The organism is Lutaonella thermophila, assembly GCF_055387725.1.
In genome coordinates, this window is sequence record NZ_AP043783.1 from 1 (window position 1) to 115,343 (window position 115,343).

The window sequence follows — 115,343 nt, forward strand, 5'->3', positions numbered from 1 at the left end:
GCGTTTAACGTCGTGAAGTAGCACCCTTGTATGTATGTAATGCAAAAAAGGCTTGTCGCAATTCACGACAAGCCTTTTTTGTTTTTTATAACTCACTAATCTTGTAAAAACTGTATGAAAAAATACGTTTTAAAAACATCGTATAAAAAAATTATAGCAGATACTATTACACCTGTAAACTTATATCTTAAATTAAGAGATAAGTACCCTAATAGTTTACTACTGGAGAGTAGTGATTATCATGCCAATCAAAACAGTTTTTCGTATGTGTGTTTTAACCCTATTGCACACATAAAAGTAGAAAACAACACAATAGAATGTTTATTCCCGGATGGTGTAAAACAGCAACAAGAAATTAAAAATACAAGTGAAGTTATAAACCAAATACACCAATTTGCCGAGTGTTTTAGCAGCACATCTAATCATACTTTTAAGTTTATAACTAATGGGCTTTTTGGTTTTGTTGCTTATGATGCCGTTAAGTATTTTGAAAGCGTATCTATTTCCTCTAAACCACATGCTGTTAATATCCCCGAAATTTACTATGCGGTTTATAAAAACATTATTGCCATAAACCATTTTAATAACGAAGCCTATATTTTTTCGCATGATTTTAATACCAAAGAAAACATTCAAGAAATATTGCATGTTATTAATACTAAAAACTATGCTTCCTATCCTTTTTTTACTGATGGCAATCCGGTTTCTAATTTAAGCGACAGTGCTTACAAAGATCTAGTTGTAAAAGCCAAAGAACATTGTTTTAGAGGTGATGTATTTCAGCTTGTATTATCAAGAAGATTTGCACAGGCTTTTAAAGGAGATGAGTTTAACGTTTACAGAGCCTTAAGAAGCATAAATCCATCGCCATATCTTTTTTATTTTGATTATGGCTCTTTTAAAATATTTGGCTCATCGCCAGAGGCTCAACTCGTAGTTAAAAATAATAAAACAGAAATACACCCTATTGCCGGAACCTTTAAACGTACCGGTAATGATGAAGAAGATGCTATTACTGCAAAAAAGCTTTTTGCAGATCCTAAAGAAAATGCAGAACATGTAATGCTGGTAGATTTAGCGAGAAACGATTTAAGCCGAAATGGCACCAATGTAAAAGTAGAAACCTATAAAGAACTTCAGTTTTTTTCGCATGTTATTCACTTGGTTTCTAAAGTGGTGGGGCAAAAAAAACCAGATACCAAAACAATGCAAATAGTTGCTAATACTTTTCCGGCAGGAACGCTAAGCGGAGCTCCAAAATATAAAGCCTTGCAACTTATAGAACAATACGAACCTACCAACAGAGAATTTTATGGTGGCGCTATTGGTTTTATGGATTTTAACGGAAACTTTAACCATGCAATAATGATTAGAACTTTTTTAAGCAAAAACCACACGCTGTATTACCAGGCTGGTGCCGGTATAGTATCTAAGTCTAAACCTGAAAACGAAAACCAAGAGGTTTATAACAAATTAAAAGCATTAACAACAGCCATAAAAATGGCAGAAACCATTTAAAGCAAATGAAAAAAGTTTTAATGATAGATAATTACGATAGCTTTACCTATAACCTAGTACATTATTTAGAAGAATTAAATTGTGATGTTACCGTAAAGCGAAATAACGAGCTTTCATTGCAAGATGTAGCTTCGTTTAACAAAATTATACTATCTCCGGGACCCGGAATACCGGACGAAGCCGGCTTGTTAAAACAAATTATTGCCAAATACGCTCCAACTAAAAGTATTTTTGGTGTATGCCTAGGAATGCAAGCAATAGCCGAAGTTTTTGGAGGTAAGTTAATTAATCTATCTACCGTTTATCATGGTGTTGCCACCACAGTAACCTGCACTAAAAACGATGTGCTTTTTACCAACCTACCTAAAACTTTTGAAGTAGGCAGATATCACTCGTGGGTAGTTGATAAAAAATTACCTGAAAACTTAATTGCAACCTCCTTTGATGAAAACGGAGAATTAATGTCTTTAAGACACAAAGAATATGATGTTTGTGGTGTGCAATATCACCCAGAATCTGTTTTAACCCCTTTAGGAAAACAACTATTAGAAAACTGGGTAAACCACTAAAAATTGGTTTTATGAAAGATATTTTAAACAGACTGATTAATTACGAAAGCATATCTGCAGAAGAAGCAAAAAATACGTTGATAGAGATTGCAAAAGGGAATTTTAATGCAAGCCAAGTAGCTGCTTTTTTAACTGTTTATATGATGCGTAGCATAACGCTACAAGAGCTTCAAGGTTTTAGAGATGCTTTGCTAGAAATGTGTATTCATGTAGATTTTTCTGAGTATAACACAATAGACCTTTGTGGTACAGGAGGTGATGGCAAAAACACTTTTAACATTTCTACCCTTGCTTCATTTATAGTTGCCGGAACCGGTATAAAAGTTGCTAAACATGGTAATTACGGAGTATCGTCTGTAAGCGGGTCTTCAAATGTATTAGAATATTTAGGAGTTAACTTTACAAACAATACATCTAAGTTAAAAAAGTGTTTAGAAGAAGCCAACATTTGTGTGCTACATGCTCCTTTATTTCATCCTGCCATGAAACAGGTAGCTCCCATAAGGAAAGAGTTAGGCGTTAAGACTTTTTTTAATATGCTTGGCCCGATGGTAAACCCTTCTTTTCCTGCTAATCAAATGGTGGGCGTGTTTAACTTAGAGCTGGCAAGAGTTTATAGTTATTTATACCAACAAACAAATAAAAGCTATACTATTTTACATGATTTGCAAGGTTATGATGAACTTTCGTTAACCGGAAACGCTAAAATTATAAGTAATACAGCCGAAACAGTATTGTCTGCAAAAAATTTTAAAACAAATACCATAACACCACAAGATCTTTTTGGGGGAAATACTGTAAAAGATGCTGCTAAAATTTTCTCTGCTGTATTACATGCAGAAGGCACAGAAGCCCAAACTAAAGTTGCTTGTGCAAATGCAGCACTTGCCATCGTCACAGCAAAGCATATAGCATTAGATGATGCATACCAACTAGCTCAAGAATCGTTACAAAGCAAAAATGCTTTGAATGCATTTAAAAAAATGTTAGCCATTTGTAATTAATAATTTTCTATGACAATTTTACAACAAATAATTGCCTATAAACAACAAGAAGTAGCTTTAAAAAAGCAAGTTATTGTTATAAAACAACTAGAAAATGCTAAACTATTTAGCAAACAAACTATATCGCTAAAAGAGCAATTAGCAAAAAGTAGTAGTGGGATTATAGCAGAGTTTAAAAGACGTTCCCCCTCTAAAGATAATATTAATCAAAAAGCTTCTGTGATTACGGTAGCAAATGCATATGAAATTGGCGGTGCTACTGGGATGTCTGTGCTTACTGACACTAATTATTTTGGTGGATCTGCTGATGATTTTTTATTGGCTCGGTCCACAACAAACCTACCTTTACTTCGTAAGGATTTTATTATAGATGAGTTTCAAATATTAGAAGCTAAAGCTCTTGGAGCCGATGTAATTTTATTGATTGCTGCCTGCTTAACCAAACAACAAATTACAGCACTTTCTGAGGTAGCCAAACAACTACAACTTGAAGTTTTATTAGAAATACATGATGAAACCGATTTACAAAAAACCAACCTAACCAATATAGATATAATTGGCGTGAATAATCGTGATTTAAAATCGTTTAAAACCAATATACAAACAAGCATAAACCTAAGTAAAATAATACCCGATTCTTTTATTAAAATATCTGAAAGTGGTATTAGCAACCCAGAAAATGTGAACCTCTTAAAATCGTATGGATATAACGGCTTTTTAATAGGAGAACATTTTATGAAACAAGACAATACGGTTAAAGCCGTACAAAACTTTATTAATAAAATTAATCCCCATGAAGCTTAAAGTTTGTGGGATGAAAAATCCCGATAACATAAACAAAATTGCAACATTAAAACCAGATTTTTTGGGGTTTATTTACTATAAAAAATCTCCAAGAGCTGTTACTGCACAATTACCAAAAACACCAAAACAAATAAAAAAAATAGGTGTTTTTGTGGATGCTTCTGTTGATCAAATTGTGCAAACCGCCAAAGAAAATACATTATGGGGAGTACAACTTCATGGTAAAGAAACTGTAGCATTTTGCAATTCAATAAAAAAAACTATGCCAAGTCTAAAAATTATAAAAGCATTTGGGGTTAGTAACAGCTTTAACTTTAATATTGTTGAGCCTTACAAAGCGGTTGTTGACTTTTATCTTTTTGACACTAAAGGCAAACTTCCCGGTGGTAACGGAATAACTTTTAATTGGAACTTACTTAAAAATTATACCGCTAACAAGCCTTACTTTTTAAGTGGCGGTATTGGCCTTGAACATATTAATGAACTTACAAAGTTTAAAAAATTACCTGCTGCAAAATATTGCTATGCCGTAGATATTAATAGTCAGTTTGAAAGTATTCCCGGCTTAAAAAAGCTGCATTTACTAAAACGGTTTATGCATCAACTAAAAAATAATTTATAACAAAACACAAATGAGCTACCAAGTAGACAACAATGGTTATTATGGCATTTTTGGAGGAGCTTATATTCCCGAAATGTTGTATCCTAACGTTAAAGAATTAGAAAAAAACTATCTGAATATTTTAGCTTCAGATGAGTTTAAAACAGCCTTTAATAAATTACTTGCCGATTATGTTGGCAGACCATCTCCTTTATATTTGGCCCAACGATTATCAAATAAATACAACACCAAAATTTACTTAAAACGTGAAGATTTAAATCATACCGGTGCTCATAAAATTAACAATACAATCGGACAAATTTTAGTTGCAAAACACTTAGGTAAAAAAAGAATTATAGCCGAAACCGGCGCCGGCCAACATGGCGTTGCTACTGCTACAGTTTGTGCTTTAATGGGTTTAGAGTGCGTAGTATATATGGGAGAAATAGATATAGCCAGGCAAGCCCCTAACGTTGCCAGAATGAAAATGCTGGGCGCTAAAGTTATCCCGGCAAAATCAGGAAGTAAAACCCTTAAAGATGCAACAAACGAGGCTATAAGAGATTGGATTAACAATCCAACCAACACACATTATATTATTGGCAGTGTTGTTGGTCCGCATCCGTATCCTGATATGGTTGCTCGTTTACAGAGTGTTATATCAGAAGAAATTAAACAACAATTTTTAGAAAAAGAAGGAACAGAAAACCCCTCGCATATTTTAGCTTGTGTTGGTGGGGGCAGTAATGCAGCAGGAGCTTTTTATCATTATTTAAATAACACAAACGTTCAATTAGTTGCAATAGAAGCTGCAGGTAAAGGAATAAATTCAGGTAAAAGTGCTGCCACTTCTGTTTTAGGGAATGAGGGTATTATTCATGGAAGTAAAACTTTGTTAATGCAAACACCTGACGGGCAAATTGTAGAACCTTACTCAATTTCTGCCGGACTTGATTATCCGGGTGTAGGACCGCTACATGCACATTTATTAACCAGTAAAAGAGCCCAGTTTCTGTCGGTTACAGATGCAGAAGCAATGAATGCCGGATTAGAATTGTGCCAATTAGAAGGAATTATTCCTGCCATAGAAAGTGCACATGCCCTTGCTGCACTCTCAAAACTAAGTTTTTCTGATAAAGATATTGTTGTAGTTAATCTTTCTGGTAGAGGTGATAAAGATTTAAACACGTACATAGATTATTTTAAACTGTAATATTTGTAGGTTATTATGAACAGAATTAAAAATATATTTAATAAAAACAAAAAAGTACTTTCTATATATTTTACGGCCGGCTACCCAAACTTAAATGACACCACTAAAATTATTAGCGAGTTAGAACAAAGTGGTGTAGATTTAATTGAAATTGGTTTGCCTTTTAGTGATCCATTAGCCGATGGGCCAACTATTCAAAACAGTTCAACAAAAGCGCTTTCTAATGGTATGACAACAAAATTGCTTTTCTCTCAGCTTGAAAACTGCAGAGAAAACATTTCAATCCCGCTAATTATAATGGGTTATTTTAATCCTATTTTACAATTTGGTATAGAAAACTTTTGTGAGGCGTGTGCACGAGTTGGAATAGATGGTTTAATTATACCCGACCTTCCGTTAGAAGAATACACTCGTAATTATGCATCAATTTTTAAAAAAAATAATCTATCAAATATCTTCTTGATTACCCCACAAACGCCAAAAGAAAGAATTTTACAGATAGATAGTATTAGCGACAGCTTTATTTATATGGTTAGTTCTGCCAGTACTACCGGAGCGAAAAATGTTTTTAATGAAACAGAACTGAACTACTTTAAGCGTATTTCTAATATGAATTTAAAAAATAAGTTATTAGTTGGTTTTGGAATTTCTAACAGTAAAACTTTTACGCAAGCAACAACGTATGCAGACGGAGCTATAATTGGTAGTGCCTACATAAAACATTTACAAAAAAACGGCGTAGAAAAAACCCGAGATTTTATTAACCAATTTAAATAAGCACTTTTAAAAATCTAAAACCACGCCAAAACTCGGAATTATACTGCTTGTGTCTGTAACAATAGGCACTAAAGTTTTGGGTTCTATTACTTGTCCGTTTTCATCTCTGGCTAAACCATATTCGGTTGGTTGAGGAATTTGCTGTTTTAATAGGTTTTGAGCTTCAACAAAAATATTAAGTGATAGATCTTTAAAATTCCATTTTTTATCTATTCTAACATCTAACTGGCTAAACACATCTAATTTAACTTCTCCTAATCTGGTGTAATCTAAAATAATTTCGGGATAGCTTTCTTGTGTAGCCTCTAAATCTACTGGGGCATATGGCGTTTTTCCTGCAAAACGATATCTAGAGCTAATTTCCCAATTATTGTTTAATTTATAACCTCCGGTAAACGAAATTAAATGCCTGCTATCCCAAACAGACGGGACATATTTATTGTTATTTAGCCCTGTAAACTCACTAAAAAACCAAGTGTACGAAAAAATACCGTAAAAGTTTTTTGATAATTTTTGCTGAAATAATAGTTCGGTACCATACGCTTTACCGCTACCGGTAGTTGCAACGTCTTCGCTTCCTAATACCTCAAATCCAGCTCCTTTATTAGCTAAAGAAACTTGATCTACAACAGAAATCGGGTAATCTTCATATTTTTTGTAAAATGCCTCTACAGAGAAGCTTGCCGAAGGTGTAAAATAATGTTCTACCCCAAGCACAAAATGATTGCTTGTGGTATACGATACATCTTTATTTACCAAGGTGTTATTGTTATCTTTAAAACCTAAAATAGTGTATGGCGGTAGTTTAAAATAACGGCCGGCAGTAGCATTAATTTTCCAGTTATCAATAAACTCATAAGATATAGCTGCTCTTGGAGAAAATGTACGTAAAAGGTGGTCTGTAGTTGTAAAGGTATCATCGTCTAAACGAAACCCTACAGATACATCTAACCTATTATTTAAAAAAGAACGCGTAACATTGGCAAATAACCCATACTTTACAAAATCTATTTCAGAATTAAACGTGTTTTGATAAACGTTATTTATTGTATTGTTTTTATACTTAGAATATTGCGTGTTAAATCCGGCCGAAAGCTTAAATTCATCATAAAATTTAGTGACTAAATATCTAAGCTTTGTTTCGGATTCTACGGCATCATTTGCAAAAACTACACCCGTTTGATTTTCTGCATCTTCATACTTAGTAAATTTGTTTTGCAGTCTGTTAGTACTTAAAGTGGTTTGCATAAATCCGCTACCATCTTTAAATCTTTTTTTCCAGGTTAGGCCAATAGTATTGGTTTTTTGGTTTATAAAAGGAGACTGCTCTAACTGTGCTTGCTGCTCTGCATCAAAATCAGCAGGAGCTTCAACAGAAAAATCATCAATAGAGCCCAAACCAATAAGGCTTAAAGTGTTATACTCATTTATTTTATGATTTATTTTGTATTGATAATCCCAATAGCTTGGTCTAAAAGGGAGGCCGATTACTTTAAATAAAAATTGCAAGTAGCTTCGTCTAACCGAAACCAGATAACTAGTATTGCTTTCTGCTTTTTTTCCTTTAAAAAGTGGTCCTTCTACCGATAGTGCTGCTTCACTTGCACTAAGCCTGAAATTGCCTGCAAAATTTCTGGTATTTCCTATTCGTTGTTTAAATTGAAGTACACCTGATAGCGGATTATCGTATTGGGCTCCGAATGCAGATGCAGAAAGTGTTACATCGTCTATAAACGAAACATTAATCATACCAACGGGACCTCCTGCGCTTCCTTGGGTACTAAAGTGATTTATATTAGGCACCTCTACCCCATCTAAATAATATACGGTTTCGTTCGGGGCGCCCCCGCGAATAATTAAATCATTTCTAAAACCACCAATAGAGGGTGATACACCGGGCAAGGTTTGCGCTACCTGAACAACATCATTATTACTGCCCGGATACGTTGCAATTTCTACGGCAGATAAGGTTTGTGTAGATAAAGGAGTTTCTTTAGGTTTACTAATTCTGCTTGCATTGGTAACTTCTACCTCATCTAAGGCTTCTACTAATTCTGTAAGTACAAAATTATACGCAGGCGTACCTTTAGATTTTACAATTACATTATACTTTGTTTGGGTTTTATATCCTAAATAACTTACTATTAAATTGTACGATCCGGGTTCTATATTTGTTATGCTGTACTTTCCCTCTTGATTGGTTTGAGCTCCTTTTTGGGTTCCTTCTAAATAAACCGATGCACCAAATATGGGTGTCCCCGTTTGATCTGTTACCACCCCATTTAGTTCTCCGTAAACTTGAGCAAAAAGTAAATTAGTAAAGAAAAAAATAAAAATTGTTGTTAGGTAGTATATTCGGATCATCTTATGTTTCACTTAAATTATAACTATACAAATTTATACCTAAAAAAATAGGCTTTACAACAGCCTTAATAATAAAAGTTAATACCACTATAACTCTTTTCTAAAAACGTTTTTATGTTAAAAAACTACTTCTAAATTATTACTGTTTAACACTTTTTAACGATACTAAAAAGCTTATAATACTTGACATTAACTTAGTTTTTTAGTATTTTTTATACAGTTGTTTAACCTAAAATGATGAGTTATGATTAAAGAAAAGAAGGAAAAACGCAAACAAGATTTGTTTTCTATTTTTGGAAGACTTAGAAAAAAAGTAAAAGAATTTAACCCAAATGCTAAAACCATTTCTGAACATACTAAAAAAGAAAAAGTTTAATGGGAAAAGGTGATATAAAAACACGTCGTGGTAAAATTATAATGGGCTCTTTTGGAAAGCTACGTCCCAGAAGAAAAAAATTTAGATTAAGACCCAAACACGTTAAGGGCGAAACCGTAAACAACGGTTAGCCCAAAAAGTAGGGTCTGTATTGCTCTACTCTAAATAAAAAAGTATTGTACTCTGGGTTGATAGCTTTTTTTTGTTTGTATAAAAGCATACTCCCTATTGCTCTGTTTGCACTTCCTGAAGGCGCTATTAAAGACACTGTTTTTATTTCTCTTTTACCAATTTTGAGTTTGTGAATTCTGGGTAATGTATTAGTAACTTCTACAAAAGGTAATCCATGCTTTTTTACAAGTTTTCTAAACAAATATTCCGGACCGTTTTTACTGTTTCCGCCCATAAAAAGTAATGTTGTTATTGATTGATGCTTTTTTACATATTCTATTACATCTCTAAGTTTTAAATTTTTCATTCCTAAATCTGAAGCATCAATTTTATCTCTGTAGGCATACTCTACTATATCGCAAATTCCCAGTTGGTGTTGTTGTAACAATTGTTTTCTTTGGGTAATTGCTTCTTGCGAGTTTTCATATAATAATGGTGTATTGTAAATTTTTTCTAAAATAGGCCATAGCAAACCATCTTTACTGCCATAGCAAAAATCTACATCTTTATCTTTTAGTGTTCTTGTTGTAAATCTGGCAGGAGGCAATGTTCCTACAATAAGTTTCTTGGTATTATCTGGAATATAAGCAGAATACGGGTGAGTATGCTTAAACATATGATTTTGAATTAAGTGCTAAAAATAGTACTTTTAAAAGCTAACCAACAAAAATGAAAACTTTATGGGAAAAGGTGATAAAAAAACGCGTCGTGGTAAAATTATAATGGGCAGTTACGGCAAGCATCGGCCTAGAAAAAAAGTCCGTGCTGCAGTAGTTGAAGCTGTAAAAAAAGAAACAAAAGCCAAAGAAAAGACTACTGCAACAGCTAAAAAAGCAAGTGCGCCTAAAACCACTAAAGCAAAAGCTACGGCTAAAAAAACAACAGCAAAAAAGACCACAACAACTAAAGCAAAAACTACAACTAAAAAAACAACTGCTAAGAAAAAGGCAGAATAACAAAAAAGCTCCCAATTGGGAGCTTTTTTTATCGAATAAATACTAATTCATTTTCTGATGAAAATTCTTCACTAAAGCCATATCCTTCATAATTAAATCCTTTTAAATCGTCCAGTGTTTTAGCATTAGTGTCTAAAATATATCTTGCCATATAACCTCTTGCCAATTTAGCATATGTCATAATAGATTTGTAAGTACCATTTTTGTAATCTTTAAAAGATGCCGTAATTACCGGAACCTTAAGCTGTTTGGCATCTATGGCTTTAAAGTATTCGTTACTTGCTAAATTTACAAAAACCTCATTGTCTGAAAGCTCACTATTTAATGCTTCGGTAATCTTCTTTTTCCAGAACTCATACAAATTTTTGTTTTTACCAATGGCTAATTTGGTTCCCATCTCTAATCTGTATGGTAATATTAAGTCTAGTGGTTTAAGCAAACCATATAAACCCGATAGTATTCTAACGGTATTTTGTAAGTTGTCTATTTTATCTTCGGGTAAAGTATACACATCTAGCCCACGATAAACATCTCCGCTAAAAGCATAAACAGCTTGCCTTCCTTTATCTGGAGTAATTGGTAATTGCCAATCTTGATTTCTGTTGTAATTAAGCTCAGCCAAACTTTCAGAAATTCCCATGAGCTTGCTTAAACTCTTTGGAGATTTAGACTTTAGCACCTTATTAATTCGTTCTGCTTCGGTTAAAAAGGTTGCCTCTGTATAAGTTGCAGTAGGAACTTTACTCTCAAAGTTTAATGATTTAGCCGGAGATAATACAACTTTCATGATTATAATTTTGATTGATATCAAATTTACAAATGCTAATTAATTTCTAAGAGCAGAATGCTTAGAATGTTTTAATTAAGCAATAGTATTTATTTATAGTTATTCGGGTTTGGCATGTTTTGCATACATTCTCCACTTTTCTATACAGGATTGCATGTCTGACGGAATTGGAGCTTCAAATTTTAAAAATTTTCCTGTAGTAGGATGTTCAAACCCTAATGTTTTAGCGTGTAGTGCTTGCCTTGGAAGTATTTTAAAACAGTTTTCTACAAATTGTTTGTATTTAGTAAAAGCTGTTCCTTTTAAAATTTTATTGCCTCCGTAGCGCTCATCATTAAATAAAGTATGCCCAATGTGTTTCATATGAACTCTAATTTGATGAGTTCTTCCGGTTTCTAATCGGCAAGACACTAAAGTTACATAGCCCAAACGCTCTATAACTTTGTAGTGAGTAATGGCTTCTTTACCTTGTGAACCATCTTCAAAAACAGCCATTTGCAATCTATTTTTAGGATGCCTCCCAATGTTACCTTCTATAGTGCCTTGATCTTCTTCTACATTCCCCCAAACTAAAGCAAGGTATTCGCGTTCACTGGTTTTATTAAAAAACTGTTTTGCCAGGTGATTCATTGCGTGCTCTGTCTTGGCAATGGCAAGGAGTCCACTTGTATCTTTATCTATTCTATGAACCAATCCGGGTCTGTTGTTACTATTTTGAGGAAGGTTATCAAAATGATATACAAGGGCATTTATAAGTGTTCCTGAATAATTACCATGCCCCGGATGCACAACCATTCCTGCCGGTTTATTTACAACCAAAACCTCATCATCTTCAAAAACTATATCTAACGGAATATTCTCTGGAGTAAGTAAAAATTCATACGGAGGATGCTCAAAAAGAACCTTTACAACATCGTTTGCTTTTACTTTATAGTTTTGTTTTACAACAGTACCATTAACCCAAATGTTACCGTTTTTAGCTGCTTGTTGAATTTTATTTCGAGTAGCGTTCTCAATAAAATTCATTAAAAATTTATCTACTCGTAAAGGCTCTTGTCCTTTACTTGCTGTAAAACTGTAATGTTCATACAGCTCATCATCTTGAGATTGTTCTAAATCGGTATTATTGGTTGTCATTTATTAATCTTCTGAATTTGCTTTAATTTGAGCTCGTTCGGTAACCGTACCGTTACCGCAAACCAACTCTACTTTAGATGTTTTAGGAAGTTTTTCGCCCGGCTTTATGTCTTTTCCTTTATACTTTATGTAATAAACCATGTCTTTACCAAGCTCATCAATATACGTAACTCTACCAACTTCTAACCCTACAGCTCTAAGTCTGGCTTCAGCATTTCTGCGTGTTACTTGTATAATATCTGGGATGGTAACATCTTTATATCCTGAAGGGTTAACGGTTAAATAAATTTTCCTGTCTTCTTTAACTAACTCTCCTGCCGGTGGGTTTTGCTCTATTACAGAAAAACGTGGGTATTTTGGGTTATAATTTGCCGAATCTAAAACCTGGTATCTTAATCCGGCTTTATCTAAAAGTTCTCTTACTTCTATCATTGTTTTACCGGCTAAATCGGGTACTAAAATATGCTCCCCGTGGTTGGTAGAGGCTTTAAGCCATTGTAGCATTAAAACAACCAAAACAATAGCAGTAACCGCCATTAACCCTATATGACGTAAAAAGGTTTTACTTTTTAAAAATGAAATAAAGCTCATATTAAGATTTTAAAGCAAAGATATAAAACCCAATACTTTTTACATTGCATTAAAATAATGATATTTTTGTTTTAGCAACCACAATTAATAATTAGCTTTTTACATGAAAAAAAACATCGCTATAATTATGGGCGGATATTCTAGCGAATACGAAATATCCGTTAAAAGTGGTAATGTGGTTTACCAAAACTTAGATAGAGAAAAATATAATCCGTACAGAATTCTTATTTTAAAAGACAGATGGGTTTATATAGATGACGCCAATCAAGAACATCCTGTAAATAAACACGATTTTACAATTACCGTTAACCATAAAAAAATTGTGTTTGATTGCGTTTTTAATGCAATTCATGGTACGCCGGGCGAAGACGGTTATATTCAGGCTTATTTTCATTTGTTAAACATCCCACATACCAGTTGCAATATGTATCAAGCTGCTCTTACCTTTAACAAAAGAGATTTGCTTGCTACATTAAAACCTTATGGCATTAAAACTGCAGCATCTTATTACCTCAATAAAGGAGATACTATAAACGAAGAAGCTATAATTAAAGCTGTTGGACTACCGTGCTTTGTAAAAGCCAATAAAGCCGGGAGCAGCTTCGGAATCACTAAAGTTACTAAAAAAGAACAACTTAAAGATGCTATAAATAAGGCATTTACAGAAGACGATGAGATTATTATTGAGTCTTTTTTAGATGGTACTGAGGTAACCGTTGGAGTGTTAAAATATAAAGGAGAAGTTACAGTATTACCCATTACAGAAATAGTTTCTGAAAATGATTTTTTTGATTACGAAGCTAAATATTTAGGCAAATCTCAAGAAATAACTCCTGCCAGAATTTCTGAAGAATGGGCAACTAAAGTAGCTGCTATAGCTAAAAAAATATATACCATTTTAAAAATGGACGGTTTTACCCGTTCTGAGTTTATTTTTGTTAACGGAGAACCACATTTATTAGAAGTGAATACCGTACCGGGATTATCTACGGCAAGCATAATCCCGCAACAGGCAAAGGCTGCAGGCATATCTTTGCCGGATTTGTTTGACAACGCCATACAAGAAGCATTAAATAAAAAAATGTAACTTTACCAGAATGAGAAGAGCTATTTTTCCGGGTTCGTTTGATCCTATTACGTTAGGACATTACGATATTATAACCAGAGGAATTACATTATTTGATGAGCTTATTATAGCCATAGGTTTAAATGCCGATAAAAACTATATGTTTTCTCTAAATGAGCGAAAACAATTTATAGAAGAGGCATTTAAAAATGAGCCTAAAATTAAGGTAATGACATACGAAGGACTTACGGTAGATTTTTGTAAAAAAGTAAATGCCGATTTTATTTTAAGAGGCCTTAGAAATCCAGCAGATTTTGAGTTTGAAAAAGCCATTGCTCATACCAATCGAAAATTATCTGAAATAGAAACGGTTTTTTTATTAACCTCTTCCGGAAAATCGTATATAAGCTCATCTATTGTTAGAGATGTAATCAGAAACGGTGGTGATTACACCAGCCTAGTCCCTAATACAGTAGTTGTTAAAAAATAGCGCTTTAAATTGTAAAAATAAACTCATCCTCTTTCATGCAAAAAATATATGCTTTACGCTTAATTAGCTTTTTACTTATTACCTGCTTTTTTGTAGGATGTAAAGACGAAGAAGCCAAACAAAAAGAAAAGTTCACCACTCATTTTGAAAAAACTAAAGGCACAGAAACACCTACCTATCAAGAAGTTATAGATTTTTATATAGAGCTTTCTAAACATTCTCCAGAAATAAATATGCAAACAATGGGAGCTACAGATAGCGGAATTCCATTGCATATTGTAACATACAACGAGGATGGCGAATTTAATTTTAACAAAGCCCGAGAGAAAAAAACTATACTCTTAATAAATAATGGTATTCACCCCGGAGAGCCCGATGGTATAGACGCTACCATGTTACTCTTTAGAGATTTAGCATTAAAAAAAATTAAACCTCCAAAACATACAATTATAGTAGCTATACCTATATATAACATTGGTGGTGCGTTGAACAGAAATAGCCATACAAGAGCTAACCAGAATGGACCAAAAGAATACGGCTTTAGAGGCAATGCTAGAAATTATGATTTAAATAGAGATTTTATAAAAGCAGATACCAAAAACGCTCGCTCGTTTGCAGAAATCTTTCATTTAGTTCAACCAGATGTTTTTATAGATACTCATGTTAGTAACGGTGCAGATTACCAATATACTCTTACACATTTATTTACACAGCATAACAAGTTGGGTGGTGAGTTAGGTAATTATCTTCAAAATAAATTTATGCCCGCAATAGAAGAATCTCTTAAAAATAAAGATTGGGATGTTACCCCGTATGTAAATGTATTTAATGCTGTACCAGAAAAAGGATTCTCTCAATTTATAGATTATCCTCGCTACTCTACCGGATACACTGCTCTCTGGAACACCTTAGGGCTAATGGTAGAAACGCATATGCTAAAACCTTACAAACAGCGTGTAGAAGGCACTTATGCCATTTTACAAGCTGCAATAGATGTAGCAGAAAATGAGCATATTACTATAAAATCTGCAAGAAAAGACGCTTTTGATTATTATGCTAACATAACCCAATACCCATTGCAATGGGAAATAGATACTACCCAAACAACAACACTTAACTTTAAAGGTTATGAAGCAACTTTAGATACCAGTAAAGTAACCGGTTTAATGCGCTTAAAATATCATCAAGACAGGCCTTTTACTAAAGAGGTAACTTATAAAAACTTTCTAAAACCAACCCATAGCGTAACCGTTCCTGAGGCATATATAATTCCAAAAAATTGGTTGAATATAATACCCCTGTTAGAGCAAAATAAAATTACCATGCAACCCTTAGAGACCGATACTACTTTGCTGGTAGAAAGCTATAAAATTGAAAGCTACGAAACTTACTCAAGACCTTATGAAGGGCATTATCCTCACTTTAATACTAAAGTAAGTAAGACTCTAAAAAAGGTTCAGTTTAAAAAGGGTGATTTATATATTTCAACACAACAAAAAGGAATTAGATATTTATTAGAAACTTTAGAGCCTGAAGCTGTTGATTCTTTTTTTAATTGGAATTTTTTCGATACGATTTTGCAACAAAAAGAAGGCTTTTCTCCATATGTTTTTGAAGACATTGCTGCTAATTTATTGGTAGAAAACGATAGCCTTCAAAGCGCTTTTAAAAACCTAAAAGAAACAGACGAGAATTTTGCTAACAATTGGTTTGCCCAATTAAACTGGATTTACAAAAATTCTCCTTACTATGAGCCGGCTCACTTGCAGTATCCGGTTTATAGAGTTTTAAAGGGCAACCCTAATTAAATAAGGTTTTAATATTTGCATACGATTTTTCTAACGCCTCTTTGGCTTCTTTTTCGTCAAGCCAAACTACTTTGTCTATACCCTCGTTTTTTTGAGGTTTTAACTTACCGTTATAGGTAGTGTGCATTTTATACCAGTGTGTTTCTTTTAGCTTGTATTTACCGTTACGCTGAAAAATATGATAGGTAATTCCTAAAAGCGACTCTATTTTAACATCTTTAACTCCGGTTTCTTCTTCTACTTCTCTTACCGCTGCTTCTTCTATAGACTCTCCCTTATCTACCTTTCCCTTTGGCAAATCCCACTTGCTGTTTCTATGAATAAACAACATTTGCCCTTTATCATTAAAAACTAAACCACCACCTGCAACCACAAAAGGAATCTTTTTTTGTAGTTTTTTTAAAAGCTTGTCTTTATCAGGATGATATAAGTATGCTGCTTTTATTTCTTTATTGGTAAGACGATTAATAACATCTTCTAAATTAACCGTATCTAACATAAAGAGTTTAAAATCTGTCTCTTTTTCTAAAGTATTGGTTAAAACAATGGGGCATTCATTTACAAAAACTTTATACATTTGCAGCATGGTTTTAGATAAAGACACTGCCAGAAAAACGGCCGAACTCTTGTTGCAAATTAATGCAATAAAGTTGAATCCGAAAAATCCTTTCACTTGGGCCTCAGGCTGGAAATCTCCAATTTACTGCGACAACAGAATAACACTTTCTTATCCGGTTATTAGAACTTATATAAGAGAGCAGTTAGCCAAACAGGTTGAAGAACTGTATGGCAAACCCGATGTTATTGCCGGTGTAGCTACCGGAGCTATTGGTATTGGCATTTTAGTCGCAGAATTTTTAGGATTACCATTTATATACGTTAGACCGGAGCCTAAAAAGCACGGTAGAGGCAACCAAATAGAAGGGCATTTAGAGAACGGACAATCGGTTGTTGTTATAGAAGATTTAATAAGTACCGGAAAAAGTAGTTTAAATGCCGTAAAAGCACTAAAACAAAACGGTGCAAATGTTAAAGGCATGCTCGCTATTTTTAATTATGGATTTGATGTTGCAACCCAAAACTTTAAGCAAGAAAACATAACTATTAATACATTAAGCAACTACCATTACTTATTAGAGCAAGCTTTAGAAACTAATTACATTAATCAATCAGAATATACAATATTACAACAGTGGAGTACTAACCCAGAAAGTTGGAAACCTGCTGTTTAAAAAAACTAAAAAAATGACAATTAACAGTCCTGAAACAACAGTAAATAAATCTACACAAGAGGTTTTTAATTTTTTGTCTGACGTAGAAAACTACAAAAAATTAATGCCGGAAAACACCAGCAAATTTGAAGTGCTAAGTGAAGACTCATTTGTTTTTGCTTTAAAAGGCATGCCGGAAATTGTTTTAAAAATTAAAGAAACGCAACCTAATAACAAAGTGGTTTTAGGTGCTGCTACCGACAAATTACCGTTTACACTAACAGGAAATATTAGCGAGGTTGACGCTCAAACCTCATCGGTTAATTTAGTTTTTGAAGGTAACTTTAATCCCATGATGGCCATGATGATTAAAAGCCCTATTACCAATTTCATAAAAACACTTGCAGAAAATTTAGCTAAGCAATAAACCTAATACAACATTTTAATTTGTTTGAGCTCGAAGGTTTTTATTACCTCATCTTCGAGTTCTACTTTTAATAACCCTTGCTCTGTAACACCTCTAATAATTCCGGGAAACATAACCTCGTTAGTATCTTTAAACGTAACAGGCTTGTCTTTTTTAAACAAAAGCGAGTTGTATTCATGAGCATATTTCCAGAAAGTATCCGGAGAACATAGGTTAAACACCTCTTTTAATTTCTCTAAAAGCAACACAAGCACCTCATCTAAATCATGTACTTTGCCGGTTAAATTTTTTAAGGAGCTAACTTTTGGTAAATTAGTAAATGTAGTTTGGTTAACATTTAAACCAATTCCAATTACAGATCCATTTATATGCTTTCCCTTAAGGATGTTTTCTATTAAAATTCCACAAATTTTATGATTGCCTGACAAAATGTCGTTAGGCCATTTAATATGCAAATCGGGTATTTGTAATGTTTGCAATGCTCTGTAAATACCTAAAGAAACCAAAATATTTAAGTTAAACCCTTTAGTGGCTTCTAAGCCCTCTACCCTTTTAAAAATGCTAAACGTAAGGTTTTTACCGGGTTCTGATTGCCAAACAGCTCCCATTTGCCCTCTTCCTTGTTCTTGGTTTTGAGCAACTATAACAGTAAAATCATCAAGTTCTTTTTTAAGCGCCTGCTCTTTTAAAAAAGTATTTGTTGAAGGTATGGCATTAAGTTTGACAATATGCATATACAACCTTATTAAGTATTTGTAATGTTATGTTAAAATGAATACTTAAAAAAACAAAAAAATAATAACTTTGCAATAAACAAAATTTACTGAATGACAAAAAAACAAAGTAGTGCAGAACAATTAATAGCAGGAATTATTCAAGGAATAGAAAATGTTAAAGGTAAAGACATTAGTATTCTTGATTTACGTGAGATAGACAACACAGTATGCGACTATTTTGTTATTTGTAGTGGTACTTCTAACACACAGGTAAACGCCATCGTAAACTCCATTCAAAAAATTGTAAGCAAAGAGCTTAAAGATAAACCCTGGCACGTAGAAGGTTCTGACAATGCAGAATGGGTTTTAATTGATTATGTTGATGTGGTTGTGCATGTTTTCCAAAAACACATAAGAGAGTTTTACGATATTGAAGGCCTGTGGGGAGACGCTAAAGTAACAACAATTGCAACTACTGTATAATTTTTAGAAAGACAAAAATTCATGGCAAAAGATAATAATCCCAATACCAAAAAACCTAGATTTAGCTCATATTGGATTTACGCAATCATTCTTTTTTTAATTATTGGAATGAACTTCTTTTCTGGCGGAATGTGGCAATCACAGCCAGAAACAACTCCTTCTGATTTGCAAGAGTTTTTAAAAAATGGCGATGTCAAAAAGATTGTCATTATTAAAAACGCAAGTAAAGCAAAGGTTTATTTAACCCCAGAAGCACTTACAAAAGAAGTTCACCAAAAAGTGGCCGATAATGCGCTACTACCATCTGCCGGTACGCCTCAATATCAAGTTACTTATGGTGATTTACAAAACTTTGAGAACGAGCTTAATCAAATAAAAAAAGACAATAATTTAGAAACAGAGATATCGTACGATATAGAGTCCAACTACCTTGGCGAAATCTTACTCTCAATTCTCCCATTCATTCTTTTAATTGGAATTTGGGTGTATTTAATGAGAAGAATGTCTGGTGGTGGCGCCGGTGGTGGCGGACAAATTTTTAATATCGGAAAATCTAAAGCAAAACTCTTCGATGAAAAAACAGACATGAAGGTAACATTTAAAGATGTTGCCGGATTAGAAGGTGCTAAAGAAGAGGTTCAAGAAATTGTTGAGTTCTTAAAAAACCCTGAAAAATACACCTCTTTAGGTGGTAAAATACCTAAAGGAGCACTATTGGTTGGCCCTCCGGGTACCGGTAAAACGTTATTGGCTAAAGCAGTAGCAGGAGAGGCAAAAGTACCTTTCTTCTCGCTTTCAGGTTCAGATTTTGTAGAGATGTTTGTAGGTGTTGGTGCCTCTAGGGTTCGTGATTTGTTTAAACAAGCCAAAGAAAAAGCACCTGCTATAATTTTTATAGACGAGATAGATGCAATTGGTAGAGCACGTGGCAAAAACAACTTTACCGGTTCTAACGATGAAAGAGAAAACACATTAAACCAGCTATTAACAGAAATGGATGGTTTTGGCACTAATACAAATGTAATTGTATTGGCTGCTACCAACCGTGCAGATATTTTAGATAAGGCACTAATGCGTGCCGGACGTTTTGATAGACAGATTTATGTTGATTTACCCGATTTAAGAGAGCGTAAAGAAATTTTTGAAGTACACTTACGTCCAATAAAAACTTCAGAAACGTTAGATCTGGATTTCTTAGCTAAGCAAACCCCCGGGTTCTCTGGTGCAGATATAGCCAATGTTTGTAATGAAGCTGCATTAATAGCAGCGCGTAAAGGAAAAAAAGCTGTAGAAAAACAAGATTTTCTTGATGCAGTAGACAGGATTGTTGGTGGTTTAGAGAAGAAAAACAAAATAATTACACCAGAAGAAAAGAAAACAATTGCATTTCATGAGGCCGGACATGCAACAGTAAGCTGGATGCTTGAACACGCTGCACCACTTGTAAAAGTTACTATTGTCCCAAGAGGGCAATCGTTAGGAGCTGCATGGTATTTGCCAGAAGAACGCCAAATTATGCGTCCGGAACAAATGTTAGACGAAATGTGTGCTACTATGGGTGGTAGAGCTGCAGAAAAAGTAATCTTTAATAAAATCTCTACCGGCGCATTAAGTGATTTAGAAAAAGTTACCAAACAGGCACGCGCCATGGTTACTATTTATGGTTTAAATGATAAAATTGGTAACATTACATATTATGATTCATCAGGGCAATCAGATTATACGTTTACCAAGCCATATAGTGAAGAAACCGCTAAAATTATTGATGCAGAAATTTCAAGAATTATAGAAGAACAATACCAAAGAGCTATCAAAATTCTTGAAGAAAACAAAGAAAAACTCATAGAACTCGCAGAACGTTTACTAGAAAAAGAGGTTATTTTTAAAGACGACCTCGAGAAGATTTTTGGTAAACGTCCTTTTGAAAAAGAAAAAGAAGAAGACGATTTAGTACCAAAATCATAATTTTTTCGTTATATCAGAGTTAACAAAAAGCAACTCTGTTTTAACTATAAAATTGCGCGCAAGATTCTTGATGAGTTTGTTTAAAAAAATTTTTGGTTCGAGCGATAAAAATGACGGCAAGAAAACCACTTCCGATCAAAGAGGAAAATACATGCCAGAACTAAAACTTCCGGTTGATGAAAAATTTACCATCAACTTTAAAAAAAATGGAGGTAAGTTCTTGTATTGCGACTCTTTAGATGAAGTTCATGAGTGCTTTTTAAATATCCTTACAGAAAACAACTGGAGGGAAAGTCAAGTATATTGTCTTGATGAACTTTTAGCCAAAAAATTTAAGAATTTAAACGTAGTTCATTCAGAGAAAAATCATAAAAGCGCTGTTTTCTTTACCACCTGCGAGTATCTTGTTGCAGATATTGGTGCCATACTTATTAGCTCAAGACAAATAAAAGAGAGCAAATTGAAAGACCTCCCCGATAATTTTATTGTATTTGCAACTACCAGCCAATTAGTAGATACACTTGGCGAGGGATTACGAGGCATTAAAAAGAAACACAAAAGCCAAATACCAACCAATATTACTACTATTAAACATTTTGAAATTAAAGACGAAAAAGATTTCATGACCTACGGAAGTAGCTCAAAAAACTTATATTTGCTGCTTCTGGAAGACTTATAGCATGAGAGAACTTCTAAAACGATCTATTACTGGTTTTTTATACGCATTTTTACTTTTAGCTGCAGTCTTTTTAAGCACAGACGCCTTTGATTTTTTATTTATGTCTTTTGGACTTATTTGCATTTATGAGTTCAAGAAAATAATAAGACTAAGCGGCTACTATATTTTTATTGCATTTTTAGCACTTTGGTGGTTGGCTATTTACCTTTTACAAGGCAAGCTGTTTATTAATTTTTTAATGCTGCTAACCGTAACAACAAATTTATTTTTAATACGGTATTTACTAGCACTTAAAAACAAACCACTTGTTAACTTTCAGAAGTTTTTAATTACTTTATTTTACTTAGGAGGCGGATGTATTTTTTTAACCGTTATACCTTACCAATATGATGACTTTTCTAAGTATATTATAATTGGTATTTTTATATTGATTTGGGTTAACGACTCTTTTGCATATTTAGTAGGTAAAACAATAGGCAAAAACAAACTTTTTGAGCGAGTTTCACCTAAAAAAACAGTTGAAGGAGCACTCGGAGGTTTTGTGTTCACGCTCTTAGCCGCATACTTTTTACATAGATTAGATTCTGAACTAACCCTTTCTCAATGGCTTGTTTTGGCTTTTGTTGTTGTTGTCACCGGATCTATTGGAGATTTGGTTGAATCTAAATTTAAACGTATTGCAGGCGTTAAAGACAGTGGTGCTATTTTACCCGGTCATGGTGGTTTGTTAGATAGATTAGATAGTTTAATTTTTGCAGCTCCTTTTGCATATATAACACTTCAAATTTTTATTTATGTTTCATAAAGAAGGTCATAAAATAATTTTAGCAAGTCTGTTTATAGCTATAATCCTAGCATTATTAGCTCATTATTTTGTGTCTGTAGAATGGCTAAAGGTAAGCATCCAGTTATTTGCTATACTTTTTTTAATTGCCATTTTACAATTTTTTAGAAACCCTAAACGAGTTCCTGATTTAAATGATGCTACAGTATTATCTCCGGTAGATGGAAAAGTTGTAGTTATTGAAGAAGTTTTTGAAAAAGAATATTTTAAAGACAAAAGAATTCAGGTATCTATTTTCATGTCTCCTACTAATGTTCACGTTACCAGATATCCTGTAGGTGGCACTGTAACCTATTCAAAATATCATCCCGGAAAATACTTAGTAGCTTGGCATCCTAAGTCTAGCGAAGAAAATGAGCGTACTACAGTAGTGGTGAAAAATAGTGTTTTTGGAGAAGTTTTATACCGTCAGATTGCAGGTGCATTAGCCAAACGAATTGTTAACTATGCCAAAGAAGGAGATAATGTTACACAAGGTTCTGACTCCGGGTTTATAAAATTCGGGTCTAGAGTAGATGTTTTTCTTCCGATAGGTACACCAATTCATGTGCAATTAAACCAAAAAGTTAAAGGCGCTAAAACGGTTATTGCTTCTTATGAAAAATGATACATTACATAACAAGTTTATTAAGGCTGTAGATTATGTAAACAATTATACCGATCCTCTTCCGGCAGATTTTCTTTTAAAACTCTACGCCTATTATAAAATTGCCAATAAAAACTTTGACAACCCAAAAAGTAAAAAACCACTAATTAGTGCATTTAAAGCCAATGCACTGTTTCAGGCCAGAAATGTTACCGAAAAACAAGCCAAACAATTGTATGTAGAACTGGTAGAAAGCTACTTTAAAATATCGCTTTAAAACAAAAAAGCTTAGCCAATTATTTAAAATTGGCCAAGCTTTCTTTAATAGTAGCTATTTTAGCCAAAGCATCTGCTTCTTTTTTACGCTCCATAGCTACTACTTTTTCTGGTGCATTATTTACAAACCTTTCGTTTGCTAATTTCTTTTGTACTGATTGTAAAAACCCTTCAGTATAAGCAAGCTCTTCTTGTAGTTTTTTAATTTCTTCTTCTATATTAATTGCATCACTTATTGGGATAAAATATTCATTAGATTTTACTCTAAACGACAGTGCTCCTTCTACTTTATCTGTAACTAAGCTAAGCTCTGCAACATTACCTAATTTTTTAATAATATCATTAAAAGTATCCGGAACATTCTCACTGTTAATTACCGAAAGATTTATGGCTTCTTTAAACGGAATGTTTTTCTCTTTTCTGATTGCTCTAATATTCGAAATTACTTCTGAAGCAAACTCAAATTCGCTAATAATATTCTCATTAAAGTTTTCTGATTTGGGCCAATTAGCTACAATTAATGCTTGCTCTGGAGTTCTGTTTGCTATATGTTGCCATATTTCTTCGGTTATAAATGGCATAAACGGATGCAGAATGGTTAAGTTTTTCTCTAATATTTGTATAATGCTATTGTACGTATGCGCATCTATTGGTGCTCCATACGCCGGTTTAACCATTTCTAACAACCAAGAGCAGAAATCGTCCCAAATTAATTTATAAGTAGCCATTAAAGCATCAGAAATTCTGTATTTGCTAAAATGGTCTTCTATCTCTGCAATTACTTTATTAAATTTTGCTTGATACCAATTTATAGCAGTTTTTGCGTATTGAGGCTGCTTTATATCTGAAGCAACTTCCCATCCTTTTATTAACCTAAATGCATTCCATATTTTATTGGCAAACGCACCTCCTTGTTTACATAATTCTTCATCAAACATTAAATCGTTACCTGCTGGTGAGCTCAATAACATTCCAACCCTTACGCCATCTGCACCGTATTTATCTATTAATTCTAACGGATCTGGCGAATTTCCTAACGATTTAGACATTTTTCTGCGCTGTTTATCTCTAACTATTCCGGTTAGGTAAACATTGCTAAACGGTTTTTTCCCTCGGTATTCATATCCTGCTATAATCATTCTTGCAACCCAGAAAAACAAAATTTCAGGTGCTGTAACTAAATCGTTAGTTGGATAATAATAGTCTATTTCTTTATTGTCTGGTTCTAAAATACCGTTAAACACACTAATTGGCCATAGCCAAGAAGAAAACCACGTGTCTAATACATCACCGTCTTGCTTTAAATCTGCTAATGTAAGGCTTGTATTATCGGTTTTATCTTTAGCAAGCTCTAATGCTTTTTCTGCAGTTTCTGCTACAACAAAATCATTTTTCCCTTCGCCATAATAATATGCAGGTATTTGATGCCCCCACCAAAGCTGTCTAGAAATATTCCAATCTCTAACATTTTCCATCCAATGACGGTAGGTATTCACAAATTTTTCGGGCACTAATTTAATATCGCCTTCTAACACAGCTTCTAAAGCTGGCTGTGCCAAATCTTTCATTTTTAAAAACCATTGGTCTGAAAGCTTTGGTTCTATTACAGCCTTAGTACGCTCTGATGTACCTACTTTATGTGTGTGCGTTTCTGTTTTTACTAAATGTCCTTTTTCTTGAAGCTCTTTTACAATTTCTTTTCTAACCTCAAACCTATCTTTACCTTGGTAATGAAGTCCGTAATGATTTAAAGTAGCATCATCATTAAAAATATCTATTACTTCCAGATTGTGCTTATCTCCAAGCTCTTTATCATTAATATCGTGTGCAGGTGTTACCTTTAAACATCCTGTACCAAACTCTACATCTACATACTCATCTTCTATAATTGGTATAACCCTATTACAAATTGGTACAATTGCTTTTTTGCCTTTAAGATGTTGGTAACGTTCATCATTAGGGTTTATACAAATTGCAGTATCACCTAAAATGGTTTCCGGTCTGGTGGTAGCAATGGTAACGGTATCTTGGCTACCTTCTATTTTATACTGTAAATAATATAACGTTCCTTGTCTTTCTTCATAAATAACTTCTTCATCAGACAGCGTTGTTTTAGCCTCCGGATCCCAGTTAACCATTCTGTAACCTCTGTAAATAAGACCTTTATTGTAGAGATCAACAAACACTTTAATTACAGAAGCAGACATGTCTTCATCCATAGTAAACTTCGTACGCTCCCAATCGCAAGAGCATCCGAGTTTTTTTAATTGCTCTAAAATGATACCTCCATGCTTGTGAGTCCAATCCCAAGCATGCTTTAAAAACTCTTCTCTTGTAAGGCTACTTTTTTCTACACCTTCTTTTTTAAGCTTTGCAACTACTTTTGCTTCGGTAGCAATTGAGGCATGATCTGTACCCGGCACCCAACAAGCATTGTATCCTTTTAGGCGGGCTCTTCTAATTAATACATCTTGCAATGTATTGTTAAGCATATGCCCCATGTGCAATACTCCTGTTACATTTGGTGGCGGAATAACAATAGTATATGGTTCTCTTTCATCGGGTTCTGAATGAAAATAATTGTGTTTCATCCAGTACTCGTACCACTTATCTTCTACTGCTTTTGCATTGTATTTAGAAGGTATACTCATCTTTTTGGAACGGTTTTTGACTAAAGGTTACAAAAGTAGTTAACTCTGCAGGATTACAAAAGAATTTTGCGGGTGTGTTTAAAAATAGTTAAATTTGAAGTTCACTTAAAACCAAAAATAATGAAAAAACTAGTTTTAGTATTTTTTTTAGGTTTAATGAGTGTTGCCCTAAATGCTCAAGAAAAAGTAGCCAAAATTGAATTTAAGTCTACTACAATAGACTATGGCGAAATTGCAAAAGGTAGTGACGGTGTGAGAGTTTTTACTTTTACTAATACCGGAGATGCTCCTTTAGTAATCTCTAAAGTTTTTTCTAGCTGTGGGTGTACCATTCCTAAAAAACCCGAAAAACCTATTATGCCAGGTGAAACTGGTGAAATACAGGTTAAGTACGACACCAACCGTGTTGGCCCTATTAGAAAAACAGTAACCGTAATGTCTAATGCAGATACTCCAACAATAGCATTAAAAATTAAAGGTACTGTTATAGACCCAAGTAAATAGATTAAAACCCTATATACATTCAAAAGCCTCTTTTAAAAGAGGCTTTTTTTATAATATCTTTTTTAAATCAAAAGAGAAAACCAGTTCTCGCCCTTCTCTTTCTATTCTTAACATAATCCGTTTACCCGGCTTTTCATTCATTAATTCAGATAGTTCTTGAAGGGTAAATCTATGTGCCATTTTTCTGTTAACAGACAAAATAACATCTCCTTTTTTTAAGCCTGCTTCCTCAGCAGGACTGCCGGGCCTAACTTCTGCTATTTCTATGGCAGGAAACATAGAGTATTTATATATTCTTGATAGAAAAATTTCTATGGTATTAGAATTGTCTTGGGTTTCTTTAATTACTCCGTTAAAGTCGTTTGCACGTTCTTTAACTATTCTCATACCATTGTGTTGTAACTCTAATCCACTCAAATTAAATTTAAACGGTACTTTAAAATTACCGTTCTTTTTTAACATTAAGTACTTATTCTGATAATTAAAAATTACTGTAAATCTTTTTAAAATATCTCCTCCTAAACTACCGTTTCTGTGTACAAGCCTGGTAGTTAAATGCTGTAAGGAAGTAGAATCAGGAAATGCAACTTTAGCATCGGTTAAGGTAAATTTTCCTAAATTAAATTCGTCTACCCTTGCCCTTTTACCATGCACATTACCACTTAAACCTCTTCCTAAAAAATCATCAAAATTTTCTGCCGGCACATTAATACCTTTATCGGCATTAGCAAATAACCACAATGCATCACTACTACCGGAGTCTACAAGAAGATTTACAGGGATGGCATTATCATCCCTGACCGAAACCGATGCGCTCACAAAAGGTTTGTTGTTTCTAACATCAATAGGAATAATTTCACATTTTTTGCAAAGTTTAGTTTTATATTTATCAGGATCGTATAGAGTTATTTTCTTTGATGCATAATTAATTTTCACAACAAAATCTCTAAAAATATCATATCCTATTATACCATGCACCGGAAAGCCTATCCTTGGAGAGAAATTAATACCTTGATCTAATACCAAATACATAGCTTGGTTGTAGTTAACGGCATCTTTTATTTTTACAACATTCCCTTGTGATTTTAATGCTCTAATTGATGTTCCACTACCCAATCCTTTAATTTTTATTTCCTCCACATTTTTTACCTCAAGTGTATCTTCACTAAACAAACTAAAGAGTATTGGACTATTAACTCCGGAGTCTAAAATAAAAGAGAGTTCTACGCCATTAATCTCTATCGGCAAAATAATTAAGTTGTTAACAAACTTAAATTTAACAGTAACTTTATCTTTATTATTAGGCAAACTGTAATGTTGCGCCCAAGAATTTACAGCACAAAAAATTAATACAAAAAGAATAATATGTTTTTTAAATAAAGTCATGATACTATATAAATATAGCAACAAGATTTTGTTGTTTTTTACACTTTAACAAAGTTTAACGAGTAAAAAGACACATTAAAGCAGCGTGATTTATAAAATATATTTTGCAATTTTGTGAACTCTAAAAACTATAGCCAATGCCAACTATATCAGAAAAAGGGCGTTTAATGCCAGAATCGCCAATTAGAAAGTTGCAACCTTATGCCGAAAAAGCGTATAAGGAAGGAAAAACAGTATATCATTTAAATATTGGACAGCCAGATATTAAAACCCCTGAAGTAGCATTAGAAGCAGTAAAAATTCATTTACTTGATATTTTGGCTTATACCCGCTCTGAAGGGGCTGAAAGTTATAGAGAAAAAATAGCAGATTATTATAAAAAGAATAATATTCATGTAACTGCAGATGATATAATTGTTACCACCGGAGGCTCTGAAGCTTTATTATTTGCCATTGGAAGTATTACAGATCCGGGAGACGAGATTATTATCCCAGAGCCTTTTTATGCTAATTACAATGGTTTTGCTACAGCTTCCGGAGTTAAAGTAGTTCCGGTAGTTTCTAAAATAGAAGATAACTTTGCCTTACCTCCTATTGAAGCTTTCGAAGAATTAATTACCCCTAAAACCAAGGCAATTTTAATTTGTAATCCCGGTAACCCAACCGGCTATCTATACACGAAAGAAGAGATAGAAAAACTCGCTAAAATTGTTAAAAAGCATGATTTGTTTTTAATTGCCGACGAAGTATATAGAGAGTTTACTTATGATGGTTACAAACATTACTCTGTGATGGAACAAGAGGGCTTAGAAAATCATGCTATTATGATTGATTCTGTCTCTAAGCGTTATAGCATGTGTGGTGCCAGAATTGGTTACTTAGTTTCTAAAAATAAAGAAGTAATTAAAACCGCATTAAAATTTGCGCAGACCCGTTTAAGTCCGCCAACATTTGCACAAATAGCCAGTGAAGCTGCACTACAAACACCACAAAGTTATTTTGATGAAGTTATTGAAGAATATGCTGATAGAAGAAACACTTTAATAGAAGCCTTACAGCAAATACCCGGTGTAAAAATTGCAACCCCAAAAGGTGCTTTTTACTGTATTGCAGAGCTTCCTGTAAAAAACGCAGACCACTTTGCACAATGGTTATTAGATAAGTTTGATGTAGATAATGAAACCGTAATGGTTGCTCCTGCAGCAGGTTTTTACTCAACTCCTGGCGTTGGGCTTAATCAAATAAGAATTGCATACGTTCTCAATAAAAAAAGCTTGCTAAAAGCAGTTAACATTATTAAAGAAGCTTTAAAAGTTTATAAAGACTAGTGAAGGTTCAAGAAAAAATATCTTTAAAGTCCTATAATACTTTTGGGATAGATGTTAACGCGCGTTATTTTGTAGAAGTAACAACTATTCCGGAATTAATTGCAGCGCTTTCGCTAAAAAACTATCCCGAACCATTTATTTTAGGAGGCGGCAGCAATATGCTTTTAACAAAAGACCTCAATAAACTGGTTATCTATGTTAATTTAAAAGGCAAGTATATTATCTCTCAAGATACTTCTCATGCCCTGGTAACTGCTATGGCAGGAGAAAATTGGCATGAGCTTGTACAGTGGGCATTAGCACATAATTTAGGAGGTATAGAAAACCTGTCTTTTATACCAGGCAATGTTGGTTCTGCTCCTATTCAGAATATAGGAGCTTATGGGGTTGAGCTTAAAGATGTTTTTGAACGCTGTACTGCTGTGCACAGCAAAACTAAAAAGCAAAAAACGTTTTCGTTAAAAGCATGTAAGTTTGGGTACAGAACCTCAATCTTTAAAGAGAAAGAAAAAGGTAACTACATAATTACTAGTGTTACACTAAAACTTACCAAAAACAACCATAAAATCAACACCACGTATGGTGCAATAGAAAGCTATTTACAAGAACAAAACATTAAAGACCCAACCATACAAGATGTTTCTAATGCGGTGATTGCTATTAGAAAAAGTAAACTTCCGGATCCGGCAGAAATTGGCAATAGCGGTAGTTTTTTTAAAAATCCTGTTATACCAAAACAAGCATTTAATACATTACAAAAAAAGTACCCAAACATGCCTTTTTACAAGGTATCTGAAGACCAATATAAAGTGCCTGCAGGGTGGTTAATAGAACAATGTGGTTTTAAAGGAAAACGATTTGGCGATGCCGGAGTACATACAAAGCAAGCTTTAGTTTTGGTAAACTACGGTAGCGCAACCGGCAAAGAAATACTAGAACTATCAAATAAAATTCAAGAAACCGTAAAAAAACAATTTAATATAACGTTAGAAAACGAAGTGAATATAATTACATAAAAAAACCTCACCGCAAATACCTTACGGTGAGGACCAAATCAAACTAAACTAACCTAAAAAACCTTAAACCCACAAACAAAAAGTGTTTTAGAATTTTATCTAATTTATTACGTATGCAAGTATTAATTAATACCTTTGAGTAAGTAAGAATAAGATCTTTGTTATTTTATTTACGAAAGAAATTTGATTTTAGATTTTAAACACTCTAATTTTTTTACAACGCATGAGTGCGCTACTTGAAAAACATATAACAGAACTACTTAAAGAACAAAATGATAAAGCAATATCATTGCTCTACGATCATTATGCAGATACTTTATACGGAGTAGCGCTTAAAATAACCAAAAACGAAGAGTTGGCTCAAGACGTGGTTCAGGAGAGTTTTGTTAAAATCTGGAAAAACGCTTCAAGTTACGACCCCAGTAAAGCTAAACTTTTTACTTGGTTATTTCGTATAATTAGAAATACAGCTATAGATAAGTTAAGAAGTATTAACTCTAAAACAGATAAAGAAATCCAAATTGACATTTCTAACGTATATAATGTAGGTGTAAACAGCTATAAGCCAGAACATATGGACTTAGCTGAGCATGTAAACAAATTAGAAAAAAAGTATCAAGTAGTGCTTGAAGCCCTGTTTTTTCAGGGGATGACACAGCAGGAAGCCAGTGAAGCATTAAACGTTCCGTTGGGTACTGTTAAATCAAGATTAAAAATTGGCTTACGTGAGTTACGTAAAATATTTGGACCGGTAAATATCGTTTTACTATTATTATTGTACTAAGTTATGAACGAAAAAGTTAAAATATTTTTAGAGACAGATTTGCTAGAAAAGTATCTGCTTGGTATCACCTCTCCTATGGAGACGATACAAGTAGAACAATATCTAGGCAAATATCCCGAGGTTAGGCAACAATATAATGAGTTGCAAGAAAACCTTGAAAGCTACTCTCGTGCCTATGCTGTAAAAGCTCCTGAGCATCTTAAAGCTGCTGTCTTAAAGAAAGTAGCTTCTTCTGGAGGTGGTTTCAACAGAAAACGCTTTTACAGATATACTATTGCTGCCAGTATTGCTGCATTAATTTTTGCTAGCACTACTTACTTTTTATGGAATCAAAACAAAATGCTTACTTACGAGAACTCTCTTGTAAATCAAAAACTTAAGGATCTAGAACAAAATATTAATGCAACAAACAATAAATTAGACGACGTTAAAAACCAATTTATAGTTTTAAACAATCCAGAAACTCGTAAATATGTTTTAAGAGGTAACCAAAAAGCTAAAAACCTTAAAACAGTTGCATACGTTAATCCGGTAAAAAAACTATCTTTTATAAACGTAGCCGAATTACCAGAATTACCCGAAGAACAAGTATTCCAAATGTGGGCTAATGTAGATGGTAAGATGGTTAATTTAGGTGTGTTAGAAAAAGCAGAAAACAAACTGCTTTCTGTGCCTTACACAGAAGATGCTATTAGCTTTAAAATAACTATTGAGCCTAAAGGAGGTAATGAAACTGCTACAATAGAAAACACTGTTGCAGATATAGAATTTAAGTAACAACTATTTAACATATACTATTTAAAAGGTCTGTTTAAAAAACAGGCCTTTTTTTGTACTTTTGCCACAAACTTCACAACATGAAACTTTTACTTTTAACACTTGTTTTATTACTACTTGCCGTAGCTGGTATTGCTATTAAAATTTGGGTTAAAAAAGATGGTAAATTTGCAGGAACATGTGCCAGCCAAAATCCGTTTTTAAACAAAGACGGTGAAGCTTGTGGTATTTGTGGCAAAATGCCCGATGAACAAGAGTGTAAAAAAGACCAAATTGAGTCATAAAATATTAGAGCTTCTTTTCTTGTAATTTCTATTTGTTATATTTAACATTACTTTTATTGTTGGTGATTTTAAAGCTAAACATTTGGAAATTACACCATCTACCATTAAAGACAACATAAAAAAAGCTAAACAAGGCAACCAAAAAGCCTTTAGTTTTTTATTAGACACCTTCTGGCACGATGTGTACGGTTTTCAATTAACACGTACGCATGATGAAAATGATGCCGAAGACATTACAATTCAGACCTTTTCTAAGGCTTTTGATAAGATTAATTCGTATGATGAAAATTACGAGTTTAAAACTTGGTTGTTTACTATCTCTAAAAACATTCATATAGATTTAGTCAGAAAAGAAAAAAAGAGTGTCTTAAAACAGGCCAGTACAGATGATGATGCTGTTTATGAAGTTGTAGATGAAACGCCAACTGTTGAAGACAAAATAATTACCGAGCAGAATTTAGCTAAACTCCTTAAATACATTAAAAAATTAAAACCCCATTATCAAGAAGTAATTAACCTTAGGTATTTTCAAGAACTTAGCTACCAAGAAATTGCAAATACCCTAAACGAACCCTTAAATAATGTTAAGGTAAAACTTTTAAGAGCAAAAAAACTCCTTGCAGAAATTATTGAAAGTAAAAAATGAAACAATTTTTAAAAACCTTAGGCCCTGGTTTATTATTTGCCGGTGCTGCAATTGGTGTGTCTCACTTAGTGCAATCTACAAGAGCAGGAGCCGATTTTGGTTTTGGATTGCTTTGGGCTCTTTTGTTAGCAAACATTTGTAAATACCCATTTTTTCAATACGGTCCGAGGTATGCTTTAGCAACAGGAGAAAGCTTGTTAGATGGTTATAAAAAATTACACAAAAGTGTTTTATGGATTTATTTTATACTCACGCTAGCCACTATGTTTACCATTCAAACAGCTGTAACAATAGTAACAGCAGGTTTAGCCTCAAACATTTTTAATGTAAAACTAAGTTTAGTTAGCTGGAGTATTATAATTACTGTTATTTGTTTTGCTATTTTACTTTTTGGCAGATACAAATTGTTAGATGGCTTAATGAAAATAATTATTATAACCCTTACCATCTGTACATTTATAGCTGTTAGTATTGCCTCTGTAAACACAACAACAACTTTAAATTTTTCTCAAGTACTTCCTGAAAACGCATTAGAAGTTGGGTTTTTAATTGCTTTTATGGGTTGGATGCCTGCTCCGTTAGATATTTCTATATGGCATTCACTTTGGGCCATAGAGAAAACTAAATCAGAATCAAAATTCACTTCAAAAAAAGCATTATTAGATTTTAATGTTGGTTATACAGCTACAATTGTATTAGCAGTTTGTTTTGTAGCACTTGGCGCTTTGGTTATGTATAATAGCGGAGAAACTTTTTCTGAGCAAGGAGGCAAATTTGCACAACAACTAATTACGTTATATACCCAAAATTTAGGAGATAATGTGTATATATTTATTACCGTTGCAGCCTTCACAACTATGTTTAGCACTACCCTAACCACTTTAGATGCTTCTCCAAGAGCAATGGCAAAAGCAAGCCAATTGTTAAACACTAAAGGCATCTTTAAAAAGTACATTCTGTGGATACTTATTTTAGTTATCGGCACCCTATTTATTTTAAGCACACTTTTAGCAGAAATGGGCACCTTGGTTAAAGTAGCCACTATTTTATCTTTCATTACTGCACCTTTTTACGCCATAGCTAATTTTTGGCTTATTACATCTAAATACACTCCTAAAGTTTGGCATCCATCAACAAAACTTAAAATACTAAGCTGGATTGGCATAATTTTCTTAATCGGATTTAGCATTTGGTATTTGGTAGTTATATAAATAAAACAATAATTACTTTGTATCTTTGCAGTTCTATAATAAAAAAATATGAGCACTACTACAACAGACAGTGTTATACCTCCAAAAAGCAAGCCTAAATGGTTACGTGTAAAACTGCCTACAGGTAAAAAATATACACAACTAAGAGGACTTGTAGATAAATACAATTTACATACAATTTGCACCTCGGGAAGCTGTCCTAATATGGGAGAATGCTGGGGAGAAGGTACTGCTACTTTTATGATTTTAGGGAATATTTGCACACGATCTTGTGGTTTCTGTGGTGTTAAAACCGGAAGACCTGAAACTGTAGATTGGGAAGAGCCCGAAAAAGTAGCGCGCTCTATTAAAATAATGAATATAAAGCATGCCGTTATTACTTCCGTAGATAGAGACGATTTAAAAGATATGGGGTCTATTATCTGGGCAGAAACTGTAAAGGCTATCAGAAGAATGAATCCTGAAACAACCCTAGAGACCCTTATCCCCGATTTTCAAGGTGTAACCAGAAATATTGATAGAATAGTTGATGTTGCACCAGAAGTGGTTTCGCATAATATGGAAACTGTAAGACGCCTAACTCGTGAGGTAAGAATACAAGCCAAATACGATAGAAGCTTACAAGTATTAAAGTACCTTAAAGAGCAAGGTGTAAACAGAACAAAGTCTGGTATAATGCTTGGTTTAGGCGAAACAGAAAAAGAAGTAATTGAAACATTAAAAGATTTAAAAAATGCTAAGGTAGACGTTGTAACTATTGGGCAATATCTACAACCAAGTAAAAAACATTTGCCCGTAAAAGAGTTTATAACACCAGACACCTTTAATAAGTACAAAGAAATTGGTTTAGAAATGGGCTTTAGGCATGTAGAGAGTGGTGCATTAGTTAGATCATCATACAAAGCACACAAACACATAAACTAGTTAAAAATAAAAACAAAAAACCTTAAGAACGTGTGAAAGATCACGTTCTTTTTTATTTAAACTTTAAAATATATACCTTGTAATATGGCACAAAAAATTACTGTAGGCATTAATGGTTTTGGAAGAATTGGTAGAACATTATTCAGGCTCCTTTTAGATCACCCAAAAATTACAGTAGTTCAAATAAATGATTTAGCCGATGCTAAAACTCTTAGCCATTTACTCAAGTACGATAGCATTCATGGTGTATTACAAAAAGAAGTTTCATTTACACAAGACACCATTGTAGTAAACAATAAAAGCTTTAAGTTAACCAATTATAAAACTCCAGATGCATGTAACTGGAACGACATAGATGTAGTTGTAGAGGCAACCGGAAAATTTAAAACTAAACAACTATTACAAGGACATTTACTTGGTGGCGCCAAAAAAGTAATTTTATCTGTACCACCAGAAGACTATACTATAAAAACTGTTGTTTTAGGTGTAAATGAACACATTATTTCTGCATCAGACACAATCATATCTAATGCTTCTTGTACAACAAATAATGCGGCTCCTATGATTAAAATTATTAATGAGTTATGCGGGATAAATCAGGCATACATAACAACAGTTCATTCTTACACTACCGATCAAAGTTTACACGACCAACCTCATAGAGATTTACGCAGAGCCAGAGCTGCTTCTCAAAGCATAGTGCCCACTACAACCGGTGCTGCTAAAGCATTAACAAAAATTTTTCCGGAACTAAGTAATGTTATTGGAGGTTGCGGAATTAGAGTTCCCGTACCAGACGGTTCGCTTACAGATATTACATTTAATGTAAAAAAAGAAACCTCTATTGAAGCCATAAACGAAGCCTTTAAAGAAGCCTCACAAAAAAAATTAAAGGGAATTATAGACTATACTGAAGATCCTATCGTTTCTATAGATATAATAAACAATCCTTTTTCGTGTGTATTTGATGCGCAAATGACATCTGTTATTGGCAACATGGTAAAAATAATTGGTTGGTACGATAATGAAACGGGTTACAGCGCTCGATTAGTCGATTTAATTGAGTACATATTCGATAATTAACTATATTTGAAGGTTACACTTAACCTATGAAGTATATTATTAAACAATACTTACTTCTAATAACGTTACTTTTTTGCGGTACTGTCTTACCCCAAACAGACAATAGCCTATCGCAAGATAGTGTTACTATTACTAAACTTTCAAACACTGGATTACAATCTAAATTAGATAGCATTCATATTTATTTTAATCAAGCTCAAACCTTTAAAGATCAATCACAATATGGTGCCAGTATAAAAAAACTAAACACTGTTTTACAGCTTGCAAAAAAAACTGATAATATTGAAGTATTAATTGATTGCTATAATTTATTTGCAGAAGTATACACGGATTTAGAAAAATACTCTACTGCAAGTCTATACTTAAAAAACACAGCTACCTTACTTGAAAGCAACGAATACAATTACGGTAAAATAAAGTACGAAATTTTAAAGGGCGTTATGCATTTAAAGAAGAATGAATATGATAAAGCCCTCGAACGATTTCAAGAAGCAAAAAATTACAACATCCCTCCAGACCAATACCTTGAAGATTTAATATTACTGCACGAAGCAGAAGCTTATGTAGGAAAAAAGCAAGTTCAAAAAGCCGGCAGAATATATGAACGCTTGTTAGCAAAAAAAGACACTTTTTCTAGAAAAGATATTAGAACAAAAATGCTTTTAAATCTGGCAGAAATGGATTTAAAAGCAAACAATTTAATTCTGGCAGAAGAAAACGCATACAAAGCACAACAACTTGCCAAAGAGCATAAATATTACAAGCAGTTACTTGATTCGTATTTGGTATTAAGTAAAATTCACGAAAAAGAACAACTTTACTGGAGAGCCTTACGCGAATTAAAAGAAGCACAAAGAATTAAAGATTCCTTTTTTAATCCGATTTCTATTTTACATGATGAAACGGTGGCAGTAGAAAACGAATCGGCGTATAAAGATGAAGTTATAGAAAACCAAGCCGGACTTATAGAGCAACAACAAAAAACAGTTAGTCGTTCTAAACTTACAACTGTACTTACTTCTGCTTTCTTGATTATAATATCATTACTTACCATATCGTTGTACAGAAACAACCAAATAAAATTAAAAACCAACGATTTATTACTTAAAAAAAATCTCGAGCTTCAAATGGCTAAAGAAGAAGCAGAAAAAGCAATGCAAACTAAAGCTCAATTTTTATCTACTGTAAGTCATGAACTTAGAACGCCTCTTTATGCCGTTACCGGATTAACGCATTTATTGCTTGAAGAAAACCCTACAGAAAGTCAGAGAGAACATTTAGAATCTTTAAAGTTTTCCGGAGATTACTTACTGGCGTTTATTAATGATATTCTTCAAATTAATAAAATAGAAGCAAATAAGGTTAGCATTCAAAAAGTTAAATTTAACTTACGTAAAACCCTTAAAGAAGTTGCTACATCACTTCAACAAACTGCAAAAGACAGGAATAATAAAATTATTATAGATGTAGATGAAGACATTCCTAATTACCTGATAGGAGACCCACTTAAAATGTCGCAAATATTTATAAACCTTGTGGGTAACGCTCTTAAATTTACTAAAGACGGTACGGTTACTATAGCTGCTAAAATTTTAGAGAAAGATCAAGACCGCACTAACATTTTATTTGAAGTAATAGATACAGGTATAGGTATTAATAAAGAAATGCAGAAAAACATCTTTGAAAGCTTTTCTCAAGGATCGGTTCAAATTAACAGAAAATATGGTGGTACAGGATTAGGACTAACCATTGTAAAAAATCTTCTTTCTTTATTTAATAGTGAAATAAAAGTTAAAAGTGAAATTGGCAAAGGAAGTACTTTTTATTTTGATTTACGATTTAAAAACGTAATTGCTGCAGAACAAAAAGAAGAAAAAGAACCGGAAGAAGTAGTAGAAGAAAACAAGTTACAGGGCTTGCATTTATTATTGGTAGAAGACAACAAGATTAATCAAGTAATTACCCGTAAAATGCTTGAGAAAAAAGGTATGAGCTGCGATATAGCAGATAATGGATATCAAGCCATAGACAAGGCAAAAGAAAATAAATATGATGCCATTTTAATGGATATTCATATGCCGGGTATTAGTGGTGTTACTGCTACACAAGAAATCAGAAAATTTGACACCAAAATCCCAATAATTGCATTAACAGCAATATCTATAGATGATAGCACAGAAAACTTCTTTAGTGCCGGTTGCACCGATGTGGTAACAAAACCATTTAAACCAGAGGTGTTCTACAAAAAAATTGCAGAAAACGTTTTTGCAGGCAAAGCTTAATTATTTTTTGGCACAGAATTTGCTTTTACTTTCTCGGATAACTTTGTTCTCATTAGCAAAATTATTCTGAGTTAGTTGGTTAGTTAGTTTAAAAGGCACGATTAGTTCGTGCCTTTTAGCTTTTTACAGTTTTTATAAGCAATTTTTTAAAAGTTTCTTCTTTGGCTAAAAACTTAGTCTTTATAGGCAAATAATAAACATTATTAAGTTGATTAAGCCTAACAAAATCTTTCTCTGTAGTAACAATGAACTCTTTAGTTTTTAACGTTTCTAACTCTTTAGTATTAAAAAAGTGATGGTCTGGGTATTGTAAGTGCTCAAAAATCAATTTTTGGTCTTTTAAAAAGTCTACTAAAGGTTTTGGGTTTGCAATACCCGTTACCAACGTAACATTATTTGGCAGGTTGTTTAACGGTATAGCTTCCTTTGTATTGGTTATAGCATCGTGGTAAGCTATTGTTGTAAAAAATAAATGCTGATTCTCAGTAAGCTTTAGCTTTTTTGCAATATTTTGCTGTTCTTCTTCAGACAAATTCTCAGGACACTTAGTAACTACAACTACATTGGCTCTCTTAGCTTGATTTTTATGATCTCTTAAATTTCCGGTAGGCAAATACCAATCATCACAATACAAATCATTATATGCTGTTAAAAGAATCGCCATTTTAGGAGTTACTTTTCTGTGCTGAAAAGCATCATCTAAAACAATAGCCTCTAAATCAGGATGTAGGCCGGTTAATTTTTGTATTCCCTCTACCCTATTTGCGCTTACGGCTACCGGAACATCCGGAAAATTAGTATGCAAAGTATAGGGTTCATCACCCAAATCTTCAACAGTAGTGTTAGAGTTAGCTAATAAAAACCCTTTAGATTTACGTTTGTATCCTCTACTTAATAAAGCTACTTTATAATTGGCACGTAAAGCAGCTAAAATATAGGCTGCCATTGGTGTTTTTCCGGTGCCACCTACAGATAAGTTACCAATACATATAATGGGTATTTTAAATGATTTGCTTTTAAAAATTGATGTATCGTAGCACCAATTTCTAATGTACACAATTAGTGCATAAAGCAGCGAGAAAGGAAAAAGTATTTTTCTGAGCCATTGCATAACAACGAAAGTATTATATTTTATCTTTGAACAAAATAAAATTCTTAAAAATGATTGTTCAAGACGTCATTAATTACATAGAAGAACTCGCTCCGCTACCTTACGCTGAAGATTTTGATAATGTTGGTTTGCTTGTAGGAAATAAAAAAGCTAAAGTTACCGGAATATTAGTTACGCTTGATACGTTAGAAAATGTGGTAGACGAGGCTATTGCCAAAAAATGTAATCTTATTGTTAGTTTTCATCCCATTATATTTTCCGGATTAAAAAAAATTACAGGCTCAAATTATGTAGAACGTGTAGTAATTAAAGCCATACAAAATAATATAGCTATTTATGCAATTCATACTGCTTTAGATAATAGCTTTTTAGGAGTTAACGCTAAAATTTGCGAGGTCTTAAAACTTAAAAAAACAAGTGTTTTAATTCCGCAAAAAAACACTATTAAAAAACTCATAACATTTGCCCCAAAAGAAAGTGCAGAAAAAGTAAGACAAGCTTTGTTTAATGCAGGTGCCGGTAACATTGGTAATTACGATAATTGTAGCTTTAATATAGATGGGATTGGTACTTTTAAGGGCAATGAAAATTCTAATCCTACAATAGGAGAACGAGGCAAATTACAGTTAGAGCCAGAAACACAAATAGGGGTAACATTTAAAAAACACTTAGAGCAAAAAATACTAAGTGCTCTTTTTAAAGCACACCCATATGAAGAAGTTGCCTACGAAATAACAACACTAGAAAACAACAACCAACACATTGGAATGGGTATGATTGGTGAGTTTTCTGAGCCAATTTCAGAAACCGATTTTTTAAACAAACTAAAAAAAGCGTTTAACGTTAAAAGCATAAGGCATACAACCTTACTTAATAAACCCATACAAAAAGTTGCCGTACTAGGCGGTAGTGGTGCATTTGCTATTAGCCATGCTAAACGTGCAAATGCAGATGCTTATGTAACTGCAGATATTAAATATCATCAATTTCTTGAAGCAGAAAACAAGTTATTATTAGTAGATGTAGGGCATTATGAAACAGAGCAGTTTACAAAAAACCTTTTAGTTGAGTATCTTACAAAAAAAATTCCTAATTTTGCAATCATTTTATCACAGAGTAATACTAATCCTGTCAACTATTTTTAAATATGGCAAAAAAAACAGAAACAACCGTAGAAGAAAAATTAAGAGCATTATACGATTTGCAATTAATTGATTCTCGAGTTGATGAAATTAGAAATATTAGAGGTGAACTTCCTTTAGAGGTTGAAGATCTTGAAGATGAAGTTGAAGGACTTAAAACCCGTTTAGACAAACTTTCTGCAGAATTAGATACTATAAACCACGACATTGCCAGCAAAAAAAATCTTATAGAAGAAGCCAAAGCGCTTATTAAGAAATATACAGAGCAGCAAAAAAACGTTCGTAATAATAGAGAGTACAACTCTTTAAGTAAAGAAATAGAGTACCAAGAGTTAGAAATACAATTAGCCGAAAAGCACATTAAAGAATATAAGGCTAAAATAGAGCAAAAGAAAGAGGTTATTGCAGAAACTAAAACTCGCTTAAAAGAACGTGAAGCTCACTTAAAACACAAAAAAGGAGAATTAAACGATATTTTAGCAGAAACCGAAAAAGAAGAGCAGGCATTATTAAAAAAGTCTGAAGAGTTCGAAAAAAATATAGACGAGCGCTTAGTAAATGCATATAAGCGTATTAGAAAAAGCGTTAAAAACGGTTTAGCCGTTGTACCAATTGAGCGTGGAGCTTCTGGAGGTTCGTTCTTTACTATTCCGCCTCAAGTTCAAATGGAAATAGCTTCAAGAAAAAAAATAATTACAGACGAGCACAGCGGGAGAATTTTAGTTGACCCTGCATTAGCCGAAGAAGAGCGTGAAAAAATGGAGAAGCTATTTGCTTCACTATCATAAAAAATAAAGCTTAAAAAACCCTGCAAATATGCAGGGTTTTTTATTTTTATATGGCATTTTCACTCTCCTACACATGAGGTTTTATTTTCTTTTAGTAATCAGTTTATTGGTGTCATGTACCAATGGCAACGCCCCTCAAAATGAACAAGTTCATAATGCAACTAATGATAGCTTTATAAAAGCTGTAGATTTATCTTCTATCCCAGAAGTAAATCAGTACAACATTACTTTTTTTAACAAAAACTCTAACCCGATTTCTATTTTACCTTTTTTAAAAAATAACGGTGTAAATACCGTTAGGGTAAGACTCTGGCATTCACCAACAAAACCTTTTTCTAATTTTAAAACTGTAAAATCTTTTTCAAAAGAGATTAAAAATAATGGTTTAAAACTTTGGCTTACCGTACACTATTCAGACTCATGGGCAGACCCATCACAACAAGAAACTCCTTCTAAATGGAAAAATTTATCTTTTTTTAATTTGAAAGATAGCGTTTATAACTACACTTACAAGATTGTATCAGAAATTAATCCTGAAATCATACAAATAGGGAACGAAATTAATAATGGTTTTTTACATCCTACCGGGTATATTGATAACTTTACTGAACTTACATCATTGTTAGAAATTGGATGTAAGGCTGTTAGAGATGCAAGTTCTAACACCAAAATTATGTTGCATTATGCCGGCCATGAAAACGCTTTCTATTTTTTTAATGAGTTTAATAACTTAGATTTTGATTACATTGGAATATCATACTACCCCATTTGGCACGGCAAAGATTTGGTTGCTTTTTCAAATAGCTTAGATAAATTAACTGTGTTTAATAAACCCCTTCTTATTGCAGAAACCGCCTATCCTTTTACTTTAAACTGGAATGACCAAACCCATAATGTTGTAGGATTACAAAACCAACTACTTGATGCGTATCCTGCAACTCCATCGGGGCAAAAACAATACCTCAACAAGTTATTTAGAATTATAAAAAACAATCGTTTAGGAAAAGGTATTGCATATTGGGGAGCAGAGTTGGTAGCCTTTAAAGGTGAAAATGCTACAGATGGGTCGGCGTGGGAAAACCAAGCTCTTTTTGATTTTAATAAAAAGGCGCTTCCTGCAATTGATGTTTTTAATGAGAATTAAATCTCACGTTTTTTTTAAACCTTAAAATCCAAAAAGCTAAAATTAATAGTATATATAATAGCACATCCCGCATTAATGCGTCTATATATATTCCTTCAGGTCCCTTTGCTCGTCAGAGGGATTTTTTTATCCGTTAAAGTTTGCGTCAGTGTGCGAACCATCACAATAAGGTTTATTACCAGAATACCCACATCTGCAAAAAGCCGTTGTTTTATTTTTTTTCTCTGTACTACCATCCCTATGCGTAATGTGTATAGTTCCGTAAACTAAAAGCGGTCCGTTTTCTAAAACTTCAACTTTAGTTTCTAACGATACACTCTTTGCTGTGGTTTTATCCTCTCCGGAATTTAAATAATAACTTAATGCACCCGAAGGGCATTCTTGTACTTGTTTAATTAATGATTCTGAGTCTGCATTATCAATTTTAATCCAAGGCTTCTCTTTTGGCATAAAAACATCTGGTAATCCTCTAACACAATTACCAGAATGAATACATTTTTTAGGCTTCCAAACAATAGTAACCTCGCCATTGGTATATTCTTTTGTAACATCCATTCTTAAAAATTTTTAGTCTTGTTATTAAAGATACTTAAAATCTGTAGCAACAAAAACTAAAAAAAGATATCATTATCTTTACTGAAATTTAAAAACACATGAAACGGTACCCCTTTTTATTAGTTTTAGCCATTCTTATTTCTTGCAATACAAACACCAAAACCAAACAAAAAAATTCCCAACAACAACAAAAAAGCATTCTTGAAAAAATAGCTGAAGCACATGGTTTTGAACACTGGCAAAATGTTACATCTTTAACATACACCTTTAATGTAGATAAAGGTGAGCGTCATTTTGAGCGTTCATGGGTTTGGGAACCAAAAAAAAACAGCATTACCCTTATAACAAATACAGATACTGTTAGTTATGTTAGAAAAACGCCTTTAGACAGTGCTTTAATTAAAGCAGACCGAGCTTTTATTAATGATAAATATTGGTTATTAGCCCCATTTAATTTAATCTGGGATAAAAAAAGTTTCACTTACACATTTACCCCCAACAGCACAGCCCCTATTAGTAACAAAAGCATGAATAAATTAACTATAGTTTACAAAAATGAAGGTGGCTACACCCCCGGAGATGCATATGATTTTTACTTTGAAGACGATTACCTAATTAAAGAATGGGTGTTTAGAGAACAAAATAGTAGTGAGCCATCTTTAATTACAACCTGGCAAGATTATAAAGATGCTGGCAACTTAAAAATAGCTACAAATCATGTTAATAACGATGGCAGTTTTAAATTATATTTTACCAATATTACTGTAAAAACCAAGTAAATGGAATACAAAGCTACACTTGATTTTGCGAAACATTTAGATGCAATAGACCCTTTAGCATCATACAGAGATAAATTTCATATCCCTAAAACTAAAGACGGTAATGAATGTGTTTACATGTGCGGAAACTCGTTAGGTTTACAACCCAAAACAACAAAAAAATACATAGAGCAAGAACTTAACGATTGGGCTACTATGGGAGTAGAAGGGCACACTAAGGCTAAAAACCCTTGGATGCCTTATCATGAGTTTTTAACTAACAGTATGGCTAAATTGGTGGGTGCAAAACCAATAGAAGTTGTTTGTATGAATACCCTAACAACCAACTTACATTTACTAATGGTTTCTTTTTACAATCCCACACCAACCAAATATAAAGTTGTAATAGAGAGTGATGCATTTCCTTCAGATAAATATGCCGTGCAATCACAACTAAAATTTCATGGTTTTAATCCTGAAGAGGGACTTATAGAATGGAAACCCAAACCAGGAGAATCTTGCCTGCACATAGAAGATTTAGAACAATTATTAGACGAGCAAGGAGACCAAATTGCCATGTTGTTAATTGGTGGAGTAAATTATTATACCGGGCAATATTTTAATTTAAAGCGTATAGCAGAGATTGGTCATAAAAAAAGCTGTACAGTAGGTATAGACCTAGCTCACGGTATAGGCAACATTGCGCCTAACTTGCATGAAAACGGCGTAGATTTTGCAGCTTGGTGCACGTATAAATATTTAAACTCAGGACCGGGAAGCTTAGCAGGTTTATTTGTTCATGAAAAACATGCTTACAACAAAAATCTTAAAAAATTTGAAGGCTGGTGGGGGCACAACAAAGAAACCCGGTTTAATATGAGACATGATTTTGATAGCCTCCCCGGAGCCGAAGGATGGCAACTTAGTAACCCTCCTATTTTATCTATGGCTGCAATTAAAGCTTCATTAGATATTTTTGAAGAAGTAGGTATTGATAAACTCAGAGAAAAATCAGTATTGCTAACCGGATATTTAGAGTTTTTAATAAATTCTATTCAAAACGATCAAATAGAAATTATTACACCAAAAAATCCAGATGAAAGAGGATGCCAATTATCTATAAGAGTAAAAAATGCCAATAAAACATTACACACACAATTAACCCAAGCAGGTGTAATTTCAGATTGGCGTGAACCCGATGTAATTAGAGTTGCCCCCGTGCCTCTTTACAATAGTTTTCAAGATGTTTTTAAAATGGTGTCTATTTTAAAAAATATTTTACAAGTTCAGGCATGAAAAAAAACGAACACATTCTAATAATTGGAGCAGGCTTGTGTGGTTCTCTCTTGGCCTTACGTTTGGCGCAAAGAGGATATAAAGTAACCGTTGCAGAAAAAAGACCTGATTTAAGAAAAACTAATATTAGCGCCGGAAGATCTATAAATTTAGCCTTTTCTGATAGAGGAATTAAAGCAATGAAGTTAGTGGGTATAAATCATAAAATAACCCCACTATGTATCCCAATGAATGGTAGAATGATTCACGATACTTCCGGAAATTCATTTTTATCTCCTTATAGCGGTCGTAGTCATGAATACATTAACTCTATTTCTAGAGGAGAGCTTAACGGAGTGCTATTAACCGAAGCAGAAAACCATAATAACGTATCTATTTTATTTAACAAAAAATGTACATCGGTAGATATAGAAAATACAACAGCCACATTTTATTGTTATGAAACTAAAAAAGAACTACAGTTAAATGCCGATGTAATTATTGGCACAGATGGTGCCGGGTCTGTGTTACGTAAAAGTTATTACCTAGAAAAAAAGTTTTTATTTAGCTACTCGCAAAATTATTTGCAACACGGCTATAAAGAACTCTCAATACCACCAACCCAAGACGGTGGTTTTAAAATAGAAAAAAACGCGCTACACATATGGCCTCGAGGTGATTTTATGTTAATTGCCTTACCCAACTTAGATGGCAGCTTTACAGTAACACTTTTCTTATCATATAATGAAGGAAAGTATAATTTTGACAACCTTAATAACGCCGAAAAAGTTACCACCTTTTTTAAAGAGCAATTTCCGGATGCTTATAAACTAATGCCTAACTTAGTTGATGAGTTTTTTGCCAATCCAACAGGAGCACTCGGCACAGTAAAATGTTCTCCTTGGCATTATAAAGGCAATACGCTATTAATGGGTGATGCTGCACATGCTATTGTGCCTTTTTACGGACAAGGAATGAATGCATCGTTTGAAGATGTAGTGGTTTTCGATGAAATTTTAGAACAACATCAAGGCAATTGGGAAGCTACATTTAAAGCCTACGAAAAAACCCGAAAAAAAGATACAGATGCTATAGCAGATTTGGCTTTAGATAACTTTCACGAGATGAAAGATCATGTGGCGAATCCTATTTTCCAGAAAAAAAGAAAACTCGAAATTGCCTTAGAACAAACATACCCTGATCAGTATTTTTCTAAATATGCAATGGTAACTTTTAATGAAAATATGCCATATAGTAAGGCTATGACTCTTGGAAGAGCTCAAGACAAAGCTCTTTTAAATATGATCGCAGATAATGAGATAAATACAGACGAAGATTTAGCAACCGTATTAAAAAAGGTAAAAGAAGAAACAAAAGAAATTATAGAAGAAGATAACATTGCAAAAAAAATACAGCACCAATAAAAACACTATTATGAATACTAGTAAACTTATTAAAGGGAAAGCAACACCCAGAGGCGCATACCCACATGTAAAACGAGTAGGAGATTTTATTTTTGTTTCTGGTACCAGCTCAAGACGCCCTGATAATACTTTTGAAGGTGTAGAGATAATAGATGAAATGGGCACAAAAAAGCTAGATATAAAAGCTCAAACAAGAGCAGTTTTAGAGAACATTAAAGATTACTTAGCAGAAGAAGGCGCTACTTTACAAGATGTAGTAGATGTAACAACATTTTTGGTAAACATGAATGATTTTGCCGGTTATAATGAGGTGTACGCAGAGTATTTTAGCAAAGAAACCGGTCCAGCCAGAACAACAGTTGCAGTACATCAGTTACCACATCCGGATTTAGTAGTAGAGATAAAAGTTACTGCTTACAAAAAACAATCGTAAAACTTATAATTACACAACTTCTAATGGTTACAATATTAAACTTCATTGATGGTAACTTTTGCAAACCCATTTCTAATAAATGGTTAGATAATTACAACCCATCTAATGGTGAAGTTTATGGTAAAATACCAGACTCTAATGAAGATGATGTAGAGCAAGCATACAAAGCTGCACAAACCGCATTTAAAAAATGGTCTCAAACCCCAATAGAAGAGCGCAGTAAAATACTTTTAAAAATTGCTTCAATTATTTATGAACGGTTAGATGATTTAGCTAAAGCAGAGTCTTTAGATAATGGTAAACCAATTAGCCTAGCAAAAACGGTTGATATACCACGAGCCTCAAGTAATTTTTCGTTTTTTGCTAAAGCAATAACTCAGTTTTTTAGTGAAGCTCATGATAGTGTTGGCCTTAAGGCTATAAATTTTACACTCAGACAACCCATTGGCGTTGTAGGTTGTATATCTCCTTGGAATTTACCGCTATACCTTTTTACCTGGAAAATTGCTCCCGCGCTTGCTGCAGGCAATACTGTTGTGGCAAAACCAAGCGAAGTAACCCCTTATACTGCTTATTTGTTAGCAGAGATTTGTAATGACGCCGGTTTACCCAAAGGAGTTCTGAATATTGTTCATGGCTCTGGTCAAACTACCGGACAAAGTATTGTTTCTCATCCAAAAATTAAAGCAATATCCTTTACCGGAGGTACAAAAACAGGAGCTCAAATAGCAAGAACTGCAGCACCTATGTTTAAAAAATTATCATTAGAGCTAGGAGGAAAAAACCCTAATTTAATATTTGCTGATTGCGATTACGATTCTATGTTAAGCACAACACTTAAATCTTCTTTTGCCAATCAGGGTCAGATTTGTCTTTGCGGTTCTAGAATATTTATTGAAGAATCTTTATACGAAAAATTTAAAGAAGATTTTGTTGCAAAAACAAAACAGCTAATTGTTGGGCATCCCTCCAATTCTAAGACTCAAATTGGTGCATTGGTCTCTAAGTCCCACTTAGAAAAAGTTAAATCTTATATAGAAACTGCAAAAAAAGAAGGTGGTAAAATTCTTTGCGGAGGTAATCAAGTGGTACTAAAAGGCTACGAAAACGGGTATTATTTAGAGCCAACTGTAATAGAAATTAACAACACCAATTGTACTGTAAATCAAGAAGAAATTTTTGGCCCTGTAGTTACTATTATGCCATTTAAAACCGAAGAAGATGCATTACAGTATGCTAACAATGTAGATTACGGCCTCTCTGCTACAATTTGGACAAAAGATGTAAATAGAATTATGCGATTAAGTCAAGAAATTGAAGCCGGTATTGTATGGGTTAACTCTTGGCTGTTTAGAGATTTAAGAACTCCGTTTGGAGGAGTAAAAAATTCTGGCGTAGGCAGAGAAGGTGGTTTTGAAGCATTACGATTTTTTACAGAACCCAAAAACGTTTGTATAAAATACCAATAACATGAATTTAGAGTTAAAAAATAAAAACGCTGTAGTATGTGGTAGTACTGCAGGTATTGGTAAAGCTACTGCTATTGCATTGGCTACTCTTGGCGCTAATGTTACTTTGATTGCCCGAAACGAGCAAAAGCTTAAAAAAACTATAACCCAGCTACCAAATAAAAATCAAAACCACGATTATATAGTGGCAGATTTTAGTAATCCTCAAGAGCTACATACTAAAATACAAAAAGCATCAGCACAAAAAAATTATCACATTTTAGTAAACAATACTGGTGGTCCGGCTGGCGGACCGGTTTTTAATGCCACTTTAGAAGCTTTTGATTCAGCTTTTACACAGCATTTAAAATGTAATCATGTATTGGTGCAAGCATTAGTACCGGGAATGAAAAAAGCTCAGTACGGCCGAATAATTAATATTATTTCTACCTCTGTAAAACAACCGTTAGATGGCCTTGGTGTCTCTAATACTATACGTGGTGCAGTGGCAAACTGGGCAAAAACGTTGGCTAATGAGCTTGGACAGTTTAATATTACAGTAAACAATGTGTTACCGGGTGCAACTGCAACAGAACGCTTAACAGAAATTATAAATAATAAAGCTCAAAAAACAGGTAAAACACCTGACGAAGTGGCCACAGCAATGAAAAGCACCATCCCGGCTAAGCGCTTTGCACTGCCCGAAGAAGTAGCTAATGCAGCTGCTTTTTTGGCTTCTCCGGCTGCATCTTACATAAACGGTATAAATCTTCCCGTAGATGGAGGTAGAACCAAATCATTATAAATACTAACTTTACGGTATGAAACGTAAATTACGTATAAACGGACATTCGCATTTATTGCCTTACCCGGAAGAGATTCCAAGATTTATGAAAGAAAAAGAAATATTCTGGGTAGACGATGAGCGTAAACACATGCTACAAAAAGGATGGAGCAGACCTGTTACAGACTCAAGCTTTTTTTTAAACGAAAAACTTGAGTGGATGGATAGGTACAATATAGATCATGCTGTTGTACTCAACCTATCACAATTGTACGGTAATGGGTTGCGCTTGGAAGAGATGAAAATGGCATTGCGTTTTCAAAACGATTTTAATGCCAAAATACAACACGATCATCCTAATAAATTTACTTGTGGTTTTGTTGTTCATCCGGGTTTTATTAGGGGTGCACTTTGGGAAATAGAACGTTGTGTAGAAGAACTTGGTATGCGCCTGCTTTGCCTGCCTACGCACTACATGGATACAATAGGCACTTGGCGTTGTATTTTTGATGAAGAAAACGAACCTATTTTTGAGCTTGCCAGTAATTATAATTTAGCTGTAGAAATTCACCCATACGATGGCGAAAAATTTATTCTACTAGAAAATACTGCCTGGCGTTTTCACTTAATCTGGATGTTAGCGCAATGTGCAGATGCATATCATTTTATGACCTTAAGAGGTTATCAAGATAAATTTCCCGGAATGCGTGTTTGTTTTGCACACGGTGGACAATTAGCACAAATTAATCTGGGAAGGCGTATTCAAGGTTTTGATGGTAGACCAGATTTATTTGAAGGCATGCACCATCCTAGAAAAGCTGTTGGACATAAAAATATTTTCTTTGATACTTTAGTTCACGATACAGGCTCTTTAGAGCTATTAGTTAAAAACCAAGGACCAAAACAGGTTATTATTGGTTTAGACGACCCCTACCCGCTTGGTGAAATGGAAAGCGAGCAGCAATCATCTTATCCCGGTAAAATTTTAGATTTAGCACGTGAACGTAACATTTTAACGCAAGAGCAATGTGATGCAATCTGGGAAGATAACGTACTGCAGTGGCTTTTTGGGGATGATGAGAAAGCAAAGCAAGAACTTATAAACAAAATTTTGTCGTAATGCATTTTTTATCAGAAGAATTAGAAAATTACGTTGCAAATCATTCACAGAGTGAGCCAGAACTTCTTCAAAAATTAAACAGAGAAACACACTTAAAAGTACTTCAGCCTAGAATGCTTAGCGGGCATTTTCAAGGAAGAGTACTGAGTCTGCTGTCTAAAATAATAGCTCCGAAAGTTATTTTAGAAATTGGTACTTATACAGGTTATTCGGCTTTATGTTTAGCAGAAGGATTAAAAGCAGATGGCGTATTACACACAATAGATAATAACGAAGAGCTTCTACCCATACAACAAAAGTATTTTAAAGCTTCGGGCTATGCCGATAAAATCAAACAACATACTGGTAATGCGCTAGAGATTATCCCAAGAATATCAGATTCTTTTGATTTAGTTTTTATTGATGCAGACAAGGAAAATTATGCAAATTATTTTGACTTGGTAATTTCTAAAATGAATCCCGGAGGTATTATTCTTTCTGATAATGTGCTATGGAGCGGAAAAGTTTTAACAGAACCCAAGCCTAATGATAAAAGCACAATTGTAATAAAAGCTTATAACAAAAAATTAATAGAAGACCCAAGAGTAGAAACTGTATTATTACCCATTAGAGACGGGCTTACAGTAAGTAGGGTTAAATAATTTTTGGGGCTATTTTAGCCAAATAAAGTTTGTAAAAAGCAATTGCTATTAAAGTCCCAACCAAAGCACCAACTACAATATCTGAGGGATAATGAACCCCAACATAAATTCTACTTAAACTAAATAAAATTGGCCATAAAAAAAGCAAGTAAATGTATTTAAGTTTTTTCCTTAAAAACAACACTACTAGCACTGTTATTGAAAATGATGTTGAAGCATGGCCGGAAAAAAAACTATAATTAGTAGGTGTTTTTAAAATCCTAATTAAACTTTTTAACTCTTCGTGATTATTAGGGCGTAATCTTGCTACAAATTCCTTTACACCTTCGGTAAAGGCTAACACAAAAAGTAAAGCTGCCACAACCGTTGCAATTATTGCTAAAGCTTCTTTTTTAGGATACTTTTTTAATACTAAAAAAAGTAAAAAAGCATATAAGGGAATCCAGGTTAAAATATTAGTAATAATAAGCCAAATACCATCATACTGCTCAATACCAAGCGAGTTTAGGTATACAAACAACTCTCTGTCGTATGCATTTAGCTTTTCTAACATTAAAGTTTACGTTTTACAGAGCCTGTTACGTTTTCTATATCTTCTTTAACCTTGTTTATTTCTTGATTAATTTCTTTTGTAATTGAAGTATCAATGCCTTGCTTTTCGGCACTTTTTTGAATTTCACTCTTTATTTCGTTTGTAGCATCTTTAAGCTGACGCATACCTTTACCCAAACCACGAGCTATCTCTGGTATTTTGTCTGCACCAAAAACCATAACTACAATAAAGAGAATAAAAACTATTTCTGCTCCGCTTATAAAAAGAAACATACTTTGTGTTTTGGTTCACAAATATAGTGAAGTTTAGCACACATATATATAAAAAAGTCGGCTCTAAGAGCCGACTTTAATTAATATTTTGTGTATAAATTAATCTTCTTTTCCTCTTACTTTCTCTTTAAAGGCATCAAAATCAGATTTAGTTTCTTTTGATGGCCAAGCATTGTTAGAGGTATCTATATCTGCAGTTTCTTCGTAAGGGTCTACAACTATAGAAACTATTTCTTTATCTGATGCAATAGCTTTACTAACTTCTTTATCGTTAAGCCTCCAAATTTCTGCAGGGTACTTTACAATTTCTTTACTTCCGTCTTCATAAGTATATTCTGCTATAATAGGCATTACTAATCCGCCCGGTTTCTCGAAAGTAACTTTATAAAAGTATTTAGGGTTTTTAATCTTTTTGCGCTCTTCTTCGGTAAAGTTATCCATTAAATACTCGTTAATGGTAGATACCTCTGTTGCAGTTTGGTTTTTAAGGCTTTCATCAAAATCTTCACTCCCCTCTTCTACAAAATATACTAACGGTGGTAATCTTTCTAAATCTATACCTCTTTGGGCTGCCATTTCTCTAATTTGTTTGTTTGGCTTAGAAGTTAGGTAGTATTTTTTAACCTCTTTAACTCCAATATCTACATAATCTGTTGTATAGAACCAACCTCTCCAGAACCAATCTAAATCTACAGCAGATGCATCTTCCATTGTTCTAAAGAAGTCTTCAGGAGTTGGATGTTTAAACATCCAGCGTTGCGAATAGGTTTTAAATGCATAATCAAACAGCTCTCTACCCATTATGGTTTCTCTAAGAATATTTAAAGCTGTTGCCGGTTTACCGTAGGCATTGTTACCAAATTGGTAGGTGTTTAATCCTTTACTCATTATAGGAGCAATATAATCTTGGTCTCCAGACATGTAAGGAATTATGTTTTTTGCCGGTCCTCTTCTTGATGGATATTTATCATGAGGAGCAATTGCTTCAGGATATTTTTCACCAAAGTCTTGCTCTGCTACATATTGTAAAAATGTATTTAACCCTTCATCCATCCAAGTCCACTGGCGCTCATCTGAGTTAACAATCATTGGGAAATAGTTGTGTCCTATTTCGTGTATAATTACGCTAATCATCCCAAATTTTGTACGCTCACTATAATTACCATTTTCATCCGGTCTACCATAATTCCAGCAAATCATCGGATACTCCATACCTTGATTTTTAGCATGTACAGAAATGGCTTTATGGTACGGATAATCAAACGTCATTCTTGAATACGATTCTAAAGTGCTTGCAACTGCTTTGGTAGAATATTCTTCCCAAAGCGGGTTACCTTCTTTTGGATATAATGATACTGCCATTACGGTACGATCGCCAATTTTAACAGCCATCATATCCCAAATAAATTTACGTGAAGTTGCAAAAGCAAAATCTCTCACATTTTCAGCATAAAATTTCCAGGTTTTTTTCTTTTCAGAAAAGCCTTTTTCTGCAGCTTCTGCTTCTTCTTGGGTAACAATTAAAACAGGTTTATCAAACGATTTTTTTGCTTGCTCGTAACGACGAAGCATTTCTTTACTAAATACTTCTTTACGATTGGTAAGTTTACCGGTTGCATCTAAAATATGATCGGCTGGAACCGTAATATTCACTTCAAAATTACCAAAAGGTAAAGCAAACTCATCTCTTCCCCAAAACTGTGAATTTTGCCATCCTTCTACATCATTATATACAGCCATTCTTGGGTAAAACTGAGCAATAACATATGCATAATTACCATCTTTAGGGAAATACTCATACCCAGAACGACCTCTACCATTTACGTGATCATTAATATTATACCACCACTTTATGTTAAATGAAAACTTCTCTCCGGTTTTAAGTGGTTTTGGAAGTTCTACACGCATCATGGTTTGGTTAATGGTATATGATAATGGTTTACCATTAGTGTCTGTAACCAATTCTATATTAAATCCACCATCAAAAGGTTCTGTCATATATTTGTTAACAAAGCCTCCGGGTTGGATTGCCGGTTGTACGCCATCGTCTTGAATTAAAGGGGTTTTAGAGTCTTTAGCTCGCATGTTTTGATCGAGCTGAACCCAAAGGTAATCTAAAACATCTGGCGAGTTATTTGTGTAAGTTATGGTTTCAAAACCAGATAAACGTTGGTTTTTATCATCTAACTCAATGTCCATTTTATAGTCTGCCTGCTGCTGGTAGTATGCAGGACCGGGTGCACCAGAAGCTGTTCTAAACATATTAGGTGTAGAAAACTCTTGGTACAACTGTCTAAACTTATTTGTGTTTGTGTGTCCGGGTTTTCTTTCTGGCTTTTTCTCTTCTTGCGCAAAGGTTGTAGCACCAAAAATTAAAGCCAAAGACAAAAGGCATAACTTTAACCGATTCATAGTTTTTAAATTGTTTTTACTTGATAATTGCGAAAAATACTAACTTTTAATGGTTGTGGTTTGGTTTGTTAAAAGTTTAACATTCCTTTATGATTTCCTTTGATAAAAATAAAACTTTTCCTGTCGTCTTTCAATCGTATATGGACGACATTTTGCTGATCATCAAAAGCATCAAAAAGTACTTTATTAGAGACTTCTATTGATTGGATTTTTTGTGCGTCTATATTTTCTACTTCTATATAGCATTTCATAATATCTACATCGTATTCTTTTCCTAAAAAGTTTAACGCTACCGGCTTACCATTAATTTTTATTTCTAAAAAGCTTTTTAAATACCTATCTATATAATCATTTGCTTTTGGATGTTCTTTTTTTGTGCCAAGTTTAGCAGTAAAATCATATCGTTCTTTAAGAATATATTCAAAATCGTCTATAAAAATTCTAGAAGTTATTTGCAGTGCTTTATCTTTTTCAGAATAATCAACATTTGTTACGCTTACGTAAAATTTATGCGCTGCTGTGAAAGCGAGTAAAAGTACACTTACAAAAAGTAATATTAGTTTAACTTTTAATCTCATATTTTTATTATTTGATGGGTAAATGTAAAACAAAATGTATTCCGTTTTACCTAAAAAAATTTTAAATCTGGTTATAATTTGTTTATTGCTTTAAATTCTTCACACTTCTCTTTTAAAAAATCAAACAGTTTTAAATTGTTGTTGTCAGACAACAAATTACTAAAGTCCGAATCTTGAGCACAAAAATCTAAAAAACTATATATATGGTCTTGCTTTAGATTGAATGCATTAGACAAAAGCAAATCTTCATAGTTATTTACTACACTATTTATGTTTTTTTGGGCCTCTTCATGAGCAATTCGGCTTTTTAGCTGTTTAATTCTTCCCGATATAATATTTATAATGTAATCTACTGACAAGCCGTTGGGCGAACTAACAGCTGTATATAATTTTCTTTTATTTTTTGTAGGCAAGATAACTCCGGCATTTGGAATTCCTGTTTTAAAAAGTAATGTGTAATCATCAGTGTTTATTTGCTTTGCATCATGTGCAATAGATCCGGTTAGATTATAAGGCATTACTGTAACCTCTTCAAGTTGATTAACCTTCGGTAACAGATTTAGTGTTATAAATGGATTTATTTTATGGCTTTTATTTATAATTATTTTGGTAGTACTAAATTGTAAAGATCTTATTAGTAGTGTATCATTCTCTTTAACTGAAATTGAAAAAAAACCATTATTGTTAGTTATTGTAGCATTGTTGGAATTTACATTCTGTACTGTAATGCCCTCTCTATCTTGTGGCGCTACATTAACAACTCCTTTCAGTGTAAAAGTGGGTTGCTGAGCTATAACAGAAGCGTGTATAAAGCACACTAGTATTATTAACTTTTTAATTTCCAGTATTTAAGGTTTTTAAATAGTTTTTGCTTTCTGTTACTAAGAAATCAATTAAAAAAAACTCTGAGTCTTTTCTAAACAACTTGTTATCATCAAACTTGGTATCGCAATAAAACAAAAAATCGTTAATGTTAGCCTGAGGTATTTTAAGGTAGTACACAAAAAACATATCATCGTACAATTGTCTTAAAACATTACTCGGTTTAATTGTTTTATTAATATTATCACCTTTTCTATTCGATTTGAAAATTGCCTTAAAAATGTTTACAAAATTTACCCCATGCTGCATACCTCTTTCACTTTGAGCTAACGCATAATTTTCTACTTGAGTGGCTTCTATCTGTTTCGTAAAAAACTTTTTTAAATCGTTCTTGCTGCGCATCTAAAAACTTCTCTTGATTTTCTGGAGTAACTACAACTTCATCAAGCTCAGTCACTTTTTCTTTAACTTCTACAACCAATCTTCCTTTATCAATTATTTCCTTAGTTATTTTTACTGTTTTCAATTCGTAATTTACAGCAGTAAAAGCAAGTATGTCTCCAATTTTTGCTGGTATAGTAAACTCCCCATCTTTATTGGTTATTGTTGCCTTTTCTGAAGTAATATTTATTACATTTTGGCCAACCACACCAACATTTCTATACAAAACTTCACCTCTTATAATTTGGTTTTCTTGAGCAGCTACTGTAATAGTAAAAACAAATATTATATACACAAGTTTTTTCATAGTGTAAAGAAAATAAGAAGATATAATTAAACTGAAAAGAAATCGGTAAAGTTTTGTTAAAAACAAAAAAACCCAAGCTTTTTGAGCTTGGGTTTTGGAGCGGGAGACGAGATTCGAACTCGCGACATTCAGCTTGGAAGGCTGACGCTCTACCAACTGAGCTACTCCCGCAAAACAGGCGCAAATATAAAAAGGTATTTTAAAATTATCAAACATATTTTACTATTCGTCTAAATAAATTTAACCTTTCAACCACATAAAACTACATTTACCAGAAAAACAATAAACTTATACTAATAACGTTGTAATTTTGCTTTGTTTATTTATAGTTACCCAAATTTTATTAAACCCTAAACCATGACATTATTTAGACTTTACTTGCTTTTTTTTCTAGTGTGCACTGCTCATTTAGCATCTTCGCAAGTCAAAATAGGTAATAATCCTAATATCATAGATTCTAACTCCATTTTAGAATTAGAAAGTACCACAAAAGCATTTGTTTTAACAAGAGTTACTAATACTCAAATGCAGAGTATTACTCCTCTTAAAGGAGCTTTAGTATTTAATACCGATGTTAAATGTGTTTTTTATTTTGATGGAAGCACATGGAATAATCTATGTACTTCAGGAGAAAATGGAGTAGGAATAGAATCTACAGTCAATAATGGTGATGGAACAATAACATTTAATTATACATATGGTTCAAGCTTTACTACTCCAAATTTAATTGGACCTAAAGGTGATCAAGGACCTGCTGGACCGCAAGGACCTAAAGGTGATCAAGGCGACCCAGGACCTGCTGGACCGCAAGGACCTAAAGGTGATCAAGGTGAACAAGGACCTGCCGGGCCTGCTGGACCGCAAGGACCTAAAGGTGATCAAGGCGACCCAGGACCTGCCGGGCCTGCTGGACCGCAAGGACCTAAAGGTGATCAAGGTGAACAAGGACCTGCTGGACCGCAAGGACCTAAAGGTGACCAAGGTGAACAAGGACCTGCCGGACCTGCTGGACCTGTTGGACCCCAAGGACCGAAAGGTGATACGGGTGAACAAGGACCTGTTGGACCTGTTGGACCGCAAGGACCTAAAGGCGATCCGGGTGAGCAAGGACCTGTTGGACCGCAAGGACCTAAAGGTGATCAGGGTGAACAAGGACCTGCCGGACCTGCTGGACCACAAGGACCGAAAGGTGATCAGGGTGAACAAGGACCTGTTGGACCTGCTGGACCACAAGGACCTAAAGGTGATCAGGGTGAACAAGGACCTGCCGGACCTGCTGGACCACAAGGACCGAAAGGTGATCAGGGTGAGCAAGGACCTGTTGGACCGCAAGGACCTAAAGGTGAACAGGGTGAGCAAGGACCTGTTGGACCTGTTGGACCGCAAGGACCGAAAGGTGATCAGGGTGAGCAAGGACCTGCCGGACCTGCTGGACCTGTTGGACCACAAGGACCGAAAGGTGATCAGGGCGAACAAGGACCTGTTGGACCTGTTGGACCACAAGGGCCTAAAGGTGATCAGGGTGAACAAGGACCTGCCGGACCTGCTGGACCTGTTGGACCCCAAGGACCGAAAGGTGATACGGGTGAACAAGGACCTGTTGGACCTGTTGGACCGCAAGGACCTAAAGGCGATCCGGGTGAGCAAGGACCTGTTGGACCGCAAGGACCTAAAGGTGATCAGGGTGAACAAGGACCTGCCGGACCTGCTGGACCACAAGGACCGAAAGGTGATCAGGGTGAACAAGGACCTGTTGGACCTGCTGGACCACAAGGACCTAAAGGTGATCAGGGTGAACAAGGACCTGCCGGACCTGCTGGACCACAAGGACCGAAAGGTGATCAGGGTGAGCAAGGACCTGCTGGACCTGCTGGACCACAAGGACCGAAAGGTGATCAGGGTGAGCAAGGACCTGCCGGACCTGCTGGACCCCAAGGACCTAAAGGCGATCCGGGTGAGCAAGGACCTGTTGGACCTGTTGGACCACAAGGACCGAAAGGCGATCCGGGTGAGCAAGGACCTGCCGGACCTGTTGGACCCCAAGGACCTAAAGGCGATCCGGGTGAGCAAGGACCTGTCGGACCTGTTGGACCGCAAGGACCGAAAGGTGATCAGGGTGAGCAAGGACCTGCCGGACCTGCTGGACCTGTTGGACCACAAGGACCGAAAGGTGATCAGGGCGAACAAGGACCTGTTGGACCTGTTGGACCACAAGGGCCTAAAGGTGATCAGGGTGAACAAGGACCTGCCGGACCTGCTGGACCTGTTGGACCACAAGGACCTAAAGGCGATCCGGGCGAACAAGGACCTGTTGGACCTGCTGGACCACAAGGGCCTAAAGGTGATCAGGGTGAACAAGGACCTGCCGGACCTGTTGGACCGCAAGGACCTAAAGGTGATCAGGGTGAGCAAGGACCTGTTGGACCTGCTGGACCACAAGGACCGAAAGGTGATCAGGGTGAACAAGGACCTGTTGGACCACAAGGACCTGTCGGGCCTTCAAATGCTTACGTTGGGTATTTTATTATTACCTCATCAGGAAACCAAGTAATATCTGGGTTACCATTTAAGCCTTCTAAAGTAAGTTTTGTGGCTCATGCAAACGTTGAACAACTGAATATTGACAATGACAACCAAGTAGGAAATAATGCAAGAGGAATAAGTAATTCTTATGGTACCATGAATGGTTTTGCCAGAGATGATAGTGGTAGTATTACACAGCAAGTTATTTATGTAGGCGGACATGGTAATTCCATTAACGATATTTCTAGATACGCATCAAGCTCAAATTGCATTGGTTTACGTTATGGCGATCAGAATGGTAATAGCCTTGGTAAAATTACAGCCTCTTTAACAAGCTTTAATACAGACGGTTTTACAATAAACGTTACCTACACCCCAGGAACTGTTACTAATAACAGCTCTAACCCTGTTCTAAGGGTTCAACCTAATGACATTTATAATGAAAGGGTTGTTGTTATATTCCATGCTTATGAATAGTTTTTTATTTTACATAACTAAAACTTTAACAAGGCTTATACCGCTCTTCTGTTCTTGTTTGGTTATTAGCCAAACTGCATTTTACAATGCCGGCAATGTAACTATTCATGAGCAAGGAACTGTTGGTTTTCATCTTGACATTATTAATGATGGTAATTTTGATGAAAACAAAGGGCTTGTTGGCATATACAGTTCTGGTACATTACAAGTTTCAGGGAGTAAAAAACCTGTTTTCTATAATCTTGATCAAGCTGCATCAAAATTAATTTTAAATGTACCTGTTGGTGTGTATAACACTAATAATTTTATGTTGGGGAATATTGTAACACCAAAAAATAATTCTTCTATCTCGTTTGATTTTATTGATGATGCTTATTACGTAGGAGCCTCAAATAGTGCACATGTAAACGGTTACGCATCTGTTAATGGTGTTAGTACTTATACCTTTCCAGTTGGTGATGGGAGTTTTTTACGCCCATTAATCATAGAAAATGCTGATTTTGAAACCACTTATAAAAGTGCTTATTTTAGAGAAAATCCTAACACAACAAGTGTTTTTAATTTTTCGATTACTACTTCAGAAAAGCACCCTGAATTAGACAATATTAGTACTACAGAATTTTGGGTTTTAGAAGGTACTCAGGAAACAAATATTACGTTAACCTGGGACCCTAATAGTGCTATAGCATCACTCACAGATGATTTAGACGATCTTATTATTGCCGGATGGAGCATAATAAACAACCAATGGATTAGTTTAGGTAATACGTTTGTTGCCGGATCATTAGAAAATGGTTCAATATCTTCAATAGAAATCATTCCAGACGATTACGCTGCCTTTACATTTGCCAATCAGTCATCATTATATTTAGATGCCGATACCGGTGAAGGTCTTTCAAATTATTTTATCTCACCTAATGGTGATGGTTTAAATGATTTTTTAGAACTCCCTGGTATTGAAGAAATAGGAGCAAATACCATGAGTATTTTTAATAGATGGGGAAAGTTAGTATTTAAAAAAGAAAATTACGATAACTCTTTTAACGGCATAGCCAATGTTTCTATGGTTGTAAATAAAGACTCTCAGCTTCCTACAGGTACTTATTTTTATATTCTGGAAATGCATGACATTGGTTCTCAACACCAAGGATACATTTACATATCTAGATAAGCTCATTGATTGTCAGCTGGTTTAATGTCTGTTTTCTTAAAAATAATGGTATTTTTATAGAAACCACGGTCACATGAAAATACTGCAAGCACAAAACAACAATAGAGGTGCTTTTTCTATCAAAATAAATAACACTAAAGTTGCAGAGATAACTTATTCTATAGCTAAGCCCAACACTTTAATAATTGATCATACTGAAGTTAATGATGACTACAGAGGTAAAGGACTAGGCAATGAGCTTATAAAAAATGTTATAACATTCTCTGAAAATAACAACTACAAAATACTGCCCCTTTGTCCTTTTTCCGATGCTTATTTTAAAAAGCATACTGAATATAACTCATTGCTTAAATAATGAATGTAATTGCAGAGACATCCAGATTATTACTTAGAGAGTTTAGTTTAAAAGATGCCCCATCTTTATTTGAATTAAATGCAGATAAAGAAGTATTAAAATTTACTGGAGATGTTTCTTTTAAAAATATTGCTGAAGCAAGGTTATTTATTCACAACTATCATCAATACCAATTGTATAAACGAGGTAGATGGGCTGTTATATTGAAAAAGAATAATCAATTTTTAGGTTGGACAGGATTAAAATATCATCCGGATAAAAATTATACAGAAGTAGGATATAGGTTTTTAAAGCATCATTGGGGTAATGGTTATGCTACAGAAGCAACAAAGGCATCTTTGGCATATGGATTTAAAAAATTACAATTAAAGGTAATCTACGCTCATGTTCATCAGTATAACTATGCATCAGTTAGAGTTTTAGAAAAATGTGGAATGAATTTTGTTGAAAAATTTATGTACAATAATATGCCTGCATTGCTTTATGTTAAGCATAATCCTCTTTAAAAGTATGAAAAGAAGAACGTTTATAAAAAATTCATCATTAGCAACATTTGCAATAGCAACACCAAGTTTATTTATTTCTAACAACTTAGCTGTACAAGAATATTCAGATTTAGAGTTAACCGGTAAGGTTACACCTAAACTTTATGGCGAAGGAAATCATTTAAGAAAAGAAGCATACGAAGCTTTTTTAGAGATGCAACTAGCAGCTAAAGCAGATGGGGTTAACATTAATATTGCGTCTGGCTACAGAAGTTTTGAACGTCAAAAAAGTATTTGGGAGCAAAAATATTTAAGTTTCACACAAGAGGGCTTAGATCCTAAAGCTGCATTACAAAAAATAATAGAATACTCAACAATACCAGGTACTTCTCGTCATCATTGGGGTACAGATATTGACGTTTTTGATGCATACACAAAACACTCTGGAAAAATATTAATTACAGAAAATTACATAGAAAAAGGGCGCTATAGTGCTTTAAGAGAATGGATGGAAGCCTATGCAGATATTTATGGTTTTCATCTAGTATATACTGATAATCCTAACAGAAAAGGCTTTAAATATGAACCTTGGCATTACAGCTATGCCCCTTTATCTAAACCCATGCTTAAGCAATTTAGGAAAATTAATATTATGAAATTTTTAAAGCACGAGAATTTTATAGGTAGTGAGCATTTTTCTACCGGATTTATTAAAACATACATCAAAGAAAATATTTTAGACATTAACCCTTATTTGCTTTAAAAATTATTTAATTTATTATCTTTTAGTAATTATGAGAAGAACAAAATCTAAAGTTAAAATTTTAATAGGCTTGGCTATTGCTGTATTTGCAGTTGTAAAGTATTGTTCATCTACAGAACTAAATCCGTATACCGGCAAAAAACAAGCAATTTCTTTAACACCAAATCAAGAAATAGCCATAGGCTTGCAAAGTGCTCCGCAAATGATGGCGCAACATGGCGGTTTACATCCCGATAACAGGCTTCAAGCTTTTGTAGATATGGTGGGGCAAAAACTGGTAAATAACACTATTGCTAAACAAACCCCTTCCTCTTTTGATTTTCATTTGCTTGCAGACAATAAAACCATAAATGCATTTGCGCTCCCAGGTGGACAAATTTTTATAACCTATGTATATACAATAAACTAAGCACAGAAGATGAATTGGCTGGAATTTTAGGGCATGAAATTGGTCATGTTATAGCCAGACACTCTGCAGAAAGGTTGTCTAAACAAGAGCTAACTCAAGGTATTTTAAGTGGTGTAGCGGTAGGAACAGAAAGTCAATCCACCACACAAATAGCGGCTTTAGTAGCTAATGTTATTAATATGAAATACGGAAGAGATGATGAGCTTGAAAGTGATGAGCTTGGTGTAAAATTTATGATTAAAGCAGGCTACAATCCCGAAGCACTTATAAGCGTAATGAAAATTTTAAAAAAAGCTAGCGGTTCTAGTAGCGTTCCGGAGTTTCAAAGTACACACCCTGATCCTGAAAACAGGATAGCAAAAATTAAAGAGGCAATTGAAAAGTATAAAAAACTCAAAACCAAATCTTAAAATCTAATCCTTAAAATCACCTTTAGCATTACCTAATATCACCAAGAATTAATCGTTTATCCAAAAAATTTCAGATTTAAACTTATTTTTTTAACTTTACTGTAAACGTACAATATATTTATTACGCATTAAACAACTGTATGAGTTAATTTCATCTTTTGTTTCTTACATTACAAAATGTTGCCTCAAGCTTGTTGTGTAACCACTTAGCTATGCCTTATGTTTAATTACAATACACAACTATATGGGAACATTTTTACTTTTAAAAGAAATTTATGAAGAAGCATTTAAAAACACTACTCCTAAGTATGTAGTTGCATTCTTAAAAACCTTTTCTTGGTTTTGCTTTTTTTGCCTAGGATTACTATTTTATGCTTTCTTTTATAGATTATTAACAGGCTATACTTTTTAAAATTTTCCATTGTTTTAATAACAATGGTTTGAGAACACTATATGTATATGCAAAAAGGCTGCTTTACTATTAAAGCAGCCTTTTTAATTAACTAACTAAAATTTAACTACTCAAAGCCTCATCAATAATTGCAACAGCCTTATCTGCACCAGATATTTTTGCAATTTTTCTGGCAGTTAAACCATTAACATTTACGGTCTCTAAATTTGCGCCATTTTCTATTAAAAGTTTTAAAATAGCCGTTCGGTTATATCTTGCGGCATACATAGCAGGGGTAAGATCTTGAGATTGTTCGTTTACATCTGCACCTAAAGCAATTAATTTTTTTACTGTATCTAAATCTCCTTTTGCAATAGCTAAACAAAAGGGAGAAATCTTAAAACTAACAGCATTTATAGTAGCTTTTTTATTAATTGCATTCTCTAATAATGCATTACTTTCGGCAGCCTGCAAACTTGGTAAAATAAAAGCAGCTGCAAAGACAACAGTTAAAATTGTTTTTTTCATGATGAATGTTTTAAAAGGTTTTTTGATTTATATATAAAATGACGAATAATATTTAGTAGTGTTTCACTAAAAAATATTAAATAACATTACTTTAACCTTTATTTATAAAGAGTTGTTAATTCTTATACTAATTTTAACTTAATAGGTGTTTGTTTTAAAAAATACTTTAGTTTTCTGCTAACTACTTTTATCTTTGAGGCACAATAAAATTATATGAATAAGAACGTAATATTAATGATTTTAGATGGTTGGGGAATCTCTCCAGATCCAAAAATTTCTGCCATAGACAACGCTAACACTCCTTTTATAGATAACTTATATAAGCAATACCCTAACAGTACTTTACTAACAGACGGAATGAATGTAGGGCTCCCCGATGGGCAGATGGGAAACAGTGAGGTTGGTCATATGAACTTAGGCGCCGGACGTATTGTTTATCAAGATTTAGCTAAGATTAATCTTGCCGTACAAAACAAATCTCTTAAAGATGAGAAAGTTTTAGTTGATGCGTTTACTTATGCTAAAAACAATAACAAAAAGGTACATTTATTAGGTCTGGTTAGTGATGGTGGTGTTCATTCTCACATAAATCATTTAAAAGGATTGTTAGATACAACACATTATTTTGGGTTAAAAAATGTGTTTGTGCACGCCTTTACAGACGGACGCGATGTAGATCCTAAAAGTGGGAAAGAATTTATTAAAGATATTGCTGAGTATTGTAACAGCAAAAACGCACAACTTGCGTCTATTATTGGCAGGTATTATGCCATGGATAGAGACAAAAGGTGGGAACGCACAAAACTTGCTTATGATTTGTTAGTAAACGGTAAAGGAAATCCATATACAAATCCTGTTCAAGCAATAACAGATAGTTATAGTAAAGGAGTAACCGACGAGTTTATAGAACCTGTTGTATTGTACAGCAATGATAAAACTCCGGTTGCTACAATTAGTGATAATGATGTAGTTGTGTTTTTTAATTTCAGAACAGATAGAGGAAGACAATTAACTCAAGTATTATCACAACAACACTTTCATGAGTATAACATGCACAAATTACCGTTATACTATGTTACAATGACCAACTATGATGAAACTTTTAAAAATGTGCATGTGGTATATGAAAAAGAAAACATAACACAAACGTTAGGTGAAGTTTTATCAAAAGCTAATAAAAAGCAACTACGCATTGCAGAAACCGAAAAATATCCGCACGTTACTTTCTTTTTCAATGGAGGTCGTGAAGAACCTTTTCCGGGAGAAGAACGAATTTTATGTCCGTCTCCCAAGGTGGCAACCTACGATTTACAACCCGAAATGAGTGCTTACGATATTACAAATGCTATAATTACTGAATTAGAAAAAGAGCATTTTAATTTTGTATGTTTAAATTATGCCAATCCGGATATGGTTGGACATACCGGCGATTTTAATGCTGCAGTAAAAGCCTGTGAAGTTGTAGATGAATGTGTAAGCAAAGTTGTTAGCAAAGCAGTAAAACACAATTATTCGGTAATAATAATAGCAGATCATGGCAATTGTGATACTATGTTAAATCCTGATGGTAGCCCTAACACAGCACACACAACCAATCCTGTACCTATTATAGTAGTAGACAACGACATTAAAAAAGTTAACTCCGGAATTTTAGGTGATGTAGCACCAACTGTTTTAAAAATGATGGGAGTAGAAAAACCTGATGCTATGACCCAAAATTCATTAATCTAAAGTTTATTATATATCATGAAAAAACTAAGTTTATTGTTAGTTTTAGGAATACTTACCGCCTGCGCTTCACAAAAAAAATTAACATCAGAAAATAATATAAATAAGACAGTTCCTTACAAAGACACCGTTATTTTATTGGGTAAAGCCAATAAGCAAGGATTTTTACAGCCCCCTTTCTCTAGTTGGTTTACAGAAAATTATAATTTATACCATGCAGACAATAATACCTTAAATGAGCTTAAAACAGCACTAAAAGATGTTACAATAAAGGTGTTTATGGGCACATGGTGTAAAGACAGTAAAAGAGAGGTACCGTTTTTTTATAAAATACTTGAGACTGCTTCTTTTAATTCTGAAAATTTAACGTTATATGCTGTTAGCAGAGATAAAACCACTCCTGAGCAACACGAAAAAAATCTAAACATAGAGAGAGTCCCAACCTTTATTTTTTACAAAGATGGTAAAGAATTAGGCCGTATTGTTGAATACCCAATAGAAACGTTAGAAAAAGATATGCTTACTATTGTAACCAACCAGCCTTATAAGCATGCCTATGAAGAATAATTAACTTATTGCATTGTAATATTCTCGTTCTATTTGCTCTCTGTGGTTAGGATGTGCAATGTTAACCAATGCTTTTACACGTTCCTTTAATGTTTTACCGTAAAGGTTAGCAACGCCATATTCTGTAATTACATAGTGTACATGCGCTCGTGTAGTTACAACCCCTGCTCCTTTGTTTAAAAATGGTACTATTCTACTGATTCCTTTTTTTGTAACCGATGGGAGTGCAATTATAGCTTTTCCTCCTTCACTTAATGAAGCTCCTCTAATAAAATCCATCTGACCACCAACCCCGGAATACATATCATAACCAATAGAGTCTGCACAAACTTGTCCGGTTACATCTACCTCTATGGCCGAATTGATTGCTACCATTTTCGGGTTCTTTTTAACTCTAGAAACATCATTAACAAAAGATGCATCTCTCATTTCTATAAAAGGATTATCATCTACAAAATCGTAAAGTCTTTTAGAGCCTATTAAAAATGTTGCCATTGCACGCCCCGGGTTAACCCCTTTGTAATTACCGTTAATTACATCTTTCTCTATTAAATCTATTACGCCATCAGAAAACATCTCTGTATGAAGCCCCAAGTTTTTATGATTATGTAGTTTGCTTAGTGCTGCATTAGGTATAGAACCAATACCCATTTGCAGCGTACTCTCGTCTTCAATCAATTCGGCAATATAACTACCTATTTTTTCTTCTTCCGGGCTTATGGGAGCAACTTTGTGTTCGTAAATTGGTGTGTTTACTTCTACCAAAGTATCTATTTCAGAAATATGTATTATCCCGTCTCCATGTGTTCTTGGCATTTGAGGATTTATTTGTGCTATTACATGTTTAGCGTTTTCTATTGCTGCCTGAGTTGCTTCAACAGAAACCCCTAAAGAACAATACCCATGCCTGTCTGGAGGAGATACATGAATTAATGCAACATCTAACGGAATAATATTTTTTCTAAATAGCCGTGGCAACTCACTTAAAAAAACCGGAGTATATGACCCATTTCCTGCCTTTAATGTGTGGCGAACATTTTTTCCAATAAAAAATGAATTTACATGAAAACTATCTTTTAAATCGGGGTTAGCATATGCAGCTTCACCCTCTGTATGTAAATGACACACTTCAACATTTTTAAGCTCGTGAGCCCTATTTGTCATTGCATTAGCTAAAATTGTGGGTGCTGCAGCTGCTGCTTGTAAATAAACTCTATCATTAGACTTTATTATAGATACTGCTTCTTCCGGAGTTTTGTATTTGCTCATTGTGATTTTTGTTGTAAAATTACAAGGCATTACCTTGCAAAAACATGATATTTTTCAGGGTTTTAAAAAATTATTAATTAAGCAAAAATTAAATATTCGTTACCTTTGCAGGCATGATACACGTTAAGACAAAAGAAGAAATTGAAATTATGCGCGAAAGCGCACTTTTAGTGTCTAAAACCTTAGGAATGCTGGCTAAAGAAATTAAGCCCGGCATTACTACTTTATATTTAGATAAACTTGCAGAAACTTTTATTAGAGACCATGGCGGAGTTCCTGGGTTTTTAGGACTTTATGATTTTCCTAATACTTTGTGTGTTAGCCCTAATGAGCAAGTTGTACACGGTATTCCTAATGATGTTCCTTTAAAAGAAGGCGATATAGTATCTATTGATTGCGGAGTTTTAAAAAACGGGTTTTACGGAGATCATGCCTATACTTTTGAGGTTGGTGAGATAAATCCTGAAACTAAAAAACTGTTAACCGTTACAAAAGAGTCTTTATACATAGGTATTAGAGAATTTAAAATAGGTAATCGTGTTGGCGATGTTGGTTATGCTATACAACAATACTGTGAAGCTCATGGGTATGGCGTTGTTAGAGAGCTTGTAGGACATGGTTTAGGCAGAAAAATGCACGAAGACCCAGAAATGCCTAATTACGGAAAAAGAGGAAGGGGTAAAAAATTTGTTGAAGGTATGGTAGTTGCCATAGAACCTATGATTAATATGGGAACCAAAGAGATTAGGCAACATCGTGATGGTTGGACAATTACTACCAGAGATAAAAAACCAAGCGCTCATTTTGAACATAATGTGGCAATAGTAAACGGTAAGCCAGAGCTATTATCTACATTTGCTTATATATACGAAGCGTTGGGTATTAAAAGCAACGAAGAAGATGAGTTTAGACAAACACAATTAGTGTAGTTTTAAAACTCTAAGTAGCAAGCATTACGGTTTTAAAAAACTATCTAAAGCATTTACCGGATTTTGAAAAAAATAATAGGCTTAGTTTTAAATACTATACCAAGACCTGTTTTAATTAAATTAAGCTATTTAATTAGGCCTTTTTTAGCATTTGCTTTAAAAGGCAATACCTACACCGACCCTATTGATGGGAAAAGCTTTAAACGTTTTTTACCTTACGGATATGGTACTCAAAGAAGCAATGTGCTTTCTCCCTCTACGCTCTCGTTAGAACGCCATAGGTTACTTTGGTTGTATTTAAAAAACGAAACTCCTTTTTTTGAAAAAAAATTAAAGGTGCTCCACATTGCACCTGAGCAAGCATTTTACAGCAGGTTTAAAAAAATGGAAAACCTTACCTATACCACTTGCGATTTGCATTCTCCTTTAGCTGATATAAAAGCAGATATTTGCAACTTACCGTTTAATGATAATTTGTTTGATGTAATACTTTGCAATCACGTTTTAGAACATATTACAGATGACACTAAAGCAATGGAAGAACTCTATAGAGTGCTGAAACCCGGTGGTTTTGCCATATTGCAAGTTCCTTTAGACAACAACAGAGAGGTAACTTTTGAAGACAATAGTATTACAGATAAAAAAGAAAGAGCACGAATTTTTGGTCAGTATGATCATGTTAGAATTTACGGTAAAGATTATTTTTCTAAATTAGAAAGTATTGGTTTTAAAGTATTGCAAGTAAACTACACAGCCACCTTAAGTAAAGAACAAATTTTACGATATTGCTTGGCTGAGGGCGAAATAATTCCGGTGGTTAAAAAATAAATATTACTACTTTTCCGGAAAATTATTAATAGAGAGCGTTTCTAACTCGTTTTTAGAATTTTCAAAAATTAAATACGCCTTAATATCTGATTTTAGCTTTAAAAAACTTTTTATTTTTTGTATTCCCATAGCCTGAAAAGCTGTTGCATAAGCATCTGCCTCCATACAGGTTGGAGCAATAACCGATACGCTTAAAATATTTGTTTTAGAAGGATATCCGGTTTGTGTATTTATAATATGAGCATATCTGTTACCATGCTCATCTATTTTAAATTTTCTGTAAGTACCCGATGTAGCCATTGCGGCATTGGTAAGTGAAATTACCTTGCTGTAATGTTGCTCTCCAGAAAAATTAGGATCATTTATGCCAATTTTCCAATCGCTATTTTTTGCTACATTTTTTCCGGAAACCCTAATTTCTCCTCCTATTTCAACTAAAAAATTCGTAACACCTTTGGTTTTTAAAAATTCTGCAACAACATCTACGGCATACCCTTTAGCAATAGCATTAAAATCTATAAAAGTTCCTTTGGGTTTGGTAATTATTTTGTTGGTTAATTTCACTTTGTCAAGACCAACAAACTGCATTAAACTATCTATTTTAAGGCTATCTAATTGAGCAATTTTACCTTCCGGGCCAAAATCCCATGCATTAACAACAATACCAATGGTAGGATCAAAATAACCATTAGTTTCTGTATAAATTTGTTTAGAGGTATTAAAAACTTTTTTAAAGTGATAATCTACAGAATCTAATTGATTGCTATTTACTTTAGATATAATTGATGTAGGTATGTAGGTAGACATAGATTTGTTTACTACGTAAAACAAACTGTCTATTTGAGCCTCAAAATTTATATTATTTTCATGGTAGTATTGTATGTTATAAGATGTTCCAAAAACCGGCCCTGAGAGTTTTACAGCACTTGGGTTATTACAGCTAATAAGTAACAATAAAGTTATAAAAACAGCTAAACGTTGCATGTACTCTGTACTAATTAAAGTTTGTATCTATAAATTGTATGCCGTTATATTCTAGTAAATACTCTTCATTTAAATATATAGGCAAATCTTCTCCGTTAGGATTACCCAAACCAACACCGGCATAAAGCACTTTTGCATTGTGTTTTTGAGCGTGCTTTTTAAAAGTTTCCATCCAAACTACATCATAATTATTAGGGTTTTCAGGTAAAATAACTACCCTAACTATTACAAAAAAATATTGTTTGTTTTTGTCTATACAAACAAATTGCGGATGCTTTTTTAATTTGCTGTTTACTGCAATAAACTCAAACCCTCGCTTCTCTAAATCTCTACCAACCAGATTCATTGCCAGGTTGTGCATTTCTTGCTTTGTTAGTGGTCTGCTCATATTACAAAAATAACATATAATTGGGGCTTAAAAAACTAAAGATTTTTTGCTAAGAACAAAAAAACCGAGGTGAATACCTCGGCTTTTTTTTGAATGGAGTTAATAATTCGATTTTAACCTCCGAAATCATCAAATCGAATATTTTCATCTGGGATACCAAAATCTTCTCCCATTTTTTGTACCGCTTTGTTCATTAATGGCGGTCCACAGAAATAAAGTTCTATATCTTCTGGGGCTTCATGGTGATTTAAGTAGTGCTCAATAACACAATTGTGTACAAAACCTACAAAACCATCACCTTCTTCATCGTTAATATCTTTCTTAACTTTCCAGTTATCTTCCGGAAGTGGTTCTGAAAGCGCTACAAAGAATCTAAAGTTAGGGAACTCTTTTTCTAACTCTCTAAAGTGATCTAAGTAAAACAGCTCACGTTTAGAACGACCACCATACCAGTAAGTAACTTTTCTGTTTGTTTTTAATGTTTTAAATAAGTGATATAAGTGTGAGCGCATTGGAGCCATCCCTGCACCTCCACCAACATATAACATTTCTGCATCAGACTCATTTATAAAGAACTCACCGTAAGGACCTGAGATTGTTACTTTATCTCCCGGTTTTCTAGAGAAAATATATGATGATGCAATACCTGGGTTTACATCCATCCAATCGTTTTTGTTTCTATCCCATGGTGGAGTAGCAACACGAACGTTTAACATAATTTCTCTACCCTCTGCCGGATAAGATGCCATAGAGTAAGCACGCTCTACAACCTCATCATTTTTCATTACTAAAGACCACAGGTTGAATTTATCCCACTCTAATTTAAACTTATCTGGCTCACCCGGGTGTTCTTGTGGGTGCGCAGTAATATCTATATCTGTATATTTAATTTCACAAGGAGGGATTTCTATCTGAATGTAACCTCCGGGTTTGTAGTTCATATCTTCAGGAATCTCTACTACAAACTCTTTAATAAACGATGCTACGTTATAGTTTCTAACAACAGTTGCTTCCCATTTTTTAATACCAAATACTTCTTCAGGAATGGTAATTTCCATATCCTGCTTTACTTTTACTTGGCATGCCAAACGAGCCCCTTCTTGCAATTCTTTTCTGGTAAAGTGAGGCGTTTCTGTTGGTAAAGGCTCTCCACCACCGGAAAGTACTTTACACTCACATTGAATACAGGTACCACCTCCACCACATGCAGAAGGTAAAAATATTTTGCTGTTACCAAGGGTAGATAGTAATGATCCTCCCGAAGCAACTTCTATTTCTTTTTCACCATTTATGGTAATTTTTACCGGTCCGGATGGCGATAATTTTTGCTTAACAAACAATAGCAATGCAACTAAAAGTAAGGTAACAAATAAGAATGCTGCTACTGTTGCTGCTACGATTCCGAATGTACTTGCGGCTAAAATCATGTTATTCTACTACTTTAGTTTTATTATCGGCTAACGATTTGTTTTCTTGTTTTTTTGTATCGGTTTTTACAGCTTCTGTTTTAGGTTTTGCCTCTTCATCACCTCCGGTAAGCATTCCTCCAAAACTCATAAAACCAATAGCCATAAGCCCTGTAATTATAAAGGTAATACCCAGTCCACGTAAGGGAGCAGGCACATTAGAGTATCTTATTTTTTCTCTAATTGCTGCAATAGCAAGTATGGCTAAAAACCAACCAATACCAGACGATACTCCGTAGTTAAATGCTAATCCAAGTGTTGCTATTTCTCTTGATTGCATAAATAGAGACCCTCCAAGTATAGCACAGTTAACTGCAATTAGTGGTAAGAAAATACCAAGCGAGTTATATAGTGCCGGAGAAAATTTCTCTACAATAATCTCTACAAGCTGTACCATGGTTGCAATAGTAGCAATGAACATAATAAACGAAAGGAAGCTTAAATCATAGCTAGCAAATTCTTCGCCTAACCAAGCTAAAGCTCCTTCTTGTAAAATATATTGATCTAGCAACCAGTTTAATGGTACTGTAATAGCTAATACAAATATTACTGCTGCCCCAAGACCTACGGCAGTTGAAACCTTTTTAGAAACAGCAAGGTAAGAACACATTCCTAAGAATGTGGCAAATACCATGTTATCTATGAATATTGATTTAAAAAATAATTCTATGTGTTCCATAATTTTTTAGTTTTCTGCAATCGATTGTTTTATACGATTAACATATTCAACTACCTTAGTCTTCTATTAAGGCTCTGTTTTTATAGCGTTGAACCCAAATGATAATTCCTACTACTATAAGCGCCATTGGCGATAACAACATAAACCCATTGTTTTCATAACCAAAAGCATATAGTCCGGTTTTCTCTATTGGATCTCCTAAAACTTTAAATCCTAATAATGTTCCTGATCCAAGTAACTCTCTAAAAAATCCTACAATAATTAAAATTACTCCGTAACCCAATGCATTACCTATACCGTCTAAAAATGAGCGCCAAGGACCATTACCAAGAGCAAAGGCCTCAAAACGTCCCATAATAATACAGTTGGTAATAATTAACCCAACAAATACAGAAAGAGTTTTGCTGAGCTCATAAGCAAAAGCTTTTAACACTAAGTCTACAATAATTACTAAAGATGCAACTACTGTTAATTGTACTATAATTCTAATTTTTGAAGGAATTATATTTCTAATTAAAGAGATAACTACGTTACCAACTCCCATTACAAAAAGTACAGAGATTGCCATTACTATAGAGGCTTTTAACTCTGCTGTAATTGCCAAGGCAGAACAGATACCTAATACTTGTATGGTAATAGGGTTGTTATCTGCTAACGGATCTAAAATTAACTTGGCATCTTTTTTTGATAAAAGTCCCATAAAAAATTAGTTTTTTAAGTTTTTAAAGAAAGGAACATACAGTTTAAGATCGCTTTTAATCATTGCCGAAACACCGTCTCCGGTAATAGTAGCACCTGCTATGGCATCTACTTCATTATCGGTTTTATCTTCGTTTTTAGGATCTGCATTTCCTTTGGCAACAGTTATTCCTTTAAAGTTTCCGTTTTCATCTAAAAGATGTTCTCCGGTAAAATCATCCATAAAAAAACGCTCTTTAATATTAGCTCCTAAACCGGGGGTTTCTCCTTTATGATCAAAGAATACACCTTGAACAACCATATTCTCATCCATAGCTACATATCCCCAGATAGCATCCCATAATCCTTTTCCGTAAATTGGTGCTACGTAATATGTTTTACCATCTTTTTCTCCAACAAAAAGCGGTAATCTTCTATTATACGATGGGTCTTTTGCTAATGCTTTCTCTTTTTTAACATCTATTAAGTAAGCTTGGTCATCTTCTGTAACCTTGCCATCTTGTATTACTAATTGTTTTTTTATGTATTTAGAGAATAGCTCGGGAGCTTCGGTAGTAGATACAAATTCTACTCCGGTATCTTGATTGTTGTTAATTCCCATTGCATACAAAATGTTTTGTTGCTTCTCTAAGCGCTTATTTTCTGTAATAGTGTCTTTAAGCGATGCTGCAACAAAAGCTAACAATGAGCCTACAACAATTACCATTCCTACAGCAAAGAGAACGGTATATGAATTTTTTTCAGTTCTGTTTTCCATCTCTTAGGCAGTTTTTGCTTTTAAACGTTTCATTCTTCGTTTTACGTTGGCTTGTATTACGTAATGATCTATAGTAGGCGCAAACACATTCATTAATAAAATTGCCAACATTACACCTTCTGGGTAAGCCGGATTAAATACTCTAATTAAAATTGATATGAAACCTACTAAGAATCCGTAAATCCATTTTCCTGTATTGGTTTGTGAAGCTGTTACAGGATCTGTAGCCATATATACTGTACCAAATGCAAAACCACCAATTAACAGGTGTTGCCAGAATTCAGTACTCATTAAGCCGTAAAACTTGCTGCTCTCTGTTATAATACCTGCATCTACTACATAGTTAAATATTAGCCCCATAACTATGGCTCCTAATACAGAAGAGAGCATAATTCTCCAGCTTCCAATTTTGGTGAATATTAAGAATAATCCTCCTAAGAGAATAAGTAATGTTGAAGTTTCTCCAACCGAACCCGGAATAAAACCATAGAACATATCTGCAATAGAGTAGCTTACTTCTTGGTTTTGAGCCAAGCTACCTAAAATGGTTTCTCCGGAAATAGCATCTGGAGTTCCTGCACGCTCAACTGCACCGTGAACCCATACTTTGTCTCCACTCATCCAGGTTGGGTAAGCAAAGAATAAAAAGGCTCTTACAGTAAGTGCAGGGTTAAGAATATTCATTCCTGTACCACCAAATACTTCTTTTCCTATTATTACTCCAAATGCTACTGCAACAGCAAGCATCCAAAGTGGTAAATCAACAGGAACAATTAAAGGCACTAACATTCCTGTTACAAGGTATCCTTCTTCTACTTCGTGGCCTTTTATTACAGCAAAAATAAATTCTATAACAAGACCCACTCCGTATGACACTATAACAAGAGGCAATACTTTTTGTAAGCCAATTATAAAGTTATCTAAATTCCAGAATGCATTATCAAAAAATCCGGTAGCAGCATCAATAGTTCCTAAAGCTAAATAATGCTGATATCCTGCATTAAACATCCCGAAAATTAAGCAAGGTACCAACGCCATAATAACGGTGTTCATGGTACGCTTAAGATCATCGGCTGCTTTAATATGAGTTCCTCCGTGAGTTGTTTCGTTAGGAGTGTATAAAAACGTATGAATGGCATTAAAGGCCGGAGCCATTTTAGTGCCTTTATACTTTTCTTTTAGCTTGTGCAAATTACTCTTTAAACCCATGGTTATCCTATTTCTTTAATCATTAAGTCTAAACCTTCTCTAATTATTTTTTGGTGTGGTTGCTTAGATACGCACACAAACTCTGTAAGTGCAAAGTCTTCTGGCGCTACTTCGTACATACCTAACGCTTCCATCTCGTCTAAATCCTTGTACATGCAGGCCTTGAGCAATTGCATCGGGTAAATATCAAACGGAAACACTTCTTCATAATTTCCAGTTAAAACAAAAGCTCTGTGTTCTCCGTTTGTATTGGTATCTAAATCATATTTTTTATTCGGGAATAACCATGAGAATGTTAGTGCTCTAGTGGTAGAAACCTTGTCGAACACCGGCTTATTCCAACCAAAAAACTCATAGTCATCTCCTTCCGGTATTACTGTTATGGTATTGCTGTAGTAATCTAATGCGCCGTCCGGCTGAACTTGCTTACCGGTTAGTACATTTCCGGAAATAATACGAACATTAGCGTCTTTTTCAACACCTTTATCATAAATCATTGTTGCAACTTCACTACCTATTTTTGTTACAAAGTAGCGTGGTTTTTGTATTGCCGAACCTACTAAAGCAACAATACGTTCTGCATTAAATTTTCCGGTTAATAACAAATCTCCAATAATCACTAAATCTTGCGGAGTTACAGTCCAAACAACTTCTCCTTTGTTTATAGGGTCTATTTTGTTGATTTGAACACCAACATTTCCGGCCGGATGCGGACCAGAAACTTTATGTAGTGCAATTCCGTTTAAGTTTGCTAATGGTGAGTTAGATTTTTTACCAACACAAACATGAACTTTTCCTGAGGTTAATTTACCTAAAGCTGTAACTGCAGCTTGCAATTGCGCTTCTTTACCTTGTAGCACATAATCGTAATCTGCTGCTAACGGTGCTGTAGCATAACCCGAAATAAAAATGGCTTTAGGTGTTCTGTTTGGTTTAGCAATAATATCATAAGGACGTTGCTTAATAAAAGGCCAACATCCGGTTGCTAATAAATGCGATTTAATCTCGTCGGCACCTGCCGCATTAACATCTATAACCGCATTTTCTTGATACACCTGTTCTTTATCGGCCTGAATTTTTATGGCCAATATACGTCTCTTCTCTCCACGAACTACATCAACTATTTCACCAGAAACCGGCGAAACAAATTTTACATCTTCGTTAGACTTATCGTAAAAAACAGTCTCTCCTGCTTTTACTTTTTCGCCTACTTTTTTAACTAATTTTGGAATAACACCGTGGAAGTCTTCAGGTCTGATGGTGCAAAAATTGCTAACAATAGCTTTTTCTGTTGCTTTTTCTGCTTCACCTACTAATTTTATGTCCAGACCTTTTTTTATTCTAATGTCGTTTGACATAAGCTTTTATATAAGATTAGTGTTTATTTTGAAAAAGTCGTGCAAATTTACGAAATTCTATATGAAAATAAGGGAGTACATATATAAGTTTATTATTTATAATCATTCTAAATAAATAATCGCACTTAGGCTGGTAATTTATGTATATTTACCTCTGTAACTCATAATACCATCATGCATACAAATAAGTTTATTTGGCTGGTGCTTTTATTTTCTATATGTACTTACAGCCAAGAAGCTATACAAGAAGTAGAACCTCCTAACTATATTAAAACCATTATTTTTAAAGGAGATAATGAAGGAGACCAATTTCCGGTTGTTAAACTTGGAGAACCTATTTATTTAAGTTTTGATGATATTTCTGCTCAAGAAGAAGATTACTATTACAAATTAATACATTGCAATTACGACTGGACACCCTCTAATCTGGTTAAATCGCAATACTTACAAGGTGTAGATAACCAACGTATTTTAACCTATCAGAACTCTTATGGCACATTACAACCCTACTCTCATTACGAGCTTAAATTACCCAATAGCAGAACTAAATTTAAGCTTTCCGGTAATTATGTATTAGAAATATATAACAGGTTTGATGAACTTATGTTCTCGCGACGTTTTGTTGTTTACAAAGATTTAGTTTCTGTTGGTGTAACTATTAAACGCTCGCGCGATTTTAATTATATAAACACTCATCAGGTTGTACAATTTACCATAAACTCAAACAATTTTCAGATTGTAAATCCTAAACAAGAAATTAAAATAGCCATATTACAAAACTACCATTGGCCTACTGCCATTTTTGATATTGCCCCGCAATTTACTGTTGGGAGCAATTTAATTTATAGGTACGATAATGAAACCCGATTTGAAGGTGGTAATGAATATTATAATGTAGACACTAAAGATTTAAGAGTAAATACAGCATCTATAGGAAAAATAGAACTTAAAGAACTTTACAATCATTACCTATTTACAGATTATGCGCGAAATAAAGACCCATACACTTACTTTCCTGATATAAATGGTGATTTTTTAATACGTACGTTGCAAGGCACAGAAAATAGAACAGAAGCAGAATACACCAAAGTACATTTTAGCTTGGGCTATAACCAAGATATTGGTCTACAAGATGTATATGTTTTTGGTAAGTTTAACAATTATGCATTAACTCCAGAAAACAAACTAACCTATAATGAGAACACTAATACTTTAGAAGGCTCATTACTATTAAAACAAGGATTTTACAACTATAAATATGTATTGGTTTCGCCAAACGGAGAAATACGTTACAATGCTCTTGGAGGCAATCACTACCAAACAGAAAATAATTATTTAGTGTTGGTATATTATCGAGATTTTGGTGGTCAGTACGACAATATTATAGGGATAGGAAGTGCAAACGGAGAAACAATAACCAACTAACTATCACAATGAGCTCTAACAAACCCATCCCGTCTAAACGTTACGCCAAACAATACCGAGGTGTAAAATGCTTAAATTGTAATCATCCGTTAGATATTAGCGATAAATACTGCCCTAATTGCTCTCAAATAAACAGCACAAAGAAAATTAGTTTTAAAGATGTTATAGACGAGTTTTTTTCCAGTTTTATTTCGTACGATTCTAAGATTAGAAAAACACTGGCAGCCCTAATTTTTAAACCCGGTAAAATCACCAAAGAATATATTAACGGTAAGCGCGTTGCTTACACCAATCCGTTTAGATTTTTACTAAGTTTATGTATAGTGTATTTTTTAATGCTTAATTGCACAAGCAACTTAAGCGATATAGATAGATTTGGTGACAATTTAACAAACCAAACATTTACAACTGCTGCAAAAAGCCCAATTAAAGCCAACATAAAAAACCCCAAAGAACAAGCACAGGTCCTTGGAGCATTAGATTCTTTAAATTTAGATTCTATTCAGAATTTAAAAAGAAACCAAGACTCAATTAATTTAGCCAGCCCTAAAAAATTTTTTAAACAAACTGACTCTTTAAGTTTTGTAGAACGGTTAAGTGTTAAAATAGATTTTTTTCAAAACGCTATTAAACAAAAAAAGTATTACACTTTTACCGAAGCTAAAGACTCGCTACAAATTACTAACACTTTTGAAAATCGGCTTTCGTTTAATATGAGTAAAAGCATTCTTAAAAGCATGCAGCAACCAGGATCTTTTATAAGCTCTTTAATATCAAAACTTCCTTTTTTAATATTTTTCTTTTTACCAGTTTTTGCAGTATTTATTTGGTTGATTTATTCTAAACGAAAATTTAATTATATGGACCACCTGGTGTTTAGTTTTCACACCCAATCTATGCTTATAATTTTACTGATTTTTTCGTTTATTATTGACACCTTTTTAGAGGTAGATTCTTCGGGTATTTTTCTGATTTTGTTTTCGTTATACCTTTTAAGAGCCATGCATGTATTTTATGAGCAAAGCAAAATCAAAACATTTGTTAAATTTATGTTTCTTAACACTATTTTTTTTACCTTAGCAAGCGTTTCGGCCTTAATTTTCTTAATAGGAAGCGTTTTTACGTATTAGTGGTATGATTACACAAGTAACCAAAGGCATAAAAATTTCTGTTGAAACTAGTTTTGAAGGTACTTTCTTCAAAAACTACAAAATGAACTATGCTTTTGGATACAGAATCTCTATAGAAAACCAAAGTAAAGACACCGTACAACTCACATCGCGCCACTGGCAAATTTTTGATTCTTTAAACGATATAGAAATTGTAGATGGTGAAGGCGTTATAGGAAAAAAACCGGTTTTAAAACCCGGTGAAGTTTATACCTATAGTTCCGGGTGTTTACTTACTTCTCCTATTGGCTCTATGCGAGGTTATTTTAACATGATTAACTTTACTACCACACGTCGTTTTAGAGTATTTATACCTACATTTAAACTCTGTGCTCCTTTTGCAATAAACTAATCTTTTATTACTCTTATTAAGATTGATAAAGCTTTCATAATGAAGTTAGAAAAAGCGCATGCGTTTTCTTACCTTTGCATGCAATTAATCATAAAAACACCATATAACCATGGGAAAAGGATTTTTTCAAGTACCAACTGCTATAAATGAACCTGTTAAATCTTACGCTCCGGGAACACCCGAACGTGAAGCCGTTTTAAAACAATACAAAGAGTATTATAATGGCAACATGGAGGTTCCGCTTTACATTGGCAGCGAAGAAATAAAAACAGGCAACACAAAACCAATGTCTCCTCCACACGACCATAAACATGTGGTTGGCCACTATCATACAGCAAATAAAGAACATGTAGAAAAAGCCATCTCAGAGGCGCTTAAAGCCAGAAAAGAGTGGGCTGCACTAACTTGGGAGCAACGTGCAGCAATTTTCTTAAAAGCTGCAGAATTAATTGCCGGACCTTACCGAGCTAAACTAAATGCAGCTACAATGATAGCGCAATCTAAAACCATACACCAAGCAGAGATAGATTCTGCTTGCGAGCTTATAGACTTCTTGCGTTTTAATGTAGAGTTTATGGCTCAAATTTATCAAGAGCAACCTGAATCTTCAGAAGGAATCTGGAACCGTGTAGAGTACAGACCTCTAGAAGGTTTTGTGTATGCTGTTACTCCTTTCAACTTTACAGCAATTGCCGGCAACCTACCAGCAAGTGCAGCCATGATGGGTAATGTAGTTGTTTGGAAACCAAGTGACAGCCAGGTATTCTCTGCTAATGTAATTATGGAAGTATTTAAAGAAGCCGGATTACCGAACGGTGTAATTAATATGGTTTGCGGTGATCCTGTTATGATTACAGATACTGTTCTGGCTAGTCCTGATTTTTCTGGAATACACTTTACAGGATCTACTTTTGTATTTAAAGAACTCTGGAAAAAAATAGGTAACAACATTCATACCTACAAAACCTACCCAAGAATAGTAGGAGAAACAGGAGGTAAAGACTTTATTATTGCACACCCTAGCGCCAATGCTAAAGAGGTAGCTACTGCTATTACACGTGGAGCATTCGAGTTCCAAGGTCAAAAATGTAGTGCAGCCTCGAGAGTTTACTTACCAAAATCTAAAGCAGACCAAATTTTAGAGTTTGTAAAAGAAGACGTAAAGTCATTTAAAATAGGCTCTCCGGAAGATATGAGTAACTTTATTACTGCAGTAATTCATGAAGCTTCTTTTGATAAGCTTGTGAGCTATATAGAACAAGCTAAAAAAGATAGCGATGCAGAAATTATTGCCGGTGGTAGTTACGATAAATCTAAAGGATATTTTATTGAGCCAACTGTAATTTTAACAACTAACCCTAAATACACAACTATGGAGACCGAGCTTTTTGGTCCTGTAGTAACGGTTTATATTTATGAAGATGCCGAGTGGAGCAATACATTAAAATTAGTTGACGAAACTTCAGAATACGCATTAACAGGAGCTATTTTCTCTAAAGACAGATATGCTATAGATGAAGCTACTAAAGCTCTAGAAAATTGTGCAGGTAACTTCTATGTAAACGACAAACCAACAGGAGCCGTTGTTGGACAACAACCATTTGGTGGAGCAAGAGCTTCCGGTACAAATGATAAAGCCGGTAGTGCCCAAAACTTATTACGCTGGGTGTCTCCAAGACTCATTAAAGAAACTTTTGTACCACCAACAGATTATAGATATCCTTTTTTAGGTTAATATAAAATAGGCTGCCAACAAAGGCAGCCTTTTCTTTATTTATCCTTTAAACTTTAACGGCAAATGAACCACTTTTTTAGTCTCAAAAAAAGGTTCAGAAAAAAACTCAGAAATATTATAAAGTTTAACCGTTTTATACTGTGATAATTCTTCGGTTAAATCGCCTCCTTTTAAATACAAAATTCCGTTTTTAAGCTGGTGTTCTGATTTCTTTTTTACTTTTCCTCTTACCCACTTCACAAAATCAGGCATATTGGTTACTGCTCTGCTTACAATAAAATCAAACTGATCTTTTACTTTTTCTGCTCTAATATGTGATGCTGTTACATTTGTTAAATTAAGCTCTTTTGCCACAGCATCTACCACTTTTATTTTTTTAGCAATTGCATCTGTAAGGTAAAAGTTGGTTTCAGGAAATAAAATTGCCAATGGTATGCCCGGAATTCCTCCTCCTGTACCAACATCTAGAATATGTGCTCCCGGTAAAAAAGGCTGAACTTTTGCTATAGCTAAAGAATGTAGTACGTGCCTTTCGTATAAAGAATCTATATCTTTTCTGGATATAACATTAATTTGAGCATTCCAATATTTATACAATTCTTCTAACTGAAGTATCTGATTTTTTTGGTTGGACGTTAAATCGGGAAAATACTTAAACACCAGGTCTGCACTCATAATTTGCTTAATTTTTAGCAAAAATAGTGTTTTTAGACTTCGTAAAATTTTATTAAATAAAAAGGTTGTTTGGTTTAAATATGTATTTTTGACACAAATAAATATTATTAAGTTACAATTATTTTTATGTCTCAACCTACACTTAGATTCTCTAGGAAAGAGCGATCAGATTTCTTCAAAACCCTTAACAAACGTGTAAATCAGTACTTTAAAGACAACAACATAAAACGTACAGGCAACTGGAAATTATATGTAAAAACTGCTGTAATGTTTGCATTGTTTTTAACTCCTTATTTTTTAATCCTAACAATTAATATGAGCCAATGGATTCAGTTGCTTTTAACCATTGTAATTGGTATCGGAATGGCTGGAGTTGGTATGAATGTAATGCACGATGGTAATCATGGTTCTTATTCATCAAAAAAATGGATTAACAACCTGATGGGAGGTAGCATGTATATTCTTGCCGGAAATGTTTACAATTGGAAAGTACAACACAATGTACTACACCACACCTATACTAATATTCATGGGCATGATGAAGATTTAGATGCCGGTAGAATAATTAGGTTTTCTAAACATGCTAAATGGCGCTATTTTCACCAATTTCAACATTACTACTCTATTCTGCTATACGGTTTACTAACCATTAACTGGGCAATTACTACAGATTTTAAGCAAATGCGCAGTTACTTAAAAAGAAAATTGTCTTATGGCAAGTTTCCTAACCCTACAAAAGAGTGGAGCGTTTTAATAATAACAAAAATTATATACCTTTCTATTTGGATTTTATTACCCATACTCATTTCAAATATAGCTTGGTGGAAAGTATTAATTGGCTTTTTTGTAATGCATTACACTGCCGGATTAATTTTAAGTATTGTTTTTCAGTTAGCACATGTTGTTGAAGAAACAGAAACCCCGTTACCTGACGAGGGCGGCACCATGAAAAACTCTTGGGCAATTCATCAGTTATTTACAACAGCAAATTTCTCTACTAAAAATAAGATTGTTAATTGGTTTACAGGTGGATTAAATCATCAGGTAGAGCATCATATTTTCCCAAATATTAGTCATGTTCATTATAACAAAATTGCCAAAATTGTTAAACAAACCGCAAAAGAATTTAATTTACCCTATAACGAGTATAAATCTACCAGAAAAGCTATAATTTCGCATTTTAAACATTTAAAAGAATTAGGTAAAAAACCAGATTATCAATTATCATAGTTATGGCTGTTCAAACTTCAAATTCACACCTTTCTAATAGGATTGAAAGCATGGCAACATCGGCTACTTTAGCAATGGCTGCCAAAGCAAGAGAACTTAAAGAGCAAGGCGTAGACATTATAAGTTTGAGTTTAGGTGAACCCGATTTTAATATTCCGGAGTTTATTAAAGAAGCCGCTATACAAGCCATACATGATAATTACAGTAGTTATCCGCCTGTAAATGGTTATACCGATTTACGCGAAGCTATTTCACATAAATTTAAACGTGATAATAACTTAGATTATTCACCCAATCAAATTGTAGTATCTACAGGTGCAAAGCAATCTTTAGCTAACGTTGCCTTGGTAATGCTAAATCCGGGTGACGAAGTTATTTTACCTGCCCCATATTGGGTAAGTTACAGAGATATTGTTAAAATTGCCGAAGGCGTTCCGGTTGAAGTTCCTACAACTATTAAAACCGATTTTAAAATAACTCCAGAGCAATTAGAAGCTGCCATAACACCAAAAAGTAAAATGTTGTGGTTTAGCTCTCCTTGTAATCCAAGCGGATCTGTTTACAGTAAAGAAGAGTTAGAAGCCTTAGCCCAAGTGCTACAAAAGTACCCCGATATTTATGTAGTTTCTGATGAAATTTACGAGCACATAAATTTTACAGGAAAACATGTAAGTATAGCCGGCATTGATGGTATGTACAACAGAACTATTACTGTTAATGGAGTCTCTAAAGCTTTTGCAATGACTGGTTGGCGTATTGGTTATATTGGCGCTCCCGAGTTTATTGCTAAAGCTTGTAGTAAAATGCAAGGACAAATTACCAGCGGAGCTAATGCTATAGCCCAAAGAGCAACCATTGCTGCTGTAACCGCCACTCCCGATAAGATAAAGTATATGGTAGACGAGTTTAAGGCTCGAAGAGATATTGTCTTAAAACTTTTATCTGAGATAGACGGGTTTAAAGTAAATGTGCCGGAGGGTGCTTTTTATGTGTTCCCAGATGTATCTGCTCTTTTCGGGAAGACTTTTAAAGGAAAGAAAATTAATAATGCTACAGATTTGTCATTATTTTTATTAGAAGAGGCCAATGTAGCTACTGTTACCGGCGAAGCTTTTGGAAGTCCTAATTGCATCAGAATCTCATATGCAGCATCAGAAAAAGAGTTACGTGAAGCTTTAAGCCGAATTAAAAAAGCTTTAAGCTAACCGCTTTCAATCTGCTAAATAAAATTAACTAATTTGCTGTAACAAGATGTTGTAACCTGCAGATTTTCTTTTGAAGAATAATAAAAGCTTAAGATTAGCTTTAGTTTATTTGGCAGTAATGCTGTTTATTATGGTAGCTCCTCAACTAATTTTTTATTAGCAGTAAATCCTTCTAACTTAGCATAGCCTCTCACCTATTTTTGTTTGGTGTATTATAAACAAAATACATTTTATTACCTGTTACATTGCATTGATTCCTCTGTATTTTTGAGTCTAACTCATTTAAAACTCCGCAAAGAAACTTCAGAAATTCTCTTTAATTATACTCAAGTTAAATTTACAAAACCCGAAATCTCATTATTAATAACATACTTTGGTATCAACTTAAACTTTAGTTGTTACTCATATGATTTTTTTCGGATTTACCCCATTTTTTTGTGGCCTATAGACTCCACATTTACAATAAAGATACAGACAATTACTTGTATAATTTATTCTTTACGCGCTAAAAGCCAACCTAATAAGAATACAAAAAAGGATTATTCCACTAACAGCTATGAAAGAATTTGGAAGTGTTTGAGTATATCGTCTAAAAAATTCTCTTACTCCAAAAAATATGAATACGTTTAAACAACTAAATAAAACTAAACACCCTGCAACACTAAAACCAAAATAAGAATCTTGGCCCCAACTTTCTATATTAAAAACACTAAACACCTCAAAATTTGCTAACAAGTAAGCCAAAAAGGTTACTACTACCACAAAAAATAACAAAAAAATTTCGTTATGGCTTGGGTTTTTGAAAATCCGCATGTGTTTTGTAGTATAATTCACACGCAAATATGTATAATTTTTTTTTAAATAACAAACTTGTTTTCAGGGGAATATCACCCTTTTTCAACATAGTATTAGCTTTTTTTCCAAAAATACGGAGTAAATAATATAAGAACCGTAAAAAGCTCTAACCTACCAATAAGCATTAAAAATGAGCACCACCACTTACCAGCATTTGGAAGACTATTAAAATTACTTAACGGATTTAGATCTCCAAAAGCCGGACCTACATTGCCTAATGAAGATGCAGCACCTCCTATGGCTGTTTCAAAATCTAATCCCATTAAACTCAAAACCAGCGCTCCTATTATAAATGATAGCATATAGAGCACAAAAAAACCAAGAATATTATAAATAATATTCTCTGAAACTGTTTTGTTGTTAAACCTAACCGGAATAATAGCGTTTGGGTGTAATGCTCGCTTAAACTCTAACAAGCCATTTTTTATAGTTAATAAATGACGAACTACTTTCATTCCACCGGCTGTAGAACCTGCCGATCCTCCTAAAAACATTAGTCCGAAAAAAAACACTGTTAAAAAAGGGGTCCACGATGTAAAATCTGCTGTAACAAAACCGGTTGTTGTAACAACAGCTACAACTTGAAAAAGAGCATGCCTTATAGAACTTTCAAGTTTTCCGAAAACCATAGGATGATAATCAGATACAGGTATATTTGCTTTAAAATAAATTACTAAAGCAGTAACTATTGTAAAAAACAGTATAAAAAGAGAATAAAACTTAAACTCTTCGTCTTTAATTATTTTTTGAACCTTTCCCTTAAAAGCAAAGTAACTAAGCACAAAATTGCTCCCGGCCAAAAACATAAAAAAGATAACAATGTATTGTATTATTGGTTGATTACTCCAATGTGCTAGACTATCATTTTTTGTAGAGAACCCGCCAGTAGAAAGTGTTGCCATAGAATGATTGATGGCATCAAAAAAACTCATCCCGGCTAATTTTAACAAAATAGTTTCTGCTAAGGTATAGCCAACATAAATAAGCCATAATCTTTTGGCAGTATCTGTAATTCTAGGATGAAGTTTATCAGCACTCGGACCAGGTGCTTCGGCTGCAAATAATTGCATCCCACCAATTCCTAAAATTGGTAAAATGGCGATTGCTAAAACTATAATTCCCATTCCACCAATCCAATGAGTCATGCTACGCCAAAACAAAATTCCTTCTGGTAACGATTCTATATCATCTAAAATAGAAGCTCCTGTAGTTGTGTAACCAGACATGGTTTCAAAAAAAGCATTAGTAACATCCGGAATAGTTTTAGAAATTAAGTAAGGTAACATTCCAGAAATAACCATTATAAGCCAACCACAAGCAACAATTATGTAACCTTCTCTTTTTTTAACCTCTTTTTCATGGTCTCGAGTATTATACATAAGCAACCCACCAGCAAGTATAGTGGCTAAAACAGACATACTTAATTGCATGGTAATCCCATCGTTATAAATGGCACTTACCAAAGCAGCTAAAAGCATAAAGCCACCATTACATACTAACAGTAGCCCCATTAGGTGAAAAATTATTTTAGAATTTAGCTTTTTCATGTTTTATAAGAAAAGCTTCTCTACTTTATTTATAGATCGTGGCAAACAACATACCACCACTCTATCTCCTGTTTTAATTAAAAAGTCTCCCAAAGCAATAATACCTTCTCCGTTCCTTACTACACCTCCTATAATGGCAGACCTCGGAAAATCTATTTCTTTTATTATTTTTCCGTTTACTTCTGAAGTTGGTTTAACCTCAAATTCTAAAATCTCTGCATTCAAATTGTTTAATCTGGTTAAAGCAACTACTTCTCCTTTTCTAACATGCCTGAAAATATGATTGGCCGCAAGTAGTTTTTTATTGATTAAAGTATCTATTCCAATAGATTGTGATAGCTGAAAATAATCCATATTCTCAACCAAAGCTATGGTTTTCTTTACGTTTTTTGATTTAGCAACCAAGCAAGACATAATATTTGTTTCTGAGTTTCCGGTAACAGAGATAAAAGCATCCATTTCTGAAAGATCTTCTTCATCTAAAAGCTCAACGTTCCTGCCATCTCCATTAATTATCAGCGCATTAGGCAAGGCATCGGCTAAATCAAAAGCTTTTTCCTTGTCTTTTTCAATAAGTTTTACAGAGAATTTGTTAGTACAAAGATCTCTAGCAGTTTTAAATCCTATCTTACTTCCACCTAAAATCATTACACGCTTAATATCTTCTTTAGTTTTTCCGGTAAGCGTGTAAAGCTTTTCTACGCCCTCGGGTGTAGTTATAAAATACACAATATCGCCTTCTTTAAATTGGGTATCTCCTCTTGGTATTAAGGTGTATTGTGTGCCAAAACGCTGTACAGCAATTGGCATAAAGTGTAATTCTGGAAAAATATTTGCTGCCTCTTTTACGGATTTACCCACAAATGGGGCTGTGCGTTGCAATGATGTTCCTACCATTATTAAAGCACCGTCTTCAAACTCGTAAGTGTCGCTAAAAGCAGATTGGTCTAAAAGCAATTGAATTTCGGATGCTGCCAGTTGCTCCGGCGAAATGAGTTCGTCTATTCCTAAATCGGTAAACTTGATTTCTTCTTTATTGTAAACAAATTCTGTGTTAGAAATACGTGCTATTGTTCTTTTACATCCAAGCTGTTTGGCAAGCAAACAAAGTGTAATGTTTGTTGTCTCAGACGATGTTACTCCAATAACCAAATCAGAATTTTGTACGTTAGCTTCTTTTAGTACCGAAATAGAAGTAGCATCTCCTTTCAGAACTTTAATATCTAAATGGTTATCGGCATAAAGTAGGCTCTCTTTGTCTGTATCTATAAGTGTGATATCTTGTGCTTCGTAAGATAGAAGTTTAGCTAAATGAAAGCCAACTTCTCCTGCACCTGCAATAATTATTTTCATCTAATGGTAAGCAACTAATTTGCATTTGTTATGCAAATATAACACATTTAAGTAATGAATTTATATTCTACACGTTAAATGGCATTGTATTATCTTTGTAAAAAAAAATTTCATGCCCAAAAATGTAACTCCATACAAAGAGTCTAACCTCGCAAAAAAACAACAGGTTGCTAAAATGTTTGATACCATTTCTGAAGATTATGATGGGCTTAACCGTGTAATTTCTTTTGGTATAGACATTAAATGGCGTAAACGTGTTGTTACTTTGGTAAAAAAACAACAACCCTGTACCATTTTAGATATTGCTACCGGTACAGGAGATTTAGCAATTAGTTTGGCTAAAACCGGTGCAAAAAAAATTATAGGATTAGACATTTCTAAAGGGATGCTTGAGGTAGGCAAACAAAAAGTAGCTAAAAAAGGATTGCAAAATGTTATCGATTTACAGTTAGGAGATAGTGAAAATTTGCCCTTTAATAATGATGTATTTGATACTATAACTGTTGCTTTTGGAGTTAGAAATTTTGAAAACTTAGAAAAAGGGCTTTCAGAAATATATAGAGTTTTAAAACCGGGGGGAGCTTTTGTGGTTTTAGAGACCTCTGTACCCACTAAAACGCCTTACAAACAGGGTTATTTTTTATACACTAAATACATTTTACCTACTATTGGCAAATGGTTTTCTAAAGACAATGCTGCCTATGGTTATTTATCTGAATCTGCTTCTGTATTTCCGTATGGAGAACAGTTCAACAATATTTTGCGTAAAATTGGGTTTATAAATGTGAACCATCTGCCTCAAACCTTTGGGGTAGCAACAATTTATGTAGCGTCAAAATAATTGTATGAAAAAAATTGGCTTTCTTTTACTATTAATCTTAGTTGCTCCGTTAGCAAGTGCTCAATTTAACGAAGACCCTATTATTAATCTTGAGAATTTTGATAAAAAAACAATAAGCTGGGGGTACTTTTTAGGTGTAAACCAATACGACTTTAAGTTTGAGTACAACGAAAACACCAGCGAAGTATTGGTTTCTAAAACCATGGGATTTAATGTTGGTTTAATAGGGAAGTTGCGTTTAAATGATTATTTTGATTTACGTTTTGAGCCAGGTCTTTACTATACAAAAAGAGATTTAGGTTTTAAAGGTTTTACAGAACCCAGAGATGCTGTACGAGGAGTAAAGTCTACTTACATTCACTTTCCGCTATTATTAAAAGCAAATGCTAAACGTTTAGGAAACTGGAAACCTTACCTTGTTGGCGGGCTATCTACTTCAATTAATTTAGGCAGTAATGAAGACAGCAAAGAAGATAACAGCTCCGGACAGTTTAGAATGAAAAAAAACACCTTTTACTACGAAGTTGGTTTTGGTATAGACTTTTACTTAGAGTATTTTAAATTTTCTCCTTCTATTAGAGGGGTTTTTGCCTTAAGCGATGAGCTTATACCGGATGCAGACCCAAATAGCCCTTGGACCGGAAATGTTGCCGGAATGTACTCAAGAGGGATTTTTATAAACTTTACTTTTGAGTAGTTTTTTTTACCTTCTTTTAAATTCGCTTAACAGTATAGCTGTTGCTGTTGCTACATTTAAACTTTCTGTTTGCTGCATGTTTCCAAACCTTGGTATTGTTATTTTTTGAGAAAGCATACTTTCTACTTCATGGCTAATTCCGTTAGCCTCGTTTCCCATAACAAGTACTGCAGGCTGTTTTAATTTTGCTGTGTACACATTATCACCGTCCATACAGGCGCCATAAACCGGCATAGAAACCGATTTTAAAAAAGAATCTAAAGGCTTATAATAAACATTAACTCTAGTTAAAGAACCCATTGTTGCTTGTACAACTTTTGGGTTATAACAGTCTACCGTTTCTGTAGAGCAGATTAATTGTGTTATTCCAAACCAATCGCACAACCTAATAATTGTTCCTAAATTACCGGGATCTCTAACATTATCTAACGCTATTGTAAACTTATTATCTTGTATAGGTTTAGGCTCCGGAATTTTAAACGTTGCCAGCGCCTTATTAGGTGTTACAAGACCACTTATTTTACGTAGCTCTTTTTCTGTTATTAGATTTTTTTTGTGAGGAGGAACATCAAAAACAGTATTGTCTGTCGTATATAATGCATCAAGTTTAAACGAAGAGTTTAAAAATTCCGAAATACCTTTTAACCCTTCAACTATAAACAAGCCGGTTTTATTTCGGTATTTTTTTTGATGTAAACTTGTTATTAGTTTTATTTGGTTTTTGCTAACCATACAAATAGTGTATTTTTGAGCAACTAAGCAGATTAGAGTATTGAAAAATATAGCAACAAAAATAGGTGTATTTATTGTAATACTCTTTTTAGGCGCCTGTAATGCCACAAAAAGAGTTCCAGATGAAGGATTACTGCTTAAAAAAAACACAATTTATGTTGATGGTAAAAAACTACTAAGCGAAGACATTCAGAGCTTAATTCATCAACAACCTAATAGTAATTTATTAGGATATCCGTTACGACTTCATATTTATAATTTAGCAAAACCGGAGCCCGATTCTTTCTACATAAAAAAACTAAACAACAAACTTAAAGACACCTCGTTTGCACAAAAGCTATTTTCTAAAAAACAACTAATAGCCTTTACTAACGCAAAAATAGGGTTTAATAAATGGTTAATGGAAACCGGTGAAGCCCCGGTAATTATAGATACCTCTTTAACCAATAAATCTGTAAATCGTTTAGAGGCCTATTACTACAGTAAGGGATATTTTAACAATAAGGCTAATTACACAATAAATAAACTTAAAAGAAAACAAAGAGCCACAATAGATTATAGTATTACGCTAAACAAACCCTATATTTTAGATTCTATCTCAAAAAATATTGCATCTGCAGATATAGATTCTATTTACCGGCAGCATAAAAAAAATTCGTATTTACAAAAAGGTAAGCAGTTTAATTTAGCCGATTTTCAGGCAGAACGCAACAGACTTACCGGTTTATTTAGAAATTCTGGAATCTATAACTTTCAAGAGAGCTCTATAGATTTTGATGTTTTAATGGATACAATTCCTGAAAACAACGACAGAAAGCTTCCTATTACTGTAAATATTGCCAATGCCACACAACGTGTTAATAATAACGTTCAAGAGCTTGAGTACAAAGTACACACCATTAATAATGTAAATTTATTTATAGATGCTACCTCTAATAATTATACAGATTCATTAAAGTATAATAACTACACGCTTTACTTTAAAGAAAAATTGCGCTATAAGCCCAAAGCAATAACCAATGCCGTTTTTTTAAACAAAGACTCTATTTATAGAGATCTTAATTATTCTCAAACATTACGGCAGCTTAGCAACTTGCAGGTGTTTAAATACCCAACTATACAGCGTAATGCAAACAAAGAAAATGCAACGCTTAACATGGATGTTTTTTTAACCTCTAAACCAAAATTCTCTTTAGGGTTAAACACAGATGTTACACACTCTAACATTCAAGATTTTGGGTTATCATTCAGTACATCATTAATAAGCAGAAACATTTTTAGAGGTGCAGAAACCTTAGAGCTTGGTGTAAGAGGGTCTTTAGGATCGTCTAGAGAAGCTCGAGGCGGAGACAATCGGTTTTTTAATGTAAACGAAATAGGGGCCGATGTTAAGTTTAACTTCCCAAGAATTTGGTTTCCGTTTAACACACAAAGTATTATTCCAAAGCAAATGTCTCCTAACACTAAAGCCTCTTTAGGTACCAGTATTCAAGAAAATATTGGGTTAGACAAACAGACCTTTAATAGTATTTTACAATATAATTGGTCGCCTTCTAATTATGTCAAAAATATCTTAGAGTTGGTAAACGTACAGTTTGTAAGAAACGTAAATCCTAGTCGCTTTTTTGAAGTTTACCAAAACACCTACGAAAGATTAGATGATGTTGCCGATGCAGTGCAAAACAACCCTGACCAAGCTGATTTATTTGTAGAAGACACTAATAATGTTTTAGATCCATTACGTTTAAGTATTCCGTTTGGCACGGACAATTTTATAAATAGAGTACAAAATGGCGAAATCATGCTTCAATCAGACGATATTATAGAAGTTAATAGAGTTGAAGAGAGACGAGAAAGACTTACAGAAAACAACCTTATTTTTGCTTCAAATTTCAGCTATATAAAAAACAACCGTCAGGGATTTAACGACAACAGTTTTTCTCAATTTATTGCTAAAATAGAATTTGCAGGGAACTTTCTGTCTACTCTATCAAATTTAATAAATTTTGAAAAAGATTCTGATGGCAACAATCTTATATTTGGCGTAAAATATTCGCAATATGCTAAAACAGAGTTTGATTATGTAAAACATTGGCAAATTGTTCAAAAAAACACTTTAGCGCTAAGGGCTTTTTTCGGTATAGCTATTCCCTATGGTAATTCTAATAGCATCCCTTTTTCACGAAGTTATTTTGCAGGAGGTTCTAACGACAACAGAGCTTGGGAAGCTTATTCACTCGGTCCGGGAAGCACTGAGGCTGTAAACGATTTTAATGAAGCAAACCTAAAATTAGCCTTAAATGTAGAATACAGGTTTGATATTTTTGGCGATTTAAAAGGAGCTCTTTTTGCCGATGCCGGTAATATTTGGAATGTATTTGATAATGTAAATGATGAAAAAGCTACATTCTCCGGTCTATCATCATTACAAGATATAGCACTCGGAACAGGTCTTGGCTTACGTTACGATTTTGGTTTTTTTGTGTTTAGGTTTGATACCGGATTTAAAACCTACAATCCGGCAAGAGAACTAAATAAAAGATGGTTTAGAGAATATAATTTTGCCAATGCAGTATTTAATATCGGTATAAATTATCCGTTTTAAGGTTGTATTTTTATTACTTTTGTAACCTAAATCTATAATTAGTAAAAACACAACTAAATGAGTCATAATATAAAACCGGGAGTTGCTACCGGAGATCAAGTTCAAGAAATTTTTAAATACGCAAAGCAAAAAGGCTTTGCTTTGCCTGCTGTAAATGTAGTAGGCTCTAATAGCATAAATGCTGTATTAGAAACTGCAGCAGCATTAAATGCTCCTGTAATTATTCAGTTCTCTAATGGTGGTGCCCACTTTAATGCCGGCAAAGGTTTAAATAATGATGGACAAAAAGCTGCTATTGCTGGAGCTGTTGCCGGAGCAAAACATGTGCATGATTTAGCCGAAGCATACGGTGCTACCGTTATTTTACATACAGACCACTGTGCAAAAAAATTACTCCCTTGGATAGATGGAATGTTAGATGCTAACGAAACACACTTTCAACAAACAGGTAAACCATTGTTTAGCTCTCATATGATTGATCTATCTGAAGAGCCATTAGAAGAAAACATAGCAATCTGCAAAGAGTACTTGGCTAGAATGAGTAAGATGGATATGACGTTAGAGATAGAGCTCGGTATTACCGGTGGTGAAGAAGATGGCGTTGACAATACAGGCGTAGATGATTCAAAACTTTATACTCAACCTGAAGAAGTAGCTTACGCCTATGAGGAACTCATGAAAGTAAGCCCTCGTTTTACCATTGCTGCAGCATTTGGTAATGTTCATGGTGTTTACAAGCCCGGCAATGTTAAGTTAACTCCTAAAATATTAAAAAACTCACAAGAATACGTCTCTAAAAAGTTTAACGTTCCTCACAATACTATAGATTTTGTTTTTCATGGTGGTTCTGGCTCATCATTAGAAGAAATTAGAGAAGCCATAAGTTACGGTGTAATCAAAATGAATATAGACACCGATTTACAATATGCTTTCATGGAAGGAGTTAGAAATTACATGAAAACCAACGAAGCATATTTACAATCACAAATTGGTAATCCTGAAGGAGACGATAAACCTAATAAAAAATATTACGACCCAAGAGTTTGGCTTCGAGAAGGAGAAAAAACATTTGTTACCAGACTTAAAAAGGCTTTCGAAGACTTAAACAACGTTAACACGTTATAATTAAAGTAACACAAATTGTAATACAATGGCTTGGTTTAAAAGAAAAGAAAAAGGAATTCAAACGGCTACGAAAGAGAAGAAAGATACCCCAAAAGGGCTTTGGTATAAATCGCCTACCGGAAAAATTGTTGAAGCCGAAGAATTAGCCAAAAACTTTTACGTAAGTCCGGAAGATGACTATCACGTAAGAATTGGAAGTAAAGAATATTTTGAAATAATTTTTGACAACAACAAATTTAAAGAATTAGATAAAAACTTAACCTCTAAAGATCCTCTTAACTTTGTAGATACAAAAAAGTATACCGATAGATTAAAAGAAGCTCAAGAGAAAACAAAACTCAAGGATGCTGTTAGAACAGCCGTTGGAAAATCTAAAGGCGAAGATTTGGTGGTTGCTTGTATGGATTTTGCTTTTATTGGAGGCTCTATGGGAAGTGTTGTAGGAGAAAAAATAGCACGCGCTATAGATTATGCCCTTAAAAACAAAATCCCTTTTTTAATGATTTCTAAATCTGGTGGAGCCAGAATGCAAGAAGCCGCTTTATCACTTATGCAATTAGCCAAAACCTCATCTAAATTAGCTAAGCTGGCAGAAGCTAAAATACCTTACATTTCTTTATGTACAGATCCAACAACCGGTGGCACAACTGCATCATATGCTATGCTTGGTGATATAAATATAAGTGAGCCTGGAGCCCTTATAGGGTTTGCTGGGCCAAGAGTTGTAAAAGATACTGTAGGAAAGGAGCTTCCTGAAGGTTTTCAAACAGCAGAATTTGTTTTAGAACATGGTTTTTTAGACTTTATTGTTCATAGAAGTCAACTAAAAGATAAAGTAAATCTTTATTTAGATTTAATATTAAACAGACCTGTTAGAGCATAAAAAAAGGCTTGCCAATGGCAAGCCTTTTTTAATATCATCATTGCTTATCTAAGAAACCTTCTTAAAAAAACTTCTTTTGTTGTTCCGTCAGGATATGTTAAAATTCCTTTTGCATCACAACTTCCATCACCAAAGTCTAAACTTGCAGTAACATCATTTCTAGATATTTCTAAAACACCACTTACAATAAATCTACAAGCCAATTCTCTACGTAATGGTTCTACAATTGTTTTACTAAATACATTCCCTTGTTTTCCGGTAAATGTTCCTTGCCCTGTTATTAAGAAAACATTGTCTCCCCAATAACCGCTTCCGTAACCTTCTATCCATTCACGTGTACGGTTACCAACAAAACTTGCCGTGCTTCCGTCAGGCCAAGTTGCACTAAACTCACTTGAAGCATCAGATTGCGGATTACCACTCTCGTTAGCTCTCTTTCTAACAATAGATGCGCCGCCCTCTACAGCAACACCATTAAATGTAAAATTCTCTAAAGACAGGCTAATGGTTTTAGTAGCCATTTCCATGTCTTTATTATAACTCAAATAAATAATACCGCTTAAAACGTTACCATTTGGGAGCTCGCATCCGTCACCAAAATCAATTGTTTTTTCTTTGCTTGTGCTTGTTACTACCGTAGTAATTGTAACACAGTCCGGTAAAAAGTCAGATCTGTATTCTCCTTTACCACTTGCAGAGAGTTCATCGGCAGCATAAACTTCTTCTCCAATAGCCACAACATCTTCAGAGATAAGTTCTGCTTCATCGCTTAATGTTAATTCTGCCACATCTATGGCTTCATCATTTAATGTTATATCATCTTGTGCATTATCTTTACTACAAGACACAATTAATAACATTACTGTTGCTATTGTAGCAACCAAATACTGCTTTTTGAGATTTGTTTTCATAATTAATATATTTTTAACAGTTAACGTTTATAAGACTGAGTTATTGATAAAAGGTTTAATCAAAAACAAAAAAAAGTTTACAATAGCTTGATTTTAAATAATATTTTTATCTTTGCGGCTTGATAGATGGTCTATCAAATACATAAAAATTATTTAAATAATATTGGCATGTATTTAACTAAAGAAGTAAAAGCAGAAATTTTTAAAAAGTACGGTAAGTCTGAAAAAGACACCGGATCGCCTGAAGGGCAAATTGCGTTATTTACGCACAGAATTAATCACTTAACTCAGCACTTAAGAAGAAACAAAAAAGATTTCAACACAGAGCGCTCGTTAGTGAAACTGGTAGGTAAAAGAAGAAGCCTACTTGACTATTTAATGAAGAAGGATATTGAAAGATATCGTGCAATTATTAAAGAACTTAATATTAGAAAGTAACAAAAAGAGGCTTCGTGCCTCTTTTTTTGTTTATAATTAATTATTAAATTACCGGTCGTAAAAACGTTCTTCACACATTAAAAGCTTTACACTGAAGTTTTTCATTGGGTTACACAACTACGCAACAACAACACAACACCCTTTGTTTAACTGTACCTGTAAAAAAGCAGGTTAATTAAAATTTTATATGATTCCCGAAGTAAAACGAGAAATTATTGATTTAGGGGATGGTAGAACCATCTCTCTTGAAACCGGAAAGTTAGCAAAACAAGCAGACGGATCTGTTGTTGTTAGAATGGGCGATGCAATGCTCTTAGCAACAGTAGTTTCTGCCAGAACAGCAAATCCCGGTATAGATTTTTTACCCTTAACGGTAGATTATCGCGAAAAATTTGCAGCAGCCGGAAGATTTCCGGGCGGTTTCTTTAAAAGAGAAGCCAGACCAAGCGACCAAGAAGTTTTAACCATGCGTCTTGTAGACCGTGTATTAAGACCTCTTTTTCCAAAAGATTATCATGCCGAAACTCAGGTAATGATACAGTTAATGTCTCATGACGATAACGTTATGCCTGACGCATTAGCTGGGTTGGCAGCATCTGCCGCAATTCAACTATCAGATATTCCTTTTGAGTGCCCTATCTCTGAAGCTCGTGTGGCAAGAGTAGATGGTGAGTTTATAATAAACCCCAGCCCGGCTCAATTAAAAGAAGCAGATATTGATATAATTGTTGGCGCTTCAGAAGATTCTGTTACCATGGTAGAAGGAGAAATGAAGGAGGTTTCAGAAAAAGAAATGGCCGATGCTATTAAATTTGCACACGAAGCAATTAAATTACAATGCCAAGCTCAACGTCGTTTAGCAGAAGCTGTTGGTAAAAAAGAAACCAGAGAGTACGAGCCTGAAAACGAAGATGCAGATTTAGAGAAAAAAATATTTGAAGCGGCTTACCAAAAATGTTATGATATTGCTAAGCAGGCTTTATCTAAACAAGAAAGAGGCGAAAAATTTGCTGAAGTTAAAGAAGAAGTAGAAGCACTTTTTACTGAAGAAGAGTTAGAAGAAAAAGCCGAATTAATTTCTAAATATTTTTCTAAAGCTCAGAAAGAAGCTGTTAGAAACTTAGTGCTTAACGAAAACATTCGTTTAGATGGTAGAAAACCTACCGATATCAGACCAATTTGGTGTGAGGTAGATTATCTTCCTTCTACACATGGCTCTGCAATATTTACAAGAGGAGAAACCCAAGCGCTTGCCACTGTTACCTTAGGAACATCTAGAGAAGCCAATGTAATTGATTTACCTACTGAGCAAGGTGAAGAAAAGTTTTATTTACACTACAACTTCCCACCATTCTCTACCGGAGAAGCTCGCCCAATTAGAGGAACATCAAGAAGAGAGATTGGTCATGGTAACTTAGCACAACGCGCCTTAAAAGGAATGATTCCTGAAGATTGCCCTTATACCGTTCGTGTTGTATCAGAAGTATTAGAATCTAACGGTTCTTCATCTATGGCAACTGTTTGTGCCGGTACAATGGCATTAATGGATGCAGGCGTACAATTACAAAAGCCTGTATCTGGTATTGCTATGGGATTAATTACAGATGGTGAGAAATTTGCAGTACTATCTGATATTTTAGGCGACGAAGACCATTTGGGCGACATGGACTTTAAAGTAACCGGTACGGCAGACGGTATTACAGCGTGCCAAATGGATATTAAAATTAAAGGCCTATCGTACGAAATCCTTATCCAAGCTCTAGAACAAGCAAGAGAAGGAAGGTTACACATTTTAAGTAAACTAACCGAAACTATAGAGAAGCCTAGACCAAATGTTAAAGCTCATGCTCCAAAAATAATTACTACTGTAATACCAGGTGAGTATATTGGAGTTTTAATTGGTCCGGGAGGTAAAACTATTCAAGAGTTACAAAAAGCAACAAATACCACTATTGTAATTGAAGAAGTTGATGAAAAAGGTGTGGTAGAAATTCTTGGAACAGATCAAGACGGAATTAATAGAGTGCTCGATAAAATAGCAGCTATTACTTTTACACCTCAAGCCGGAGAAATTTACGAAGTAAAAGTAGTTAAGTTATTAGATTTTGGTGCTGTTGTAGAGTATACACAAGCACCCGGTAATGAAACCTTACTTCATATCTCTGAACTTGCTTGGGAACGCACAAACAATGTTACCGACGTGGTTAATTTAGGAGATGTCTTTGAAGTTAAATACTTTGGGTTTGATCCTAAAACTAAGCGCGAGAAGGTTTCAAGAAAGGCTCTTTTACCAAAACCCGAAGGTTATAAAGAAAGACCAAGAAACCCAAATAACAGAGGTAATAATAGGCCTGGTGGAGACAGAAAACCAAGACCAAACAGAAACAATTAATTATTACTACATAAAACGCCTTCAAGTTGAAGGCGTTTTTTAATACAAACAATTTTTTTATACTTTTTTGTAACATAAACTCCAATTTGTACGTATAACCATATGCGAGCAACAAACAATCACTAAAATTTAGGAGTTTATATAGATGAGACAACTTAAAATTACGAAGCAGGTAACCAACAGAGAAACTGCTTCCCTGGATAAGTATCTTCAAGAAATAGGTAAGGTAGATTTAATTACTGCAGAAGAAGAAGTAGAATTAGCACAACGTATTAAAGCCGGAGACCAAAGAGCGTTAGAGAAATTAACTAAAGCCAATTTGCGTTTTGTGGTATCGGTTGCTAAACAATACCAAAACCAAGGATTAACCCTACCAGACTTAATAAACGAAGGTAATCTTGGCTTAATAAAAGCAGCACAACGTTTTGATGAAACCAGAGGTTTTAAATTTATATCGTATGCTGTTTGGTGGATTAGGCAATCTATCTTACAAGCACTTGCAGAACAATCCAGAATTGTAAGATTACCGCTTAACAAGATTGGTTCTATTAATAAAATTAATAAAACCTATGCTTTTTTAGAGCAAGCTCATGAGCGTGTACCAAGTGCCGAAGAAATTGCTAAAGAGCTAGACATGAGCGTAAACGACGTAAAAGAGTCTATGAAAAACTCTGGTCGTCACGTATCTATGGATGCTCCTTTAGTTGAAGGAGAAGACTCTAACCTATACGATGTATTACGAAGCGGAGAATCTCCTAATCCTGACAAAGAATTAATGCACGAATCTCTAAGAACAGAGATTGAACGTGCTTTAGAAACATTAACACCTCGTGAGGCAGATGTTATTCGTCTTTACTTTGGTTTAGGCGATCAACATCCAATGACTTTAGAAGAAATTGGAGAGACGTTTGACCTAACTCGTGAGCGTGTTAGACAGATTAAAGAAAAGGCTATTAGAAGACTTAAACACACTTCTAGAAGTAAGATATTAAAAACCTATTTAGGATAAATTTCGTATATTACGCAAAAGCAGTTACAAAGCATAACTGTTCGTTTTTTGATTGATGAATGAACCCCGGTGCAAGCCGGGGTTTTTTATTAACTCTGTTTATAATAATTGGTGTATTTTTGTGCCTAAACCAATTAAAAAAATGAAAACAATAATAGCTCCCTCTATACTTGCTGCAGATTTTGCCAACTTACAACAAGACATAGAAATGGTAAATAACAGTAAGGCAGAATGGTTTCATTTAGATGTCATGGATGGTGTTTTTGTTCCGAATATTTCGTTCGGAATGCCTGTTATACAGGCCATTGCCAAGCATACAAAAAAGCCTTTAGATGTTCATTTAATGATTGTAGATCCTGATAGATATATTGAAACCTTTGCTAAAATAGGAGCTAATATATTAACCGTACATTATGAAGCTTGTACGCATTTGCACCGCACAATTCAGGCTATTAAAGCCAACGGAATGCAAGCCGGTGTAGCCTTAAATCCGCATACTCCCGTAACTGTACTGCAAGATATTATTAATGATATTGATTTGGTTTGTGTTATGAGTGTAAACCCCGGTTTTGGAGGTCAAAAATTTATTGCAAACACGTTTAACAAAGTACAACAACTACGCGAATTAATTATAGCCAAAAATGCAACTGCTAAAATTGAAATAGATGGCGGTGTAAATAGCGCTAATGCCCCTGAGTTAACTAAAGCAGGAGCAAATGTACTTGTAGCCGGCAGCTTTGTTTTTTCTAGCAACAATCCGGTAAAAACTATTGAAGATTTATTTGAAACTACTAACGTTTAATAAAACTGTAAAAAATACTTTATTACATCTGTCGTAGTAACAATTCCGACTAAATCTCCATTTTCAACAACTGGTAAAGCATGAAACTCTCTTGATGCCAAAATTTCTGCAACTTCTTTTATAGTAGCTTTTGGCGATACTGTTACCGGATTATGCATCATTACTTGCGGTACCGAAAACATATCATAAACAATACTCTCTACAGTTTCATCATCTTCATCTATTGTATCTGCATAACTGATTCTCAATAAATCTGTATAGCTTAAAATCCCTCTAATTTTATTCCCTTCTACAACAGGAAGGTGTCTAATGTTATGCTTTTTAAATAGGCGTTCAGCTTTATATAAAGTATCGTCTATATTAAGTTTAACAAGTTCTGTGGTCATTATTTGTGATACGGTAATGGTATCTTTAATTATATTTTTCATAGCGCAAACAATTTTTAAATTCTACATTAAATTTACAAAGCAGATACTTTAAAAAGTATGATGAAAGTCATATAACACAAAAAGCCTGCTTTAAAGCAGGCTTTTTGTGACCGTGGAAGGATTCGAACCCTCAACCCTCAGAGCCGAAATCTGATGTTCTATCCAGTTGAACTACACGGCCTAAAACACTAAAAAATATTAGCTTAATTTTTGTTTTACAATTGTAGAAATAGTTTTACCATCTGCTTTACCGGCTAATTGTTTTGTAGCAATACCCATTACCTTACCCATATCTTTCATGCTTTCTGCTCCTACTTTTGCTATAATTGCCTCAACCTCTTTAGCAATTTCATCTTCACTTAATTGTTCCGGCAAAAATTGCGCTATTACTTTTGCTTGTGCTAATTCTGCTTCTGCTAAATCTTCACGGCCCTGTTGCGTGAAGATTGCTGCACTATCTTTACGTTGCTTAACTAATTTTTGTAGTAAAGCTAACTCTTGCTCAGAGCTTAATGTTGCAGATGAGCCTGTTTCTGTTTGAGCTAGCAAAATAGCCGATTTTACTGCTCTTAAAGCTTCTAAAGCAATGGTGTCTTTGGCTTTCATAGCCGTTTTCATACTATCTGTTATTTGTTGTTGTAGGCTCATTGTTTACCGATTTAAAATTTTGTTTGCAAAAATAAAAAAATAAACCCGATATCATTTTTCAGACACCGGGTTTAGTTTATGTAAATAGCGTAGGTTAAGTATATACTAATCTACATTGTCATGTAGAAAAGAATTATTTGATCTTAGTTGAATTTCGTTATTGCTATCTTCTCCAAGAGACAACCTTGAGGCGTTATTGTCTTGTGGGTTATCTAAATCTATTCCCATTCGTTTATAAGCCGGCTGTTTCTCTATCTCATCTATTTTAGTAAGATGATTAAACTTATAGTTAAACTCTTTTAATTTTCTTCGTCGCTCTTCTGCCCTGCTTTTAAGTGCTTCTTCTATTGAGCAATTAACCGGATCTGGCTCATCTGAATCTGATGCCGGTGAGTTTTCCTTTGGCACATCAACTGTTTTTTTCTCGAAAACAATAGCTTCAGGATTTGTCTCGGTTTCTGTTTCTTTTGGTGATGCTTTTGCTGCAGATAGTTTAGATTCTAACTCCATATAATCATCTAAACTATATCTTACTTCGCCCTCTTTAGACACTTCTGTAACCGGTATAACTTCTACCGGATCTTTAACTTTCATGTCTTTAATATCATCTGTTAAGTCAAATGTTACAACATTTGATTTTTCATCATCTTCCGCGTCTGAAGCGTTAGTGTCTGTGTTAGACAATGGAAAATCAAACGAAAGAGTAATTTGACTCTCATCGTCTTTTGATACCACCTCAGGATCTACAACGTCTATATCTTTAATAGAATCTGTTGTATCTACAATTTCAAAATCATTAAAAGCATCATTACTGTCTGATACCTCTTCATATACTACAGGTATATTTTTAATAATATCTGTGGTAGGAATCAGATCCATTTCTTGCTCTTTGGGAGCTATCTCATCATCATCAAACAATTTATGTTTTATTACTTCAGGCTCTTTATTTTTGGGCTGAGAGGTTGGTTTTTGGTATGTGGTTACGTTATCTAACCCGGAAGTTAAATCTTGCTCTACTTTTTGCTCATCTTCTAAAGTATGAATTATTTTTTTAGCTTCTGTATTTACAATTTCGTGTTGCTGCTCCGGATTAAAGCCAGTTGCAATAACAGTTACCGAAATTGCTTCGCCCAATGCCTCATCTTCTCCAACTCCCATTATAATGTTTGCACCATGACCGGCTTCGTTTTGAATATGATCATTAATCTCACCTATTTCATCTATTGTAATTTCTTGGGTACCCGAAACTATTAGCAACAATACATTTTTAGCTCCGGTTATTTTATTATCGTTTAATAACGGAGAATCTAACGCTTTCATGATAGCATCGTGAGCCCTACTTGATCCGGTAGCAGTTGCAGAACCCATAATAGCTGTACCGCTATTAGACAGTACGGTTTTAGCATCACGAAGGTCAATATTCTGGGTGTAATGGTGTGTTATAACTTCGGCAATACCTCGAGCAGCAGTAGCTAACACTTCGTCGGCTTTAGAGAAACCAGCTTTAAACCCTAAATTACCATACACCTCGCGTAGCTTATTATTATTAATAACAATTAAAGAATCTACATTAGCTCTTAATTTTTCGACACCCATTTGAGCTTGATCGTTACGCATTTTCCCCTCAAAAGAAAACGGAATTGTAACAATACCTACTGTTAAAATATCGAGTTCTTTGGCATATTTTGCAATAACAGGTGCAGCTCCGGTACCAGTACCACCACCCATTCCGGCAGTTATGAATACCATTTTGGTATTGGTATCTAACATTGCCTTAATCTCTTCGAAGCTTTCCATTGCGGCTTGCTCGCCAATATCTGGGTTTGCTCCGGCGCCTAATCCTTCGGTTAGGGTAACTCCTAATTGGATTTTATTAGGAACAGGACTGTTTTGCAGTGCTTGGGCGTCTGTATTGCAAACTACAAAATCTACCCCTTTTATTCCTAATTGAAACATGTGGTTAATGGCGTTGCTACCTCCACCACCAACTCCTATAACTTTAATTACATTGCTTTGATTTTTAGGTAAATCAAACGAAATGCTATCAATTCCTGTGTTGCTACTCATAAGTTCGTTTTTACTGGTTTATTCTGCGTTATCTAAAAAATCTTTTAGCTTCTCTGACCACTTTTCAAAAATAGATTTTCGTTCTTTTTTTGGTGGTTGAGCTGCTATATTGGTGTCTTCTGAGTTATCTGTTGTATGCTGTGCTTCTACAGCTTGTGTTTTTTTAATCTGCTCTTGTTTTTGTTGGTTTTCTATAGCATTCATAAGTAAACCCGTAGCAGTTGCATAAACAGGACTGGCAACTTCTTCGTCTGAATCTCCTGCTAAATGCTCATTAGGATAACCAATCCTGGTATCCATTCCTGTTATGTACTCAACGAGCTGTTTTAAATGCTTTAACTGGCTTCCTCCTCCTGTTAAAACAATACCTGCTATTAGTTTTTTCTTTTGCTCTTCGTGCCCATAATTTTTTATCTCTAAATACACTTGCTCAATAATCTCTACAGCACGGGCATGAATTATTTTAGACAAATTTTTTAGTGTTATTTCTTTAGGTTCTCTTCCTCGAAGTCCAGGGATTGAAACAATTTCGTTGTCTTTATTTTCTCCCGGCCAAGCAGAACCAAACTTTATTTTAAGTAACTCTGCCTGTTTCTCTATAATAGAGCAACCCTCTTTTATGTCTTCTGTAATTACATTTCCGCCAAACGGGATAACGGCTGTATGCCTAATAATTCCGTCTTTAAAAATAGCCAGGTCTGTTGTCCCTCCTCCAATATCAATTAAAGCTACACCTGCCTCTTTTTCTTCTTGACTTAATACCGCATTTGCAGAAGCTAAAGGCTCTAACGTGATTCCGGCTAAATCTAATCCGGCACTTTTAACACATCTTCCTATATTTCTAATAGACGATACTTGACCTACTACTACATGAAACTTAGCTTCTAAGCGACCACCATACATCCCTATTGGCTCTTTAATTTCTGCTTGCCCATCTACTTTGTATTCTTGTGGTAATACATGAATTATTTCTTCTCCGGGCAGCATTACCAACTTATAAACTTGATTGCATAGCTGATCTAGATCGTCTTCATTAATTACCTCTTCGGCATTGGGCCTGGTAATGTAATCACTGTGTTGAAGGCTTCTAATATGTTGACCCGCTATGCCTACTACAACCTCTTTGATTTTTACTCCGGCTGCACTCTCTGCTTCTTGTACTGCCTGCTGAATAGATTGTATGGTTTGAGTAATATTATTTACAACTCCTCGGTGTACACCAAGGCTTTTAGATTTACCTATACCTAAAATATCGAGCTTGTTATACTCGTTTAATCGGCCAACCATTGCCACAATTTTGGTTGTACCAATATCTAATCCAACTGCGAATCTATCCTTTTCCATACGTTATTTTTTAGTGCACACCACTTGGTTACCAAATTCTAAATTCACTTTAGTATAATTATGCAACGTACCATCTTTTAATGCTTTTTTATAAAAAGCTTTAAAGTTGCTAAACTTTTTGTGTAATGCTGTTGCTTTACCCAATTGCACTACAAAATCTTCTGTACGCAACTTAAGTTCAAAACGATTATTTGTACAGTGAATACCTATTATGTTTTTCTTTAAAAAAGCGTCGTTGTTTATATATTTTGATACCGCATAAGCATCGGTAAGATTAGCTTGACTAATTGCGCCGGTTATTAACGGTACTCGGGCCGAATATACTGTTGACAGTGGCATTTTTTTTCCTTCAACATCTATGTAGTATGGCACCGAAGCATTAACACGTGCAATAGGTGTTCTTTGCTTAATTTTTACCTCAAGACGCCCATTTACAGTTACATAAACCTGAGCCTCTTGAATCATTTGGTTAGTATTTAGGGCATTTTCTATTGTATTCAAATCTAAAGCATCTTTAATCACACTCGTAGACCCTTTAATATTTTGTATTAACAATTTATTAACCGTCTGGTAAGTAATAAACAATTTATCGTCGTCTAAAAATGTAATTTTCGGGTCTTTTATAACACGATTATCATTACGCTTATTTGTAAAAGAATACAATAGCGTAATCACAACAAAAAGCAATACTATTTTAAGTATGTTACTGTACTTTTTCATGACTGTAATGCTTTTTTTATTATTGGTACTTGTTCTGCAATATCTCCTGCTCCAATTGTTAAGATTACATTCGCGTTTGTTTGGTTTACATAATCAATTAAATCTGTTTTACTTACTACTGCTACGCTTTTATTTTTAATTTTTTCTGCCAGCCATTTTGATGTTACACCAGGTATAGGTTTTTCTCTTGCTGGATATATATCTAACAAAACAATCTCATCGAATTTTTCTAAACTTTTGGCAAATTCGTCTGCAAAATCTTTTGTTCTGCTAAACAGATGAGGCTGAAAAATAGCCAGCACTTTCTTATCAGGATACATTTCTCTGACAGCCTGATGTAATGCATTGATTTCTGTTGGATGATGTGCATAATCGTCTATAAACACTACATCGTCTGACTTTATATGATATGAGAACCTACGTTGAACCCCTTTAAATGTTGCTAAGGCACTGGCCAAATTGGTTGTTGGTATTGACAATTGATGCGCCATGGCAAAGGCAGCTAAAGCATTTAATAAATTATGCCTCCCGGGTTTAGAAAATCGTACTTTTTTAACTTGCTCTGTGGGAGTATTTATGGTAAATTCATACTCGCCGTTTATAACTTCTATACTTGTAATGTTATAGTCTGAATTATCTTCAATACCATAGGTAATTCCGTTAAAAGGCAACCCGCTTTTAACAAGTAGTTTACCTTGTTTTGGCACTTTTCCAGCAAATTCTTTAAAAGCTGTTTCTAACTGCTCGTGAGTTTTGTAAATATCAAGATGATCTGCATCTGTTGATGTAATACAAGCAATGTTTGGTGATAAGTGTAAAAATGAGCGATCAAACTCATCTGCTTCTACAACTGTATACGCATTCCCGTTTATTACAAGATTACTATTAAAGTTTTCTGCGATACCTCCCAAAAATGCGGTGAAAGAAACTTTATTTTCGAACAATAAATGTGCAAGAATACTAGAAGTTGTAGTTTTACCATGCGTTCCTGCAACCGCTAAACAAGTTGTACTTTCTGTAATTAAACCTAAAACCTCAGCTCGTTTTTTAATTGTATAACCATTACTTATAAAATAGTTGTAAATACTATTTGTTTTAGGTATTGCCGGAGTGTATATAACTAAAGTGTTAGTATTGTTGGTAAACGCTTCAGGAATAGCGCTTTCAGAATCAAAATCACTAACATTTATTCCGTTTTCTTGAAGCTCTTTTGTTAGGCTGGTTAAAGTTTTATCATAACCCGCCACATTTTTACCCAAATATTTAAAATAGCGTGCCAAGGCCGACATGCCAATTCCGCCAATTCCTATAAAAAACACATTATGTATAGTGTTTATATTCATGCTAACAACGCTTCTATATGGTTTACAATTTCTTGTGTTGCATTTGGCAACGCTAGTTCTTTAATATTATCACTTAATGATTCGCAAAGCTGACCGTCTTTAATTAATTGCTCTATTGTGGGTTTAAACATCATCATTGCGTCTGATTCTCTAACTAATAAAGCTGCATTTTTTTGTGTAACTGCCAATGCGTTTTTAGTTTGATGGTCTTCTGCTACATTTGGTGAGGGTATAAAAATTACCGGCTTTCCTACAATACAAAGCTCTGAAACCGATGAGGCTCCTGCTCTGGAAACTATAAAGTTAGATGCAGCATATGCTAAATCCATTCGATTTATAAAAGACATTACTTTTACTTTATCTGAATTGTATTTTTGATATTCTTGATAATATAACTTCCCGCATTGCCATAACACCGTTATGTTTTGTTGGGTTAAATACTCTAAATGTGCTTCTACCAGTTCATTTATCTTTTTTGCTCCTAAACTTCCCCCTAAAACCAGCAATACTTTATCTGTTTTAGAAACCTCAAAAAACTTTCTTGCTTCGTCTTCTTTAGAATTAACATCTAATAAATCTTGACGAACAGGATTACCGGTTTTTACAATTTTAGTTGCTGGGAAATATTTTTCTAATCCATCATAGGCTACAAATATTTTCTCTACATGTTTTGATAACCATTTATTAGTAATACCCGGATACGAATTCTGCTCTTGCAGCACACACGGAATTTTTTGCTTTGACGCCATTTTAACCAACGGAGCACTTGCATAACCTCCGGTGCCTACAACCAAATTTGGCTTAAAACGTTTAACAATTTTTCGGGCTTTATATAAACTTACCAACAGCTTTACCGGAAAGAGTAAGTTAGACAGGGTTAGTTTTCTTTGAATTCCGCTTATCCAAAGACCTTCTATAGGATATCCTGCTTCAGGAACACGTTGCATCTCCATTCTGTCTTTAGCTCCTACAAATAAAATCTCGGCATTTGCATAACGCTTTTTAAGTTCGTTAGCAATTGCTATTGCCGGATAAATATGCCCTCCGGTTCCTCCTCCTGATATGATAAATTTATAATTGCCCACTTAGTACTTCTAATGGATTTTCTTCTTTATTAATTGACGTTTTATTATCTGCCGGCTGGCGTTTTGCACTTACACTTAAAATTATTCCAACAGCCAGGCATGTCATCCAAATAGACGATCCTCCACTGCTTATTAAAGGCAAGTTTTGCCCCGTTACCGGAAACAGCTCTACAGCTACCGCCATATTTATCAATGCCTGAAACACTATTGGAAGCCCGGTTGCAATAACAACCAATTTCCCAAATACATTATTGGCTTTATTTGCAACCACCAGCACCCTAAACAAAAACATTAAGTATAAAAACAGTAAGAATAGTGCTCCGGCTGCACCATATTCTTCTACTATTATTGCATAAATAAAATCTGATGAGCTTTGGGGTAAAAAGTTTTTCATTACACTTTTACCCGCTCCTACGCCTACAATCCCACCGGTTGCAATAGCTATCTTTGCTTTTTCTATTTGATAGTTTGCATCGGGGTCATCTTTTGTTGTAAAGTTCTCAATACGACTAATCCAGGTATCTACTCTATTAGGAAACATCCCCGGAAAAGCTTTTGCGGTTAGTATAAAAAAGGTTAGCGCCACAATTCCTACTCCTACAATAGATGCTAAGTATTTTATTGGGTAGCCCCCCATAAAGCACAGCATTAAAACCATAAAAAATATAATTGCTGTTGTAGAAAAGTTTGCAGGAAGTATTAGTCCTAAAATCACAAAAACAGGCACCCAAAGCGGTAAAATACTTTCTTTAAAAGTAACAGTCTTATCTTTTATTTTAGAAAGGTATCTGGCAACATAAACCAACAACACAACCGAGGCTAAGTTTGACGTTTGGAAAGTAACTCCTACAAAAGGAATTCTAATCCAACGGCTCGCGTTTGCCCCGCCAATAGTAGTGCCTTGTGCTAAGGTATAAATAAGCAGCACTATTACAACCGGCAATGCTATTATAGATAAGCCCTTAAAATAATGATATGGTACTTTATGAACGGCATAAATAATAGTAAATCCAAGAATAAGCAGCATACCATGTTTAAGCAAATGCCCTACTGTTGTACCATTACCAATAACATACACCAGATTGGTACTGGCACTGTAAACAGGTAAAAACGAAAACAGCGCCAGTAAAGCAACTATAGCCCAAATGGCTTTATCTCCTTGTATGTTTTTTAGTATGGTTTTCATTAAAGTTCTCTAACTGCTGCTTTAAATTGTCTTCCTCTATCTTCGTAATTAGCAAACAAATCAAAACTTGCACATGCGGGAGAAAGTAATACTGTGTCTCCTTTCTCTGATAGACTATATGCTTTCTTTACAGCATCAGCCATAGAGTTGGTTTCTACAATTACATCTACAAGATTGCTGAAGGAATCAATTATTTTACGATTATCAAGTCCTAAACAGATTATAGCTTTTACTTTTTCTCTTACTAACGGATATAAAGGGGTATAATCATTACCCTTATCTTCTCCGCCAACAATCCAAACAATAGGCGTTTTAACACTATCTAAAGCATAAAATGTAGCATTCACGTTAGTTGCTTTAGAGTCGTTTATATATTGTACATTCTGAATTTTTAAGACTTTCTCCAGTCTGTGCTCCACGCCCTGAAAGCTTTGCAAGCTCTCTCTAATTGCTTGTTTTCTGATTTTTAATAAATGTGCTGCTGTAGATGCCGCCATGGCATTTTTTACATTGTGCTCTCCTTGAATTGTTAGTATATCTGTAGACATAGCTATTTGTTGATTTTTTACGTTTATTATTATGCTGTTGTTATCTAAATATGCTCCTTCTTGTAATTTCATTTTTGTTGAAAATGGTACTAATGTTGCTTTTGTTTTGTTGTTTTTTAGCCAGTTAACAATAGGCTCGTTATCTGCATCGTATATTAAATAATCTTCTTCTGTTTGATTTTTTGTAATTAAAAATTTTGATTCTACATACTTCTCAAACTTACCATCGTACCTATCTAAATGATCTGGGGTAATGTTGGTAATCACAGCTATATGAGGCTTAAATTTTAGTGTGCCATCTAACTGAAAACTGCTTACCTCTAACACATAAAATGGTGCGTCTTTCTCTGCTACCATTTGTGCAAAACTGTCTCCTATATTTCCGGCCATATTAACTTTTAAACCTCCCTTTTGCAGCAAATGATGCGTTAACATTGTGGTAGTTGTTTTACCATTACTACCAGTTATTGCTACTAATGTTGCTTGGGTAAACCAGCTAGCAAACTCTATTTCTGATATTATCTGAATACCTTTATTTTTAAGTTCTTGTACTATTTGTACTCTATCTGGTATTCCAGGGCTTTTAACTACTAGATGCGCATTTAGAATAATATCTTTGTTGTGCTTACCTTCCTCCCAGTCTATTTTATGATTTAAAAGAACGTCTTTATATTTTTCTTTAATGGTTCTTGCATCAGACAAGAACACGCTGTACCCTTTTATTTTACCTAAAACTGCAGCTCCTACACCACTCTCGCCTCCTCCTAAAACCACAAGTTTTTTCATACATTATCTCACTTTTAAAGTCACTATAGCTAATACTGCTAAAAGAATCCCTACAATTAAAAATCTGGCCACAATTTTGCTTTCATGGTATCCTTTTTTTTGAAAATGATGATGAAGCGGAGCCATTAAAAAAATACGTTTACCCTCTCCGTATTTTCGCTTGGTGTATTTAAAATATGTTACCTGAATCATTACAGAAATTGTTTCTGCAAAAAATATTGCGCAGAGAAGTGGTATTAGCAGCTCTTTTCTAACAGATAATGCTATTACTGCTATAATACCTCCGATGGTTAAACTACCGGTGTCTCCCATAAAAACTTGTGCCGGATATGCATTGTACCACAAAAACCCTACAAGCCCACCAACAAATGCCGAGATAAATATGGTAATCTCTCCAACCCTTGGTATGTACATTATATTTAAATAATCTGAGAAAACAATATTACCCGAAACCCAAGCAAAAATTCCGAGTGTTAAAACAACTATTGCCGATGAGCCTGCTGCAAGACCATCTATACCATCTGTTAAATTAGCTCCGTTAGATACTGCTGTTACAATAAATATTACAATAGGTATAAATATTAGCCAGACATATTTTTGATAGTTTTTACCTGCCCAAGAAATAAGCACGCCATAATCGAACTCATTGTTTTTTAAAAACGGAATGGTGGTTTTGGTTGATTTTTCTTCCGGCTTAAATTGTTTGTCTATTTCAACAACTGCTTCTGTGTTGGGTTTTGAGGTTTCAGGTAACTTTTCTCGAATAGTAACCTCCGGATGAAAGTATAGAGTTGCACCAACAATTAATCCAAGCCCTACTTGCCCCAACACTTTAAATCTTCCTTTTAACCCTTCCTTATCTTTTTTAAAGATTTTTATGTAGTCGTCTATAAAACCAATTGCTCCCATCCAGATGGTAGCTACTATTAGCAACGACACATAAACATTATCTAATCTGGCTAAAAGTAGAACAGGTATTAGAGTTGCAATGATTATTATTATACCGCCCATTGTTGGTGTACCTGTTTTTTGTGCCTGACCTTCTAATCCTAAATCACGAACGGTTTCACCAATCTGTTTTTTTCTAAGAATATTAATTATTCGCTTACCATAAATAGTAGAGATAAGTAATGATAACATAATGGCCAAGGCTGCCCTGAACGATATAAATTGGAAGAGCGAAGCCCCGGGCAACTGATAATTAATTTCTAAATATTCGAATAAATAGTATAACATATCTCTACTTATTTAGTTCGTTTAAAATTTTTATTACGGTCTGAAAATCATCAAAATGAAACCGTTTCCCTTTTATCTCTTGGTATGTTTCATGACCCTTACCCGCTATTAAAACAATATCATTAGTGTTTGCTAACTGGCAAGCCGTTTTAATAGCTTGTTGTCTGTTAGTTACTGCAAGTACTTTTTTAGTATTGTGAGGTGCTACTCCGGCCTCCATTTCTTTAATAATTTGATCTGGATCTTCAGATCTTGGATTATCTGATGTAAAAATCACTTTAGCACTTAATTCTGTAGCTATATTGCCCATAACCGGACGCTTCGCTCGGTCTCTGTCACCACCACACCCCACAACGGTGATAACTTCTTCATTTCCGGTTCTCAAGCTATTAATCGCATTAAGTACGCTTTTAAGCGCATCCGGTGTATGAGCATAATCTACAATAGCAGTAATTTTTTTTGGTGAAATGAAATACTGAAATCTTCCTGAAACACTCTCCAATTCGCTCAACAGCCGTAGCGCTTCTATTTTTTCTAATCCTAATAAAGTGGCAGCAGCATAAATAGCTAATAAATTATAAGCATTAAACTCGCCAATAAGCTTAGACCAAACTTCGTTATCTTCTATTTTTAATAATAATCCGCTAAACTGATTTTCTAATACTTGTGCCTTAAAATCTGCATAAGAGCGTAAGGCATAGGTATACTTTTTGGCCTTTGTGTTTTGCAACATTATCAGCCCGTTTTTATCGTCTACATTTGTTAAGGCAAATGCAGACGACGGAAGCTCATCAAAAAAACGTTTTTTTACATCTCTGTACGCTGCAAAAGAACCATGATAATCTAAATGATCGTGAGTTAAATTGGTAAATATTCCTCCGGCAAAGTACAATCCGGCTGTACGTTGTTGGTCTATTCCGTGCGAGCTAACCTCCATAAAGCAATACTCTACTCCTGCCTCACTCATTTCGTGCAAATACCTATTAATTGCAATAGGATTAGGAGTAGTATGTGTAGCCGGGTACACTTTAGTATCTACCATTACTTTAACTGTAGATAACAATCCTACTTTGTATCCTGCTTTCTTAAACAATTGATAAAGTAAACTTGTAACTGTTGTTTTACCATTTGTACCGGTAACTCCGACCAGTTTTAAATTTCTAGATGGGTTATCAAAATAGTTAGCTGCCATTATGGCCAGAGCTTCTTTTGTGTTTGGCACCTCTACATAGGTAATACCATTTACCAAAACATCCGGCAATGCTTCGCATATAATTGCCTTAGCCCCTGAATCTACCGCTTTTTTTATGTAATCATGCCCATCTGACAAGGTTCCTCTAACGGCAACAAAAACATCGTCTAAAGCTACTTCTCTAGAATCAAAATGCAGCTGGTTTACAGAAATGTTAGTGCTACCCGTTACGGCATTAATTCTAACTTTATATAATATGTCTTTTAAGATGGTCATGATAATTTAAGTACAATCGTTTTTACATTCTCTATTTTTTCTCCGCTTGGTATAGATTGTTCTTTAACTTTCCCGTTACCTACAACTTTAACTTTTAAGCCCATGTTCTCTAGTATGGAAACCGCATCCATACCACTCATACCTTTTACATTAGGTACTGTTTTATGTTGTTTTTGAACGTATTTAAAGTACTGCTCGTAAGCATCTTCTACTTTATTATTTTCTACATAAAGCTGATTTAGCGTATCTGTTCTAGGATTAATTGCAAATATTTTTTGTGCAATGCTTTTAAAAACCGGTCCCGAAACATCTGCCCCATAATATCCAACGCTTTTATCGGGTTCATGAATTACAACAATGCAAGAATATTTAGGGTTTTCTGCCGGGAAATAGCCTGCAAAAGTTGATATATATTTTAATTTAGATTTGTCTTTAGCATAATCTTTTTGGCTTGTTCCTGTTTTGCCTGCCATAGAAAAATTAGGGTCGTATAACTTATGTCCTGTGCCGTGCTCTTTTTCTATAACATTCTTTAAGATTTGCTGTGCCTTTTTTACTGTTTCTTTAGAGCAAATTGAAGGATGCAGCACCTCTTTATCAAACCTCTTAATTGTTTTATTCCACTCTCTTACTTCTTTAATTAGTCTTGGCTTTACGAGCTCCCCATTGTTTGCAATGGCATTATAAAAGGCTAACGTTTGTAAAGGAGTTAACGCTACCTCATAACCGTGAGACATCCAAGCAAGCGATATCCCAGACCACCCTTTTTCTCCGGGATAACGAATTACAGGAACACCTTCTCCCCTTATGGGTAAATCTAATGGTTTATGCAAACGCATATTGTATAAGCGTTTTACAAATTGTTCCGGGTTATCTTTGTATCCGTTATGAATTATTTTGGCAAATGCAGTATTTGAAGAAACTTCGAATGCTTCAGAAACAGTTATTTTACCATAACCTCCATGTCTAGAGTCTTTAACTACTCTATCATATACTTTAAATCTTCCTTTTTCTGTGTCTATTACCGAGTTGGTGTCTATAATTTTATCTTCTAAAGCAGCAACTAAAGACATTAGTTTAAAAGTAGACCCCGGTTCGTGCGATTCTCCGATTGCATAATTTAATCGTTCGTAATATTTACCTTCTTTATTTCTGCCTAAATTAGATATAGCTTTTATTTCTCCGGTTTCTGTCTCCATTACAATTACACAACCATGATCTGCTTTATATTTTTCTAATTGTTCTAATAAAGCATGATGCGCTATATCTTGAATATTTATGTCTATGGTAGAAACTACATCCCAGCCATCTTGAGGTTCTATTTCATTATCATCATTAATAGGTTTCCACTGCCCTTTAGCGATGCGCTGTTTGAGCCTTTTACCGGGTTTACCCCTTAAATACTCTCCAAACGCACCTTCTAAGCCTACTCTTGTATAATAACCGTTTTCATCTACACGCTCATATCCAACGCTTCGCTCTGCTATTTTACCCAACGGATGCTCTCTAACAGTACGTTGCTCTACTATTAAACCTCCTTTGTACGGACTAAGATTAAACAATGGAAATTGCTTAACACGCATATAATCTGTGTATCCTAAGTTTCTAAGCACCAGTAAATACCTGTGCTTATTAGCTCGGGCTTTCCTGAATATATTTTGATAGTAAGATGAGGGCTTGTTTGTGAAAATTGATAGCGAATCGGCAAGTGCTTTTACATTAGCTTCAAAATCTTTGCTTTTTGGTGCTACCGCATCAAATCTAATATCATATTTGGTAACCGATGTAGCCAACAAACTACCATCGTCTGAATACAAATTTCCCCTG

Annotated in this window: 114 protein-coding genes, 2 tRNA genes and 1 pseudogene (1 of these 117 running past the window's edge); 70 read left to right on the plus strand and 47 right to left on the minus strand. The window is 34.3% G+C overall.

Translation table 11 applies throughout. The features are described from left to right. Window positions 1–114: 114 nt before the first annotated feature. The 7 genes from ACZ5CF_RS00005 to trpA are packed head-to-tail and all read left to right on the plus strand — an operon-like array spanning window position 115 to window position 6,486. Window positions 115–1,518, plus strand: a complete 1,404-nt coding sequence (locus ACZ5CF_RS00005) for an anthranilate synthase component I family protein (protein ID WP_464579504.1) — start codon at window positions 115–117, stop codon at window positions 1,516–1,518. A gap of 5 nt (window positions 1,519–1,523) precedes the next feature. After that, window positions 1,524–2,087 carry an anthranilate synthase component II gene (locus ACZ5CF_RS00010; RefSeq protein WP_464579505.1) on the plus strand — a complete coding sequence of 188 codons (564 nt, stop codon included), beginning with the start codon at window positions 1,524–1,526 and terminating at the stop codon, window positions 2,085–2,087. An 11-nt stretch (window positions 2,088–2,098) separates the two neighbouring features. Then, complete coding sequence (gene trpD / locus ACZ5CF_RS00015; RefSeq protein ID WP_464579506.1) at window positions 2,099–3,091, plus strand: anthranilate phosphoribosyltransferase; 993 nt, start codon at window positions 2,099–2,101, stop codon at window positions 3,089–3,091. A 9-nt stretch (window positions 3,092–3,100) separates the two neighbouring features. Then, a complete protein-coding gene (trpC, locus tag ACZ5CF_RS00020) occupies window positions 3,101–3,895 on the plus strand; it encodes an indole-3-glycerol phosphate synthase TrpC (RefSeq protein ID WP_464579508.1) in 795 nt (264 codons plus the stop codon). After that, complete coding sequence (locus tag ACZ5CF_RS00025; protein WP_464579510.1) at window positions 3,885–4,517, plus strand: phosphoribosylanthranilate isomerase; 633 nt, start codon at window positions 3,885–3,887, stop codon at window positions 4,515–4,517. Before trpC ends, ACZ5CF_RS00025 begins: the two co-directional genes overlap by 11 nt. A 10-nt stretch (window positions 4,518–4,527) precedes the next feature. Further along, entirely contained in the window at window positions 4,528–5,709 is a 1,182-nt protein-coding gene (trpB, locus tag ACZ5CF_RS00030; RefSeq protein ID WP_464579512.1) for a tryptophan synthase subunit beta, read from the plus strand. Window positions 5,710–5,724: 15 nt separating this feature from the next. Continuing rightward, on the plus strand, window positions 5,725–6,486 hold the full coding sequence (gene trpA / locus ACZ5CF_RS00035) for a tryptophan synthase subunit alpha (protein ID WP_464579513.1): 762 nt from the start codon (window positions 5,725–5,727) through the stop codon (window positions 6,484–6,486). Between the two features lie 6 nt (window positions 6,487–6,492). Here trpA and ACZ5CF_RS00040 read toward each other — a convergent pair whose 3' ends face one another. Next, complete coding sequence (locus tag ACZ5CF_RS00040; protein WP_464579515.1) at window positions 6,493–8,850, minus strand: TonB-dependent receptor; 2,358 nt, start codon at window positions 8,848–8,850, stop codon at window positions 6,493–6,495. A 244-nt stretch (window positions 8,851–9,094) separates the two neighbouring features. Between ACZ5CF_RS00040 and ACZ5CF_RS00045 the strand changes: the two genes are divergently transcribed. Then, window positions 9,095–9,226 carry a hypothetical protein gene (locus tag ACZ5CF_RS00045; RefSeq protein ID WP_464579516.1) on the plus strand — a complete coding sequence of 44 codons (132 nt, stop codon included), beginning with the start codon at window positions 9,095–9,097 and terminating at the stop codon, window positions 9,224–9,226. After that, the gene (locus ACZ5CF_RS00050; protein WP_464579518.1) at window positions 9,226–9,357 is read left to right on the plus strand and encodes a 30S ribosomal protein THX; all 132 of its coding nucleotides are present in this window, start codon (window positions 9,226–9,228) and stop codon (window positions 9,355–9,357) included. The genes ACZ5CF_RS00045 and ACZ5CF_RS00050 overlap by 1 nt, the downstream gene beginning before the upstream one ends. Here the strand turns inward: ACZ5CF_RS00050 and ACZ5CF_RS00055 are convergent. Beyond that, the gene (locus ACZ5CF_RS00055) at window positions 9,354–10,013 is read right to left on the minus strand and encodes a uracil-DNA glycosylase family protein (protein ID WP_464579519.1); all 660 of its coding nucleotides are present in this window, start codon (window positions 10,011–10,013) and stop codon (window positions 9,354–9,356) included. The two genes, ACZ5CF_RS00050 and ACZ5CF_RS00055, sit on opposite strands and share 4 nt — an antisense overlap. 64 nt (window positions 10,014–10,077) lie before the next feature. Between ACZ5CF_RS00055 and ACZ5CF_RS00060 the strand changes: the two genes are divergently transcribed. After that, window positions 10,078–10,353 carry a 30S ribosomal protein THX gene (locus ACZ5CF_RS00060; protein WP_464579521.1) on the plus strand — a complete coding sequence of 92 codons (276 nt, stop codon included), beginning with the start codon at window positions 10,078–10,080 and terminating at the stop codon, window positions 10,351–10,353. Window positions 10,354–10,381: 28 nt separating this feature from the next. Here ACZ5CF_RS00060 and yaaA read toward each other — a convergent pair whose 3' ends face one another. From yaaA to ACZ5CF_RS00075, 3 genes are all read right to left on the minus strand, one after another. Then, a complete protein-coding gene (yaaA, locus tag ACZ5CF_RS00065) occupies window positions 10,382–11,140 on the minus strand; it encodes a peroxide stress protein YaaA (protein ID WP_464579522.1) in 759 nt (252 codons plus the stop codon). A gap of 99 nt (window positions 11,141–11,239) precedes the next feature. Further along, on the minus strand, window positions 11,240–12,277 hold the full coding sequence (locus ACZ5CF_RS00070; protein ID WP_464579524.1) for an RluA family pseudouridine synthase: 1,038 nt from the start codon (window positions 12,275–12,277) through the stop codon (window positions 11,240–11,242). Between the two features lie 3 nt (window positions 12,278–12,280). Then, the gene (locus ACZ5CF_RS00075) at window positions 12,281–12,868 is read right to left on the minus strand and encodes a PASTA domain-containing protein (protein WP_464579525.1); all 588 of its coding nucleotides are present in this window, start codon (window positions 12,866–12,868) and stop codon (window positions 12,281–12,283) included. Between the two features lie 103 nt (window positions 12,869–12,971). Between ACZ5CF_RS00075 and ACZ5CF_RS00080 the strand changes: the two genes are divergently transcribed. Genes ACZ5CF_RS00080 through ACZ5CF_RS00090 form a run of 3 tightly spaced genes read left to right on the plus strand, consistent with a single transcriptional unit; the run spans window position 12,972 to window position 16,232 of the window. Beyond that, window positions 12,972–13,955 carry a D-alanine--D-alanine ligase gene (locus tag ACZ5CF_RS00080; protein WP_464579527.1) on the plus strand — a complete coding sequence of 328 codons (984 nt, stop codon included), beginning with the start codon at window positions 12,972–12,974 and terminating at the stop codon, window positions 13,953–13,955. Window positions 13,956–13,965: 10 nt separating this feature from the next. Beyond that, on the plus strand, window positions 13,966–14,424 hold the full coding sequence (gene coaD, locus ACZ5CF_RS00085; RefSeq protein WP_464579528.1) for a pantetheine-phosphate adenylyltransferase: 459 nt from the start codon (window positions 13,966–13,968) through the stop codon (window positions 14,422–14,424). 35 nt (window positions 14,425–14,459) lie between these two features. After that, entirely contained in the window at window positions 14,460–16,232 is a 1,773-nt protein-coding gene (locus tag ACZ5CF_RS00090) for a M14 family metallopeptidase (protein WP_464579530.1), read from the plus strand. Here ACZ5CF_RS00090 and ACZ5CF_RS00095 read toward each other — a convergent pair. Beyond that, window positions 16,225–16,809, minus strand: a complete 585-nt coding sequence (locus tag ACZ5CF_RS00095) for an NUDIX hydrolase (protein ID WP_464579532.1) — start codon at window positions 16,807–16,809, stop codon at window positions 16,225–16,227. The two genes, ACZ5CF_RS00090 and ACZ5CF_RS00095, sit on opposite strands and share 8 nt — an antisense overlap. Window positions 16,810–16,816: 7 nt before the next feature. On the opposite strand from ACZ5CF_RS00095, the gene pyrE reads away from it, so the two are divergent. Together pyrE and ACZ5CF_RS00105 are read left to right on the plus strand one after the other, a co-directional pair. Then, window positions 16,817–17,464 (plus strand): orotate phosphoribosyltransferase, encoded by a 648-nt coding sequence (gene pyrE / locus ACZ5CF_RS00100; RefSeq protein ID WP_464579534.1) that lies wholly within the window; start codon window positions 16,817–16,819, stop codon window positions 17,462–17,464. Between the two features lie 13 nt (window positions 17,465–17,477). Then, a complete protein-coding gene (locus ACZ5CF_RS00105; RefSeq protein ID WP_464579535.1) occupies window positions 17,478–17,870 on the plus strand; it encodes an SRPBCC family protein in 393 nt (130 codons plus the stop codon). 2 nt (window positions 17,871–17,872) lie between these two features. On the opposite strand, the gene ACZ5CF_RS00110 is transcribed toward ACZ5CF_RS00105, so the two are convergent. Beyond that, window positions 17,873–18,604 carry a biotin--[acetyl-CoA-carboxylase] ligase gene (locus ACZ5CF_RS00110; protein WP_464579537.1) on the minus strand — a complete coding sequence of 244 codons (732 nt, stop codon included), beginning with the start codon at window positions 18,602–18,604 and terminating at the stop codon, window positions 17,873–17,875. 93 nt (window positions 18,605–18,697) lie between these two features. On the opposite strand from ACZ5CF_RS00110, the gene rsfS reads away from it, so the two are divergent. The 6 genes from rsfS (at window position 18,698) to ACZ5CF_RS00140 (ending at window position 23,420) form a co-directional block, all read left to right on the plus strand. Next, window positions 18,698–19,069 (plus strand): ribosome silencing factor, encoded by a 372-nt coding sequence (gene rsfS / locus ACZ5CF_RS00115; protein WP_464579538.1) that lies wholly within the window; start codon window positions 18,698–18,700, stop codon window positions 19,067–19,069. A 21-nt stretch (window positions 19,070–19,090) separates the two neighbouring features. After that, complete coding sequence (gene ftsH, locus ACZ5CF_RS00120; RefSeq protein ID WP_464579540.1) at window positions 19,091–21,034, plus strand: ATP-dependent zinc metalloprotease FtsH; 1,944 nt, start codon at window positions 19,091–19,093, stop codon at window positions 21,032–21,034. 70 nt (window positions 21,035–21,104) lie between these two features. Then, window positions 21,105–21,713, plus strand: a complete 609-nt coding sequence (locus ACZ5CF_RS00125) for an LUD domain-containing protein (RefSeq protein ID WP_464580852.1) — start codon at window positions 21,105–21,107, stop codon at window positions 21,711–21,713. Between the two features lies 1 nt (window position 21,714). Next, on the plus strand, window positions 21,715–22,518 hold the full coding sequence (locus ACZ5CF_RS00130; protein ID WP_464579541.1) for a phosphatidate cytidylyltransferase: 804 nt from the start codon (window positions 21,715–21,717) through the stop codon (window positions 22,516–22,518). Further along, entirely contained in the window at window positions 22,508–23,164 is a 657-nt protein-coding gene (locus tag ACZ5CF_RS00135) for a phosphatidylserine decarboxylase family protein (RefSeq protein WP_464579542.1), read from the plus strand. Before ACZ5CF_RS00130 ends, ACZ5CF_RS00135 begins: the two co-directional genes overlap by 11 nt. Next, on the plus strand, window positions 23,154–23,420 hold the full coding sequence (locus tag ACZ5CF_RS00140; RefSeq protein WP_464579543.1) for an acyl-CoA-binding protein: 267 nt from the start codon (window positions 23,154–23,156) through the stop codon (window positions 23,418–23,420). The genes ACZ5CF_RS00135 and ACZ5CF_RS00140 overlap by 11 nt, the downstream gene beginning before the upstream one ends. Before the next feature lie 19 nt (window positions 23,421–23,439). Here the strand turns inward: ACZ5CF_RS00140 and ACZ5CF_RS00145 are convergent, their stop codons facing one another. Beyond that, entirely contained in the window at window positions 23,440–26,070 is a 2,631-nt protein-coding gene (locus tag ACZ5CF_RS00145; RefSeq protein ID WP_464579545.1) for a valine--tRNA ligase, read from the minus strand. A 120-nt stretch (window positions 26,071–26,190) separates the two neighbouring features. Between ACZ5CF_RS00145 and ACZ5CF_RS00150 the strand changes: the two genes are divergently transcribed. Next, window positions 26,191–26,574, plus strand: a complete 384-nt coding sequence (locus tag ACZ5CF_RS00150; RefSeq protein ID WP_464579547.1) for a DUF1573 domain-containing protein — start codon at window positions 26,191–26,193, stop codon at window positions 26,572–26,574. A gap of 48 nt (window positions 26,575–26,622) precedes the next feature. On the opposite strand, the gene ACZ5CF_RS00155 is transcribed toward ACZ5CF_RS00150, so the two are convergent. Next, on the minus strand, window positions 26,623–27,960 hold the full coding sequence (locus tag ACZ5CF_RS00155; protein ID WP_464579548.1) for an aspartyl protease family protein: 1,338 nt from the start codon (window positions 27,958–27,960) through the stop codon (window positions 26,623–26,625). A 137-nt stretch (window positions 27,961–28,097) separates the two neighbouring features. On the opposite strand from ACZ5CF_RS00155, the gene ACZ5CF_RS00160 reads away from it, so the two are divergent. From ACZ5CF_RS00160 to ACZ5CF_RS00205, 10 genes are all read left to right on the plus strand, one after another. Continuing rightward, entirely contained in the window at window positions 28,098–29,288 is a 1,191-nt protein-coding gene (locus ACZ5CF_RS00160) for a pyridoxal phosphate-dependent aminotransferase (RefSeq protein ID WP_464579549.1), read from the plus strand. Further along, the gene (gene murB, locus ACZ5CF_RS00165) at window positions 29,288–30,304 is read left to right on the plus strand and encodes a UDP-N-acetylmuramate dehydrogenase (protein ID WP_464579550.1); all 1,017 of its coding nucleotides are present in this window, start codon (window positions 29,288–29,290) and stop codon (window positions 30,302–30,304) included. Before ACZ5CF_RS00160 ends, murB begins: the two co-directional genes overlap by 1 nt. 223 nt (window positions 30,305–30,527) lie before the next feature. Further along, on the plus strand, window positions 30,528–31,088 hold the full coding sequence (locus ACZ5CF_RS00170) for an RNA polymerase sigma factor (protein WP_464579551.1): 561 nt from the start codon (window positions 30,528–30,530) through the stop codon (window positions 31,086–31,088). A gap of 3 nt (window positions 31,089–31,091) precedes the next feature. Continuing rightward, on the plus strand, window positions 31,092–31,865 hold the full coding sequence (locus tag ACZ5CF_RS00175; protein WP_464579553.1) for an anti-sigma factor: 774 nt from the start codon (window positions 31,092–31,094) through the stop codon (window positions 31,863–31,865). Between the two features lie 80 nt (window positions 31,866–31,945). Further along, complete coding sequence (locus ACZ5CF_RS00180; RefSeq protein WP_464579554.1) at window positions 31,946–32,149, plus strand: membrane or secreted protein; 204 nt, start codon at window positions 31,946–31,948, stop codon at window positions 32,147–32,149. Between the two features lie 82 nt (window positions 32,150–32,231). Continuing rightward, a complete protein-coding gene (locus tag ACZ5CF_RS00185; RefSeq protein WP_464579556.1) occupies window positions 32,232–32,795 on the plus strand; it encodes an RNA polymerase sigma factor in 564 nt (187 codons plus the stop codon). Beyond that, on the plus strand, window positions 32,792–34,006 hold the full coding sequence (locus tag ACZ5CF_RS00190; RefSeq protein WP_464579557.1) for an Nramp family divalent metal transporter: 1,215 nt from the start codon (window positions 32,792–32,794) through the stop codon (window positions 34,004–34,006). Before ACZ5CF_RS00185 ends, ACZ5CF_RS00190 begins: the two co-directional genes overlap by 4 nt. Before the next feature lie 48 nt (window positions 34,007–34,054). Beyond that, entirely contained in the window at window positions 34,055–34,930 is an 876-nt protein-coding gene (lipA, locus tag ACZ5CF_RS00195; RefSeq protein ID WP_464579559.1) for a lipoyl synthase, read from the plus strand. Window positions 34,931–35,014: 84 nt separating this feature from the next. Beyond that, complete coding sequence (gene gap, locus ACZ5CF_RS00200; protein WP_464579561.1) at window positions 35,015–36,013, plus strand: type I glyceraldehyde-3-phosphate dehydrogenase; 999 nt, start codon at window positions 35,015–35,017, stop codon at window positions 36,011–36,013. A 26-nt stretch (window positions 36,014–36,039) separates the two neighbouring features. Then, the gene (locus tag ACZ5CF_RS00205) at window positions 36,040–38,295 is read left to right on the plus strand and encodes a tetratricopeptide repeat-containing hybrid sensor histidine kinase/response regulator (protein WP_464579562.1); all 2,256 of its coding nucleotides are present in this window, start codon (window positions 36,040–36,042) and stop codon (window positions 38,293–38,295) included. Between the two features lie 115 nt (window positions 38,296–38,410). Here the strand turns inward: ACZ5CF_RS00205 and lpxK are convergent, their stop codons facing one another. Continuing rightward, window positions 38,411–39,406, minus strand: a complete 996-nt coding sequence (lpxK, locus tag ACZ5CF_RS00210; RefSeq protein ID WP_464579563.1) for a tetraacyldisaccharide 4'-kinase — start codon at window positions 39,404–39,406, stop codon at window positions 38,411–38,413. 50 nt (window positions 39,407–39,456) lie between these two features. Here lpxK and ACZ5CF_RS00215 point away from each other — a divergent pair, with 50 nt between their 5' ends. From ACZ5CF_RS00215 to ACZ5CF_RS00225, 3 genes are all read left to right on the plus strand, one after another. Then, window positions 39,457–40,551 (plus strand): Nif3-like dinuclear metal center hexameric protein, encoded by a 1,095-nt coding sequence (locus ACZ5CF_RS00215; protein ID WP_464579564.1) that lies wholly within the window; start codon window positions 39,457–39,459, stop codon window positions 40,549–40,551. 2 nt (window positions 40,552–40,553) lie between these two features. Beyond that, window positions 40,554–41,336, plus strand: a complete 783-nt coding sequence (locus tag ACZ5CF_RS00220; protein ID WP_464579565.1) for a zinc ribbon domain-containing protein — start codon at window positions 40,554–40,556, stop codon at window positions 41,334–41,336. Window positions 41,337–41,409: 73 nt separating this feature from the next. Then, a complete protein-coding gene (locus ACZ5CF_RS00225) occupies window positions 41,410–42,480 on the plus strand; it encodes a glycoside hydrolase family 53 protein (RefSeq protein ID WP_464579567.1) in 1,071 nt (356 codons plus the stop codon). Window positions 42,481–42,606: 126 nt separating this feature from the next. On the opposite strand, the gene ACZ5CF_RS00230 is transcribed toward ACZ5CF_RS00225, so the two are convergent. Then, window positions 42,607–43,035: a (4Fe-4S)-binding protein gene (locus ACZ5CF_RS00230; protein ID WP_464579568.1), complete on the minus strand. Its 429-nt coding sequence runs from the start codon at window positions 43,033–43,035 to the stop codon at window positions 42,607–42,609. A 98-nt stretch (window positions 43,036–43,133) separates the two neighbouring features. On the opposite strand from ACZ5CF_RS00230, the gene ACZ5CF_RS00235 reads away from it, so the two are divergent. From ACZ5CF_RS00235 to ACZ5CF_RS00270, 8 genes are read left to right on the plus strand one after another with little or no spacing between them, the layout of a single operon-like run. Continuing rightward, window positions 43,134–43,814: a hypothetical protein gene (locus tag ACZ5CF_RS00235; protein ID WP_464579570.1), complete on the plus strand. Its 681-nt coding sequence runs from the start codon at window positions 43,134–43,136 to the stop codon at window positions 43,812–43,814. Beyond that, window positions 43,815–45,089 carry a kynureninase gene (kynU, locus tag ACZ5CF_RS00240; RefSeq protein ID WP_464579571.1) on the plus strand — a complete coding sequence of 425 codons (1,275 nt, stop codon included), beginning with the start codon at window positions 43,815–43,817 and terminating at the stop codon, window positions 45,087–45,089. It begins immediately after the preceding gene. Continuing rightward, on the plus strand, window positions 45,086–46,492 hold the full coding sequence (locus ACZ5CF_RS00245) for an FAD-dependent oxidoreductase (protein ID WP_464579572.1): 1,407 nt from the start codon (window positions 45,086–45,088) through the stop codon (window positions 46,490–46,492). The genes kynU and ACZ5CF_RS00245 overlap by 4 nt, the downstream gene beginning before the upstream one ends. A 10-nt stretch (window positions 46,493–46,502) precedes the next feature. Then, window positions 46,503–46,925 (plus strand): RidA family protein, encoded by a 423-nt coding sequence (locus tag ACZ5CF_RS00250; RefSeq protein ID WP_464579574.1) that lies wholly within the window; start codon window positions 46,503–46,505, stop codon window positions 46,923–46,925. A gap of 23 nt (window positions 46,926–46,948) precedes the next feature. Next, complete coding sequence (locus tag ACZ5CF_RS00255; RefSeq protein ID WP_464579575.1) at window positions 46,949–48,394, plus strand: aldehyde dehydrogenase; 1,446 nt, start codon at window positions 46,949–46,951, stop codon at window positions 48,392–48,394. A gap of 1 nt (window position 48,395) precedes the next feature. Next, window positions 48,396–49,178: an SDR family oxidoreductase gene (locus ACZ5CF_RS00260; RefSeq protein ID WP_464579576.1), complete on the plus strand. Its 783-nt coding sequence runs from the start codon at window positions 48,396–48,398 to the stop codon at window positions 49,176–49,178. 16 nt (window positions 49,179–49,194) lie between these two features. Beyond that, the gene (locus ACZ5CF_RS00265) at window positions 49,195–50,277 is read left to right on the plus strand and encodes an amidohydrolase family protein (RefSeq protein WP_464579578.1); all 1,083 of its coding nucleotides are present in this window, start codon (window positions 49,195–49,197) and stop codon (window positions 50,275–50,277) included. Further along, on the plus strand, window positions 50,277–50,918 hold the full coding sequence (locus tag ACZ5CF_RS00270) for an O-methyltransferase (protein ID WP_464579580.1): 642 nt from the start codon (window positions 50,277–50,279) through the stop codon (window positions 50,916–50,918). The genes ACZ5CF_RS00265 and ACZ5CF_RS00270 overlap by 1 nt, the downstream gene beginning before the upstream one ends. Here ACZ5CF_RS00270 and ACZ5CF_RS00275 read toward each other — a convergent pair. The 8 genes from ACZ5CF_RS00275 to ACZ5CF_RS00310 form a co-directional block, all read right to left on the minus strand. Further along, on the minus strand, window positions 50,911–51,471 hold the full coding sequence (locus ACZ5CF_RS00275; protein ID WP_464579581.1) for a phosphatase PAP2 family protein: 561 nt from the start codon (window positions 51,469–51,471) through the stop codon (window positions 50,911–50,913). The genes ACZ5CF_RS00270 and ACZ5CF_RS00275 overlap by 8 nt on opposite strands. Beyond that, window positions 51,471–51,743, minus strand: coding sequence for a Sec-independent protein translocase subunit TatA/TatB (locus ACZ5CF_RS00280; RefSeq protein WP_464579582.1), 273 nt, complete (start codon window positions 51,741–51,743; stop codon window positions 51,471–51,473). The genes ACZ5CF_RS00275 and ACZ5CF_RS00280 overlap by 1 nt, the downstream gene beginning before the upstream one ends. A gap of 99 nt (window positions 51,744–51,842) precedes the next feature. Continuing rightward, entirely contained in the window at window positions 51,843–54,155 is a 2,313-nt protein-coding gene (locus tag ACZ5CF_RS00285) for a M1 family metallopeptidase (protein WP_464579584.1), read from the minus strand. Between the two features lie 68 nt (window positions 54,156–54,223). Then, window positions 54,224–54,733, minus strand: coding sequence for a DUF6702 family protein (locus tag ACZ5CF_RS00290; protein ID WP_464579586.1), 510 nt, complete (start codon window positions 54,731–54,733; stop codon window positions 54,224–54,226). Between the two features lie 71 nt (window positions 54,734–54,804). After that, window positions 54,805–55,551, minus strand: a complete 747-nt coding sequence (locus tag ACZ5CF_RS00295; RefSeq protein WP_464579588.1) for a hypothetical protein — start codon at window positions 55,549–55,551, stop codon at window positions 54,805–54,807. Between the two features lie 16 nt (window positions 55,552–55,567). Next, complete coding sequence (locus tag ACZ5CF_RS00300) at window positions 55,568–55,864, minus strand: hypothetical protein (protein WP_464579590.1); 297 nt, start codon at window positions 55,862–55,864, stop codon at window positions 55,568–55,570. 7 nt (window positions 55,865–55,871) lie between these two features. Further along, window positions 55,872–56,303 (minus strand): hypothetical protein, encoded by a 432-nt coding sequence (locus tag ACZ5CF_RS00305; protein WP_464579592.1) that lies wholly within the window; start codon window positions 56,301–56,303, stop codon window positions 55,872–55,874. Between the two features lie 95 nt (window positions 56,304–56,398). Further along, a tRNA-Gly gene (locus ACZ5CF_RS00310) sits at window positions 56,399–56,474 on the minus strand. Between the two features lie 556 nt (window positions 56,475–57,030). On the opposite strand from ACZ5CF_RS00310, the gene ACZ5CF_RS00315 reads away from it, so the two are divergent. From ACZ5CF_RS00315 to ACZ5CF_RS00350, 8 genes and pseudogenes are all read left to right on the plus strand, one after another. Next, the gene (locus tag ACZ5CF_RS00315) at window positions 57,031–58,854 is read left to right on the plus strand and encodes a hypothetical protein (RefSeq protein ID WP_464579594.1); all 1,824 of its coding nucleotides are present in this window, start codon (window positions 57,031–57,033) and stop codon (window positions 58,852–58,854) included. A gap of 38 nt (window positions 58,855–58,892) precedes the next feature. After that, on the plus strand, window positions 58,893–59,303 hold the full coding sequence (locus ACZ5CF_RS00320) for a hypothetical protein (protein WP_464579595.1): 411 nt from the start codon (window positions 58,893–58,895) through the stop codon (window positions 59,301–59,303). Further along, window positions 59,296–60,474 (plus strand): gliding motility-associated C-terminal domain-containing protein, encoded by a 1,179-nt coding sequence (locus ACZ5CF_RS00325; RefSeq protein ID WP_464579596.1) that lies wholly within the window; start codon window positions 59,296–59,298, stop codon window positions 60,472–60,474. The genes ACZ5CF_RS00320 and ACZ5CF_RS00325 overlap by 8 nt, the downstream gene beginning before the upstream one ends. 73 nt (window positions 60,475–60,547) lie before the next feature. Beyond that, window positions 60,548–60,829, plus strand: a complete 282-nt coding sequence (locus tag ACZ5CF_RS00330; protein WP_464579597.1) for a GNAT family N-acetyltransferase — start codon at window positions 60,548–60,550, stop codon at window positions 60,827–60,829. Then, window positions 60,829–61,335: a GNAT family N-acetyltransferase gene (locus ACZ5CF_RS00335; RefSeq protein WP_464579598.1), complete on the plus strand. Its 507-nt coding sequence runs from the start codon at window positions 60,829–60,831 to the stop codon at window positions 61,333–61,335. Before ACZ5CF_RS00330 ends, ACZ5CF_RS00335 begins: the two co-directional genes overlap by 1 nt. 4 nt (window positions 61,336–61,339) lie before the next feature. Next, complete coding sequence (locus ACZ5CF_RS00340; RefSeq protein WP_464579600.1) at window positions 61,340–62,077, plus strand: M15 family metallopeptidase; 738 nt, start codon at window positions 61,340–61,342, stop codon at window positions 62,075–62,077. 31 nt (window positions 62,078–62,108) lie between these two features. Then, window positions 62,109–62,896, plus strand: a pseudogene (locus ACZ5CF_RS00345) (M48 family metalloprotease). Between the two features lie 244 nt (window positions 62,897–63,140). Then, entirely contained in the window at window positions 63,141–63,308 is a 168-nt protein-coding gene (locus tag ACZ5CF_RS00350; protein ID WP_464579602.1) for a DUF6747 family protein, read from the plus strand. Between the two features lie 102 nt (window positions 63,309–63,410). Here the strand turns inward: ACZ5CF_RS00350 and ACZ5CF_RS00355 are convergent, their stop codons facing one another. Beyond that, window positions 63,411–63,815, minus strand: coding sequence for an ankyrin repeat domain-containing protein (locus ACZ5CF_RS00355; RefSeq protein ID WP_464579603.1), 405 nt, complete (start codon window positions 63,813–63,815; stop codon window positions 63,411–63,413). A 213-nt stretch (window positions 63,816–64,028) separates the two neighbouring features. Between ACZ5CF_RS00355 and gpmI the strand changes: the two genes are divergently transcribed. Both gpmI and ACZ5CF_RS00365 read left to right on the plus strand, forming a co-directional pair. Further along, entirely contained in the window at window positions 64,029–65,546 is a 1,518-nt protein-coding gene (gene gpmI / locus ACZ5CF_RS00360) for a 2,3-bisphosphoglycerate-independent phosphoglycerate mutase (RefSeq protein WP_464579604.1), read from the plus strand. Between the two features lie 15 nt (window positions 65,547–65,561). Continuing rightward, entirely contained in the window at window positions 65,562–66,110 is a 549-nt protein-coding gene (locus ACZ5CF_RS00365; RefSeq protein ID WP_464579606.1) for a thioredoxin family protein, read from the plus strand. On the opposite strand, the gene ACZ5CF_RS00370 is transcribed toward ACZ5CF_RS00365, so the two are convergent. Next, a complete protein-coding gene (locus tag ACZ5CF_RS00370; protein WP_464579608.1) occupies window positions 66,111–67,379 on the minus strand; it encodes an acetyl-CoA hydrolase/transferase family protein in 1,269 nt (422 codons plus the stop codon). A gap of 113 nt (window positions 67,380–67,492) precedes the next feature. Between ACZ5CF_RS00370 and map the strand changes: the two genes are divergently transcribed. After that, window positions 67,493–68,308: a type I methionyl aminopeptidase gene (gene map / locus ACZ5CF_RS00375; protein WP_464579609.1), complete on the plus strand. Its 816-nt coding sequence runs from the start codon at window positions 67,493–67,495 to the stop codon at window positions 68,306–68,308. A 63-nt stretch (window positions 68,309–68,371) separates the two neighbouring features. Then, window positions 68,372–69,136: a class I SAM-dependent methyltransferase gene (locus ACZ5CF_RS00380; protein WP_464579611.1), complete on the plus strand. Its 765-nt coding sequence runs from the start codon at window positions 68,372–68,374 to the stop codon at window positions 69,134–69,136. A 6-nt stretch (window positions 69,137–69,142) separates the two neighbouring features. On the opposite strand, the gene ACZ5CF_RS00385 is transcribed toward ACZ5CF_RS00380, so the two are convergent. The 8 genes from ACZ5CF_RS00385 to ACZ5CF_RS00420 form a co-directional block, all read right to left on the minus strand. After that, the gene (locus tag ACZ5CF_RS00385; RefSeq protein ID WP_464579613.1) at window positions 69,143–70,120 is read right to left on the minus strand and encodes an FAD:protein FMN transferase; all 978 of its coding nucleotides are present in this window, start codon (window positions 70,118–70,120) and stop codon (window positions 69,143–69,145) included. A 10-nt stretch (window positions 70,121–70,130) separates the two neighbouring features. Continuing rightward, window positions 70,131–70,508 carry a Na(+)-translocating NADH-quinone reductase subunit F gene (locus ACZ5CF_RS00390; protein ID WP_464579615.1) on the minus strand — a complete coding sequence of 126 codons (378 nt, stop codon included), beginning with the start codon at window positions 70,506–70,508 and terminating at the stop codon, window positions 70,131–70,133. Window positions 70,509–70,621: 113 nt separating this feature from the next. Continuing rightward, window positions 70,622–71,935: an NADH:ubiquinone reductase (Na(+)-transporting) subunit F gene (nqrF, locus tag ACZ5CF_RS00395; protein WP_464579616.1), complete on the minus strand. Its 1,314-nt coding sequence runs from the start codon at window positions 71,933–71,935 to the stop codon at window positions 70,622–70,624. A gap of 1 nt (window position 71,936) precedes the next feature. Continuing rightward, window positions 71,937–72,653: an NADH:ubiquinone reductase (Na(+)-transporting) subunit E gene (gene nqrE, locus ACZ5CF_RS00400; RefSeq protein WP_464579618.1), complete on the minus strand. Its 717-nt coding sequence runs from the start codon at window positions 72,651–72,653 to the stop codon at window positions 71,937–71,939. Between the two features lie 55 nt (window positions 72,654–72,708). After that, a complete protein-coding gene (locus ACZ5CF_RS00405; RefSeq protein ID WP_464579620.1) occupies window positions 72,709–73,353 on the minus strand; it encodes an NADH:ubiquinone reductase (Na(+)-transporting) subunit D in 645 nt (214 codons plus the stop codon). Between the two features lie 6 nt (window positions 73,354–73,359). Next, window positions 73,360–74,109: a Na(+)-translocating NADH-quinone reductase subunit C gene (locus ACZ5CF_RS00410; protein WP_464579621.1), complete on the minus strand. Its 750-nt coding sequence runs from the start codon at window positions 74,107–74,109 to the stop codon at window positions 73,360–73,362. 3 nt (window positions 74,110–74,112) lie between these two features. Next, the gene (locus ACZ5CF_RS00415; RefSeq protein WP_464579622.1) at window positions 74,113–75,318 is read right to left on the minus strand and encodes an NADH:ubiquinone reductase (Na(+)-transporting) subunit B; all 1,206 of its coding nucleotides are present in this window, start codon (window positions 75,316–75,318) and stop codon (window positions 74,113–74,115) included. Window positions 75,319–75,320: 2 nt separating this feature from the next. After that, window positions 75,321–76,676, minus strand: a complete 1,356-nt coding sequence (locus ACZ5CF_RS00420; RefSeq protein WP_464579624.1) for a Na(+)-translocating NADH-quinone reductase subunit A — start codon at window positions 76,674–76,676, stop codon at window positions 75,321–75,323. A gap of 174 nt (window positions 76,677–76,850) precedes the next feature. Between ACZ5CF_RS00420 and ACZ5CF_RS00425 the strand changes: the two genes are divergently transcribed. The 4 genes from ACZ5CF_RS00425 (at window position 76,851) to pruA (ending at window position 81,357) form a co-directional block, all read left to right on the plus strand. Then, window positions 76,851–78,101, plus strand: a complete 1,251-nt coding sequence (locus tag ACZ5CF_RS00425) for a type IX secretion system plug protein (RefSeq protein ID WP_464579625.1) — start codon at window positions 76,851–76,853, stop codon at window positions 78,099–78,101. A gap of 8 nt (window positions 78,102–78,109) precedes the next feature. Continuing rightward, the gene (locus ACZ5CF_RS00430; protein WP_464579626.1) at window positions 78,110–79,231 is read left to right on the plus strand and encodes a DUF3667 domain-containing protein; all 1,122 of its coding nucleotides are present in this window, start codon (window positions 78,110–78,112) and stop codon (window positions 79,229–79,231) included. Between the two features lie 4 nt (window positions 79,232–79,235). Further along, on the plus strand, window positions 79,236–79,622 hold the full coding sequence (gene apaG / locus ACZ5CF_RS00435) for a Co2+/Mg2+ efflux protein ApaG (protein ID WP_464579628.1): 387 nt from the start codon (window positions 79,236–79,238) through the stop codon (window positions 79,620–79,622). A 109-nt stretch (window positions 79,623–79,731) separates the two neighbouring features. Next, window positions 79,732–81,357, plus strand: coding sequence for an L-glutamate gamma-semialdehyde dehydrogenase (gene pruA / locus ACZ5CF_RS00440; RefSeq protein ID WP_464579629.1), 1,626 nt, complete (start codon window positions 79,732–79,734; stop codon window positions 81,355–81,357). 39 nt (window positions 81,358–81,396) lie between these two features. Here the strand turns inward: pruA and rsmG are convergent, their stop codons facing one another. Then, window positions 81,397–82,032, minus strand: coding sequence for a 16S rRNA (guanine(527)-N(7))-methyltransferase RsmG (gene rsmG, locus ACZ5CF_RS00445; RefSeq protein WP_464579631.1), 636 nt, complete (start codon window positions 82,030–82,032; stop codon window positions 81,397–81,399). A 126-nt stretch (window positions 82,033–82,158) separates the two neighbouring features. On the opposite strand from rsmG, the gene ACZ5CF_RS00450 reads away from it, so the two are divergent. Further along, window positions 82,159–83,262 (plus strand): fatty acid desaturase family protein, encoded by a 1,104-nt coding sequence (locus ACZ5CF_RS00450; protein WP_464579633.1) that lies wholly within the window; start codon window positions 82,159–82,161, stop codon window positions 83,260–83,262. Window positions 83,263–83,264: 2 nt separating this feature from the next. Next, a complete protein-coding gene (locus ACZ5CF_RS00455; protein WP_464579634.1) occupies window positions 83,265–84,467 on the plus strand; it encodes a pyridoxal phosphate-dependent aminotransferase in 1,203 nt (400 codons plus the stop codon). 908 nt (window positions 84,468–85,375) lie between these two features. On the opposite strand, the gene ACZ5CF_RS00460 is transcribed toward ACZ5CF_RS00455, so the two are convergent. Together ACZ5CF_RS00460 and trkA are read right to left on the minus strand one after the other, a co-directional pair. Continuing rightward, on the minus strand, window positions 85,376–86,869 hold the full coding sequence (locus ACZ5CF_RS00460) for a TrkH family potassium uptake protein (RefSeq protein WP_464579635.1): 1,494 nt from the start codon (window positions 86,867–86,869) through the stop codon (window positions 85,376–85,378). 3 nt (window positions 86,870–86,872) lie between these two features. Further along, window positions 86,873–88,222 carry a Trk system potassium transporter TrkA gene (gene trkA, locus ACZ5CF_RS00465; RefSeq protein WP_464579636.1) on the minus strand — a complete coding sequence of 450 codons (1,350 nt, stop codon included), beginning with the start codon at window positions 88,220–88,222 and terminating at the stop codon, window positions 86,873–86,875. A gap of 112 nt (window positions 88,223–88,334) precedes the next feature. Between trkA and ubiE the strand changes: the two genes are divergently transcribed. Both ubiE and porT read left to right on the plus strand, forming a co-directional pair. Continuing rightward, window positions 88,335–89,063 carry a bifunctional demethylmenaquinone methyltransferase/2-methoxy-6-polyprenyl-1,4-benzoquinol methylase UbiE gene (gene ubiE, locus ACZ5CF_RS00470; RefSeq protein ID WP_464579637.1) on the plus strand — a complete coding sequence of 243 codons (729 nt, stop codon included), beginning with the start codon at window positions 88,335–88,337 and terminating at the stop codon, window positions 89,061–89,063. Between the two features lie 4 nt (window positions 89,064–89,067). After that, complete coding sequence (gene porT / locus ACZ5CF_RS00475) at window positions 89,068–89,760, plus strand: type IX secretion/gliding motility protein PorT/SprT (RefSeq protein WP_464579639.1); 693 nt, start codon at window positions 89,068–89,070, stop codon at window positions 89,758–89,760. A 6-nt stretch (window positions 89,761–89,766) separates the two neighbouring features. Here porT and ACZ5CF_RS00480 read toward each other — a convergent pair whose 3' ends face one another. Then, window positions 89,767–90,492, minus strand: coding sequence for a TrmH family RNA methyltransferase (locus ACZ5CF_RS00480; RefSeq protein ID WP_464579641.1), 726 nt, complete (start codon window positions 90,490–90,492; stop codon window positions 89,767–89,769). Between the two features lie 40 nt (window positions 90,493–90,532). Between ACZ5CF_RS00480 and tamL the strand changes: the two genes are divergently transcribed. The 3 genes from tamL to accD are packed head-to-tail and all read left to right on the plus strand — an operon-like array spanning window position 90,533 to window position 95,105. Then, entirely contained in the window at window positions 90,533–93,097 is a 2,565-nt protein-coding gene (tamL, locus tag ACZ5CF_RS00485) for a translocation and assembly module lipoprotein TamL (RefSeq protein WP_464579643.1), read from the plus strand. Window positions 93,098–93,154: 57 nt separating this feature from the next. Next, a complete protein-coding gene (gene fbaA, locus ACZ5CF_RS00490; protein WP_464579644.1) occupies window positions 93,155–94,222 on the plus strand; it encodes a class II fructose-bisphosphate aldolase in 1,068 nt (355 codons plus the stop codon). A gap of 25 nt (window positions 94,223–94,247) precedes the next feature. Beyond that, on the plus strand, window positions 94,248–95,105 hold the full coding sequence (accD, locus tag ACZ5CF_RS00495; RefSeq protein ID WP_464579646.1) for an acetyl-CoA carboxylase, carboxyltransferase subunit beta: 858 nt from the start codon (window positions 94,248–94,250) through the stop codon (window positions 95,103–95,105). 44 nt (window positions 95,106–95,149) lie between these two features. Here the strand turns inward: accD and ACZ5CF_RS00500 are convergent, their stop codons facing one another. Continuing rightward, the gene (locus tag ACZ5CF_RS00500; RefSeq protein ID WP_464579647.1) at window positions 95,150–96,016 is read right to left on the minus strand and encodes a hypothetical protein; all 867 of its coding nucleotides are present in this window, start codon (window positions 96,014–96,016) and stop codon (window positions 95,150–95,152) included. Window positions 96,017–96,184: 168 nt separating this feature from the next. On the opposite strand from ACZ5CF_RS00500, the gene rpsO reads away from it, so the two are divergent. From rpsO to rpe, 4 genes are all read left to right on the plus strand, one after another. After that, entirely contained in the window at window positions 96,185–96,454 is a 270-nt protein-coding gene (gene rpsO / locus ACZ5CF_RS00505; protein ID WP_464579648.1) for a 30S ribosomal protein S15, read from the plus strand. Window positions 96,455–96,641: 187 nt separating this feature from the next. Then, window positions 96,642–98,846 (plus strand): polyribonucleotide nucleotidyltransferase, encoded by a 2,205-nt coding sequence (locus ACZ5CF_RS00510; RefSeq protein ID WP_464579649.1) that lies wholly within the window; start codon window positions 96,642–96,644, stop codon window positions 98,844–98,846. Window positions 98,847–98,991: 145 nt separating this feature from the next. Then, window positions 98,992–99,855, plus strand: coding sequence for a sigma-70 family RNA polymerase sigma factor (locus ACZ5CF_RS00515; RefSeq protein WP_464579650.1), 864 nt, complete (start codon window positions 98,992–98,994; stop codon window positions 99,853–99,855). 142 nt (window positions 99,856–99,997) lie between these two features. Next, window positions 99,998–100,657 carry a ribulose-phosphate 3-epimerase gene (gene rpe / locus ACZ5CF_RS00520; protein WP_464579651.1) on the plus strand — a complete coding sequence of 220 codons (660 nt, stop codon included), beginning with the start codon at window positions 99,998–100,000 and terminating at the stop codon, window positions 100,655–100,657. Here the strand turns inward: rpe and ACZ5CF_RS00525 are convergent. The 13 genes from ACZ5CF_RS00525 to ACZ5CF_RS00585 all read right to left on the minus strand — a co-directional run. Next, the gene (locus ACZ5CF_RS00525) at window positions 100,654–101,073 is read right to left on the minus strand and encodes a CBS domain-containing protein (RefSeq protein WP_464580853.1); all 420 of its coding nucleotides are present in this window, start codon (window positions 101,071–101,073) and stop codon (window positions 100,654–100,656) included. The two genes, rpe and ACZ5CF_RS00525, sit on opposite strands and share 4 nt — an antisense overlap. 119 nt (window positions 101,074–101,192) lie before the next feature. After that, window positions 101,193–101,266 (minus strand) — tRNA-Arg (locus ACZ5CF_RS00530). A 17-nt stretch (window positions 101,267–101,283) separates the two neighbouring features. Then, window positions 101,284–101,733 carry a GatB/YqeY domain-containing protein gene (locus tag ACZ5CF_RS00535; RefSeq protein ID WP_464579653.1) on the minus strand — a complete coding sequence of 150 codons (450 nt, stop codon included), beginning with the start codon at window positions 101,731–101,733 and terminating at the stop codon, window positions 101,284–101,286. 105 nt (window positions 101,734–101,838) lie between these two features. After that, entirely contained in the window at window positions 101,839–103,800 is a 1,962-nt protein-coding gene (gene ftsZ, locus ACZ5CF_RS00540; protein ID WP_464579654.1) for a cell division protein FtsZ, read from the minus strand. An 18-nt stretch (window positions 103,801–103,818) separates the two neighbouring features. Continuing rightward, window positions 103,819–105,144 carry a cell division protein FtsA gene (ftsA, locus tag ACZ5CF_RS00545; RefSeq protein WP_464579656.1) on the minus strand — a complete coding sequence of 442 codons (1,326 nt, stop codon included), beginning with the start codon at window positions 105,142–105,144 and terminating at the stop codon, window positions 103,819–103,821. A 3-nt stretch (window positions 105,145–105,147) separates the two neighbouring features. Further along, window positions 105,148–105,864, minus strand: coding sequence for a cell division protein FtsQ/DivIB (locus ACZ5CF_RS00550; RefSeq protein WP_464579658.1), 717 nt, complete (start codon window positions 105,862–105,864; stop codon window positions 105,148–105,150). Beyond that, window positions 105,861–107,207, minus strand: a complete 1,347-nt coding sequence (gene murC / locus ACZ5CF_RS00555; protein ID WP_464579659.1) for a UDP-N-acetylmuramate--L-alanine ligase — start codon at window positions 107,205–107,207, stop codon at window positions 105,861–105,863. Before murC ends, ACZ5CF_RS00550 begins: the two co-directional genes overlap by 4 nt. Then, window positions 107,204–108,292, minus strand: coding sequence for an undecaprenyldiphospho-muramoylpentapeptide beta-N-acetylglucosaminyltransferase (murG, locus tag ACZ5CF_RS00560; protein ID WP_464579660.1), 1,089 nt, complete (start codon window positions 108,290–108,292; stop codon window positions 107,204–107,206). The genes murC and murG overlap by 4 nt, the downstream gene beginning before the upstream one ends. Next, window positions 108,279–109,478, minus strand: a complete 1,200-nt coding sequence (locus ACZ5CF_RS00565; protein WP_464579662.1) for an FtsW/RodA/SpoVE family cell cycle protein — start codon at window positions 109,476–109,478, stop codon at window positions 108,279–108,281. Before ACZ5CF_RS00565 ends, murG begins: the two co-directional genes overlap by 14 nt. Next, window positions 109,478–110,812 carry a UDP-N-acetylmuramoyl-L-alanine--D-glutamate ligase gene (gene murD / locus ACZ5CF_RS00570; RefSeq protein ID WP_464579664.1) on the minus strand — a complete coding sequence of 445 codons (1,335 nt, stop codon included), beginning with the start codon at window positions 110,810–110,812 and terminating at the stop codon, window positions 109,478–109,480. Before murD ends, ACZ5CF_RS00565 begins: the two co-directional genes overlap by 1 nt. Before the next feature lie 3 nt (window positions 110,813–110,815). Next, window positions 110,816–112,048 (minus strand): phospho-N-acetylmuramoyl-pentapeptide-transferase, encoded by a 1,233-nt coding sequence (gene mraY, locus ACZ5CF_RS00575; RefSeq protein ID WP_464579665.1) that lies wholly within the window; start codon window positions 112,046–112,048, stop codon window positions 110,816–110,818. 4 nt (window positions 112,049–112,052) lie between these two features. After that, complete coding sequence (locus ACZ5CF_RS00580) at window positions 112,053–113,516, minus strand: UDP-N-acetylmuramoyl-L-alanyl-D-glutamate--2,6-diaminopimelate ligase (protein WP_464579666.1); 1,464 nt, start codon at window positions 113,514–113,516, stop codon at window positions 112,053–112,055. Beyond that, a protein-coding gene (locus tag ACZ5CF_RS00585; RefSeq protein ID WP_464579668.1) for a penicillin-binding protein crosses the window boundary here: on the minus strand, window positions 113,513–115,343 show its 3' portion. It continues 173 nt past the right edge of the window; the window shows 1,831 of its 2,004 coding nt (coding positions 174–2,004); its start codon lies beyond the right edge, outside the window — the gene reads right to left on this strand; it ends in the stop codon at window positions 113,513–113,515. The genes ACZ5CF_RS00580 and ACZ5CF_RS00585 overlap by 4 nt, the downstream gene beginning before the upstream one ends.

Coding starts and splice junctions, on each gene's coding strand:
- ACZ5CF_RS00005 (WP_464579504.1), top strand. CDS start 115: ATGAAAAAATACGTTTTAAAAACATCGTATAAAAAAATTATAGCAGAT.
- ACZ5CF_RS00010 (WP_464579505.1), top strand. CDS start 1,524: ATGAAAAAAGTTTTAATGATAGATAATTACGATAGCTTTACCTATAAC.
- trpD (WP_464579506.1), top strand. CDS start 2,099: ATGAAAGATATTTTAAACAGACTGATTAATTACGAAAGCATATCTGCA.
- trpC (WP_464579508.1), top strand. CDS start 3,101: ATGACAATTTTACAACAAATAATTGCCTATAAACAACAAGAAGTAGCT.
- ACZ5CF_RS00025 (WP_464579510.1), top strand. CDS start 3,885: ATGAAGCTTAAAGTTTGTGGGATGAAAAATCCCGATAACATAAACAAA.
- trpB (WP_464579512.1), top strand. CDS start 4,528: ATGAGCTACCAAGTAGACAACAATGGTTATTATGGCATTTTTGGAGGA.
- trpA (WP_464579513.1), top strand. CDS start 5,725: ATGAACAGAATTAAAAATATATTTAATAAAAACAAAAAAGTACTTTCT.
- ACZ5CF_RS00040 (WP_464579515.1), bottom strand. CDS start 8,850: ATGATCCGAATATACTACCTAACAACAATTTTTATTTTTTTCTTTACT.
- ACZ5CF_RS00045 (WP_464579516.1), top strand. CDS start 9,095: ATGATTAAAGAAAAGAAGGAAAAACGCAAACAAGATTTGTTTTCTATT.
- ACZ5CF_RS00050 (WP_464579518.1), top strand. CDS start 9,226: ATGGGAAAAGGTGATATAAAAACACGTCGTGGTAAAATTATAATGGGC.
- ACZ5CF_RS00055 (WP_464579519.1), bottom strand. CDS start 10,013: ATGTTTAAGCATACTCACCCGTATTCTGCTTATATTCCAGATAATACC.
- ACZ5CF_RS00060 (WP_464579521.1), top strand. CDS start 10,078: ATGGGAAAAGGTGATAAAAAAACGCGTCGTGGTAAAATTATAATGGGC.
- yaaA (WP_464579522.1), bottom strand. CDS start 11,140: ATGAAAGTTGTATTATCTCCGGCTAAATCATTAAACTTTGAGAGTAAA.
- ACZ5CF_RS00070 (WP_464579524.1), bottom strand. CDS start 12,277: ATGACAACCAATAATACCGATTTAGAACAATCTCAAGATGATGAGCTG.
- ACZ5CF_RS00075 (WP_464579525.1), bottom strand. CDS start 12,868: ATGAGCTTTATTTCATTTTTAAAAAGTAAAACCTTTTTACGTCATATA.
- ACZ5CF_RS00080 (WP_464579527.1), top strand. CDS start 12,972: ATGAAAAAAAACATCGCTATAATTATGGGCGGATATTCTAGCGAATAC.
- coaD (WP_464579528.1), top strand. CDS start 13,966: ATGAGAAGAGCTATTTTTCCGGGTTCGTTTGATCCTATTACGTTAGGA.
- ACZ5CF_RS00090 (WP_464579530.1), top strand. CDS start 14,460: ATGCAAAAAATATATGCTTTACGCTTAATTAGCTTTTTACTTATTACC.
- ACZ5CF_RS00095 (WP_464579532.1), bottom strand. CDS start 16,809: ATGTATAAAGTTTTTGTAAATGAATGCCCCATTGTTTTAACCAATACT.
- pyrE (WP_464579534.1), top strand. CDS start 16,817: ATGGTTTTAGATAAAGACACTGCCAGAAAAACGGCCGAACTCTTGTTG.
- ACZ5CF_RS00105 (WP_464579535.1), top strand. CDS start 17,478: ATGACAATTAACAGTCCTGAAACAACAGTAAATAAATCTACACAAGAG.
- ACZ5CF_RS00110 (WP_464579537.1), bottom strand. CDS start 18,604: ATGCATATTGTCAAACTTAATGCCATACCTTCAACAAATACTTTTTTA.
- rsfS (WP_464579538.1), top strand. CDS start 18,698: ATGACAAAAAAACAAAGTAGTGCAGAACAATTAATAGCAGGAATTATT.
- ftsH (WP_464579540.1), top strand. CDS start 19,091: ATGGCAAAAGATAATAATCCCAATACCAAAAAACCTAGATTTAGCTCA.
- ACZ5CF_RS00125 (WP_464580852.1), top strand. CDS start 21,105: ATGAGTTTGTTTAAAAAAATTTTTGGTTCGAGCGATAAAAATGACGGC.
- ACZ5CF_RS00130 (WP_464579541.1), top strand. CDS start 21,715: ATGAGAGAACTTCTAAAACGATCTATTACTGGTTTTTTATACGCATTT.
- ACZ5CF_RS00135 (WP_464579542.1), top strand. CDS start 22,508: ATGTTTCATAAAGAAGGTCATAAAATAATTTTAGCAAGTCTGTTTATA.
- ACZ5CF_RS00140 (WP_464579543.1), top strand. CDS start 23,154: ATGAAAAATGATACATTACATAACAAGTTTATTAAGGCTGTAGATTAT.
- ACZ5CF_RS00145 (WP_464579545.1), bottom strand. CDS start 26,070: ATGAGTATACCTTCTAAATACAATGCAAAAGCAGTAGAAGATAAGTGG.
- ACZ5CF_RS00150 (WP_464579547.1), top strand. CDS start 26,191: ATGAAAAAACTAGTTTTAGTATTTTTTTTAGGTTTAATGAGTGTTGCC.
- ACZ5CF_RS00155 (WP_464579548.1), bottom strand. CDS start 27,960: ATGACTTTATTTAAAAAACATATTATTCTTTTTGTATTAATTTTTTGT.
- ACZ5CF_RS00160 (WP_464579549.1), top strand. CDS start 28,098: ATGCCAACTATATCAGAAAAAGGGCGTTTAATGCCAGAATCGCCAATT.
- ACZ5CF_RS00170 (WP_464579551.1), top strand. CDS start 30,528: ATGAGTGCGCTACTTGAAAAACATATAACAGAACTACTTAAAGAACAA.
- ACZ5CF_RS00175 (WP_464579553.1), top strand. CDS start 31,092: ATGAACGAAAAAGTTAAAATATTTTTAGAGACAGATTTGCTAGAAAAG.
- ACZ5CF_RS00180 (WP_464579554.1), top strand. CDS start 31,946: ATGAAACTTTTACTTTTAACACTTGTTTTATTACTACTTGCCGTAGCT.
- ACZ5CF_RS00190 (WP_464579557.1), top strand. CDS start 32,792: ATGAAACAATTTTTAAAAACCTTAGGCCCTGGTTTATTATTTGCCGGT.
- lipA (WP_464579559.1), top strand. CDS start 34,055: ATGAGCACTACTACAACAGACAGTGTTATACCTCCAAAAAGCAAGCCT.
- gap (WP_464579561.1), top strand. CDS start 35,015: ATGGCACAAAAAATTACTGTAGGCATTAATGGTTTTGGAAGAATTGGT.
- ACZ5CF_RS00205 (WP_464579562.1), top strand. CDS start 36,040: ATGAAGTATATTATTAAACAATACTTACTTCTAATAACGTTACTTTTT.
- lpxK (WP_464579563.1), bottom strand. CDS start 39,406: ATGCAATGGCTCAGAAAAATACTTTTTCCTTTCTCGCTGCTTTATGCA.
- ACZ5CF_RS00215 (WP_464579564.1), top strand. CDS start 39,457: ATGATTGTTCAAGACGTCATTAATTACATAGAAGAACTCGCTCCGCTA.
- ACZ5CF_RS00220 (WP_464579565.1), top strand. CDS start 40,554: ATGGCAAAAAAAACAGAAACAACCGTAGAAGAAAAATTAAGAGCATTA.
- ACZ5CF_RS00225 (WP_464579567.1), top strand. CDS start 41,410: ATGAGGTTTTATTTTCTTTTAGTAATCAGTTTATTGGTGTCATGTACC.
- ACZ5CF_RS00230 (WP_464579568.1), bottom strand. CDS start 43,035: ATGGATGTTACAAAAGAATATACCAATGGCGAGGTTACTATTGTTTGG.
- ACZ5CF_RS00235 (WP_464579570.1), top strand. CDS start 43,134: ATGAAACGGTACCCCTTTTTATTAGTTTTAGCCATTCTTATTTCTTGC.
- kynU (WP_464579571.1), top strand. CDS start 43,815: ATGGAATACAAAGCTACACTTGATTTTGCGAAACATTTAGATGCAATA.
- ACZ5CF_RS00245 (WP_464579572.1), top strand. CDS start 45,086: ATGAAAAAAAACGAACACATTCTAATAATTGGAGCAGGCTTGTGTGGT.
- ACZ5CF_RS00250 (WP_464579574.1), top strand. CDS start 46,503: ATGAATACTAGTAAACTTATTAAAGGGAAAGCAACACCCAGAGGCGCA.
- ACZ5CF_RS00255 (WP_464579575.1), top strand. CDS start 46,949: ATGGTTACAATATTAAACTTCATTGATGGTAACTTTTGCAAACCCATT.
- ACZ5CF_RS00260 (WP_464579576.1), top strand. CDS start 48,396: ATGAATTTAGAGTTAAAAAATAAAAACGCTGTAGTATGTGGTAGTACT.
- ACZ5CF_RS00265 (WP_464579578.1), top strand. CDS start 49,195: ATGAAACGTAAATTACGTATAAACGGACATTCGCATTTATTGCCTTAC.
- ACZ5CF_RS00270 (WP_464579580.1), top strand. CDS start 50,277: ATGCATTTTTTATCAGAAGAATTAGAAAATTACGTTGCAAATCATTCA.
- ACZ5CF_RS00275 (WP_464579581.1), bottom strand. CDS start 51,471: ATGTTAGAAAAGCTAAATGCATACGACAGAGAGTTGTTTGTATACCTA.
- ACZ5CF_RS00280 (WP_464579582.1), bottom strand. CDS start 51,743: ATGTTTCTTTTTATAAGCGGAGCAGAAATAGTTTTTATTCTCTTTATT.
- ACZ5CF_RS00285 (WP_464579584.1), bottom strand. CDS start 54,155: ATGAATCGGTTAAAGTTATGCCTTTTGTCTTTGGCTTTAATTTTTGGT.
- ACZ5CF_RS00290 (WP_464579586.1), bottom strand. CDS start 54,733: ATGAGATTAAAAGTTAAACTAATATTACTTTTTGTAAGTGTACTTTTA.
- ACZ5CF_RS00300 (WP_464579590.1), bottom strand. CDS start 55,864: ATGCAGCATGGGGTAAATTTTGTAAACATTTTTAAGGCAATTTTCAAA.
- ACZ5CF_RS00305 (WP_464579592.1), bottom strand. CDS start 56,303: ATGAAAAAACTTGTGTATATAATATTTGTTTTTACTATTACAGTAGCT.
- ACZ5CF_RS00325 (WP_464579596.1), top strand. CDS start 59,296: ATGAATAGTTTTTTATTTTACATAACTAAAACTTTAACAAGGCTTATA.
- ACZ5CF_RS00330 (WP_464579597.1), top strand. CDS start 60,548: ATGAAAATACTGCAAGCACAAAACAACAATAGAGGTGCTTTTTCTATC.
- ACZ5CF_RS00335 (WP_464579598.1), top strand. CDS start 60,829: ATGAATGTAATTGCAGAGACATCCAGATTATTACTTAGAGAGTTTAGT.
- ACZ5CF_RS00340 (WP_464579600.1), top strand. CDS start 61,340: ATGAAAAGAAGAACGTTTATAAAAAATTCATCATTAGCAACATTTGCA.
- ACZ5CF_RS00350 (WP_464579602.1), top strand. CDS start 63,141: ATGGGAACATTTTTACTTTTAAAAGAAATTTATGAAGAAGCATTTAAA.
- ACZ5CF_RS00355 (WP_464579603.1), bottom strand. CDS start 63,815: ATGAAAAAAACAATTTTAACTGTTGTCTTTGCAGCTGCTTTTATTTTA.
- gpmI (WP_464579604.1), top strand. CDS start 64,029: ATGAATAAGAACGTAATATTAATGATTTTAGATGGTTGGGGAATCTCT.
- ACZ5CF_RS00365 (WP_464579606.1), top strand. CDS start 65,562: ATGAAAAAACTAAGTTTATTGTTAGTTTTAGGAATACTTACCGCCTGC.
- ACZ5CF_RS00370 (WP_464579608.1), bottom strand. CDS start 67,379: ATGAGCAAATACAAAACTCCGGAAGAAGCAGTATCTATAATAAAGTCT.
- map (WP_464579609.1), top strand. CDS start 67,493: ATGATACACGTTAAGACAAAAGAAGAAATTGAAATTATGCGCGAAAGC.
- ACZ5CF_RS00385 (WP_464579613.1), bottom strand. CDS start 70,120: ATGCAACGTTTAGCTGTTTTTATAACTTTATTGTTACTTATTAGCTGT.
- ACZ5CF_RS00390 (WP_464579615.1), bottom strand. CDS start 70,508: ATGAGCAGACCACTAACAAAGCAAGAAATGCACAACCTGGCAATGAAT.
- nqrF (WP_464579616.1), bottom strand. CDS start 71,935: ATGATTTTAGCCGCAAGTACATTCGGAATCGTAGCAGCAACAGTAGCA.
- nqrE (WP_464579618.1), bottom strand. CDS start 72,653: ATGGAACACATAGAATTATTTTTTAAATCAATATTCATAGATAACATG.
- ACZ5CF_RS00405 (WP_464579620.1), bottom strand. CDS start 73,353: ATGGGACTTTTATCAAAAAAAGATGCCAAGTTAATTTTAGATCCGTTA.
- ACZ5CF_RS00410 (WP_464579621.1), bottom strand. CDS start 74,109: ATGGAAAACAGAACTGAAAAAAATTCATATACCGTTCTCTTTGCTGTA.
- ACZ5CF_RS00415 (WP_464579622.1), bottom strand. CDS start 75,318: ATGGGTTTAAAGAGTAATTTGCACAAGCTAAAAGAAAAGTATAAAGGC.
- ACZ5CF_RS00420 (WP_464579624.1), bottom strand. CDS start 76,676: ATGTCAAACGACATTAGAATAAAAAAAGGTCTGGACATAAAATTAGTA.
- ACZ5CF_RS00425 (WP_464579625.1), top strand. CDS start 76,851: ATGCATACAAATAAGTTTATTTGGCTGGTGCTTTTATTTTCTATATGT.
- ACZ5CF_RS00430 (WP_464579626.1), top strand. CDS start 78,110: ATGAGCTCTAACAAACCCATCCCGTCTAAACGTTACGCCAAACAATAC.
- apaG (WP_464579628.1), top strand. CDS start 79,236: ATGATTACACAAGTAACCAAAGGCATAAAAATTTCTGTTGAAACTAGT.
- pruA (WP_464579629.1), top strand. CDS start 79,732: ATGGGAAAAGGATTTTTTCAAGTACCAACTGCTATAAATGAACCTGTT.
- rsmG (WP_464579631.1), bottom strand. CDS start 82,032: ATGAGTGCAGACCTGGTGTTTAAGTATTTTCCCGATTTAACGTCCAAC.
- ACZ5CF_RS00450 (WP_464579633.1), top strand. CDS start 82,159: ATGTCTCAACCTACACTTAGATTCTCTAGGAAAGAGCGATCAGATTTC.
- ACZ5CF_RS00455 (WP_464579634.1), top strand. CDS start 83,265: ATGGCTGTTCAAACTTCAAATTCACACCTTTCTAATAGGATTGAAAGC.
- ACZ5CF_RS00460 (WP_464579635.1), bottom strand. CDS start 86,869: ATGAAAAAGCTAAATTCTAAAATAATTTTTCACCTAATGGGGCTACTG.
- trkA (WP_464579636.1), bottom strand. CDS start 88,222: ATGAAAATAATTATTGCAGGTGCAGGAGAAGTTGGCTTTCATTTAGCT.
- ubiE (WP_464579637.1), top strand. CDS start 88,335: ATGCCCAAAAATGTAACTCCATACAAAGAGTCTAACCTCGCAAAAAAA.
- porT (WP_464579639.1), top strand. CDS start 89,068: ATGAAAAAAATTGGCTTTCTTTTACTATTAATCTTAGTTGCTCCGTTA.
- ACZ5CF_RS00480 (WP_464579641.1), bottom strand. CDS start 90,492: ATGGTTAGCAAAAACCAAATAAAACTAATAACAAGTTTACATCAAAAA.
- fbaA (WP_464579644.1), top strand. CDS start 93,155: ATGAGTCATAATATAAAACCGGGAGTTGCTACCGGAGATCAAGTTCAA.
- accD (WP_464579646.1), top strand. CDS start 94,248: ATGGCTTGGTTTAAAAGAAAAGAAAAAGGAATTCAAACGGCTACGAAA.
- ACZ5CF_RS00500 (WP_464579647.1), bottom strand. CDS start 96,016: ATGAAAACAAATCTCAAAAAGCAGTATTTGGTTGCTACAATAGCAACA.
- rpsO (WP_464579648.1), top strand. CDS start 96,185: ATGTATTTAACTAAAGAAGTAAAAGCAGAAATTTTTAAAAAGTACGGT.
- ACZ5CF_RS00510 (WP_464579649.1), top strand. CDS start 96,642: ATGATTCCCGAAGTAAAACGAGAAATTATTGATTTAGGGGATGGTAGA.
- ACZ5CF_RS00515 (WP_464579650.1), top strand. CDS start 98,992: ATGAGACAACTTAAAATTACGAAGCAGGTAACCAACAGAGAAACTGCT.
- rpe (WP_464579651.1), top strand. CDS start 99,998: ATGAAAACAATAATAGCTCCCTCTATACTTGCTGCAGATTTTGCCAAC.
- ACZ5CF_RS00535 (WP_464579653.1), bottom strand. CDS start 101,733: ATGAGCCTACAACAACAAATAACAGATAGTATGAAAACGGCTATGAAA.
- ftsZ (WP_464579654.1), bottom strand. CDS start 103,800: ATGAGTAGCAACACAGGAATTGATAGCATTTCGTTTGATTTACCTAAA.
- ftsA (WP_464579656.1), bottom strand. CDS start 105,144: ATGGAAAAGGATAGATTCGCAGTTGGATTAGATATTGGTACAACCAAA.
- ACZ5CF_RS00550 (WP_464579658.1), bottom strand. CDS start 105,864: ATGAAAAAGTACAGTAACATACTTAAAATAGTATTGCTTTTTGTTGTG.
- murC (WP_464579659.1), bottom strand. CDS start 107,207: ATGAATATAAACACTATACATAATGTGTTTTTTATAGGAATTGGCGGA.
- ACZ5CF_RS00565 (WP_464579662.1), bottom strand. CDS start 109,478: ATGAAAACCATACTAAAAAACATACAAGGAGATAAAGCCATTTGGGCT.
- murD (WP_464579664.1), bottom strand. CDS start 110,812: ATGAAAAAACTTGTGGTTTTAGGAGGAGGCGAGAGTGGTGTAGGAGCT.
- mraY (WP_464579665.1), bottom strand. CDS start 112,048: ATGTTATACTATTTATTCGAATATTTAGAAATTAATTATCAGTTGCCC.
- ACZ5CF_RS00580 (WP_464579666.1), bottom strand. CDS start 113,516: ATGACCATCTTAAAAGACATATTATATAAAGTTAGAATTAATGCCGTA.